Source organism: Shinella sp. WSJ-2, assembly GCF_003432075.1.
Classification (GTDB): Bacteria; Pseudomonadota; Alphaproteobacteria; order Rhizobiales; family Rhizobiaceae; genus Shinella.
In genome coordinates this window covers 1-112515 of the sequence record NZ_QWBU01000010.1, presented here as the reverse complement: position 1 = coordinate 112515, position 112515 = coordinate 1, and the positions used below count along the sequence as shown (strand labels likewise).

At 62.4% G+C, this 112515-nt stretch carries 109 protein-coding genes (1 of these 109 only partly in view); 40 read left to right on the top strand and 69 right to left on the bottom strand.

The features are described from left to right. From D0Y60_RS19645 to xylF, 3 genes are all read right to left on the bottom strand, one after another. Nucleotides 1-205: the beginning of an ATP-binding cassette domain-containing protein gene (locus D0Y60_RS19645; protein ID WP_117371655.1), read on the bottom strand. The gene continues 584 nt to the left of window position 1, outside the view; only the first 205 of its 789 coding nucleotides appear in the window; its start codon is at nt 203-205; the stop codon falls past the left edge of the window. Between the two features lie 14 nt (nt 206-219). Continuing rightward, the gene (locus D0Y60_RS19640; RefSeq protein ID WP_117371654.1) at nt 220-1533 is read right to left on the bottom strand and encodes a sugar ABC transporter permease; all 1314 of its coding nucleotides are present in this window, start codon (nt 1531-1533) and stop codon (nt 220-222) included. A gap of 157 nt (nt 1534-1690) precedes the next feature. Continuing rightward, nucleotides 1691-2734 (bottom strand): D-xylose ABC transporter substrate-binding protein, encoded by a 1044-nt coding sequence (xylF, locus tag D0Y60_RS19635; RefSeq protein ID WP_117371653.1) that lies wholly within the window; start codon nt 2732-2734, stop codon nt 1691-1693. A 242-nt stretch (nt 2735-2976) separates the two neighbouring features. Between xylF and D0Y60_RS19630 the strand changes: the two genes are divergently transcribed. Then, the gene (locus tag D0Y60_RS19630; protein WP_117371652.1) at nt 2977-4197 is read left to right on the top strand and encodes an ROK family transcriptional regulator; all 1221 of its coding nucleotides are present in this window, start codon (nt 2977-2979) and stop codon (nt 4195-4197) included. Between the two features lie 6 nt (nt 4198-4203). On the opposite strand, the gene D0Y60_RS19625 is transcribed toward D0Y60_RS19630, so the two are convergent. Then, nucleotides 4204-5112, bottom strand: a complete 909-nt coding sequence (locus D0Y60_RS19625; RefSeq protein WP_117371651.1) for an AraC family transcriptional regulator — start codon at nt 5110-5112, stop codon at nt 4204-4206. A 96-nt stretch (nt 5113-5208) separates the two neighbouring features. Here D0Y60_RS19625 and D0Y60_RS19620 point away from each other — a divergent pair, with 96 nt between their 5' ends. Continuing rightward, nucleotides 5209-5952 carry an SDR family oxidoreductase gene (locus D0Y60_RS19620; RefSeq protein ID WP_117371650.1) on the top strand — a complete coding sequence of 248 codons (744 nt, stop codon included), beginning with the start codon at nt 5209-5211 and terminating at the stop codon, nt 5950-5952. Between the two features lie 74 nt (nt 5953-6026). Here the strand turns inward: D0Y60_RS19620 and D0Y60_RS24785 are convergent, their stop codons facing one another. The 7 genes from D0Y60_RS24785 to D0Y60_RS19580 form a co-directional block, all read right to left on the bottom strand. Then, the gene (locus D0Y60_RS24785) at nt 6027-7646 is read right to left on the bottom strand and encodes a GumC family protein (RefSeq protein WP_281048163.1); all 1620 of its coding nucleotides are present in this window, start codon (nt 7644-7646) and stop codon (nt 6027-6029) included. A 109-nt stretch (nt 7647-7755) separates the two neighbouring features. Continuing rightward, nucleotides 7756-8802: a glycoside hydrolase family 5 protein gene (locus D0Y60_RS19605; protein ID WP_117371649.1), complete on the bottom strand. Its 1047-nt coding sequence runs from the start codon at nt 8800-8802 to the stop codon at nt 7756-7758. Continuing rightward, nucleotides 8802-9857, bottom strand: coding sequence for an acyltransferase (locus tag D0Y60_RS19600; RefSeq protein ID WP_117371648.1), 1056 nt, complete (start codon nt 9855-9857; stop codon nt 8802-8804). The genes D0Y60_RS19605 and D0Y60_RS19600 overlap by 1 nt, the downstream gene beginning before the upstream one ends. A gap of 38 nt (nt 9858-9895) precedes the next feature. Beyond that, nucleotides 9896-11152, bottom strand: coding sequence for a hypothetical protein (locus D0Y60_RS19595; protein ID WP_199564236.1), 1257 nt, complete (start codon nt 11150-11152; stop codon nt 9896-9898). A gap of 151 nt (nt 11153-11303) precedes the next feature. Further along, nucleotides 11304-11858 carry a dual specificity protein phosphatase family protein gene (locus D0Y60_RS19590; RefSeq protein ID WP_117371647.1) on the bottom strand — a complete coding sequence of 185 codons (555 nt, stop codon included), beginning with the start codon at nt 11856-11858 and terminating at the stop codon, nt 11304-11306. Nucleotides 11859-11917: 59 nt separating this feature from the next. Beyond that, a complete protein-coding gene (locus D0Y60_RS19585) occupies nt 11918-12598 on the bottom strand; it encodes a GNAT family N-acetyltransferase (protein WP_117371646.1) in 681 nt (226 codons plus the stop codon). Continuing rightward, entirely contained in the window at nt 12595-13089 is a 495-nt protein-coding gene (locus D0Y60_RS19580) for a MarR family transcriptional regulator (protein ID WP_117371645.1), read from the bottom strand. Before D0Y60_RS19580 ends, D0Y60_RS19585 begins: the two co-directional genes overlap by 4 nt. Nucleotides 13090-13219: 130 nt before the next feature. On the opposite strand from D0Y60_RS19580, the gene arsC reads away from it, so the two are divergent. After that, nucleotides 13220-13642 carry an arsenate reductase (glutaredoxin) gene (gene arsC / locus D0Y60_RS19575; protein WP_117371644.1) on the top strand — a complete coding sequence of 141 codons (423 nt, stop codon included), beginning with the start codon at nt 13220-13222 and terminating at the stop codon, nt 13640-13642. 6 nt (nt 13643-13648) lie between these two features. Here arsC and D0Y60_RS19570 read toward each other — a convergent pair whose 3' ends face one another. After that, on the bottom strand, nt 13649-14704 hold the full coding sequence (locus D0Y60_RS19570; protein ID WP_147324542.1) for a hypothetical protein: 1056 nt from the start codon (nt 14702-14704) through the stop codon (nt 13649-13651). A gap of 379 nt (nt 14705-15083) precedes the next feature. On the opposite strand from D0Y60_RS19570, the gene D0Y60_RS19565 reads away from it, so the two are divergent. Continuing rightward, a complete protein-coding gene (locus D0Y60_RS19565) occupies nt 15084-16100 on the top strand; it encodes a substrate-binding domain-containing protein (protein WP_117371642.1) in 1017 nt (338 codons plus the stop codon). A gap of 2 nt (nt 16101-16102) precedes the next feature. Here D0Y60_RS19565 and D0Y60_RS19560 read toward each other — a convergent pair whose 3' ends face one another. The 4 genes from D0Y60_RS19560 to D0Y60_RS19545 form a co-directional block, all read right to left on the bottom strand. Continuing rightward, nucleotides 16103-17146, bottom strand: coding sequence for a Gfo/Idh/MocA family oxidoreductase (locus D0Y60_RS19560; RefSeq protein WP_117371641.1), 1044 nt, complete (start codon nt 17144-17146; stop codon nt 16103-16105). Nucleotides 17147-17153: 7 nt separating this feature from the next. Continuing rightward, on the bottom strand, nt 17154-17939 hold the full coding sequence (locus tag D0Y60_RS19555; protein ID WP_117371640.1) for a ThuA domain-containing protein: 786 nt from the start codon (nt 17937-17939) through the stop codon (nt 17154-17156). Between the two features lie 110 nt (nt 17940-18049). Further along, on the bottom strand, nt 18050-18391 hold the full coding sequence (locus D0Y60_RS19550; RefSeq protein ID WP_117371639.1) for an SMR family transporter: 342 nt from the start codon (nt 18389-18391) through the stop codon (nt 18050-18052). A 37-nt stretch (nt 18392-18428) separates the two neighbouring features. Further along, nucleotides 18429-18989, bottom strand: coding sequence for a TetR/AcrR family transcriptional regulator (locus D0Y60_RS19545; protein WP_117371638.1), 561 nt, complete (start codon nt 18987-18989; stop codon nt 18429-18431). 124 nt (nt 18990-19113) lie between these two features. On the opposite strand from D0Y60_RS19545, the gene D0Y60_RS19540 reads away from it, so the two are divergent. Both D0Y60_RS19540 and D0Y60_RS19535 read left to right on the top strand, forming a co-directional pair. Further along, nucleotides 19114-19530: a group II truncated hemoglobin gene (locus D0Y60_RS19540; RefSeq protein WP_117371637.1), complete on the top strand. Its 417-nt coding sequence runs from the start codon at nt 19114-19116 to the stop codon at nt 19528-19530. Between the two features lie 53 nt (nt 19531-19583). Further along, nucleotides 19584-19904: a DUF423 domain-containing protein gene (locus tag D0Y60_RS19535; protein ID WP_245409243.1), complete on the top strand. Its 321-nt coding sequence runs from the start codon at nt 19584-19586 to the stop codon at nt 19902-19904. An 8-nt stretch (nt 19905-19912) separates the two neighbouring features. Here D0Y60_RS19535 and D0Y60_RS19530 read toward each other — a convergent pair whose 3' ends face one another. The 5 genes from D0Y60_RS19530 to D0Y60_RS19510 form a co-directional block, all read right to left on the bottom strand. Next, the gene (locus tag D0Y60_RS19530) at nt 19913-20227 is read right to left on the bottom strand and encodes an antibiotic biosynthesis monooxygenase (protein WP_117371635.1); all 315 of its coding nucleotides are present in this window, start codon (nt 20225-20227) and stop codon (nt 19913-19915) included. Between the two features lie 15 nt (nt 20228-20242). Next, on the bottom strand, nt 20243-20485 hold the full coding sequence (locus D0Y60_RS19525) for a hypothetical protein (protein WP_117371634.1): 243 nt from the start codon (nt 20483-20485) through the stop codon (nt 20243-20245). Between the two features lie 23 nt (nt 20486-20508). Further along, a complete protein-coding gene (locus D0Y60_RS19520; RefSeq protein ID WP_117371685.1) occupies nt 20509-20901 on the bottom strand; it encodes a DUF2325 domain-containing protein in 393 nt (130 codons plus the stop codon). Nucleotides 20902-21313: 412 nt separating this feature from the next. Beyond that, nucleotides 21314-22207, bottom strand: coding sequence for a TonB family protein (locus D0Y60_RS19515; protein WP_117371633.1), 894 nt, complete (start codon nt 22205-22207; stop codon nt 21314-21316). Between the two features lie 55 nt (nt 22208-22262). Further along, nucleotides 22263-22694, bottom strand: a complete 432-nt coding sequence (locus D0Y60_RS19510; RefSeq protein WP_117371684.1) for a hypothetical protein — start codon at nt 22692-22694, stop codon at nt 22263-22265. Nucleotides 22695-22940: 246 nt separating this feature from the next. Here D0Y60_RS19510 and D0Y60_RS19505 point away from each other — a divergent pair, with 246 nt between their 5' ends. The 6 genes from D0Y60_RS19505 to D0Y60_RS19480 all read left to right on the top strand — a co-directional run bounded on the left by D0Y60_RS19505 (nt 22941) and on the right by D0Y60_RS19480 (nt 27902). Then, a complete protein-coding gene (locus D0Y60_RS19505; RefSeq protein ID WP_117371632.1) occupies nt 22941-23987 on the top strand; it encodes a ChuX/HutX family heme-like substrate-binding protein in 1047 nt (348 codons plus the stop codon). A gap of 14 nt (nt 23988-24001) precedes the next feature. Continuing rightward, nucleotides 24002-24943: an ABC transporter substrate-binding protein gene (locus D0Y60_RS19500; RefSeq protein ID WP_117371631.1), complete on the top strand. Its 942-nt coding sequence runs from the start codon at nt 24002-24004 to the stop codon at nt 24941-24943. Nucleotides 24944-24980: 37 nt separating this feature from the next. Then, nucleotides 24981-26051, top strand: coding sequence for an iron ABC transporter permease (locus tag D0Y60_RS19495; protein WP_245409242.1), 1071 nt, complete (start codon nt 24981-24983; stop codon nt 26049-26051). Between the two features lie 6 nt (nt 26052-26057). Further along, nucleotides 26058-26846 carry a heme ABC transporter ATP-binding protein gene (locus tag D0Y60_RS19490; RefSeq protein WP_117371629.1) on the top strand — a complete coding sequence of 263 codons (789 nt, stop codon included), beginning with the start codon at nt 26058-26060 and terminating at the stop codon, nt 26844-26846. Nucleotides 26847-26975: 129 nt separating this feature from the next. Continuing rightward, nucleotides 26976-27377, top strand: coding sequence for a DUF883 family protein (locus tag D0Y60_RS19485; protein ID WP_117371628.1), 402 nt, complete (start codon nt 26976-26978; stop codon nt 27375-27377). Nucleotides 27378-27467: 90 nt separating this feature from the next. Further along, nucleotides 27468-27902, top strand: coding sequence for a hypothetical protein (locus D0Y60_RS19480; RefSeq protein ID WP_117371627.1), 435 nt, complete (start codon nt 27468-27470; stop codon nt 27900-27902). Nucleotides 27903-27937: 35 nt separating this feature from the next. On the opposite strand, the gene D0Y60_RS19475 is transcribed toward D0Y60_RS19480, so the two are convergent. From D0Y60_RS19475 to D0Y60_RS19465, 3 genes are all read right to left on the bottom strand, one after another. After that, entirely contained in the window at nt 27938-29443 is a 1506-nt protein-coding gene (locus tag D0Y60_RS19475; RefSeq protein ID WP_117371626.1) for an HWE histidine kinase domain-containing protein, read from the bottom strand. Between the two features lie 127 nt (nt 29444-29570). Further along, nucleotides 29571-30125, bottom strand: coding sequence for an RNA polymerase sigma factor (locus tag D0Y60_RS19470; RefSeq protein WP_117371625.1), 555 nt, complete (start codon nt 30123-30125; stop codon nt 29571-29573). Nucleotides 30126-30132: 7 nt separating this feature from the next. Continuing rightward, a complete protein-coding gene (locus tag D0Y60_RS19465; protein ID WP_117371624.1) occupies nt 30133-30321 on the bottom strand; it encodes a NepR family anti-sigma factor in 189 nt (62 codons plus the stop codon). Nucleotides 30322-30476: 155 nt separating this feature from the next. Between D0Y60_RS19465 and D0Y60_RS19460 the strand changes: the two genes are divergently transcribed. Next, nucleotides 30477-31271 (top strand): response regulator, encoded by a 795-nt coding sequence (locus D0Y60_RS19460; RefSeq protein ID WP_117371623.1) that lies wholly within the window; start codon nt 30477-30479, stop codon nt 31269-31271. A gap of 340 nt (nt 31272-31611) precedes the next feature. Here D0Y60_RS19460 and D0Y60_RS19455 read toward each other — a convergent pair whose 3' ends face one another. From D0Y60_RS19455 to D0Y60_RS19415, 9 genes are all read right to left on the bottom strand, one after another. Next, the gene (locus tag D0Y60_RS19455) at nt 31612-33195 is read right to left on the bottom strand and encodes an FGGY-family carbohydrate kinase (protein WP_117371622.1); all 1584 of its coding nucleotides are present in this window, start codon (nt 33193-33195) and stop codon (nt 31612-31614) included. After that, the gene (locus D0Y60_RS19450) at nt 33195-33887 is read right to left on the bottom strand and encodes an HAD family hydrolase (protein ID WP_117371621.1); all 693 of its coding nucleotides are present in this window, start codon (nt 33885-33887) and stop codon (nt 33195-33197) included. Before D0Y60_RS19450 ends, D0Y60_RS19455 begins: the two co-directional genes overlap by 1 nt. Nucleotides 33888-33966: 79 nt before the next feature. Then, on the bottom strand, nt 33967-35451 hold the full coding sequence (locus D0Y60_RS19445) for a mannitol dehydrogenase family protein (protein WP_117371620.1): 1485 nt from the start codon (nt 35449-35451) through the stop codon (nt 33967-33969). Nucleotides 35452-35509: 58 nt separating this feature from the next. Next, nucleotides 35510-36283, bottom strand: a complete 774-nt coding sequence (locus D0Y60_RS19440; protein ID WP_117371619.1) for an L-iditol 2-dehydrogenase — start codon at nt 36281-36283, stop codon at nt 35510-35512. After that, on the bottom strand, nt 36280-37281 hold the full coding sequence (locus tag D0Y60_RS19435) for an ABC transporter ATP-binding protein (protein ID WP_117371618.1): 1002 nt from the start codon (nt 37279-37281) through the stop codon (nt 36280-36282). The genes D0Y60_RS19440 and D0Y60_RS19435 overlap by 4 nt, the downstream gene beginning before the upstream one ends. Nucleotides 37282-37306: 25 nt before the next feature. After that, the gene (locus tag D0Y60_RS19430; RefSeq protein ID WP_117371617.1) at nt 37307-38131 is read right to left on the bottom strand and encodes a carbohydrate ABC transporter permease; all 825 of its coding nucleotides are present in this window, start codon (nt 38129-38131) and stop codon (nt 37307-37309) included. Nucleotides 38132-38149: 18 nt separating this feature from the next. After that, on the bottom strand, nt 38150-39022 hold the full coding sequence (locus D0Y60_RS19425; protein ID WP_117371616.1) for a sugar ABC transporter permease: 873 nt from the start codon (nt 39020-39022) through the stop codon (nt 38150-38152). A gap of 206 nt (nt 39023-39228) precedes the next feature. Next, nucleotides 39229-40542: a sugar ABC transporter substrate-binding protein gene (locus D0Y60_RS19420; protein ID WP_117371615.1), complete on the bottom strand. Its 1314-nt coding sequence runs from the start codon at nt 40540-40542 to the stop codon at nt 39229-39231. 181 nt (nt 40543-40723) lie between these two features. Continuing rightward, nucleotides 40724-41677 (bottom strand): sugar-binding transcriptional regulator, encoded by a 954-nt coding sequence (locus D0Y60_RS19415; RefSeq protein ID WP_117371614.1) that lies wholly within the window; start codon nt 41675-41677, stop codon nt 40724-40726. A gap of 255 nt (nt 41678-41932) precedes the next feature. On the opposite strand from D0Y60_RS19415, the gene D0Y60_RS19410 reads away from it, so the two are divergent. Then, complete coding sequence (locus tag D0Y60_RS19410) at nt 41933-43294, top strand: NAD(P)-dependent oxidoreductase (protein ID WP_117371613.1); 1362 nt, start codon at nt 41933-41935, stop codon at nt 43292-43294. An 11-nt stretch (nt 43295-43305) separates the two neighbouring features. Continuing rightward, nucleotides 43306-44619 carry an NAD-dependent dihydropyrimidine dehydrogenase subunit PreA gene (gene preA / locus D0Y60_RS19405; protein ID WP_117371612.1) on the top strand — a complete coding sequence of 438 codons (1314 nt, stop codon included), beginning with the start codon at nt 43306-43308 and terminating at the stop codon, nt 44617-44619. A gap of 177 nt (nt 44620-44796) precedes the next feature. Here preA and D0Y60_RS19400 read toward each other — a convergent pair whose 3' ends face one another. Next, nucleotides 44797-45429: an exopolysaccharide biosynthesis protein gene (locus D0Y60_RS19400; protein ID WP_117371611.1), complete on the bottom strand. Its 633-nt coding sequence runs from the start codon at nt 45427-45429 to the stop codon at nt 44797-44799. A 151-nt stretch (nt 45430-45580) separates the two neighbouring features. Here D0Y60_RS19400 and D0Y60_RS19395 point away from each other — a divergent pair, with 151 nt between their 5' ends. Beyond that, nucleotides 45581-46510 (top strand): DMT family transporter, encoded by a 930-nt coding sequence (locus tag D0Y60_RS19395; RefSeq protein ID WP_245409240.1) that lies wholly within the window; start codon nt 45581-45583, stop codon nt 46508-46510. Here D0Y60_RS19395 and D0Y60_RS19390 read toward each other — a convergent pair. After that, a complete protein-coding gene (locus D0Y60_RS19390) occupies nt 46507-47163 on the bottom strand; it encodes a TetR family transcriptional regulator C-terminal domain-containing protein (protein WP_117371610.1) in 657 nt (218 codons plus the stop codon). The two genes, D0Y60_RS19395 and D0Y60_RS19390, sit on opposite strands and share 4 nt — an antisense overlap. Before the next feature lie 274 nt (nt 47164-47437). On the opposite strand from D0Y60_RS19390, the gene D0Y60_RS19385 reads away from it, so the two are divergent. The 3 genes from D0Y60_RS19385 to D0Y60_RS19375 all read left to right on the top strand — a co-directional run bounded on the left by D0Y60_RS19385 (nt 47438) and on the right by D0Y60_RS19375 (nt 50595). Further along, the gene (locus tag D0Y60_RS19385; RefSeq protein ID WP_117371609.1) at nt 47438-48688 is read left to right on the top strand and encodes a Zn-dependent hydrolase; all 1251 of its coding nucleotides are present in this window, start codon (nt 47438-47440) and stop codon (nt 48686-48688) included. Nucleotides 48689-48763: 75 nt separating this feature from the next. Next, nucleotides 48764-50218: a dihydropyrimidinase gene (gene hydA / locus D0Y60_RS19380; protein ID WP_117371608.1), complete on the top strand. Its 1455-nt coding sequence runs from the start codon at nt 48764-48766 to the stop codon at nt 50216-50218. Continuing rightward, the gene (locus D0Y60_RS19375) at nt 50218-50595 is read left to right on the top strand and encodes a hypothetical protein (protein ID WP_245409239.1); all 378 of its coding nucleotides are present in this window, start codon (nt 50218-50220) and stop codon (nt 50593-50595) included. The genes hydA and D0Y60_RS19375 overlap by 1 nt, the downstream gene beginning before the upstream one ends. A gap of 119 nt (nt 50596-50714) precedes the next feature. Here D0Y60_RS19375 and D0Y60_RS19370 read toward each other — a convergent pair whose 3' ends face one another. Then, complete coding sequence (locus D0Y60_RS19370; protein WP_117371607.1) at nt 50715-51128, bottom strand: cupin domain-containing protein; 414 nt, start codon at nt 51126-51128, stop codon at nt 50715-50717. A gap of 119 nt (nt 51129-51247) precedes the next feature. On the opposite strand from D0Y60_RS19370, the gene D0Y60_RS19365 reads away from it, so the two are divergent. The 8 genes from D0Y60_RS19365 to D0Y60_RS19330 all read left to right on the top strand — a co-directional run bounded on the left by D0Y60_RS19365 (nt 51248) and on the right by D0Y60_RS19330 (nt 60945). Then, on the top strand, nt 51248-52048 hold the full coding sequence (locus tag D0Y60_RS19365) for an ABC transporter ATP-binding protein (RefSeq protein ID WP_117371681.1): 801 nt from the start codon (nt 51248-51250) through the stop codon (nt 52046-52048). Continuing rightward, the gene (locus D0Y60_RS19360; protein ID WP_117371606.1) at nt 52048-52383 is read left to right on the top strand and encodes a hypothetical protein; all 336 of its coding nucleotides are present in this window, start codon (nt 52048-52050) and stop codon (nt 52381-52383) included. The genes D0Y60_RS19365 and D0Y60_RS19360 overlap by 1 nt, the downstream gene beginning before the upstream one ends. Nucleotides 52384-52386: 3 nt before the next feature. Beyond that, complete coding sequence (locus D0Y60_RS19355; protein ID WP_117371605.1) at nt 52387-53271, top strand: ABC transporter permease; 885 nt, start codon at nt 52387-52389, stop codon at nt 53269-53271. Beyond that, nucleotides 53268-54137, top strand: coding sequence for an ABC transporter permease (locus D0Y60_RS19350; protein ID WP_117371604.1), 870 nt, complete (start codon nt 53268-53270; stop codon nt 54135-54137). Before D0Y60_RS19355 ends, D0Y60_RS19350 begins: the two co-directional genes overlap by 4 nt. A gap of 25 nt (nt 54138-54162) precedes the next feature. Further along, nucleotides 54163-55155 (top strand): ABC transporter substrate-binding protein, encoded by a 993-nt coding sequence (locus D0Y60_RS19345; protein ID WP_117371603.1) that lies wholly within the window; start codon nt 54163-54165, stop codon nt 55153-55155. A gap of 357 nt (nt 55156-55512) precedes the next feature. After that, the gene (locus D0Y60_RS19340; protein WP_245409238.1) at nt 55513-56673 is read left to right on the top strand and encodes an efflux RND transporter periplasmic adaptor subunit; all 1161 of its coding nucleotides are present in this window, start codon (nt 55513-55515) and stop codon (nt 56671-56673) included. A gap of 119 nt (nt 56674-56792) precedes the next feature. Next, the gene (locus D0Y60_RS19335) at nt 56793-60107 is read left to right on the top strand and encodes an efflux RND transporter permease subunit (protein WP_117371601.1); all 3315 of its coding nucleotides are present in this window, start codon (nt 56793-56795) and stop codon (nt 60105-60107) included. Between the two features lie 154 nt (nt 60108-60261). Further along, nucleotides 60262-60945: a Crp/Fnr family transcriptional regulator gene (locus D0Y60_RS19330; protein ID WP_117371600.1), complete on the top strand. Its 684-nt coding sequence runs from the start codon at nt 60262-60264 to the stop codon at nt 60943-60945. Nucleotides 60946-60954: 9 nt separating this feature from the next. Here D0Y60_RS19330 and D0Y60_RS19325 read toward each other — a convergent pair whose 3' ends face one another. The 15 genes from D0Y60_RS19325 to D0Y60_RS19255 form a co-directional block, all read right to left on the bottom strand. Next, nucleotides 60955-61791 carry a GGDEF domain-containing protein gene (locus D0Y60_RS19325; RefSeq protein WP_158565525.1) on the bottom strand — a complete coding sequence of 279 codons (837 nt, stop codon included), beginning with the start codon at nt 61789-61791 and terminating at the stop codon, nt 60955-60957. Between the two features lie 111 nt (nt 61792-61902). Beyond that, nucleotides 61903-62523 (bottom strand): Urease operon accessory protein, encoded by a 621-nt coding sequence (locus D0Y60_RS19320; RefSeq protein WP_117371598.1) that lies wholly within the window; start codon nt 62521-62523, stop codon nt 61903-61905. 10 nt (nt 62524-62533) lie between these two features. Next, nucleotides 62534-62953, bottom strand: coding sequence for a lysozyme inhibitor LprI family protein (locus D0Y60_RS19315; RefSeq protein WP_117371597.1), 420 nt, complete (start codon nt 62951-62953; stop codon nt 62534-62536). Between the two features lie 9 nt (nt 62954-62962). Next, on the bottom strand, nt 62963-63217 hold the full coding sequence (locus D0Y60_RS19310) for a DUF1272 domain-containing protein (RefSeq protein WP_117371596.1): 255 nt from the start codon (nt 63215-63217) through the stop codon (nt 62963-62965). Nucleotides 63218-63441: 224 nt separating this feature from the next. Then, the gene (locus tag D0Y60_RS19305; protein ID WP_117371595.1) at nt 63442-64560 is read right to left on the bottom strand and encodes a branched-chain amino acid ABC transporter substrate-binding protein; all 1119 of its coding nucleotides are present in this window, start codon (nt 64558-64560) and stop codon (nt 63442-63444) included. Between the two features lie 113 nt (nt 64561-64673). Next, nucleotides 64674-65018 carry a DUF6867 family protein gene (locus D0Y60_RS19300; RefSeq protein WP_117371594.1) on the bottom strand — a complete coding sequence of 115 codons (345 nt, stop codon included), beginning with the start codon at nt 65016-65018 and terminating at the stop codon, nt 64674-64676. 21 nt (nt 65019-65039) lie between these two features. After that, complete coding sequence (locus D0Y60_RS19295; protein WP_199564235.1) at nt 65040-65765, bottom strand: ABC transporter ATP-binding protein; 726 nt, start codon at nt 65763-65765, stop codon at nt 65040-65042. Beyond that, complete coding sequence (locus D0Y60_RS19290) at nt 65765-66670, bottom strand: ABC transporter ATP-binding protein (RefSeq protein ID WP_117371592.1); 906 nt, start codon at nt 66668-66670, stop codon at nt 65765-65767. Before D0Y60_RS19290 ends, D0Y60_RS19295 begins: the two co-directional genes overlap by 1 nt. Further along, entirely contained in the window at nt 66670-68058 is a 1389-nt protein-coding gene (gene livM / locus D0Y60_RS19285; protein ID WP_117371591.1) for a high-affinity branched-chain amino acid ABC transporter permease LivM, read from the bottom strand. Before livM ends, D0Y60_RS19290 begins: the two co-directional genes overlap by 1 nt. A 2-nt stretch (nt 68059-68060) precedes the next feature. Continuing rightward, a complete protein-coding gene (locus D0Y60_RS19280) occupies nt 68061-68963 on the bottom strand; it encodes a branched-chain amino acid ABC transporter permease (RefSeq protein ID WP_117371590.1) in 903 nt (300 codons plus the stop codon). A 286-nt stretch (nt 68964-69249) separates the two neighbouring features. Further along, the gene (locus tag D0Y60_RS19275) at nt 69250-71676 is read right to left on the bottom strand and encodes an FAD-dependent oxidoreductase (RefSeq protein ID WP_117371589.1); all 2427 of its coding nucleotides are present in this window, start codon (nt 71674-71676) and stop codon (nt 69250-69252) included. A gap of 151 nt (nt 71677-71827) precedes the next feature. Then, complete coding sequence (locus D0Y60_RS19270; RefSeq protein ID WP_245409237.1) at nt 71828-72382, bottom strand: sarcosine oxidase subunit gamma family protein; 555 nt, start codon at nt 72380-72382, stop codon at nt 71828-71830. Nucleotides 72383-72392: 10 nt separating this feature from the next. Further along, nucleotides 72393-75350 carry a sarcosine oxidase subunit alpha family protein gene (locus D0Y60_RS19265; protein ID WP_117371588.1) on the bottom strand — a complete coding sequence of 986 codons (2958 nt, stop codon included), beginning with the start codon at nt 75348-75350 and terminating at the stop codon, nt 72393-72395. After that, the gene (locus D0Y60_RS19260; RefSeq protein WP_117371587.1) at nt 75347-75622 is read right to left on the bottom strand and encodes a sarcosine oxidase subunit delta; all 276 of its coding nucleotides are present in this window, start codon (nt 75620-75622) and stop codon (nt 75347-75349) included. The genes D0Y60_RS19265 and D0Y60_RS19260 overlap by 4 nt, the downstream gene beginning before the upstream one ends. 8 nt (nt 75623-75630) lie before the next feature. Further along, a complete protein-coding gene (locus D0Y60_RS19255; RefSeq protein WP_117371586.1) occupies nt 75631-76881 on the bottom strand; it encodes a sarcosine oxidase subunit beta family protein in 1251 nt (416 codons plus the stop codon). 143 nt (nt 76882-77024) lie between these two features. On the opposite strand from D0Y60_RS19255, the gene cysQ reads away from it, so the two are divergent. The 4 genes from cysQ to D0Y60_RS19235 all read left to right on the top strand — a co-directional run bounded on the left by cysQ (nt 77025) and on the right by D0Y60_RS19235 (nt 80930). Further along, a complete protein-coding gene (cysQ, locus tag D0Y60_RS19250) occupies nt 77025-77843 on the top strand; it encodes a 3'(2'),5'-bisphosphate nucleotidase CysQ (protein WP_117371679.1) in 819 nt (272 codons plus the stop codon). Between the two features lie 187 nt (nt 77844-78030). Then, nucleotides 78031-79431 (top strand): hypothetical protein, encoded by a 1401-nt coding sequence (locus D0Y60_RS19245; protein ID WP_117371585.1) that lies wholly within the window; start codon nt 78031-78033, stop codon nt 79429-79431. Between the two features lie 24 nt (nt 79432-79455). After that, nucleotides 79456-80250 carry an ABC transporter permease gene (locus D0Y60_RS19240; protein ID WP_117371584.1) on the top strand — a complete coding sequence of 265 codons (795 nt, stop codon included), beginning with the start codon at nt 79456-79458 and terminating at the stop codon, nt 80248-80250. Continuing rightward, nucleotides 80247-80930 (top strand): ABC transporter ATP-binding protein, encoded by a 684-nt coding sequence (locus D0Y60_RS19235; RefSeq protein ID WP_117371583.1) that lies wholly within the window; start codon nt 80247-80249, stop codon nt 80928-80930. The genes D0Y60_RS19240 and D0Y60_RS19235 overlap by 4 nt, the downstream gene beginning before the upstream one ends. A 30-nt stretch (nt 80931-80960) precedes the next feature. Here D0Y60_RS19235 and D0Y60_RS19230 read toward each other — a convergent pair whose 3' ends face one another. The 7 genes from D0Y60_RS19230 to D0Y60_RS19200 form a co-directional block, all read right to left on the bottom strand. Then, nucleotides 80961-82397 carry a capsular biosynthesis protein gene (locus tag D0Y60_RS19230; protein WP_117371582.1) on the bottom strand — a complete coding sequence of 479 codons (1437 nt, stop codon included), beginning with the start codon at nt 82395-82397 and terminating at the stop codon, nt 80961-80963. A 169-nt stretch (nt 82398-82566) separates the two neighbouring features. After that, nucleotides 82567-84594: a capsular polysaccharide biosynthesis protein gene (locus D0Y60_RS19225; RefSeq protein WP_117371581.1), complete on the bottom strand. Its 2028-nt coding sequence runs from the start codon at nt 84592-84594 to the stop codon at nt 82567-82569. 77 nt (nt 84595-84671) lie between these two features. Further along, nucleotides 84672-85889 (bottom strand): polysaccharide biosynthesis/export family protein, encoded by a 1218-nt coding sequence (locus D0Y60_RS19220; protein WP_117371580.1) that lies wholly within the window; start codon nt 85887-85889, stop codon nt 84672-84674. Nucleotides 85890-86302: 413 nt separating this feature from the next. Beyond that, the gene (locus D0Y60_RS19215; RefSeq protein ID WP_117371579.1) at nt 86303-89386 is read right to left on the bottom strand and encodes an efflux RND transporter permease subunit; all 3084 of its coding nucleotides are present in this window, start codon (nt 89384-89386) and stop codon (nt 86303-86305) included. Then, on the bottom strand, nt 89383-90456 hold the full coding sequence (locus tag D0Y60_RS19210; RefSeq protein WP_117371578.1) for an efflux RND transporter periplasmic adaptor subunit: 1074 nt from the start codon (nt 90454-90456) through the stop codon (nt 89383-89385). The genes D0Y60_RS19215 and D0Y60_RS19210 overlap by 4 nt, the downstream gene beginning before the upstream one ends. Then, on the bottom strand, nt 90453-91523 hold the full coding sequence (locus tag D0Y60_RS19205; RefSeq protein WP_117371577.1) for an efflux RND transporter periplasmic adaptor subunit: 1071 nt from the start codon (nt 91521-91523) through the stop codon (nt 90453-90455). The genes D0Y60_RS19210 and D0Y60_RS19205 overlap by 4 nt, the downstream gene beginning before the upstream one ends. Before the next feature lie 552 nt (nt 91524-92075). Further along, nucleotides 92076-94400, bottom strand: coding sequence for a methyl-accepting chemotaxis protein (locus D0Y60_RS19200; protein WP_117371576.1), 2325 nt, complete (start codon nt 94398-94400; stop codon nt 92076-92078). 378 nt (nt 94401-94778) lie between these two features. Between D0Y60_RS19200 and D0Y60_RS19195 the strand changes: the two genes are divergently transcribed. Further along, nucleotides 94779-95732 carry a ring-cleaving dioxygenase gene (locus tag D0Y60_RS19195; RefSeq protein ID WP_117371575.1) on the top strand — a complete coding sequence of 318 codons (954 nt, stop codon included), beginning with the start codon at nt 94779-94781 and terminating at the stop codon, nt 95730-95732. A gap of 70 nt (nt 95733-95802) precedes the next feature. Next, complete coding sequence (locus D0Y60_RS19190) at nt 95803-96360, top strand: NADPH-dependent FMN reductase (RefSeq protein ID WP_117371574.1); 558 nt, start codon at nt 95803-95805, stop codon at nt 96358-96360. 67 nt (nt 96361-96427) lie between these two features. Here D0Y60_RS19190 and D0Y60_RS19185 read toward each other — a convergent pair whose 3' ends face one another. Then, on the bottom strand, nt 96428-97984 hold the full coding sequence (locus D0Y60_RS19185; protein ID WP_117371573.1) for a VOC family protein: 1557 nt from the start codon (nt 97982-97984) through the stop codon (nt 96428-96430). 158 nt (nt 97985-98142) lie between these two features. Beyond that, entirely contained in the window at nt 98143-98358 is a 216-nt protein-coding gene (locus D0Y60_RS19180) for a hypothetical protein (protein ID WP_117371572.1), read from the bottom strand. Between the two features lie 652 nt (nt 98359-99010). Between D0Y60_RS19180 and D0Y60_RS19175 the strand changes: the two genes are divergently transcribed. Continuing rightward, nucleotides 99011-100435 (top strand): efflux transporter outer membrane subunit, encoded by a 1425-nt coding sequence (locus D0Y60_RS19175; protein WP_117371678.1) that lies wholly within the window; start codon nt 99011-99013, stop codon nt 100433-100435. 1 nt (nt 100436) lies between these two features. Here the strand turns inward: D0Y60_RS19175 and D0Y60_RS19170 are convergent, their stop codons facing one another. Continuing rightward, entirely contained in the window at nt 100437-101111 is a 675-nt protein-coding gene (locus D0Y60_RS19170; protein ID WP_117371571.1) for an FCD domain-containing protein, read from the bottom strand. Between the two features lie 127 nt (nt 101112-101238). On the opposite strand from D0Y60_RS19170, the gene D0Y60_RS19165 reads away from it, so the two are divergent. Continuing rightward, nucleotides 101239-102078, top strand: coding sequence for a fumarylacetoacetate hydrolase family protein (locus D0Y60_RS19165; RefSeq protein WP_117371570.1), 840 nt, complete (start codon nt 101239-101241; stop codon nt 102076-102078). A 52-nt stretch (nt 102079-102130) separates the two neighbouring features. Here the strand turns inward: D0Y60_RS19165 and D0Y60_RS24900 are convergent, their stop codons facing one another. Further along, on the bottom strand, nt 102131-102292 hold the full coding sequence (locus D0Y60_RS24900; RefSeq protein WP_199564234.1) for a hypothetical protein: 162 nt from the start codon (nt 102290-102292) through the stop codon (nt 102131-102133). A gap of 107 nt (nt 102293-102399) precedes the next feature. Continuing rightward, nucleotides 102400-103023: a thermonuclease family protein gene (locus D0Y60_RS19160; protein WP_117371569.1), complete on the bottom strand. Its 624-nt coding sequence runs from the start codon at nt 103021-103023 to the stop codon at nt 102400-102402. A gap of 174 nt (nt 103024-103197) precedes the next feature. Between D0Y60_RS19160 and D0Y60_RS19155 the strand changes: the two genes are divergently transcribed. From D0Y60_RS19155 to D0Y60_RS19140, 4 genes are read left to right on the top strand one after another with little or no spacing between them, the layout of a single operon-like run. Continuing rightward, the gene (locus tag D0Y60_RS19155; RefSeq protein ID WP_158565523.1) at nt 103198-103605 is read left to right on the top strand and encodes a GtrA family protein; all 408 of its coding nucleotides are present in this window, start codon (nt 103198-103200) and stop codon (nt 103603-103605) included. Continuing rightward, entirely contained in the window at nt 103602-104603 is a 1002-nt protein-coding gene (locus D0Y60_RS19150; RefSeq protein WP_117371567.1) for a glycosyltransferase family 2 protein, read from the top strand. The genes D0Y60_RS19155 and D0Y60_RS19150 overlap by 4 nt, the downstream gene beginning before the upstream one ends. After that, a complete protein-coding gene (locus D0Y60_RS19145) occupies nt 104600-106111 on the top strand; it encodes a glycosyltransferase family 39 protein (protein WP_117371566.1) in 1512 nt (503 codons plus the stop codon). The genes D0Y60_RS19150 and D0Y60_RS19145 overlap by 4 nt, the downstream gene beginning before the upstream one ends. Nucleotides 106112-106118: 7 nt before the next feature. After that, entirely contained in the window at nt 106119-106856 is a 738-nt protein-coding gene (locus D0Y60_RS19140; protein ID WP_117371565.1) for a ChbG/HpnK family deacetylase, read from the top strand. A 51-nt stretch (nt 106857-106907) separates the two neighbouring features. Here D0Y60_RS19140 and D0Y60_RS19135 read toward each other — a convergent pair whose 3' ends face one another. From D0Y60_RS19135 to D0Y60_RS19120, 4 genes are all read right to left on the bottom strand, one after another. Continuing rightward, nucleotides 106908-108023 (bottom strand): ABC transporter substrate-binding protein, encoded by a 1116-nt coding sequence (locus tag D0Y60_RS19135; protein WP_117371564.1) that lies wholly within the window; start codon nt 108021-108023, stop codon nt 106908-106910. A 166-nt stretch (nt 108024-108189) separates the two neighbouring features. After that, nucleotides 108190-108423 carry a tautomerase family protein gene (locus D0Y60_RS25245; protein WP_117371563.1) on the bottom strand — a complete coding sequence of 78 codons (234 nt, stop codon included), beginning with the start codon at nt 108421-108423 and terminating at the stop codon, nt 108190-108192. A gap of 86 nt (nt 108424-108509) precedes the next feature. After that, nucleotides 108510-109397: a dihydrodipicolinate synthase family protein gene (locus D0Y60_RS19125; protein ID WP_117371562.1), complete on the bottom strand. Its 888-nt coding sequence runs from the start codon at nt 109395-109397 to the stop codon at nt 108510-108512. A gap of 179 nt (nt 109398-109576) precedes the next feature. Next, a complete protein-coding gene (locus D0Y60_RS19120) occupies nt 109577-109897 on the bottom strand; it encodes a hypothetical protein (RefSeq protein WP_117371561.1) in 321 nt (106 codons plus the stop codon). Nucleotides 109898-110117: 220 nt separating this feature from the next. On the opposite strand from D0Y60_RS19120, the gene D0Y60_RS24780 reads away from it, so the two are divergent. Beyond that, on the top strand, nt 110118-110261 hold the full coding sequence (locus D0Y60_RS24780; protein ID WP_158565521.1) for a hypothetical protein: 144 nt from the start codon (nt 110118-110120) through the stop codon (nt 110259-110261). Nucleotides 110262-110316: 55 nt separating this feature from the next. Here the strand turns inward: D0Y60_RS24780 and D0Y60_RS19115 are convergent, their stop codons facing one another. Next, nucleotides 110317-111939, bottom strand: a complete 1623-nt coding sequence (locus tag D0Y60_RS19115; protein ID WP_117371560.1) for a 5-guanidino-2-oxopentanoate decarboxylase — start codon at nt 111937-111939, stop codon at nt 110317-110319. 73 nt (nt 111940-112012) lie between these two features. Then, the coding region (locus D0Y60_RS19110; RefSeq protein WP_147324474.1) for an amino acid ABC transporter ATP-binding protein at nt 112013-112515 on the bottom strand (503 nt) is incomplete at its 5' end.

The window sequence follows — 112515 nt, the reverse complement described above, 5'->3', positions numbered from 1 at the left end:
TGATCAGGATCTCGCCGCCATCGCGCTTGTAGGCGCCGGAGAGGATCTTGATCAGCGTCGACTTGCCGGCACCGTTGTGACCGAGCAGCGCCACGACCTCGCCGGGATAGAGATCGACCGAGGCATTGTCCACGGCATGGATGCCGCCGAAGGAGATGGAGATGTTCTTCAGCTCCACGAGGGGCGTACGGGTGGTGTCCGTCATTGGTCCAACTCCTGTTACTTGGCGCGGGCGCGATAGACCGTGTCGAGCCAGACGGCGACGACGAGGACCATACCGACCACGATGCGCTGGAACGGGGTGTCGATGCCGACAAGCACCATACCCGATTGCAGCGATTGCATGACAAGCGCCCCGAGCATGGCGCCGGCGATTGTGCCCATGCCGCCCGCCAGCGATGTGCCGCCGATCACGGCAGCCGCGATCGTGTAGAGCTCGTCGAGTTCGCCCTGCGCGTTGGTCGCGGCATTGAGGCGGGCGGTGGAAATGGCGGCGGCAATGGCACAGAGAATGCCCATCAGCGCGAATATCTTGACGGTGACCCAGCGGGTCTTGATGCCCGCAAGCTCAGCCGCTTCCGGGTTGCCGCCGAGCGCGAAAACGTAGCGACCGAAACGCAGGCGCGTCGAGATGAAGGTCATGACGATGCCGACAACAATGGCGATTAGCACCGGCACGGCGATGCCATGCGGGATGAACAGGCCGCCGTCCGGCCAGGCGATGCCATTGGCGTCCGCGAACTTGCGGGCAATGGCAACAGGCCACGGATAGGCGTTGACGATCCCGACAGCGCCGAGCACCAGCGCGCAGCCGATGGCGACGAGGAAATACTCCGCCCACATCGGGCGCAGCGGGAAGCCGAAGCGTTTGCGCTGCTTGCGGGAATTGGCGATCGTCGCGACGATGGCGGCACAGGCGAGCGCGCCGACGATCCAGCTCGCGGTGGCGCCGATCGAACCCTCGGTGCCGCCGCCCATCAGGCGGAAGGTGGCATCCATGGGGGCGACGGTGCGGCCGCTGGTGACGAACCAGGTGGCGCCGCGCCAGACGAGCAGGCCGCCGAGCGTGACGATGAAGGAGGGTACGTTGAGGAAGGCGATGATCGAGCCGTGCAGCGCGCCGATCGCGGCGCCCAGCAGCAGGCCGCAGGCGAGCGTGACGACCCAGATCGCGGGATGATTGAAGCCAAGCAACTGCGGCAGGAGTTCAGCCTGCAGCACGCCCATGCTCATGCCGACGAAGCCGAGGATGGAACCGACCGAGAGATCGATGTTGCGCGTGACGATGACCAGCACCATGCCGGTCGCCATGACGGCGACGGAGGCTGTCTGGACCGAGAGGTTCCAGAGGTTGCGGGGCGTGAGGAACAACCCGCCGGACAGGATGTTGAAGCCGATCCAGATGATCAGCAATGCGCCGACCATGCCGAGCAGGCGCGTATCGATTTCGGTGGCGCGGAAGAAGCGCTTCACCGGGTTCTCGCTTGCCGATCGCGCGCGATTGGCAGATGCGGTCGTCGTGATGTCGGCCATGGTTTGCCGTTCCCCCACTTTTGTTGAACGTGTCGTCCGAGCGTAACGAGGAGTCTTGCCGCATCATCCTCCGCCCGCTGCCCATCTTGCGCAAGCGCCGCAACGGAAGCCGCTGCGGCGCTTGTTGATGGTCAGGTCAATACCGGATGGTCGCTACTCAGTTGCAGGCTGCAACCGAGCCGGCAGCAACGCCCTGGCAAGCCGTTTCCTTGGAAATCCAGCCGGCGTCGATGACGACGTTCAGGTTGTCCTTGGTGATCGGCAGCGGTGCGAGGAAGACCGACTTCATTTCGACGCCCTTCGGACCGCCGTTGAAGGTGGTGACGCCTTCGATCTCGTCCATGGTCTTGCCGCTGGCGAGCTGGGCTGCGATTTCCGCAGCGCGCTTGCCGAGTTCGCGGGAGTCCTTCCAAACGGAGACCGTCTGGGTGCCAAGCGCAACGCGGTTCAGCGCGGCGTGGTCGGCGTCCTGGCCGGAGACCGGAACGGAGCCGGCAAGACCCTGTGCCGTGAGGGCTGCAATCGCACCGCCGGCCGTGCCGTCGTTGGACGCGACGACCGCATCGACCTTGTTGTCGTTTGCCGTCAGGAACTGCTCCATGTTCTTCTGGGCGTTTTCCGGCTTCCAGCCGTCGGTATAGGCTTCACCGACATTCTTGATCTTGCCAGCGTCGATTGCTTCCTTCAGCACTTCCTGCTGACCAGCGAAGAGGAAGTCGGCGTTCGGGTCGGACGACGAGCCCTTGATGAAGACATAGTTGCCTTCCGGCTTCACCTTGAACACTTCGCGGGCCTGCATGCGGCCGACTTCCTTGTTGTCGAAGGTGATGTAGAAGGCCGCCGGGTTTTCGATCAGTCGGTCGTAGCCGACGACTGGGATACCTTCGGCGGCAGCCTTTTCGATGGCCGGGCCGATGGCTTCCGAATCCTGGGCGAGAACGATGATGGCGTTGGCGCCCTGGGCGATCAGCGACTCGACGTCGGTCAGCTGCTTTGCGGCAGAAGACTGGGCGTCAGCGGAAATGTACTTGTCGCCGGAGGCCTCGAGAGCGGCCTTGATGGCAGCTTCGTCGGTTTTCCAACGTTCTTCCTGGAAATTCGACCAGGAAACGCCGACCGTGAGATCCTTGGCGTGCGCAATACCGGAATGCAGGGAAACGATGACGGCAGCCCCTGCCATCAACTTCAAAACGGACTTCATATTATCCTCCCAAGTGAACACCGGCCGTCTGGACGAACCTCCCGCCCGATCAACAGCCAGCCACGATAACACTGCCTCGATGCCCCTCCCGGCGTGCCGGGACTTTTTTCTCGACAGTCGAGAAAATAAATGTCAGAACTTTTCCAGGCTGTCAACACGGCTCGAAAGCCTTGAATGACGGCATGACTGATGCTTTGGGAGGAGCATGGGTTGCAGCCTGTGAAAGCGAGCGGATTGAAGAGATGCTGGTGAAATCGAGCACGGAGCTTGTGCGTCAGCAGAACAGTGCGCTCGTGCTTGCTTCGCTTCGCCGACACGGCCCGCTTGCCCATACCGATATTTCCCAGCAAACCGGGCTCGCCTCCGCGACCGTTTCGGCGATCACGACGGAGCTCGAAAAAGCCGAAGTACTAGAACGGCGCGAACAACAGGCATCAGCCGCGCGCGGGCGGCCCCGCGTCATCTTCGGACAGCGGCGGGATGCGGGCTATCTCGCCACCGTGCGCATCTCTTCCGACGTCGTGCAATACTCGCTGGCCGATTACGGCGGCACGCTGCTCGACCGGTTCGAAGAGCCGCGCAACCACGCCGATACCGCGACCCAGCCCTTCGCGGACGCCTTCATGGCGGCGCTGGAAAAGCTGGTAGCCCGCTCGCGCATCACGCGGGAGCGGGTTCTCGTCGTCTCGATCAGCAGTAAGGGACTGGTCGATCCGGCAGCGGCAAAGCTCGTCTGGTCACCGGTTTTTGGCGCGCAGCAGGTGGATTTCGCCGCCCTGCTCGCACCGCACTGGCAGGCGAAGATCCTCATCAGCAACGAGACCCTGCTCGTCGCCCATGCAATGGCCCTGCGCATGGAAAAGGCTGATGTGAAGAACCTTCAGGCGGTCGCGGCCCTCTCGCTCGGCCACAGCATCGGGCTCGGTATCGCCCGCTTCGAACGCACGGGCGAGCTGACCGTCACGGCTCCCAATTTCGGGCACATGCTGAACTCGTCGGATGGCAAGCTGTGTCGCTGCGGCTCGCAGGGCTGCATCGAGGCGTCCGCCGGCTTTTACGGTATCCTGCGCACCGCCTTCGAAGTGCCGCCGGATACGATCCCGGCGAAATTCGTGCCACTTGCCGAAATGGACAAGATCGCGGTGCGCGCTCGCCAAGGCCATCGCATGTCGGAATATGCCTTCCGCCAGGCCGGCCTGGCGCTCGGCCAAGGCCTGTCGCGCATGGTGAGCCTTTACGGAAACATGCCGATCGCCATCACCGGCCCCGGCACGCGCTATTTCGATCTCCTCCAGCGCGGCCTCGAAGAGGGGCTTGCCCAGTCGCAGCAGGTACGACTGTTCGGCGCACCGCCCATCTCCGTGGTGCCGGAGGAAGCGACGCTGGTGCTGGAAGGCCATCTCGACCGGGCGCTGGCGGAGATGGACCATGACATCATCACGGCCCGATCGGTGGGCGGCTGACTGGCATCACGCGCGCAGCGCCCCCTGTTTGGCATAGCGCCCTGGCGGCTGGCCGACATGACGGGTGAAAGCGGTGCTGAAGGTGCTGGCCGAACCATAACCGACGCGCTCGGCAACCTCGGCAATATCGGCCTCCCGGCGGCGTAGCAGGTCCTTGGCGAGCGCCATGCGCCAGCCCATGAGATACTCCATCGGCGCCACGCCGACATGGCGCGAGAAGCGCTCGAAGAAGGAGGAGCGGGACAGCGCCGAGGCCTTGGCAAGCTCGGCCATGGTCCAGGCGCGGGCGGGATCGCCATGCATCTGGCGGAGGGACTCGGCCAGACGCGCATCGCCGAGGCCGCGCAGCAGACCGGCCGGCGCATCCTGCGACGGCACCAGTCGCAGCGCCTCGACCAGCACGATTTCAACCAGCCGGGTGAGCACGAGATCGCGACCCGGCCGCTCCGACACCGCCTCCTCGATGAGCAGCCTCACCAAGATCGACAGACGCTCGACGCCGCGGACATGTACCTGCCCCGGCAGGAGCGAGACCAGCAGTCCGGAATCCTCGCCTTCAAAGACGAAATAGCCGCCGAGAATGCGAACGTCGGGCGGCCCATCCTGCCGTCCATGGCGGACTTCGCCGACGGCAAGTGCGGCGGCATGTGGATCGATGATCTGCGGCCGGACGGGCTCGAAACCTCTCATCGTAAAACCCGGCGTCTTCGGCAACAGGACGAAATCCCCGGCCTGAAGCGTCAGTTCGGGTTCTCCATCCACAGCGAGGCGGCAGGCACCCTCGATCACGATGGCGAAACTCGGATGGCCGAAATCCGTATAGCGCACACCCCAGCGCCCTGCCCCGCTGATGCCCTTGGTGAACACCGCATTGGGACGGAGCAGTCCGATGATTTCAGAGAGTGGATCGACCATTCCCGGACTTTAGCAAACAAAATATGGATCATCAATCGTATTTAGTCCGGCCATGCCGCGCTAAGTTGGCGTCATCACTTCAAAGGAGACGACGTCATGAAAACCATCCTGATCACCGGCACCTCATCTGGCTATGGCCTCGAAACGGCCCGCCACTTCCTCGCGCGCAACTGGACCGTCATCGCAACGATGCGCACGCCGCGCGCCGACATCCTGCCGCCCTCACCCAATCTACGCATCCTGCCGCTCGACGTCACGGACGAGGCCAGCATCGCGGCGGTCATCGATGCCGCCGGTCCCATCGATGTGCTTGTCAACAATGCCGGCATCGGCGTTGTCGGTGCCTTCGAGGCGACACCGATGGCCCATATCCGCAAAGTCTTCGAAGCCAACACCTTCGGTACCATGGCCATGGTGCAAGCCGTCATCCCGCAGATGCGGCTGCGCCGGTCGGGCGTCATCGTCAACGTGACCTCGAGCGTGGCGCTGGCGCCGATGCCGCTCGCCGCCGCCTATACGGCCAGCAAGCAGGCGATCGAAGGCTTCACCGGCTCGCTCGCCCATGAACTCGCGCATTTCGGCATCCGCGCCAAGCTCGTCGAACCCGGCTACGCGCCGACCACGCGTTTCGCGCAGAACAGTTCTGTCAAGGTCGAGGACCTGATCCCCGAGGCCTATGCCGATTTCGCCGCGCCCATCTTCGCGCAGTTTGCCAAGCCCGCGCTGACCACGAAGGAAACGGATGTCGCCGAAACCGTCTGGGCCGCCGTCAACGACACCCGCGGCACGCTTCGCTTTCCGGCCGGGCAAGATGCGGTGGCGCTCTTTCACGCGGCCTGACACTCACCCGGCGCGGAAACGGAAAGGGCGGCCTAGCAGCCGCCCTTTTTACGTCGCTACTTAAAGCAGGCTGGTCACGCTTCGCGCGTCATCTTCGACAGATTGGCGCGCAGACGCGGGTTGCGGATCATCGTGCGGCCAAGCGCGATGACGAGGCCGATGCCGAAGCCCGCGATGGCACCCGCGACGAGGCCGGCAACCAGCAGCATGCTGCGGCCCGGACCGTCCGCTTTCTGCGGCATGGAGGCTTCCGATAGAACACGGATATTGCTGCGGGCGAGGTTCTTTTCCTCGCTCGTCTCGCGCACGCGCTTCAGCACGGCTTCGTAGATCTCGCGGGCTGCCGTCGCGCGGCGCTGGAGATCGTTGAGGCCGACCTGGCGCTGCTGCGTGTTGTTCTGGAGAGATTTCTGGATCGATAGCTCCTTGGCGACCTGCTGCTCGGATTGCTGGGCTTGGGCAAGATCAGAGCGGGCGCGCGCGAGATTGCGCTGCAGTTCAGCCTGGATCTCCGCCTGGAGCCCCTTCAGCGAGGCCTTGGCGGCAAGAAGCTGCGGATGGCGGGCGCCGAGCGCACTTTCGAGGCTGCCGACCGTCGCGGCCTGCTGGGCATATTGCCGGCGAAGGTCGGTCAGAGCGGACGATGCCTGATCCTGCTGGCCATTCGCCGAAATCGCGTCCTCGAGCTTGAAGTTCACGGCAGCGTCCACCCGCGCCTTGGCCTCGATTGACGCCTTCTGCGCGGTGGTCAAAAGCTCGTTGAGCTGCACCAGCCGCTTGTCGGCAATCAGGTTGCCATCGGCGGTGACCATGCCATTGCTGGCCTTGTAGGTCTCGACCGCCTCTTCGGCCCGCTGGACCTCTTCGCTGAGTTCGCGCAGGCGGCTATCGAGGGCTGAATTTGTACGCTGGTAGATCGAGGAATAGGCGTTGTTTTCCTCTTCGAGGAAGACCTCGACGAGGGCGTTGGCAACCTCTGCGGACACCCCGCCGTCGCCCGTCGTCACCGAGAGCGTCACGACATAGGAACTTGCTTCCAGCGCTACTGTCGCAGAACGCTGCAATGTGGCGACGATCGCCGCCTTGCGCGTGGCCGGGTCACCGGCGATCCCGGAAAAGAGAGAACTGTCAGCAAGGTTCAGCTTGTCGACGGCCTGGCCGATCGCCTTCGGAGAAGTCAGGATTTTCGACTGGCTGTTAATCATCGACACGATGACTTCTGAGGACGCGCCGCTCTGCGAACTCGAGTCGCTGAGCTCAATCTGACGGGGATCGAAATAGATGCTGGTCTGCGCCGTGTATTTGCGCGGCATGGTCGGCACCAGCACACCGCCGATCACGGCAAAAAGTGCCATGAGGGCCAGGATCAACAGCCGATGGCTCCAGAGAGCGCGAAGCAGAGTGCCGATATCGAGCAGCGGAACGTTACCGGCAGGTTCCGGCGCGGCTGAAACAACGTCGGGTCCGGAAACGGGCTCGTGCACCCTACGTGACGGCACAGCTTCAACTACGGAAGGCGCGGCCGCTGAAGTCTCTTCCCGGCGCAATGCCGAGGTCTCACTTCTTCGATCAGGATGGTCTGCAGCATCCGTGGCAAAGCCGCGGCGCAGAGCCGGATGTGTCGACAGCACGGGGCTGCCCCGGCGTCTGCCCGGAAGCCCCTTCAGGTCGTCATGTTTTCCAGCTCGGCTCATAAAAAATCCATGCGATTCGTCGGCTTGGCCGATTGCGATCCGCATCGGAATCTATTGTCTTATGGTTAACGAGGCGTAACCTGCCCGCGCCTTTGGGTATTTGGCATCGTCAGGCCGGCGGCACGGTCGTACAGGATGTTGCATCCGGCTGTTTGCCCGGCGTCAGCGGCAAGGCCGACAGCTGCTTGCGGTCGCCCTTCTTCGTCGGCTGCACATTGTTAATCTCGGTTTCCGGCCACCATTCACCGGCGGCCCAGTAACTGAAGCCAAGCCATGCATCGGCGTTCTCGTCCAATGTCGCCGTCATCGCCTTGAGGCCGATCAGGCAGGCTTTGTCCTGCGAACCGCCGAATTCCCCCAGAAACCCCTTCTTACCGGTCTCACGCAGCCAGGCTGTGACATCGACGAGTGCGGCATTGGCGGCCTCCGCCGCTTCGCAGCCGCCTTTCGTACCCGACGAATCCGCATCCATATACTGATGGAATTCGTAGGCGTAGTTGTCGATCGGATCCTTCACCCCGCGCATCACCTCGGCGTTCGAACCGCCGGGATATTCCGCCCGCCAACCATGGGCGCCGCTCCAGCGCGTGCCCGGCACGAGCACGAGATTGCGCGCACCAACGCTGCGAATGCCGGCGATCGCGTCATTGGCTAGATCGAGCCATTCGGATGCGGAAATGTCATAGGGCTCGTTCATCAGGCCGAAGAGCACATCGGTTTCATTGGCGAATTCCGCACCAAGGCGGATCCAGAGATCGGTGAAGGCGAAGGCGGGCACCTCGGGCGTCCCGAGCCTGGCCTTGTCGTAATAACCGAACGCATGCGGATCCAACAGTACCGTCATGCCGTGATCACGCAACCGTTTGACCGCCGCTTTCAGCCGATCGAGTTCGACGGCGCTGAGCGGACTGTTCAGCGTCGGCTGCAAACGATCCCACGAGAAGGGGAGCCGAACGATGTTCATGCCCTTACCGGCGAAATAGGCGACGGTTTTCTCCGAGGGGTAGGTGAAATTGATGTTCTCGACGCCGTTGCGATCACCATATTCGGCGCCCGAGAGGTTGACGCCCTTGAAACACACGCCCGCCGCAAGCGACGGCTGGGCGACAGCAAGGGCGGCAAAAACAGCCGCAGACAACAAGCGCACAGACGGCATCAGGCCGACCCTGTCGGCGACAGATGCACGGCAGGCCGACGACGATTGCGCAGGAAACGATCGAGGGGCTTTTCGAAGAGATTGTGCAGCACCACCGCAGCGACCGAAGAGGCGGCAAGGCAGAGCAGAACGAAGAGCACTTCGTTGCGCATCCATTCGAAGGGCAGCTTGGCGTAAATCATGCGCGCGCCGGCGAGCACGAAGATATGGCTCAGATAGAGGCTGAAGGAAGCATCGCCGAGATGATTGAGCCAGCCGATCACCGGTTTGCGCGAAAAATCGAGCAGGGCGACGCCGCCAACGACGATTGCGGCGGGGAGACCGACGGAAAACAGGCGCGGCACATCCCATTCCATCCAGTCGTTGTAGAGCATGACCGCACCGGCAGCAGCGATGAAGGGCCAGGCGACCGTTCCGCCCAGGCGCCGGCCGTCGAGATAGAGCTTGCCGATAAAAACACCCAGAACGAATTCGAAAATGACGGAATCACCGTAGAAACGGGCCGCTGTCACATCCTGCGGCAAAAGCTTGCAGAGAATGAAGATGACAAGCAGCAGCCCCGCCAGCGCATAGGGACGGATCGCCTTCGACAGGCCAAGCAGCGCGCCGAAGAGCAGGTAGAAATACATTTCGTAGTTCAGCGTCCAGCCCGGCACGATGACGGGCGCGATCATGACACCCGCCGGGTCCGCCGGGTTGATCCAAGGCAGGAAAAGCAGCGTGGCGACGACATGCGGCAGATCGAAAACCGTCGATTTCAGGATCGACGGTACGATGAGGGCGACAGCGGCAGCCAAAAGCGACAGCGCCCAGTAGAGGGGCACGATGCGGATAATGCGGCGGGTGTAGAACTCCCGCGCGCCGATCGCCTTGTCGGCCGTGGTGATCCACATGACGAAGCCGCTCAGCACAAAAAACAGGTCCACGCCGCTCTTGCCGAAGAGCGCGCCGGACAGCAGCGCATCCGGCTGGACGTTACGAAGCTGAAGGATGGCGTGGAAATAGACCACCATGAGGGCGGCGATCGCACGCAGATACTGGAGCTGTACAAGCATTGCCTATCCTGAGCGGGCCACGCACCGGCCGCTTGGCCCTATGTCTGCTTGCGGACCGGGGTGACACCTGCCTGCAACGCGGGCGTGGGGTCACGGCTTTCGCGGCCGCCCGGCGCAAATTTGAGGTAACCGGCCAGAAACCAGAGCAGCGCTGCCACCTTGATCGAGAACACGGCATTTCCGCCGATCATCATGTTCACGAAAAGAAAAATAGAAAGTAAATGCGCAAACCGGCGCTGCTCGGCGGTCTTTCCAGCCGGGAAGAGGCAGACGAAAAGCCAGAAGAATATGAGACCGAAGACCGTGCCCGCATAGACGGCATAGACATAGCCGCTGTCGGCGAATTGCGCCGCCTTGGCGGCTTCCAGTCCCAGCACTGCGAAGATGTCTGTCTCCAGGATATGCTTGACCGTTAGTACGACGCGGCCATCCAGCGTATCGCCGCTGGCATCCGGCCGCAGGAAATAGACGAGGAAGCCAAGCAGCAGCACCAGCGGCATATAGACGAGCGTCCAGGCCGTCGGAATGCGTGGAAAGAGGAAGTAGCCGGCCAGGCAGACGAACGAGAACATCAGCATGGTGCGAGAATCGTTGGTCAGCAGGATCAGAACGATCGTGCTAAAGAACAGCAGCCGCTCGCCGCGTTTCAGATTGCTCCAGAACGTGGCGAGGAAGATCAGCAGCACGCCACAGAAATTGGCGAGCGACACCTGCTCCAGAAAGATCGAGGCGGCGCGGTGATCGATGATGCCGAAGGAAAATCGGCCAGGAATACGAAGCACGTTCTGGAACAGCTTGCTGCCGTCGAAGGAGATCTGCTCGAGGCCACGCGTGTTTTCGAAGTAGCTCATCGGATAGAACAGGGTGCCGTAGAGATCGAGGAAAAATATCTCGATCAGCAGGCCGCCGAGAATGCACCAGCACGACCATTTGAAAGCCGTACGCACCGTGCCGCGGTTCGACCAGGTGCCGAGAATGGCAAAGCAAAAAATGATGAGAACGTTGCGGAAATAATCGATGAAGACCGTGCCGTTGACCGCCGACATATAGGCGGCCATGGCCAGCGTGAAGACCGCAAACAGAAGAGCCCCGATGTCCTCCTCGAATAGCCCCTTTCGCAGGATGAAGACGAGGCCGCCGAACAGGATGAGGATTTCCGTGAGCGCCACGTGGGCAAAACCGAGCCGCATTACGTTCGCGTTGATCATCGCGAGAACGCAATTGTAGAGCACGGAGGAAACTACGACGCCGATCACATAATAATCGCGCGTCTCTAAGGTTCTGTTGTCTGTCACTGCGCCCGAAGCCGACGAATCGCTATCAAAGCAAGATACCAGAGCGGTGCATCGGGAAAAAGCGAAGCGACTCCGCCATCCATCTCAATGACCCGATCGTCTTCACGAAGGGTGATTTCCTGCGTTAAGGAAACGCTTCAAGTGGGAGGTTCTAGCTTCCAGCGGTCTCCAGCGCCTCCCAGCTTTCGTCCATAGCATAGGTTGGTGAGAGGAGCGGGATACCGATATGGCCGTAGCGCACGGAAAGCTGCCGCTCGGCTGTTTCCTCATCCACCTTAGCGACCTTGGCAAGGTAGATGACGGAGGCAAGGCCCGTGCGGTCAGCACCCGACCGGCAGTGAATGAGGATCGGGCGCGGCGCATGCTTCAGGATCGCAACGAGCCGCGCGGCACCCTCCGCATCGAGGCGCTGATCGGCGACCATCGGGAAATCGACGAGCCCGATGCCCAGGCGCTTGGCCGTCGCCGCTTCCGCCTCGTACCAGGCTTCCTTTTCATGGCGGCCGCGCAGGTTGATGATCGTGCGGATGCCGTAGCGTCCGGCATAGCTTGCGATCGCGGCGGCCGTCGGCTGGTTCGAGCGATAGACCTCGCCCGGCACGACGGCTGCGAAATTGCCGGTCAATTGAATGCCCACGAGATAGCCGCCCATCGCCACGACGCCTATGCCGAAAAAAAGCGCCGCCTTTTTGAGAAAACCGTTCATCTGCGATCCTGCCGTTGTTGGCGGCAACATCGGTCACACGGCTGACAGGGCGCTGAACGTCAGTCCGGCCGGCGCAACGCCGCCACATGCATGGACCGGCGCAGCGAAAAGCCGATCGTCTCGTAAAGGCCGATGGCGGCCATATTGCTTGCAAAGGCATGGAGATACGGCCGGGCGCCGGCCTTCACGATCTGCCCGGCGACATGAAGCGACAGGCGCCGTGCATAGCCCTTCCCACGATAATCGGGATGGGTGCAGACGCCGCTGAGCTCGGTGAAACCCGGCTGCCTCATGCGCTCGCCCGCCATGGCGACGATGCGTCCGCTTTCCCGCACACCCCAGAAGCGGCCGAGCGCCTGCGATTTCAGCGAGAAGGGGCCGGGCTTGGTCAGCGTCGCCAGCGCCAACATTTCCTCGGCATCCTCGGCGCCGAGCGCCACGATAGCCTCGTCGGCCGCGGCGACGGGAACATGCTGGGCGATCATCTGCACGGCCTCCGTCGCCACGACGGTTTCGAGACCGGCAGGGGCCAGGACAGGATCAGCCTGGAGAACATAGAGCGTTTCACCGGGGCGCACGAAAGCCGCGAAATCGGTTGCGGCCTGCGACGTGTCCACCGCCATTCCCGCCATGGGCAGAAACCCCGGCTGATAGCGCCGGGCGAGGCCATCACCCTCGGCCAGCCCCTTATGCGTGGTCGTCAGGGCGCTCCAGATCGGACGGTCGAGGAGGGTGATCATGGATGATTTCCTTCTGCCTTTCCGGCGCGACGATGGAGCGGCTTTTCCTTCAAGGCGTCCTCCAGCTGATCAAGGCGGTCGAGCAGGCTGCCGTCGAGGATATCGCAGACGTCGCGCACCGCCGCCTCGATCACTGGCCAGATTTCCTGTTTCGAACGGGCGATCAGCGCTGCGCCTTCCGGCGTGAGCGAGAGACGGCGGATGCGCTGATCGTCCTCTTCCTTGCGGGCGGTGAGGTAACCCGCCTCGGCCAGCAGGCCCGCCGCGCGCGTGACACCCGGCTGGGTGACGCCGAGCGCCGCCGAAAGTTCGCCGATTGAAAGCGATCCCAGCCGGTCGATTGCTGCCAGCAGCGGGTACTGTCCCGCCTGCAGATCCACGTCCATATGCTCCATGATGCGCTGGGTATCCGCCTGCACCTGCTCGCCGATGCGCTTCAGGCGGCTACCGAGGCAGAGATAGCCGAGTGCCCTTACAATATCGTCCGTCATAACTTCATTCCTAGTTATATAACAGGTTATATTACTGACGATGCGTGCAGTCGAGATCGGCCGCGGCTTGACGACCGCCGCACGCCGCGTATGCCTTGCCTCATCAGTGCTTGAGAAAAGGCCGGCGACCATGGACGCAACGATCTATCACAACCCGAACTGCGGTACCTCGCGCAATACGCTGGCGCTCATCCGCAATGCAGGCATAGAGCCCGAGGTCATCGACTATCTCGCAACCCCGCCTTCCAAAATGGAGCTGGCGGCGATGATCGCCGCAGCAGGACTGACTATCCGCGAGGCGCTGCGCGAGAAGGAAACGCCCTACGCATCGCTCGACCTTGCCGACCCTGCCCTCTCCGACGATGTCCTGCTGGACTACATGATCGCCCAGCCGATCCTCATCAACCGGCACTTCGTCGTAACCCCGCTGGGCACACGGCTCTGCCGGCCGTCGGAACGGGTGCTGGACATCCTTCCGGACACACGCAAAGGCCCCTTCGCGAAGGAGGACGGTGAGAAGGTCATCGACGAAGACGGCAGGCGTCTCGCCTGAGCCCGATCATGCCTCTGCCGGCAGTTTTTTAATGGCAAGCCCCAGCGCCCTGCGTAGCCGGGCCTCGCTTTGGCACGCAAAATCCTTCGCCATGCGACGACCCCGCGCAGCATCCCGCGGCGGAAGCGGACCGGCGAGGCGCAGAGCGACGCCCTCGGCCGTCGCGGCGACATGGGGAATGTTTTCGATGACGGCAAGGCGGTGCCCGAGCGATCCCTCCCGCACGACAACGGGAATGCCCAACTGCGCCGCCCGCCCCAAAACGCCGATGGCACGATCGCCCGAGGGCGGATAGAGGCACCAGACAGCATCGCTCGCCGCATAGGCGCCGAGCAATTCAGCATCCGAAAGGGCCCGATCAACCGCCACTCCCCCCGCCGCTCGAAACGCGTCGGCACGATGCGCAAGGCCCGGCTCCACCCTGCCGCAAGCGATGAAGCGGAAACGATCGCGCAGCCCCACGCAAATTCCATAACTTTCGCTGAACAGCGCAAACCCCTTGCGCGCGCTTTGCCGGCCGAGGGAAGTCAGGACCAGACGATCACCCGGTTGCCGCTCGCGCCGCAGGAGCTCCACCGCATCGCGTTCTTCATCCGTCAGATCCCAGAGTTCGACGTCGTAGATCCAGTCCTTTGCCACAAAAGCGGCGGCGGGAAAAACCGCGAAGGGAAGGATCGTCAGCGTCCGAACCGCCTCCAGCCGCTTGAGCCCATGCAGCAGCCCCCGCTTGATCCGGTAGTGCCACCGCCTCGACGCGACAAGCGGCAGCGGACGCAGAAGCAATCCCGCCGTCCGCCTACCGACGGCCGCGCGCAACAGGCAGATGGCGAGATAGGACAGGAAAGCCTCTTCGATCATCAGGAAAAGCACGGGGCCGCGCGACAGAAGAATCCTGCCCAGACCGGCCGACCGGGCACCGAACAGCCGATCCAGCGCACGAAGATAGGAGGGCCGGCGTCCGGCTTTGGCTGCACTGTAAACCAGAAGCGATTCAGGTGGTCGAGCCGACCGGGTCCGCGCCCACCGAAACCAGTTGCTTGCTGGTTTCAGCCCCTTTTCCATCGCCAGATCCGCTCGCACAGACGGACCCGATGCGACTGGCTCATCCGCGCCTGTCTGCATGGTCTTCCCCCGAATATGGTCGCAAAACTTTCCGCGCCTGTCCGCCCAGAAAGTGATGTCATGCCGCAGGCACAATCTTGCCCGCCCGTCTCAAGTCCGTATGAGCACAGGGTAGAATACGGCCAGGAAACACAACTTAATCATTAATAATATTAATCTTAGCGTGTTAAATTGAGAATACAAGCGGGACTATGCAACTCTGTCGCGATTTGAGAAAACCTTGCGTCCTTCACATCAAGATTTGCACCCTCTTCCCTTCGCTTGCCGCTCCGACACCAACGGTTCATAAAGGCCGGGAACCGACCGCTAAGGACGAAGGATGAATCTCAAGGAATTTGCCGCCCGCATCGGCCTGTCTCAAACGACGGTTAGCCGTGCGATGAGCGGATATCCGGAGGTCAAGCCCGAGACGCGGGCGCGCGTGCTGGAAGCCGCTGAGCGGCTGGGCTACCGGCCGAATATCAGCGCCCAGCGATTGGCAACCGGCCGGGCCGGCGCGATCGGCATCGTTTTTCAGGGCGGCGGGCGGTTCGGGCCGCATTCCAGCGAATTCATGGGCGGCCTTTCGACACGGCTCCAGCGGGACGGCATCGACATTCTCGTCTCGACCGTCGAGACGGAAGAGGACGAGGCCGCCGCCTATCGAAGGCTTGCGGCCAGCAAACGCGTGGACGCCGTCATCGTGCATACGCCCGCCTGCACGGATGCCCGCATAACGCTTTTGCAAACCCTCGGCCTGCCCTTCGTCGTGCACGGACGCAGTGAGGCCAAAAAACCCTTCGCCTTTCTCGACATCGACAATTTCGGCGCCATCGAGACGGCGACCCGCCATCTTGCCGGTCTTGGCCACCGCCGCATCGCGCTGATCAACGGCGACACCATCAGCACCTATGCGCGCGACCGGAACGACGGTTTTCGCGCGGCGCTTGCCGCCTGCGGCCTACCGTTCGATCCCGATCTGACAGGCCACGGCGAATTCACGGATGAAACCGGCTTCCGGCTGATGCATGCCTTTCTCAGTCTGCCCGCCCCGCCCACGGCGGTCATTGCAGGCTCGATGATGTCGGCGCTCGGCGCCATGCGGGCGATCCGCATTGCGGGACTGACCGTCGGGCACGACGTCTCGCTCATCGCCCATGACGATGTGTTCCCCTATCTGAGCCCCGACAATCTCGTGCCCGGTGTCACCACGACGCAATCGCCGATCCGCGCGGCGGGCGAGCGGATCGGCGACATGGTCTTGCAGCTGTTGCGGGGGAAAGCGGTCGAGACCGTGCAGGAGGTCTGGCCCGTCGAGTTCATCATCCGCGGCTCGACAGGCCCGGCTCCGGGCTGATCTCAGACCTTCATTTCCCGGCGCTCCTTCTCGGTCTCGATGGCGAGATCGAGGATCTTTTGCAGCTCCGCCGCATGGCGGAAGCCGGGTTCGACTTGTTTCCCGGCGGCTACGGCGGCCGCAAAGCGCTGGTAGTTCGTCGGCACCGTGCCGGCATCGAGATCGCGCCAAACGGCTTTTTCCACATCCTCGCCCAGGCAACCGCGCAGCTGTGATCCCTCCGTCGAATGGATCACCTCCAGCGCGCCCTTGTCGCCATGCATGCGCAGGCGAAGCTCGTTGAGATGACCGGTCGCCCAGCGGCTGGAATGGATGACGCCGAGCGCGCCATTGGCGAAATCGACGGTCATGGTGAAGCTGTCATTGGCGTCGAGATCGTACTCGCCGATGCGGTTGTCCGGCGCCTTGTCGAAGGCCTTCAGCCGGGCGAAGACATGCTCCACATCGCTGCCCGCACCATAGCTGGCAAAATCGAGAATGTGGATGCCGACATCGCCCAGCACGCCGTTCGAGCCGTGCCGGGTGGAGAGCCGCCAGAGCCATTGGCTTTCCGTCGCCCAGTTGCCCCAGGCCTTGGAGACGAGCCAACTCTGCAAGTAGGACGCCTCGACATGGCGCACGCGGCCGATTTCGCCCGCCAGCACCATTTCGCGTGCCTTCTGCAAGGGCGCGACGTTGCGATAGGTGAGGTTCACAATGGTGACGAGGCTGGAGGCTTCCGCCGCCCGCGCCATCTCGTCGGCCTTGGCGTAATTTTCCGCCAGCGGCTTCTCGCACATGACGTGCTTGCCCGCCGCCAGCAGCGCCAGTGTCGTCGGATGATGCGCGCGATCGGGCGTCACATTGGTCGCTGCGTCGAAATCGCCCCAGGCGATCGCCTCTTCCAGCGATGTGAAGACATTGGGAATGCCGTGCGTTTCGGCAAAGGCTTTCGCGCGCGACGGGTCCACATCGACCGCGCCGACCAGTTCGACGCCATCGATTGCGGAAAAATGCTGGGCATGGCTGTTGGCCATGCCGCCGGTTCCAAGAACGAGAAGACGCATGGAAACCTCAGCGATACCCGGCTTCGCCGGCCTGATGGAGTCGCGGGCCGCGCTCGACGATCGGCTCCAGCGCCTGTTCGACCGGCACGTTCGGTGCATCGTGGATCGCGGCATAGGTGCCCTGCGGGTTGAAGGCCCATTTCACGCCGTTGACCAGCACCTTCTGCACATTGGCATCGTGATAGGTCGGATAGGTCTCGTGGCCAGGACGGAAGTAGAAGATGTTGCCCGCACCACGCCGCCAGGTCAGGCCCGAACGGAACACCTCGCCGCCTGCAAACCACGAGATGAAAACCGTCTCCAGCGGTTCGGGAACGGAAAATTGCTCGCCGTACATTTCCTCGTTTTCGAGAACGAAATTGTCGCCGAGACCTTCGGTGATGGGGTGGCGCGGATTGATGTTCCACAGACGCTCGCGCTCGCCGGCCTCGCGCCATTTCAGCGCGCAGGGTGTGCCCATCAGCCGCTTGAAGATTTTCGAGAAATGGCCGGAATGCAGGACGAGAAGGCCCATCCCTTCCCAGACGCGCTTGGCGACGCGCTCGACCACCGCATCATCGACGGCGCCGTGGTCCTTGTGACCCCACCAGAGCAGTACGTCGGTCTCGGCGAGGCGCGCTTCCGGCAGGCCGTGTTCCGGCTCCTGGAGCGTCGCGGTCGTCGCTGAGATCGCAGCATCCTTGTTGAGCGCGTCGGCGATCGTGTTGTGCATGCCGTTCGGATAGATCGAGCGGACGATCTCGTTCGTCTGCTCGTGGATGTTCTCACCCCATACGATGGTGCGGATTGCCATGGGTCTTTACCTCTCGAAGCCGTGAAATTGAAAGCGGTTTCAATTCGGCGGAATCGATAAGGCCCGGCCCCGCTTTTGGCAAGCGGGGTTCGTTTCGATTCCAGCCTCTTTCAATGAAATGTCGACTTGGAGAAAAGGTTCAGCACAAGAACGCCAGCAATGATCAGCCCGAGACCGGTGATGGCGGCGAAATCGAGCTTCTGCCCAAAGACGAAGTAACCGACGGCCGAGATCAGAACGATGCCGAGGCCGCTCCAGATCGCATAGGCGATACCGACCGGCACATACCGCAGGCTCCACGACAGGAAGAAGAAGGCGACGGCATAGCAGACGACCATCATGGTCGTCGGCACGACACGCGTAAAATGCTGGGCCGCCTGCATGGCGGAGGTGCCGAGCACTTCGAAGACGATGGCGACAACGAGGACGGCATAGACAACGGTGAGGTTCATGGGTCTGTCTCCGGCGCGGCGCGCCTCAAAAATCCAATCAGAGGCGCGAGATCGCCAGCAGCCTGTCCATCATCGCGGCGCGGGTTGCGGCATCCATGGTCGGCGAGCCGAGCAGGTCGGCAAGCCAGAGACCATCCACCGCATAGCGCACCAGCATGGCATCGAGCGCTGAATCCGTGCCGATATTCTCCTGCAGGTGGCGATCCACCCATTGTCGCCAGCGTTCGCGCAGATGCGGCTCGGAAATCAGCGCGATCGTCAGCACCTGCCACTTTTCGCCGTCCGCCATGCCCTCGGGCTGGAAGAAGACCGCGATATAAGCGCGCGTGAAGCGCCCCTTGGGCTCGGGATCGTCGCGCATCTTCTCCGCCAGCGCCTGATCGAGCTTGTCGGTAAGATCGGTAAAAAGGCCATCGAGCAGCGAAAGCTTGTTGGGAAAGTGATGCAGCAGCCCGCCCTTGCTGACCCCTGCCGCCTGCGAGACCGCGTCGAGCGTTACGCTGCCCGGCCCCTTCTCCAGCGACAGCTTCGCCGCGACCTCCAGCAATTGCTGGCGGACGGCTTCCGGGTGTTTCTTGCGGTGATGTGCCTGGCTCATGAGAAAAACATACCGTCTGGACGGTTTCTTGTCAATATGCTGAAAGCCCGGCATTTGACACGCTTCGTCGCACTGGACGGGCGCGGCATTGCCTGCGGCGGAGCGCGGCGCTAAGACCTTGAGTATGACGGATACGAACGAGAACCAGAGCCGAGAGGGCGAGACGATCACGCTTTATGAGGCGGTCGGCGGCGATGTGGCCGTACGCGCCTTGACGCACCGCTTCTACGTGCTGATGGATACATTGCCGGAAGCCGCGCGCTGCCGCGCCATCCACCCACCGAACCTCTCCGGCAGCGAGGAAAAGCTCTACGAATATCTGACGGGCTGGCTCGGCGGCCCGCCGCTCTACACGGAAAAGCGCGGCCACCCCATGCTGCGCCGCCGCCATTTCGCGGCGCCGATCGGCCCGGCCGAGCGCGACGAATGGCTGCTCTGCTTCGTGCGGGCACTGGAGGAGACGGTGCCGAGCGAAGGGCTGCGAAAAATCATTCTCGAGCCCGTCACGCGGCTCGCACACCACATGCAGAACCAGGAATAGGAAGCCTCGTGTCGTTTTCGCTGCGCTCCGCCAGCCTTCTCGTCGCCGGCCTGATGGGCCTGACCGGCGTCGTCACCGCGGCTGCGGCCTCCCATGGCAGCGATCCGCGCCTAATGGCCGGGGCGTCGGCCATGTGCCTTGCCCATGCGCCGGCGCTGATCGCGCTCTATGCCGCGTGGCCCTCGATGCGTGCCGCGCCCTTCGCCGCGCTCCTCATGGCGCTCGGCACGGCGCTGTTCGCCGGCGACCTCGTCTTCCGCCATTCGACGGGATACGGGCTCTTTCCGATGTCGGCACCGACGGGCGGCGTGATCATGATGGCGGGCTGGCTGGTGGTCGCACTCGCGCCGTTCCTGCCGAAAAAAGACGGCTGAACAGCCGATCAGGCGCCTTCGACGACGCTGAAACCTTCGAATTTCGGCGGGCCGAGATAAATGGCCCTGTTGTCGGCGGCATTCTTGTGCGCCTGCCGAAAATTCTCCGATTTCGTCCAGGCGACGAAATCGTCCTTGCTCGCCCAGATCGAATGGGAAGCGAAGAGGGTAAAGCCCTCTTCGCTATTGGTATCGCCCCGCAGCAGGTGAAAGGACTGGAAGCCCGGCGTTTTGGCCAGGCTTGAATCCCGCTCCTTCCAGATGGCCTCGAAAGCCTCTTCGTGGCCGATGGCAATCCGGAAACGGTTCATGGCGAAGAACATGGGAAGACCCTGAGGTTAGACGGAATCCCGCCGTATTAGGCGCGGTGCCGGGAAGGCTACGACATTGTCGTTGCGCGCTTCAAGCCCATGCGTGTTCTCGAAGCTCACGGCCCGCGCCGGCTGGCGGGCGCTCGCCAGCGGAAACTCCGTGACATTCTCGCTTTGCAGCATGTCCGCACGGCGGGTCAGGAGGGCGTACAATTCCGGCACCAGGCCGTCGCCGTTCTGCGCGGCCAGCTTGTGCAGGCCGATCATCATGAAGGCTTCGGGTCTTTCGTCACTTACTGCGCAGTCTCTCCCTGGCTCATGCTCTGCAGGGCGCGCTCGAAGGAGGACTTGCTGCCGTTGCGCAGCGGCACGAAGGCCTTTTCCCACTTCTTGCAGCCCGTCTTCACACGGATGCAGGCATCATGGCTGATACAGTCGATGGGGCAGAAGACGCAGTCGACCGAGGGCAGCACGTTGTCGATGCGGGAAACCGCCTCGCGAAGGCCGCCGTCGTGATGGATGAGGTTGGCGCCATAGGAGCTGGCGATCTGGCGCAGATGTGCCACTTGGCAATCCCGGCCGCCGACATAAAGGAAGCTGCGCCCTTCGAGCCCCGCCTTGGCATCGGCCTTGTCGTCGGTTTCTGCCTCACGGCGGGCCTGCTGCTGCCTGTGCTTCTCGCGCATTGCCTTCCTCTCTGCTTCGCCGGTCCGGCGCTTGACTTTGCTGACTTCGACACTGCGCGGCGTTGGCGCCAGCTTCACTTCGATGGAGGCTGCGGCCTGAACGGCCGGTGCCATCGCCGCGGGCACGTCCTGCGCTGCCGCCGCCATCTGCTTCTTCAGCGCATTGAGCTGGCGCTCCAGATCGGCGATCCGCCGGTCGCGCTCGGCAATCGCTGCTTTCAAGACCGCTTCGATGCGGCCAGCCGTCATTCCATTCATGCAGCTTCCCCTTTGGCACTCCGCATCGACGGAGCCTCAGTTCGGCTGCAACCTACAAAACATGATTATCAGAGTAAAGTATAAACATGACCAATAAAGTCATATTTTCGTGCAAAAAATTCCCGCTTGATCGTTCCAGGCGGGAATGGTGGCCTCAGTTGAAGACGATCGGCACGTTGAACGCCCAGGACGAGCGCCCGGCAGCCTCAGGAATCTTCGCAAAGGGTGCTGCGCGCTGCACCGAATCGAGGGCGGCCCGGTCGAGCGCTGCGCTGCCGGAGCTGCGTGCGACGCGAATGCCGCTCGCCTGCCCGCCGGAGCTGACGGTGAAGCTCACCACCACACTGCCGCGCTCGCCGCCCGAAACACGCTTCTTGGCGCGGTTGATCTTGTTGCGCACCTTGCCCGGATAGTTGCTGACGGCAGCATTGCCGGCCGATGAGGAATTGCCCTTCTTCTGGCCGCCGACGGCCGCGCTCTTCACATCGGCTGAGCCATCGACCTCGCCGCGCGTCGCGTTCTGCTTGGCCTTGCCTTTCTCACCGGCCTTCTTGACCGGTTTTTCCTTCGGCTTCTTGCGCTCGACCTTCTTGACCGGCTCTTCCTTCTTCACCTCGGGAACCGGCTTGATCTCCTCTTCCGGCTCGATCACCGGCTTGATCTCGGGAACCGGAACGGCGGCGATCTCGACCTCGGCGGAGGGCACGATCAGTTCCTGCACCGGCTCGGCCACGACCGGATCGACAGGCGCAATCTCGGTCGTCTCGGGCTGGATCTCGGTCGGCTGGATTTCCGCCACTTGCTGCGGCTCGGGCTCGGTGAAATCAGGCTCGATCGTCTCGGGCTGAATGGCATCCTCGGGATTACCCGATTCAACCGCCTCGAACGCGCCATTGCCCAGCATCGCCACTTCCGCAACGACGCCACCGGCAATCAGGGCCTGCTCCTCTTCCGGCGCAGGCGACATGGTCAGGATGGCCGCCGCGGTTGCGTGTGCCAGCAGGGAAAGAACACCGCCGCCGACCCAAAGCCACTTGCTACCAGACATCGTACTCACCCGTCGTTCCGTTTACCCATTCGGCACGGTCCCGTGCCCGAGAGTGTCAGCCTTCGAGGCCGACCGTCGCCTTGCTGCGTGTGACGATGCCATCCATGCAACGCCCCTTCCCGATACCCGCGCCCTCGCAGACCGGAGCATCGTTGATCAGCAGGTTCTTCACGCCCTCGCACTTGATGCCCGGCACGTCGAACTGGCGCACCTTGGACTTGCCGGCCGGCAGGTCGCGGAAGTCGAGCAGCGCCAGGCGCTCGACCGTGCCCTTGTCGTTGAAGATCACGAATTCGAAGGAAACCTTGGACAAATCCTGCGCCAGGCCATTGCCGGCGACGAAGGTGAAGAGGCAACCCTTCTGCGAACTCGCCAGCGCATTCAGCTCCACGTCCAGTCCCTTGGCGGCTGACGCCTCCTGGGCGGCAGCGCCGGAAATAGCGGCAACGGACAGGAGGGCGGAAAGAAGAAGCATGCGTGCGGTCATGAGGTCGCCTGTTCGAATTCGGTTCGGGTGCCGGCCGAACGTGCCGGCCACGATCATCAGCCTGCGCCATCGGAAGAATTAACATGAGTTTAAGGCACCGGTATTGCGTGCATAGATAAATATGAGTAATGAAGTCAAGATAGTAATCGCCAGTTTCCCGGCAAACCCCTGTTCCGCCTCGATAATTTTCCGACGGAAGAGATTGCACATGGAACGGCGCCATGCATTGCGACGAAGGCCGAGCCCATGACCGAAACGACCCGACCGACCCCTGCCGAAATCCGCGCCTTCCGCGCCGACAATCCGAAGATGCGCGAGCGCGACATTGCCGCCCAGCTCGACATCTCCGAAGCCGCCCTCGTTGCGGCGGAAGTCGGCCTGACAGCGATCCGCATCGATGCCGATGCCAACCGCTTCCTGGAACGCGCCGAAGCGCTCGGCGAGATCATGGCGCTGACCCGCAACGAGAGCGTCGTGCACGAGAAGATCGGCGTCTTCGAAAAGATCACCACCGGCAAGCATGCCTCGATCGTGCTCGGCGAAAACATTGACCTGCGCATCTTCCCCGGCACGTGGGCACACGGCTTCGCCGTCACCAAGACGGATGGCGATCAGGTTCGCCGCAGCCTGCAGTTCTTCGACAAGGCCGGCATGGCCGTGCACAAGGTGCACCTGCGCCCGGCCTCCAATCTCGAAGCCTATGAGGCGATCGTCGCCGACTTCCGCCTGGAAGACCAGTCGCAGGATTTCGTCGAAATCGTCTCCACCAAGGTCGAGGAGACCGGTCCTGTCGATGTTGCGGCATTGCGCGAAAACTGGGCGGCGATGACCGATACGCACCAATTCTTCGGCCTGCTGCGCAAGCTGAAGATCGCCCGCCAGGATGCCGTGCGCAGCGTCGGCGAGGATTTTGCCCATGAAGTGCGCGCCGATGCCGTCGGCGACCTGCTGCGCGGTGCCGCCGAGCGCGATGTCGATATCATGTGCTTCGTCGGCAACCACGGCACGATCCAGATCCACACCGGCACCGTGAAGAACATCCAGCCGATGGGACCTTGGCTCAACGTCATGGATCCGACCTTCCACATGCATCTGCGCATGGACCACATCGCCGAGTGCTGGGTGGTGCGCAAGCCGACCGTCGACGGTTTCGTCACCTCGCTCGAAGCCTATGACGCCAGCGGCGAGATGATCATCCAGTTTTTCGGCAAGCGGAAGGAAGGCATGACCGAGCGCGCCGACTGGCGCGAAATTCTCGACAGCCTGCCGCGCCCCAACAGCGTCGCGGCATAAGAAGGATACGCCCCATGAGCAAGAGCTTCGATTTCCGCCGCGCCCGCCCGTGGGAAATGGCGCTGACCGTCCTCGCCCTCTCCGCCCCGCTGCTCCTGCCGCTCGTCGCGCCGGGTGCAGGCGGCTTCATCCGCAGGGCAGTGGCCGAGGATATGCAGAAGGTAGACAGCTCCAGGCTCGTGGCGATCGGCGGTGCTGTGACGGAAATCGTTTATGCGCTCGGCGAAGGCGGCCGATTGGTCGCCCGCGATTCCACCAGCACCTTCCCCGAAGAGGCGACGAAGCTGCCCGATGTCGGCTACATGCGCCAGCTCTCGCCGGAGGGCGTCATCGCCGTCAACCCGACCGCAATCCTCGCCGTCGAAGGCAGCGGCCCGCCGGATGCGCTGGCCGTGCTGAAGAGCGCCGGCATTCCCTTCGAGACCGTGCCGGAAGGCTATGACCGCGCGGCGATCCTGAAGAAAATCGATGTCGTCGGCACATTCCTCGGCGTGGAAGACAAGGCCAAGGAATTGGAAGCGCAGGTCGGCGCTGATCTGGATGCGGTCATTTCGGACGCTGCCAAGCGGCCGGAAAGCGAACGCAAGCGCGTGCTGTTCATCCTGTCCTTCCAGAACGGCAAGGTCATGGCGGCCGGCAGCCACACGGCGGCCGACGGCATCATCGGTCTTGCCGGCGCGGTCAATGCGACGGAGGGTTCTTTCGATGGCTACAAGCCGCTGACCGACGAGGCGATCATCAAGGCCAAGCCCGATGTCGTCATGGTCATGACCCGTCCCGGCGCCGGCAGCAGCGATGCGGAAATCCTGGCGCATCCCGCCATCTCCGTCACGCCGGCCGCCGCCAACAAGGCGATCCTGCGCATGAATAGCCTGCATCTCCTGGGCTTCGGCCCGCGCACGGCCTCCGCCATCCGCGATCTCAACAAAGAGCTCTACGGCAATGTCTCTCAATGATGCCGTGCGCGGCGATAGTGCGCGCGGTTTTTCCCTGATGCGCGCCGTCCAGTCATCGGCTGCCGGCGACCGGACGGCGATCGCTCGCCTGACGCTCGCCGTCCTGGTGCTCGTCTCGATCCTCTCGCTGGCGCTGTCGATTGCGACCGGCGCTTCCGATGCGTCGGCCATAAACGTGATCGGCGCGCTGTTCAGCGGCGCTGAAGAGACGGCGCTCAGCCTGCGCGACCGCATCATCGTCGTCGATATCCGCATGCCCCGCGCGCTGCTCGGCTTCCTGATCGGCGCCGCGCTTGCCATGTCCGGCGCCGTCATGCAGGGCCTTTTCCGCAATCCGCTCGCCGATCCCGGCCTCGTCGGCATTTCCTCCGGTTCGGCACTCGGCGCCGTGCTGATGATCGTACTCGGCGCGAGCCTGCCGGCCGGCCTGATGCTGACGCTCGGCGCCTTCGCCCTGCCGCTTGCCGCCTTCATCGGCGGCCTCCTGACCACGCTTCTGCTCTACCGCATCGCGACGCGCGGCGGCCAGACCTCCGTCGCGACCATGCTGCTCGCCGGCATCGCCATTGCCGCGCTTGCCGGCGCCGTCACCGGCATCCTCATTTACATCGCCGATGACAAGCAGCTGCGCGACATCACCTTCTGGAGCCTCGGCTCGCTCTCGGGCATGACTTGGGCAAAACTCTTCGCCGCCGGACCGATCATTCTGCTGGCGCTGCTCGTCGTGCCCTTCCTGTCGCGCGGGCTGAACGCCATCACGCTCGGCGAGGCGGCAGCCTTCCATATGGGCGTGAAGGTGCAGCGGCTGAAATATATCGCCGTCGTCGCGGTGGCCGGCGCGGTGGGTGCGTCCGTCGCCGTCAGCGGCGGCATCGGCTTCGTCGGCATCGTCGTGCCGCATCTCCTGCGCATCGTCATCGGCCCGGATCATCGCTACCTGCTGCCGGCCTCCGCTCTCTTTGGCGGCGTGCTGATGCTGGGTGCGGACATGCTGGCGCGCACTATCGTGGCCCCGGCGGAATTGCCGATCGGCATCATCACCGCACTTGCCGGCGCCCCCTTCTTCCTCTGGGTCCTTTTGCGTGACCGCGCGCGCAACGGCTGGTAGGTTTTCATGATCACCGCAAAGAACCTCACGGTCGCCCTTTCCGGCAAGACCATCGTGCATGGCGTCTCGCTTACCGCCAAGGCCGGCGAGCTCACCGCCATCGTCGGTCCGAACGGTTCGGGCAAAACGACGACGATGAAGGCACTGGCCGGCGAACTTCCAAGCAAAGGCGATGTGACGATCAACGGTCATGCCGTCGGCGCGCTGGAACCTTGGCAGCTCGCCGTCAAGCGCGCCGTGCTGCCGCAGGCTGCGGCAATAGCCTTCCCCTTCACCGTGCGCGAGATCGTGCGCATGGGCCTCACCGTCGGCCCAAACCGGCATGCGGAGCGCATCGACGCTATCACGTCCGAGGCGCTGGCCGCCGTTGATCTTTCGGGTTTCGCCGGCCGCTTCTACCAGGAGCTTTCGGGCGGCGAGCAGCAGCGTGTGCAACTCGCCCGTGTACTCTCGCAGATCTGGGATCCCGTTCTGGACGGCGAGCCCTGCTTCCTGATGCTCGACGAGCCGGTCTCCGCCCTCGACATCCGCCACCAGCTCACCATCATGAGGCTTGCGCGCCGCTATTGCGAAAGTGGTGGCGGGGTAATCGCGGTCATGCACGATCTCAACCTCACCGCGATGTTCGCCGACCATATGGTAATGATGAAGAGCGGCCGCATCGCGCGCGCGGGTGCCCCTGCCGAGGTCATGACTGACGACGCCATGGAGGCCGTCTTCGGCTGCCGCATGCGCATCAACAGCGTGCCGGCCTCCGGCCTGCCCTTCGTGCTGCCCCATACCGCTTTGGCCTGATTTCCCAGCGCCTGATGGAACCTTTTGCCTGCTGGCCCGTTATGTGTGCGGAAAACCGTTCCGCCAAGGGGGTGGAGCGCCGTTCGATCCGCGCCTTGGCGCGATCGACACGCAAAAAGGAGAAACGGCATGGCCAACGGATTGTTTTCGACCCGTAACAAGAAGAGCCTCCGCGACGGATTGCAGGACAATGCGCAGGCCGTCGAGGACCAGATCGCCGATCTGCGAGACGAGATCGCCGCCCTTGCGCGCGTACTCGCCAACGATGCCACAAGCGGTGCCAGCAGCATTCGCAAGAAGGCCCGTGCAGTGAAGGCGGATGTCAGCGACGCCGCTCACGACCTTAAAGGACGTGCCGAGACCGATATCCGCGACATGATCGCGGCCGGTGAGGAGCTGCTTGCCGACTTCCAGGACCGTTATCGCGACAGCGGCCGCAAGGCGCGCAAGGCGGTACAGGACAATCCGCTCACCACGCTCGGCATTGCAGCCGCTGCCGGCTTCGTGCTCGCCGCCCTGCTGCGGCGCTGATCCATCCCCAGAGCAATTAAACCTTCTATAGACAGGGGACGCCGCCAGGCGTCCCTCATGCATAGCAAGAACGGGCGGAGCACGAACGGCATGCTTTCACTAGGAGCCATCCTCCTGCAAAACCTCGTCACCCGCGTCACAGACCGGGTGGACGAAACCGTTGACACAGCGAAACGCAACGCCATTGCAGGCCTGATCATCGGCGTTCTCATCGCGACCGCCTACGGGCTTGCCATCGTCGCTATGGCCATCTGGCTTTCCGAGCATTACGGTGCCGTGCCGGCACTCTTCGGCCTCGCAGGTGGCTTTCTGTTGGTGGCCCTCATCGTGCTTGCCGTCGTTGCCTTGCGCAACAAGCGGGAACGGGAACTACGCCGTATCCGGCGCGACCAGCTTGCCGCCCGGCGCGACATGATGGCCGCCGCTGCCGCTGTCGCCACGAAACGGCCGTTCGCCGCAACGGGCGTCGCGCTTGCCTTGGGCTTCCTGCTCGCGCCGAAAAGATCCCGCCGCGACGACGACTGATCCAATCCATTTTATGAAGTGAAGTTGATGCCGCTTTATAGCGGCATCCTTATCACAGCCGTCACGCCCTTCGGCAGATATTCGACATGCACGCTGCTGCCGAGAATCTTGTCGAGGCTGCGCTCTATCAGCACCGAACCGAAGCCGCGACGGCCGCCGCGATCAACCGGCGGTCCGCCAACTTCGTGCCAAGTCATGTTGAGCACGCGCTGTCCCTCTTCGTTCATAACGCGCGCAGTGATCACCACCTTGCCGCTGCGCACAGAAAGCGCGCCGTATTTGCGCGCGTTGGTAGCGAGCTCGTGCAGCACCAGGCCGAGACCGACGGCCTGATCCGGCCCAAGCTCGACCTCGTCCTTATGAATTTCGACCTGCGCATCGTAATCCATCGCATAGGGCATAATCTGCTTTTGCAGCAGCATCTTCAGGTGAATGACGCCCCATTCGTGATCGGAGAGCAGGCCGTGCGCCTCGGAGAGCGATTGCAGCCGGCCGGCGAAGGCATCCATGAACTCGACAGGATCGCTGGTCTGGCGCAGCGTCTGGCGCGCCAGCGATTGCAGCATCGCAAGTGTGTTCTTCACCCGGTGGTTCAGTTCGCGCAACAGGAGACGGGTGCGTTCCGAAGCAAGCTGCCCATCCGTCACGTCGACGTTAATGCCGAGAAACACTGTCGGGCGTCCCTCCGCATCCCATTCGTGCACGCGTCCGCGTCCGAGCAGCCAGCGGCCCGAATTGGCGGCGCGGAACAACCCGTCATATTCCTTGCCCGATGACAGCGCACCACGCAGGCGATCGATGGTGAGCTTGCGGTCGGCGGGATGCACCGACGTGAAGAATTTTCGCGCGCTCATGGGCTTGGCAGGGGTAATGCCGAGCATGCGATAGAACGTCTCGTTGCCGGACACGACACCCGCCGAGATATCCCAGAGCCAGCTCGCGACATTGGCCGCATCGAGCGCCAGGGCGTGGCGCTTCTCGTCGCGCGACAGCACTTCCGCCGCCAGCATGCGCCGACGGGCCTCTTCCTTCAGCTTGAGCAACGAGGCGGCAAGCGAGGCAAGCCGTTTGAGGCGCGGCAGAAGCTCAGGCGCGGTTTTGGCATGCGGCTTGACGTCGAAAACACAGACGGTTCCGATCGGCTGGCCGTCCGCCATGATCGGTGCCCCCGCATAGAAGTGCAAATAGGGTTCGCCCGTCACGCTGGGCAGATCGGCAAAACGCGGGTCCTTGGTTGCATCGCCCACGACCATGGCCACGCCGGCGCCTTCCGCGATCATGCGCGCGCAGAAGGAATCCTCCGATGGCGCCCGGATTTCCCGCGTGCCCTCATGGGCCAGGAACCACTGGTCCGTCCTGCCAAGAATGGTGACGAGGGCAATCGGCGCGGAAAACAACTGCGAGGCAAGGACTGCAATATCGTCGAAATCGGCATCGGGGCCGGTAAAGGTCGGCATGGCGGCTTCAAGCGCCGTCAGCCGGTCTGGTGCTCCCAGGACCGCGGCAATATCGGACGGTAGTGGCTGAACATTGTCCTTCATGCGCGCTCGGCCAGCGATTTGGCGTCTGTCACAATCCCGGCTTAGCCGGCAGACGCATTTCCCGCCGCAATCCCCTCAGCTTTTTGGCGCGCCCGCCATCGTGGCGGGCGGCTCTTTGTTTATTCCGTCAGGAGGCGAAAGCGCGCGAGGTAATCGGCGCCGAGACGGCGTCCGGACCGTAGTCGCTTTCACCGCTCACCTGCAAGAGCTCCTGGAGGCGCTGGCGGGCACGATTCACACGGCTCTTGATGGTGCCGAGCGCGCAGCCGCAGATTTCTGCCGCTTCCTCATAGGAAAAACCCGAAGCACCGACGAGAATAATCGCTTCGCGCTGTTCGTCCGGCAGCTTTTCAAGCGCCTTCTTAAAGTCCTGCATATCGAGCGAACCGTATTGCGACGGATGCTGCGCAAGGTTCTCTGTGAAGAGACCGTCCGAGTCCTGCACCTCGCGGCCGCGCTTGCGCATTTTGCTGTAGAGCTCGTTTCGCAAGATCGTGAAGAGCCAGGCCTTCATATTGGTGCCCATCTCGAACTGTTCCTGTTTCGCCCAGGCCTTCATGATCGTGTCCTGAACGAGATCGTCGGCCTGGTCGTGGCGGCCGATGAGGGAAATGGCGAAGGCGCGCAGGCTTGGCAGTACAGCCAGGAGTTCGCGCTTGAAAGTCGTCTGTCCCTGGTCCATCTCGTCCTCACTCAGCCCGCTGAACACTGTTTTCAACAGCATCCAATTTCTCGAGAAGATCGAGGAAGCGCTGGGGAAGCGTCTCATCCTGTACGGAATGATAGAATGCGCGCAGCTTCGTTGCGATCTGCGCATTGGGATCATCCGCCCTCTTGGGAGCTTTTCTCCCGGTCTTTTGATTGTCTAAACTGTTCACTCTTGGCCACTTTCGTCGTTGCACCGCGCGATAGTTCGATTTCGGCTTGGAAATGCACCGCAGCAAAAAAAGTTCCCCTCCTCGGAACCTAAATTTGGTTCCCGCGTTCAAATCGTCAACTGCCACTGCAGCAAATCGAAAACAGGGGACACATCATGCCGATTTCCGACCGTATCGGACCGCACCTTCCGGCCTTGCGCCGTTACGCCCGCGCGCTCACGGGCACTCAATCCTCAGGCGACGCCTATGTCGCCGCCACGCTCGAAACCATCCTCATCGACCCCTCGGCCATGCCCGAATATGGGGACGACAAGGCCACGCTTTTCGGGTTGCTCAGCCGCATCATTTCCTCCCTCCCCGTCTCGATGAGCCGCGGCGCCGGCTCTCTCAAGCCGGGCATGGAAGCCCCCTTCGACCTCTCCGGGGTTCCTCCGCTTGGCCGCCAGGCGCTACTGCTCGCCACCGTTGAAGGGTTCGCCGTCGACAAGACCGCGGAAATTCTCGAAGCGGACATCAGCGTCATCCGTGGCCTGCTCGATTCGGCCTTCGCGGAAATCGCCGCTCAGACGGAAACCGGCATCATGATCATCGAGGACGAGCCGCTGATCGCACTCGACCTCGCGCATATGGTCAGTGGCATGGGTCATCGCGTCACCGGCATTGCCCGCACGCAGGCGGAAGCCGAACTTCTGTGGAGCGACAGCCAGCCCGGCCTCGTTCTGGCCGACGTGCGGCTCGCCGACGGCTCTTCCGGCATCGATGCGGTCAACACGATTCTGTCGCGCACCGATATCCCGGTCATCTTCATCACCGCTTATCCGGAACGGCTTCTGACGGGTGAACGGCCGGAACCGGCCTTCCTTGTCTCCAAACCTTTCAACCCGGAACAAGTGAAGGTCCTGATCAACCAAGCCCTTCTTTTCACGCCGCAGACGCGCGCAGCGGCGTGATCTCGCTCCCGGATAGCTGCTAGCGGCGGCGCGGCAGGCAGCGGTGGGACGGCACGCCCACCGCTGCCTCTCCATGTACCGAGATACACGTGGAGCATTTCGAACCAAAGCGATCTCTCTCGGCGTCTGACAAGGCTATAAGCACAAAAGAAAACAGCCAGCGCCTTCGAAGGGCACTGGCTGCTTGAGTATCCACGGACCGGAGGGGGACACGGTTACGTGGTCGATCACCAGTCGAGGGCCTCGCATCTTGGGGGATATGCGCAGACCGGTGACGCCAGAAAAACACGCGAACCGAAAATAGGTTCCGGCTGATTGTATATTTTTTCAAAAATCTTTCTTAGTCGATCGCTTCGAGTTCGGCACGATGCCGATAGAGCGCAAGAAAGCGGCGGTAGTCTCGGTCATAGGAGGCCTTGCGCGCCGGATCGGGATGGTATTCGCGACCGCCGGGATACATGCCGGCTCCTGCAGCCGGCAGGTCCGGATAAAGCCCTCCGGCGACTGCCGCCACCATGGCGGTGCCAAGCAGCACCGCGTCATTGGTCTCAGGTACGACGACGCGGCAGCCGGTGACATCGCGGTAAAGCTCCATCAGCAGCGGATTGCGCACATGGCCGCCGGTGACATGCAGCGTATCAAGCGGGTAGCCACCCTCCCCAAGCTTGTCGAGGATATGACGGATGCCCAGCGCAATCGCTACCGACGCTCGCCAATAAAGCCGGCAGAGCCCGTCGAAGGAGGCGTCGAGCGCAAGGCCGCTGATCACGCCCAATGCATGTGGATCGGCATATGGCGAGCGGTTGCCGTGAAAATCCGGCAGGACATGCAGACGTGTGGCGAAATCCTCGCCCTCTTCCGCCTGAAGCTCGCGGATGCGTGCGATGACGCGGGCGTGGTTCGCCGCCGTGGGTTCGCCTCCGGCGCTGTGCGTGCGCAGGAGATGATCAAGCAGCGCGCCCGTCGCGGACTGTCCGCCCTCGACGAGCCACCAGCCCGGCAGCACGGCCTCGTAGTAGGGGCCCCACATGCCGAAGCCGAAACGCTTTTCGCGCGAGAAGGCAACGATACAGCTCGACGTGCCGCCGATCAGCGCCAGTTTCCGTTCCAGGTCATCCGGCTCGCCGGTAAACGGACCGAGCACACCGAACGTGCCGGCATAGGCGTCGATCAGCCCCGCCGCGACGACGCAGTCCGTATCCAACCCGAGCGATGCTGCCGCCTCCGCCGTCAGCCTGCTGACCGCTTCACCGACGGCGAGCGTCTCTGTCGGAAGGGAGCCGCGTTGCTGCATATCTTCCAGGCCGATCGCCTTCAGGAAGCTTTCGTTCCACGGCTGCGCCTCATGCGAAAGGTAGTTCCACTTGGCGGTCAAGGTCCCGCGCGAACGGGCATTCGAGCCGGTCGACCGCCAAGTGATGAAATCGGCAAGATCAAAGAAGTAGCCGGCGCGTGCCCATTCCTCCGGCCGGTTGCGCTTCAGCCACATCAGCTTGGGCATTTCCATTTCCGGCGACATCACCCGGCCGGAATGGGCGAGCAGCGGATGCTCCGTCGCCGTGCAGAGATCGGCCTCCTTCAGGGCGCGGTGATCGAGCCATACGATCGTATCCCAGCGCGCCTCCTCGCCGCCCGAGACGGCCAGCGGCGCTCCGGCCGTGTCGCGCACCACCAGCGAGCAGGTTGCATCGATGCCGAGCGCCGCGACACGCGCAGAGGGCACGCCCGCAACCGCGCAGGCCGCCTTCACCGCCGTGCAAACCGCTTCCCAGATGTTTTCGCTGTCATGCTCGGCACGGTCTGCACTCGGCCGGCGCATGGCGATCGGCTGCTCGGCTCGCCCGAACAGGGCGCCGCTGCGGTCGAACACGCCGGCGCGGGCACTGCCCGTGCCGATGTCCACCGCAACGATCAGATCGCGCATCAATGCTCTTTCCCGTCGGCCTTTTCGTTGCGGACAAACTGGAGCAATTCCCGCATGTCGTCAAACAGGGCATCGGGTTTCAGATCAAGCAGCGTCGCGCGATGGCGCGGCGTGCGTGCATGCGAACCGCCGGTGAAGGCAACCACCCGCATGCCTGCGGATTTTGCGGCTTCGATGCCGGCCGGGCTGTCTTCCACGACCACGCAACGCGCGGGCTCCACCCCCATCGACGCACTCGCATGAAGGAAAAGATCGGGCGCCGGCTTGCCGCGCGAGACCATGGTGGCGCTGAATATATTCGGTTCGAACCGGTCGATGAGGCCCGTCACGGAAAGCGAGAGACGGATACGCTCCGGCTGGCTCGACGAGGCCACGCAATGGGCGATGCCAAGCCCGTCCACCGTCTCGGCAATGCCATCGATCGGCTGCAACTCCGCGCGGAACCGCTCATAGAGAACCTTGCGCATGGAGTCGAGGAACGCCGCATCGATCGCCAGGCCATAGTCGTCGTGCAGGATTTCCGACATGCTCTTCAGGCTGCGGCCGAGAAAGCGCGCATGCGCCTCCTCCTCGCTCATCGCGACACCGGCCGCGGCAAGCGCCTCGACCAGCACGGCGAGCGAGATCGGCTCGCTGTCGACCAGCACGCCGTCGCAATCGAAGATGACCAGTTCAGTCGCTGTGGCGGCCATGGCTTCCCGTTCCGTGTTCAGGCCCCCGTCCTACTGTCTGGCCTCCCCGATGGAAAGCCCTGGAAATTTTGGGGTTTCCTCAGTTGACCAGTCTGTCTTCCAGATAAAGCCTGAGCGTCGCCCGTGTGCCCTTCTGCTGCAACGACGTCAGGGCATTGGAGAAGCGCTTGCGGAAGAGATCCGACTCCGCCACCGCGCCAAAAATATCCTTGAGATCGAGGAAGGTCTCGGGATCGGCCTTCGCCGCCACGGCCGCCGCGTGGATACGGTCGATATTGGGATCGTTGAAGGCGATCGCCTTGCCGCTGTCGGTCGTTCCGACGAGATAGTGGCACCAGAGCGCGGAGACGAGCGCCAGGCCGGTGACGTCCTCCTTGCGCGACAGGCGGTCGGCGGTCGATGGCAGGATGAATTTCGGCTGGCGGTTGGAGCCGTCCTGCGCCAGACGCGGGATGGTGTCGGCGATCTTGGGATTGGAGAAGCGCCGCTCGATCAGGCCGAAATAGTCGCGCAGGTCCGTATTCGGCACGGGCGGGATGACGGGCACGATCTCGTCCAGCTCCAGCTTGGCGAGGAAGGCGCGAATATCGGGATCCTCCATCGCCTCGTGCACAAAATGGATGTCGAGCAGTGCCGCCGGATAGGCGATCGCCGCATGGCCGCCATTGAGGATACGGATTTTCATATGCTCGTAGGGCGCAACATCGGGCACGAACTGCACACCGACCTTTTCCAGCGCCGGACGGCCCTCGGGGAATTTGTCCTCAAGCACCCATTGCTTGAACTCCTCGCAGAACACCGGCCAGGCATCGTCGATGCCGTATTCGTCGGCGACGATGCCGATCTCGCGCGGCCCTGTCGCCGGGGTTATGCGGTCTACCATGCCGTTCGGGAAGGCGACATTGGCGTCGATCCAGTCGGCAAGACCTGGATCGGAGAGCCGCGCGAGACCGGACACGGCCGCATGCGTCACCTTGCCATTGTGCGGAATGTTATCGCAGGACATGACGGTATAGGGCGCGATGCCCTTGTCCCTGCGGGCTTTCAGGCCGGCGAGGATGAGGCCGAAGACGGTCTTCGGCTCGGACGGATTGGCCGCATCGGCGGCGATCGCCGGATAGGTTGGATCGAAGATGCCGGAGGCGGGATTGATGAAGTAGCCGCCCTCGGTGATCGTCAGCGAGACGATGCGGATGGCGGGATCGGCGAGCTGGGCGACGGTTGCGGCCGCATTGCCGGGCGCGACATAGTCGATCATCGCGCCGGTGACGCGGGCGCCGGAGCGGTTGTTGTCCTGCTCGACGACGGTGGTCAGGAAATCTTGCCCGGCGAGCTTTTCGCGCATCGCGGCGTCGGAGGGCAGGACGCCCGCGCCGATCAGCGCCCAATCATGGTCGAGGCCGAGATTGAAGAGGTCGTCGAGATAGATCGCCTGATGCGCCCGGTGGAAATTGCCGACGCCGAAATGGACGATACCCGCCGTGAGATTTTCACGCGCATAGGTCGGGATGCTGGCGGTCTTTGAGACCGCCGGAAGAGTGGCGAGCGACAGTTTCGTGGTCATGGTCCATTCCTTCCGGTTTGTTCCGGTCTATGCCTGTGCCAGGCGCGCGGCTGCGCGCTCAGCTCATCCAGTTGCCGCCATCGACATTGTAAGTCTGCGCGACGATGTAGTTGCTCTCCTGGGAGGCGAGGAAAATCGCCATGCCCGTCAGGTCGTCGGCCGTTCCCATGCGACCGAAGGGGACTTCCGCGCCGACCAGCCGCTTCTTCTCGCCGAGCGGCCGGTTTTCATATTTGGCGAAGAGCGCATCCACGCCATCCCAGTGCTCGCCATCGACCACGCCCGGCGCGATGGCATTGACGTTGATGCCGTGCTTTATGAGGTTCAGGCCCGCCGATTGGGTGAGGCTGATCACCGCCGCCTTGGTGGCGCAGTAGACGCCGACCAGCGCCTCGCCCCGCCGCCCCGCCTGGCTCGCCATGTTGATGATCTTGCCGCCCCGACCTTGTGCGATCATCTGCTTGGCCGCTGCCTGCAGCGTGAACAGCGTGCCCGCGACATTGATCGAGAAGAGCCGGTCGTAACTTTCCCGCGTGATCTCGACGATCGGCTGGAGGTCGAAGAGCGCGGCATTGTTGACGAGGATATCGACGCCGCCGGCCTCCTTCACGCAAATGGCGATGGCTGCGTCGATGGACGCCTGCTGCGTCACATCCATCTGTACGGCATAGGCCGCCGGGCCGATCTTCTGCGCGGTCGCGCTAGCCCGCTCCAGATTGATATCGGCAATCGCAACCCGCGCCCCTTCTCGCACATAGGCTTCGGCGAAAGCCCGGCCGATGCCGCGCGCCGAGCCCGTGATCAGCGCGTTTTTTCCCTCAAGCCGCTTCATCGAATTGCCAGTCCCTTGTCATCGAACCGATGGATGCGCGTTGCGTCGGGCGTCAGCCAGACGATATCGCCATGGGTGACGGGGAAGTCGCCGTCGGCACGGACGGTCAGCATGCCAATTCCCTCGACATTGACATGCAGGAACGTGTCGGAGCCGAGATGCTCGGCAACACCGACGACGCCCTTCCAGCTGCCGGTCTCCTTGGAGAGCTTGATATGCTCCGGCCGGATACCGACGGTCGGCGCATTGTACGGTTTCGCTGCCTCGCCCTTGACGAAGTTCATGCGCGGCGAGCCGATGAAGCCGGCGACGAACAGGTTGTCGGGCTTGTTGTAGAGATCGAGCGGCGAGCCGACCTGCTCGATATTGCCGGCATTCAGCACGACGATCTTGTCGGCCATGGTCATGGCCTCGACCTGGTCGTGCGTGACATAGATCATCGTGGTCTTCAGCTGATGGTGCAGCTCGGAGATCTCCAGCCGCATCGTACCGCGCAGCGCCGCGTCGAGGTTCGACAGCGGTTCGTCGAACAGGAAGGCCGAGGGTTCGCGCACGATGGCCCGGCCGATGGCCACACGCTGGCGCTGACCGCCGGACAGCTGGCCCGGACGGCGCTCGAGATAGTTGGTGAGGTTGAGCACGCGGGCGGCTTCCGTCACCTTCTTATCTATGGCCGCCTGGTCCATCTTCGCCATCTTCAGCGGGAAGGCGATGTTCTTGGCGACACTCATATGCGGATAGAGCGCATAGGACTGGAACACCATGGCAAGCCCGCGCTTGGCGGGCGCCGCACCGGTGACGTCCTTGCCGTCGATCTCGATTGTGCCCGACGTCGTGTCCTCCAGACCGGCGATGAGGCGCAAGAGCGTGGACTTGCCGCAGCCCGAGGGACCGACGAAGACGACGAACTCGCCGTCCTCGATGGTCAGGTCGATGCCCGGAATGACCTGCGTCGCGCCGAACGACTTGTTGACCTTTTTGAGAATGATCTTGCCCATGGTGGTTCCTCCCCGATCTCTGTTCTTACTTCACGGCGCCGAAGGTGAGGCCGCGGACAAGCTGTTTCTGGCTGAACCACCCCATGATCAGGATGGGCGCGATGGCGAGCGTCGAGGCGGCCGAAAGCTTCGCCCAGAACAACCCTTGCGGACTGGAGAACGAGGCGATGAAGGCCGTCAGCGGGGCGGCATTGGTCGTCGTCAGGCGGATCGTCCAGAACGCCTCGTTCCAGGCCAGGATGATGTTGAGCAGCATGGTGGACGCAATGCCCGGCACCGCCATCGGCGTCAGCACATAGACGATCTCGCCCCACAGCGACGCGCCATCCATGCGCGCGGCCTCCAGGATCTCGCCGGGGATTTCCCTAAAATAGGTGTAGAGCATCCAGATCACGATCGGCAGGTTAATCATGGTCAGCATGACGGTGAGACCGATGCGGCTGTCGAGCAGACCGGTGTCGCGGAAGATCAAGTAGATCGGCACGAGCACGGCGACGGCCGGCATCATTTTGGTCGAGAGCATCCACATCAGGATGTCCTTGGTCTTGGCCGTCGGCGAGAACGCCATCGACCAGGCGGCGGGCACCGCGATCAGCAGCGCCAGCAGCGTCGAGCCGAGCGACAGGACCACCGAGTTCAGGAAGAACTTGAAGTAATTGCTCTGCGCCTGGACGGCCTGGTAGCTCTCGATCGTGCCCGAGGGAATGATGTTGAAGCCCTTGATCGCCTCGGTCTCGGATTTGAACGAGGTGATGATCGTGTAGAGGATCGGGAAGAAGATGATCAGCGCGACGATCCAGGCGGCGATGGTGAAGACGACGGTGCGTCGTGTCGAGACGGCTCTAGCCATGATGGTTTCCTCCTATCCCTACTTGTCGAGGTTCTTGCCGACGGCGCGCATCAGGAAGAAGGCGACGATATTGGCGAGGATGACGGCGATGATGCCGCCGGCCGAGGCGCCGCCGACGTCGTAGCCGAGGAGCGCGGTGCGATAGATCAGGAACGGCAGGTTGGTCGAGGCATAGCCCGGGCCGCCATTCGTCGTGACGAGGATTTCCGCGTAGACGCCGAGCAGGAAGATCGTCTGGATCAGGATGACCACGGTGATCGAGCGGGCCAAATGCGGCAGCGTCAGGTAGATGAAGCGCGACACGAAACCCGCGCCATCCATCTCGGCTGCCTCCTTCTGCTCGCCGTCGAGCGACTGCAGCGCCGTCAGAAGGATGAGGGTCGCAAACGGCAGCCATTGCCAGGCGACGATGATGATGATCGAAAACAGCGGATACTGCGCAAACCAGTCGACGGGCTGCAGGCCAAGGGCACGATTGATATCCGCCAGCACGCCGTAGCCCGGATGCATGATCATGTTCTTCCACACGAGTGCCGCCACTGGCGGCATGACGAAGAAGGGTGAGATGATCATGATGCGCACGATGCCCTGCCCCCACATTGGCTGATCGAGGAGAAGCGCGATGCCCACACCGCCGATGACGGTGATGAACAGAACGCCCACCACGATCAGCAACGTGTTCCAGATCGACTGGAAGAAGGCGGGATCGGTGTAGAAATACTGGTAATTGAACAGGCCTGCCCAGCTGACATTGGCCGGGTTCAGGAGATTGTAGTTCTGGAACGAAAACCACAGCGTCATCGCAAGCGGCACGATCATCCAGACCAACAGCAAACCCACAGAGGGTGCCAACATCATCCGCGCCAAACCGCGCGTGTTCTCCGTCGCCATCGTCGTGACCTCCCCGTTTCGCCGGCAGCATTAGGCGCCGGACAGGCTTTCCACCCTCCCTTGGATGGAACCCCAGATATTCTCGTCACTGCTTTGGATTTTCCGGCGCGGGCGGCGGCGGGCCGCGCCGCGCCGGGAAGAAGCACCCCGTTTTCACGGCTGCCCGGAACGCATTCCGGGCAGCCTGTCCTTGGGGAGGAGGTTGGTTACTTGATGTAACCGGCGCGGGTCATCTCACGTGTGGTGACCGACTGTGCCTGTGCGAGTGCGTCGTCGACCGACATCTGGCCGGCAAGGGCTGCCGAGAAGAGCTGACCGACCGTCGTGCCAAGACCCTGGAATTCCGGGATGGCGACGAACTGCACGCCGACATAGGGCACCGGCTTGACGGCCGGGTTCTTCGGGTCAGCCGCGTTGATCGAGTCGAGCGTCATCTTCGCGAAAGGCGCTGCCTTCTGGTACTCTTCGTTCGCATAGAGCGAGGAGCGCGTGCCCGGAGGAACGTTTGCCCAGCCTTCCTTCTCGGCGACGAGCTTGGTGTAGTCCTTGCCGGTTGCCCAGGCGATGAACTTCTCGGCCGATGCGGTCTTCTGCGAACCTGCGGGGATCGCGAGGTTCCAGGCCCAGAGCCAGTTGCCTCGCTTGCCGAGGCCGGTGTCGGGCGCCAACGCGTAGCCGACCTTGTCGGCGACCGTCGATTCCTTCGGGTTGGAGACGAAGGACGCCGCGACCGTGGCGTCGATCCACATGCCGCAATTGCCCTGCTGGAACAGCGCCAGGTTCTCGTTGAAGCCGTTCGAGGAAGCGCCCTGCGGGCCGGCGTCGTTCATCAGCTTGACGTAGAAGTCGAGCGTGTTCTTCCATTCCGGCTGGTCGAACTGCGGGGTCCACTTCTCGTCAAACCAGCGGGCGCCGAAGGCGTTCGCGGTTGCCGTCAGGAAGGCCATGTTCTCGCCCCAGCCGGCCTTGCCACGCAGGCAGATGCCGTTGATGCCGGCATTGCGGTCGGTCATCTTGCGGGCGGCGTCCGCAATGAACTCCCAGGTCGGAGCATCGGGCATGGTGAGCCCGGCCTTTTCCATCAGGTCCTTGCGGTACATGACCATGGAGCTTTCACCGTAGAACGGCGCGGCATAGAGCTTGCCGTCTTCGCCGGTCAGACCGGACCGGATGGCCGGCAGCAGGTCGTCGACGTCGTAATCGGCGCCGAGATTGTCGAGCGGCACCAGCCAGCCCTGCTTGGCCCAGATCGGAACTTCATAGGTGCCGATCGTCATGATGTCGTACTGGCCGCCCTTCGTCGCGACGTCGGTCGTGACGCGCTCGCGCAGCACGTTTTCCTCGAGCGTCACCCACTCGAGCTGAATGTCGGGGTTCTTGGTGGTGAAATCTTCCGTCAGTCCCTGCATGCGCACCATGTCGCCGTTGTTGACGGTAGCGATAGTCAGCGTTTCGGCATGGGCGAAACCGCACAGGAGAGCAGCCGAGCTGACGCCCAGCAAAAGGGTTCTCAAATTCATCATCTTCCTCCCAGAAGAGTTATGAGCATTTGCTTCGCTCATGAGCAATTACCCACAAACAGACGTAGGAAGTCAACGACCAATCGTTGCTGCACCGCACAAGACGATGAGGCGACCATTGAATTGCATGGGAAATTTCTATGTGGAGAACGCGCTCAGAAGGGCGCGGAAAGGCCGCCGGTCAGGCCGAAAGCAGGTAACGCGCCGTTGCTTCGTCGGTGATGACACCGTTGATCATGCGTCCGCGCAGGGCGGCCAGGAGGGCAAGATATTTGCGTTTGCCCTTGGCGAGACCGATGACCGTCGTCGTCTCGCGCGGCGGCAGGGGCACGGAGGCGACACGCTCGTTGATGCTGCCGTCGAGCAGCTTGCCATCGCGGTCGAACATCCATCCGCAGATCTCGCCGGCGGCACCGTCTTCCATCAGCCGCGCCATTTCCTCCGGATCGAGAAAACCATCGAGGCAGAGCGGTGCATCCGCGCCGAGCTCACCAATACCGACAAAGGCGACATCCGCCTGGCGGCCGAGCTGCAGCGTCGACTGCACGAGGCTCTGCTTGTGCAGGAGATCGCGCTCCTCGATGGAGGAGACGAGAACGGGCAGCGGCATCGGATAGTGCCGTGCCTTGACCGCATCGGCCATCGAGAAGATTACGTTGTAATAGGCCGCCGAACCGTCCGGCCCGATATTGCCGGTCAGCGACATGATGCGGTGCTGCGGACATTCCATGGTCGGCAGCTGGTCGATCGCCGCCTTCAGCGTGCGCCCCGTGCCGACCGCCAGCACGATCGGCTCGGATTTCTTCAGCCACCGCTCGATTTCCGCCGCCCCCGCCTCGGCAATGCCGATCGTCGTCGAGCTGGAGCCCGGATCGCTCGGCACGATATCGACATGCACGAGGCCGAATTTCTTGCGCAATTGCTCGCCCAGTTCCAGGCATTCGGCGATTGGATGGTCGAGCCGCACCTTGATGAGACGCTCGGCGACGGCGAGCGAAACCAGGCGTTGTGCGGATTGACGGGAAATGCCCATGGTGGACGCGATTTCGTCCTGCGTTCGGCCCGCGACATAGTAGAGCCAGCCGGCCCGTGCCGCATCGTCCAGCCGTCCGGCCGTCTCCGTCCGCTTCGCCATTGTATTCCCCTTCTTTCTCCTGATTTGCTGCATCTTTTCCAGTCACCTGTCAAACCTCATATGATGACGCAGCAAGGACAGATGAGTTCACGGCTCTTTGTTGACGAGCGGAAAACATAACTGGAAACATCATGTTTATTTCCGCTGCGGGCACTGAAAAAGCAGCGTTTTTTCTGAAGTTTTACCGTTTGATAAAAAAATAAAGCTGAGTTACCGTTCTCCTATTCAAAAAGCCCACGCGAATGGGAGATAATCATGGGAACGACGCAATCTGGGATCCATCGGGGGCGTCTGACGCCTGCCGAATACGAGACGAACTTTTCCGACCTCCACCCGCGCCTCGACGACCATGAGGCGCTGGTCGCAGCGGACCGCTGCTACTTCTGTCATGACGCGCCGTGCATGACGGCCTGTCCGACCTCCATCGACATTCCGCTGTTCATTCGCCAGATCTCGACGGGCAATCCGATCGGCTCGGCGAAGACCATTTTTGACCAGAACATTCTCGGCGGCATGTGCGCCCGCGTCTGTCCCACCGAGACGCTCTGCGAGCAAGCCTGCGTGCGCAACACCGCCGAGCACCGCCCGGTCGAAATCGGTCGACTGCAGCGCTACGCCACCGATGTGGCGATCAGCGAAAACCAGCATTTCTATGAGCGCGCTGCGCGCACCGGCAAGGCGATCGCTGTCGTCGGCGCCGGCCCGGCGGGCCTCGCCTGCGCCCATCGGCTGGCCATGGCAGGCCACGACGTCGTGATCTTCGAAGCCCGCGAAAAGGCCGGCGGCCTCAACGAATACGGCATCGCTACCTACAAGGCCGTCGACGATTTCGCCCAGCGCGAAGTGGATTACGTGCTCGCCATCGGCGGTATCGAGGTGAAGAACGGCCTGAAACTCGGCCGCGACTTCACGCTCGCAGATCTCACCGCCAATTTCGATGCCGTCTTCCTCGGCATGGGCCTGTCAGGCGTCAACGCGCTTGGCGCGGAAGGCGAAAACCTGCCGGGCGTCTATGACGCGGTCGATTTCATTGCGGAACTGCGCCAGGCCACCGACAAGGCTACCGTCCCGGTCGGCCGCCGCGTCGTCGTCATCGGCGGCGGCATGACCGCCATCGACGCCGCCGTGCAGACAAAGCTGCTCGGCGCCGAGGAGGTGACGATCTGCTACCGCCGCGGCAAGGAGCATATGAACGCCTCGCCCTTCGAGCAGGATCTCGCCGCGTCCAAGGGCGTGATGATCCGCCACTGGCTCCAACCGAAGCGGGTGATTGCCCGCGACGGTCAGGTCGCTGGCATCGAGATGGAATATACCGAAATCCAGGACGGCAGGCTCGTCGGCACCGGCGAGACGGGCGTTCTCACCGCCGATCAGATTTTCAAAGCCATTGGCCAGACCTTCGAAGCGGCGGGCCTTGGCGCGCTCGCCCTGTCCGGCAACCGCATCGCTATCGACAGTGAAGGCCGCACCTCGGTCGCCAATGTCTGGGCAGGCGGGGATTGCGTGAAAGCCGGCGAGGACCTGACGGTCACCTCCGTCGCGCAAGGCCGCGACGCGGCAGATTCGATCAATCGCATGCTCGCTGCCGGTGCGCAGCCGGCCGCTGCCGTCGCTTGAGGAGATGAGACATGGCTGATCTTCGCAACAATTTCGTCGGCATCAAATCGCCCAATCCGTTCTGGCTCGCCTCCGCGCCGCCGACCGACAAGGCCTACAATGTCGAGCGCGCCTTCAAGGCGGGCTGGGGCGGCGTGGTCTGGAAGACGCTCGGCGAGGAAGGCCCGCCGGTCGTCAATGTCAACGGCCCGCGCTACGGCGCGATCTGGGGCGCCGACCGCCGCCTGCTCGGCCTGAACAATATCGAACTGATCACGGACCGCGACCTCTACACCAACCTGCGCGAGATGAAGCAGGTCAAGATGAACTGGCCGGACCGGGCGCTGATCGCCTCGATCATGGTGCCCTGCGAGGAGGAAAGCTGGAAGGCGATCCTGCCTTTGGTGGAAGAGACCGGCGCCGATGGCATCGAGCTCAATTTCGGCTGTCCGCACGGCATGTCCGAGCGCGGCATGGGTGCCGCTGTCGGCCAAGTGCCGGAATATATCGAGATGGTCGTGCGCTGGTGCAAGCAATACACCCGCATGCCCGTCATCACCAAGCTGACGCCCAACATCACCGACATCCGCAAGCCCGCCCGCGCCGCCAAAGCCGGCGGCACCGATGCCGTGTCGCTGATCAACACGATCAACTCGATCGTGTCAGTCGATCTCGACAGCTTCGCCCCGAACCCCACTGTCGGCGGCAAGGGCACGCATGGCGGCTATTGCGGCCCGGCGGTCAAGCCCATCGCCCTCAACATGGTGGCCGAGATCGCCCGCGATCCTGAAACCTACGGCCTGCCGATTTCAGGCATCGGCGGCGTCACGACCTGGCGCGACGCCGCGGAATTCCTGGTGCTCGGCGCCGGCAACGTGCAGGTCTGCACGGCCGCCATGACCTACGGCTTCAAGATCGTGCAGGAGATGATCACCGGCCTGTCGGACTGGATGGACGCCAAGGGCCACCGCAGCCTCGACGACATCTGCGGCCGCGCCGTGCCCAACGTCACGGACTGGCAGTATCTCAACCTCAACTACATCGCCAAGGCACATATCGACCAGGATGCCTGCATCAAGTGCGGTCGCTGCCACATCGCCTGCGAGGACACCTCGCATCAGGCGATCACGCAGTTCGTCGATGGCGTAAGACACTTTGAGGTGATGGAAGACGAGTGCGTCGGTTGCAATCTCTGCGTCAACGTCTGCCCCGTCGAGAACTGCATCACAATGGTTGGACTGGAGCCCGGTACGCTCGACCAGCGCACTGGCAAGACGGTCGACCCGAACTATGCGAACTGGACGACGCATCCAAACAACCCGATGGCAAGACAGGCTGCGGAATAAACGAAAGGGCCGGGGTTATGCCCCGGCCTTTTTTCCGAATGAGAATCTCTCTCGATCACGAGCCCTTGTTCCAAGTAAAGCCCGCCCCTCCTCTCCGTCATCCTCAGCCTTGAGCCAAGGATGACGGAGAGGAGGACGTCGCCCAACTCGGTAACCAGCGATGCGACCGAACCGGCCTCACCCGAAGAAGCTATTGCCGGCGCTGTAAGCCAGAAACCCGAGCGCCGCGAAATAAACGATCGTCAGCACCACCATCACATAGCCCGCCAGTACGATCAGGCCGTCGCGCTGTGAAATACCGGCGGCCAGCAGCAGGATCGCGACACCCGGCAGGGTATTGGAGAAGGGAATGAGCCCGAGCGGCGCCATGAGCAGGAGGCCAGCCCCCATCAGCACGAGACCGTTGACACGGTTCATCAGCGCGCCGGACGCAAGGCTCATCATGCGCGGCTTGAAAAACCGGTCGATCTTGCGCAGGAAGGTCACGCCGCGCTCCAGCACCGGCCGGAGCTTGCTGCTCTCCAACCGCCGGTCGGCGACCTTGGCCGGCAACCAGGGCAGACGGTTGAGCGTGATCGCCGCGCTGATCAGCACGATGCCGGCGCCGAACACCGTGGAGACGCCGGGAATGGACACCGGAAACAGGAAGGGCAAGGACAGGAAGGCGCAGAGAAGCAGGAGGCCACTTTCGCCCATCATCGCCAGCAGGTCGCGCAGTGTGATGTGCTCGCCCTTGATCGCGTGAATGATGTCCTCGAGCAATTCGCTCGTCTTGCGGTCGGTATCCTTGAAGCCGATGCCAGTCGTCATTGCCTCTCCTTTGCTGTCTCGCCGGATATGGGTGGCGATTGCGGTTTTCCTGTGGGGTGCGTCATCGCGCAGACGCGGGCACAAACCGCATCGCACTTTGGCCGGAGTTGCTCTATGACCATGCCGCGCCGCAGACAATAGGATGATTTTCTTGACGAAACGTATGCCGGCCCGGGCGGGCCTCTCCACCCATGCCACCGGCCGCGAGAAGCTCAAGGGCCATCTCGCCATGCTACTCTTCGCCGTGCTGATCGCCGGTTCGTTCTCTTTCGGTGGGCTGGCCGCGCGTTACATGGAGGCCGAGCCGCTGACGCTCTGGCGCTACATCATGACCATCGTCGTCATGGCTGTCCTTGCCTTCGGCGCCTTCCGGGTGCCGGCCGTTTGGCCAAAGGAAATCTGGCGGTTCCTTCTGCTCGGCGGGCTCATCGCTATCTACATGCTCACCATGTTCACGGCGCTGGAATATACCAGCCCCATCGCGACAGGCGCGGTCTTCACCCTGATGCCGCTACTCAGCGCCGGCTTCGCGCTGCCGGTGCTCGGCCAGAAGACGCGGCCCGGCGTGCTCGCCGGCCTCGTCATCGCCGCCGCCGGCGCCGTCTGGGTGATCTTCCGCGGCAATATCGCCGATATCCTCGCCTTCGATGTCGGCACCGGCGAAATGATCTTCTTTGCCGGTGTCGTCTGCCATGCGCTTTACGTGCCGCTGATCCGCCGCTTCGACCGCGGCGAACCCGCGGTCGCCTTCGGCTTCTGGGTTACCGCCGGCGCCACGATCTGGCTGATCGCCCCCGGCATCCGCGGCCTCGCCGAGACCGACTTCTCCGCCCTGCCGCTCACCGTCTATGCCGCCGTCACCTATCTCGCCGTCGTCACGACGGCCGGCACGTTCCTGCTCCTGCAATATGCCTCGATGCGCCTGCCGGCCTCGAAGGTTCTGGGCTACGGCTATCTCACGCCCAGCTTCATCATCCTGCTGGAAGGGATTCTGGGACACGGCTGGGCGAGCCTTCCGGTGCTGGCCGGCGCGCTCGTCACGGCCTGCGGCCTCGCGCTGATGGCCTTCCTGCCCGATTAAACCTCGGACGGCTGCTCGCTGACATTGAGCCCGCCGATGAAGAGCTGCTCAAGGAAGCGCGCCGCATCCTCGAACCGCCCTTCCCCGGCATTGTCCTGCCCGAGCACGGCGCGCACCTGCACGTCGAAGTCGGCATAATGCTGGGTCGTCGACCAGATCGAGAAGATCAGGTGATAGGGATCGCATTTGGCGATCTTGCCTGCCTTGGCCCAGGTGCGGATGACCTCCGCCTTCTCATCGACGAGCGCCTTGAGCGGCCCCTTCAGCTCATCCTCGATATTGGGCGCGCCCTGCAGGATTTCATTGGCGAAAAGCCGGCTTTCACGGGGAAAATCGCGCGCCATCTCCAGCTTGCGCCTGATGTAGCTGCGGATTTCCGAGACGGGATTGCCCTCGGCGTCGAACTCGCGCAACGGATCGAGCCATGTGTCGAGCACGCGGGTGATCAGCGCCCGGTGCATCGTCTCCTTGGTGCGGAAATAGTAGAGCAGGTTCGGCTTGGACATGCCGGCCACTTCGGCGATCTGGTCCACGGTCGCGCCGCGAAACCCGTGCAGCGAAAAGACCTCCAGCGCCGCCTCGAGGATCTGCTCCTCCTTCGCCTCCTGGATGCGCGTGCGCCGCTGTGTTCTGGCCGCCCTTGGTAGTGCCATCTTGCCCCCTGGCGCTTTCCGGGATTGCGAAAAGTGCCGCCAAATTCACCAGTTTAACCAGCCGCCATTTTCTTGGGCGAGACCTCAAGGTTTTTGGTTTTTCGGCTTGAGTGCCGCAACGGAAGCTGTAATGTTTACCAACCGGTCAAATTATCAGACAGTTATCAAGTAAAGGCAACTGCTGAGTCGGACAGGCGCAAAACAAACAAGCGCGCCGCCAGCCGGTGGGAACAGATTGAGGCTTTCAAAGCCCGAAGACGTGGGAGCATACGACATGGCCGCACCCGGCGAGAACATGCGTGTCAACGCGGACCGCCTGTGGGACACCCTCATGGACATGGCGAAGATCGGCCCCGGCATTGCCGGCGGCAACAATCGCCAGACGCTGACCGATTCAGACGCCGAAGGCCGCCGCCTCTTCCAGACCTGGTGCGAAGGCGCCGGCCTTTCCATGGGCGTCGACACGATGGGCAATATGTTCATGACGCGCGAGGGCGCCGAACCCGAGGCGCTGCCCGTCTATGTCGGCTCGCATCTCGATACCCAGCCGACCGGCGGCAAATATGATGGCGTGCTGGGCGTGCTCGCCGGCCTCGAAGTCATCCGCTCGCTGAACGATCTCGGTATCAAAACGAAGCATCCGATCGTCGTCACCAACTGGACGAATGAGGAAGGCGCGCGTTTCGCACCGGCCATGCTCGCCTCCGGCGTCTTCGCCGGCGTGCACAGCCAGGATTATGCCTATGGCCGCAAGGATCCCGAGGGCAAGACCTTCGGCGACGAGCTGAAACGCATCGGCTGGGTCGGCGACGAGACGGTCGGCGCGCGCAAGATGCACGCCTATTTCGAATATCACATCGAGCAGGGTCCGATCCTCGAAGCCGAGAAGAAGGACATCGGCGTCGTCACGCACTGTCAGGGCCTGTGGTGGCTGGAATTCACGCTGACCGGCCGCGAGGCGCATACCGGCTCGACGCCGATGAACCTGCGCGTCAATGCCGGCCTTGCCATGTCCCGCATCCTCGAAATGGTGCAGACCGTCGCCATGGAGAACCAGCCGGGCGCCGTGGGCGGCGTCGGCCAGGTGTTCTTCTCGCCAAATTCGCGCAACGTGCTGCCCGGCAAGGTCGTCTTCACCGTCGATATCCGCTCGCCCGACCAGGCGAAACTCGACGGCATGCGCGCCCGCATCGAGGCGGAAGCACCTAAGATTTGCGACGCGCTCGGTGTCGGCTGTTCCGTCGAGGCCGTCGGCCATTTCGATCCCGTCACCTTCGATCCGACGCTGGTTTCGGCCGTGCGCAAGGCGGCGGAAGACCTCGGCTACAGCCATATGAACATCATCTCCGGCGCCGGCCACGATGCCTGCTGGGCCGCCAAGGTCGCCCCCGCCACGATGATCATGTGCCCCTGCGTCGGCGGCCTCTCGCACAACGAGGCGGAGGACATTTCGAAGGAATGGGCCGCGGCGGGTGCAGACGTGCTCTTGCATGCGGTGATCGAGACGGCGGGCATCGCCGAATGATCTTTCCCGCCCGGCACGCCGGGCGGTCTTGCGCTTCAGGCGCCAGCAAAAATTAAAGACAGGGAACGAACCAACATGAGCACAGTCATCAAGGGCGGAACCGTTGTCACCGCCGACCTGACCTACAAGGCGGACGTCAAGATCGAGGGCGGGAAGATCGTCGAGATCGGCCCGAACCTCTCCGGCGACGAGGTGCTGGACGCGGCAGGCTGTTATGTCATGCCCGGCGGCATCGATCCGCATGTGCATCTCGAAATGCCCTTCATGGGTACCTATTCGGCCGACGATTTCGAGAGCGGCACGCGCGCCGGCCTTGCTGGCGGTACGACCATGGTGGTGGACTTCTGTCTGCCCGATCCCGGCCAGTCGCTGCTTGATGCGCTGATGCGCTGGGACAACAAGTCGACCCGCGCCAACTGCGACTATTCCTTCCACATGTCGGTGACCTGGTGGGGCGAGCAGGTCTTCGACGAGATGAAGACGATCGTCGAGGACAAGGGCATCAACACCTTCAAGCATTTCATGGCCTACAAGGGCGCGCTGATGGTGAACGACGACGAGATGTTCGCCTCGTTCCAGCGCTGCGCGGCGCTTGGCGCGCTGCCGCTCGTCCATGCGGAAAACGGTGACGTCGTCGCCGCCATGCAGTCGAAGCTGATGGATGAGGGCAACAACGGGCCGGAGGGACACGCCTATTCGCGCCCGCCGTCCGTCGAGGGCGAGGCGACGAACCGCGCCATCATCATCGCCGATATGGCGGGCGCGCCGCTCTACGTCGTGCACACCTCCTGCGAACAGGCGCATGAAGCCATCCGACGTGCCCGTCAGAACGGCATGCGCGTCTATGGCGAACCGCTGATCCAGCATCTGACGCTCGACGAGAGCGAATATTTCAACAAGGACTGGGACCATGCCGCCCGCCGCGTCATGAGCCCGCCCTTCCGCAACAAGCAGCACCAGGATTCGCTCTGGGCCGGTCTTGCCAGCGGCTCGCTGCAGGTGGTCGCGACCGACCATTGCGCCTTCACGACCGACCAGAAGCGCACGGGCGCGGGCGATTTCCGCAAGATCCCGAACGGCACCGGCGGCCTGGAAGACCGCATGCCGATGCTCTGGACCAACGGCGTCAACACCGGCCGTCTGACGATGAACGAGTTCGTCGCCGTGACCTCCACCAACATCGCCAAGATCCTCAACGTCTATCCACGCAAGGGCGCGATCCTCGTCGGCGCGGATGCGGACATCGTGGTGTGGGATCCGAAGCGCTCCAAGACCATTTCTGCCAAGAGTCAGCAGTCCTCGATCGACTACAATGTCTTCGAGGGCAAGGAGGTCGTCGGCCTGCCGCGCTACACGCTGACGCGCGGCGTCGTCGCCATCGAGGAGAGCACGGTGAAGACCCGCGAGGGCCACGGCCAGTTCGTCAAGCGCGAACCCTTCGCCGCCGTAAGCAAGGCGCTGTCGACCTGGAAGGAGATCACGGCGCCGCGCAAGGTGGAGCGCAGCGGCATTCCGGCGAGCGGCGTCTGATGCCGGCCGCCCGCGCCCTCCCCGCGCTCTTCATCTGTCTTCTGCTCGCCGGTCCGGCTGGCGCGGCGGCCGATATCGTCGACGGCAGCTATGGCGACAAGGACGGTTGCCTCTATTCCGAAACCGGCGAATCCTCCGGCTCCGACATCTTCTTCCTGCTCAACAAGGAGGGCGTGACCACCGCCGTCTCCTATTGCGAATTCAAGGGCGACGGCAAGCAGGTCGGCGGCGCGACGACAGTCACTGCCGAATGCCATGAGGAAGGTTCCGAGGACGTCACGCCCTACGAACTGACGCTGACGCCCGAAAATGGCGGCTATACGATCAGCTTCCCTGACGGCGCGCGCTGGGGGCCGCTGAAGCGGTGCAAGAAATAATGGGCGGGCGAAGACGTTTAGAGCAATTCCAGCAAAAGTGCGCAGCGGTTTTGCGTCCGGCATCGCGTGAAAACAAAGAGATAGAGCGTTTTCGCGATTCGGAGAAAAGCGGAAATGTTTTATCGCGGAACCAGCGCCTCGAGATGCGGCAGAAGCACCACGCTCTCCTGCTCGTGGGGATCTGTCCGGGCAATGACCGCCGACGCCGGCTGGTCGGAGAGATTGGCGGGCAGATGCGGCATACCGGCCGGGATGTAGAACATCTCGCCCGCCTTGACGATCACGTGGTTCTCCAGCCGCTCGCCGTACCAGGTATGCGCCTCGCCGGAGAGCATGTAGATCGCCGTCTCGTGGCTCTCGTGCATATGCGCCTTCGCCCGGCCGCCCGGAGGGATCGTCAGAAGATGCATGCAGATGCCCGAGGCGCCGACGCTTTCGCGCGCGATACCTTCGAAATAGCTGAACCCCTGCTTGCCGTCATAGGTGCTGCCCGGTCGCACGATCCTGCAGTCGGCTTTCGTTTCACCCGTCATGTTCCTCTCCCCCGAAAGAATTCCGTGCCCAAAGTGATAGCGAAGACAAAGCCGATTGCAATGCCGGAAAGGGACATGCAGTCTGCCGGAAACCGCGCCGTGCGAGGCGCCGAAAGATGATGAGCATGGCCCCAGCGAATACCGTCGTCTGTGCAAAGGATCTCGGCCTCACCTTCCAGACCGCCGATGGCCCCGTCACTGCGCTGACGGGCGTCAATCTCACTGTCGAAAAGGGCGATTTCGTCTCCTTCATCGGCCCGTCCGGCTGCGGCAAGACGACTTTTTTGCGTGTCATCGCCGATCTGGAAAAGCCAACCTCCGGCACCATCACCGTCAACGGCCTCACGCCGGAAGAAGCCCGCCGGCGCCGCGCCTATGGCTATGTCTTCCAGGCCGCAGCGCTTTATCCCTGGCGCACGATCGAGAACAACATCGCGCTGCCGCTCGAAATCATGGGCTATTCGAAGGCCGAGCAGCAGGCGCGCATCGCCAAAACGCTCGACCTCGTCAACCTCACGGGCTTCGGCAAGAAATATCCCTGGCAGCTGTCCGGCGGCATGCAGCAGCGCGCCTCGATTGCCCGCGCGCTCGCCTTCGACGCCGATCTTCTCCTGATGGACGAACCCTTCGGCGCGCTCGACGAGATCGTGCGCGACCATCTCAACGAGCAGCTCCTGAAACTCTGGGACGCCACCCAGAAGACGATCTGCTTTGTCACCCATTCGATCCCGGAAGCCGTCTATCTCTCCACGAAGATCGTCGTGATGAGCCCCCGCCCCGGCCGCGTCACCGACATCATCGAATCGCCGCTGCCCAGGGAGCGCCCGCTCGATATCCGCGAAACACCCGAATTCCTCGAAATCGCCCACCGCGTCCGTGAAGGCCTGCGCGCCGGCCACAGCTACGAGGAGCATGCGTGATGAAGCTCTCCTTCGTGCTCTGGCTGTTCGGCGCCACCGCCGTCTTCATTGGTGCGGCCACCTCGTCGCGCGCCTATATCGGCACCACGAACATTCTTTATCTGCTGCTCTCCATGGCGCTCTACATCGTCGGCAACCTGATGATGCTGAAGCTGATGCGCGAGGGCGGGCTCGGGCTTGCCATCTCGCTTTCGGCCATCACGCAGCTGCTTCTGGTCAATGTCATCGCCTTTTTCTTCTTCGGCGAGCGGCTGAGCCAGACGCAGCTGGCCGGCGTCGCGCTCGGCATCCTTGCCATGGGGCTGATGCTCATGCCCTCCCCGGCGCGGAGCTAAGCCATGGGGGAAGCAAGCTTTTTAAAAGACCGCCTTCTCCCCATCGGCACCGTGGTGCTCGCGCTCCTCGCCCTCTGGTATGTCTTCGTCGTGGTGCTGAATGCGCCCTTCGAGCGCGACACCGCCGCCCGCGCCGGCACGACGATCGGCTTCACGGAGCTCCTGCCGAAGACCATGGCGCAGGAGCGGCCCGTGCTGCCGGCACCGCATCAGGTCTTCGCCGAGCTCTGGGATACCACCGTCAACAAGGCGATCACCTCGAAGCGCAGCCTCGTCTATCATGCCTGGGTCACGCTCTCGGCAACGCTGCTCGGCTTTGGCATGGGGGCGGTGCTCGGCATCCTGCTTGCTATCGCCATCGTGCACAACCGCGCCATGGACCGTTCGCTGATGCCCTGGGTCATCGCCAGCCAGACGATCCCCATCCTCGCGATCGCGCCGATGATCATCGTCGTCCTGAACGCGGTCGGCATATCCGGCCTGATGCCGAAGGCGCTGATCTCGACCTATCTGTCCTTCTTCCCCATCGTCGTCGGTATGGTGAAGGGCCTGCGCAGCCCCGAACAGATCCAGCTCGACCTGATGCACACCTACAATGCCTCAGCCGCCCAAACTTTCTGGAAGCTGCGCTGGCCGTCCTCCATGCCCTATCTCTTCACCTCGCTGAAAGTGGCGATCGCCATCTCGCTCGTCGGCGCGATCGTCGGCGAATTGCCGACCGGCGCCGTCGCGGGCCTTGGCGCACGCCTGCTGGCAGGCTCCTACTATGGCCAGACGGTACAGATCTGGGCGGCCCTCTTCATGGCGGCGGCGGTTGCGGCCCTGCTGGTCATCGTCGTCGGCTTTGCCCATAGCCTTGTCCTCAAGCGCATGGGGGCACGGGCATGAACCTTTCTATCCTCTTTGCCGCCATCGTCTTCTGGCTTGCCGCCTGGGCGCTCAACGAATGGCTGGTGCGCCGGAAATTCGTGAACCCCGCGGCCAGTCGCGCGGCGCGCATCGCCGTGCCGCTGATCTTCGGCATCACTATCCTCGTGCTGTGGGAAGGCATCGTCAGGGGCTTCAACGTGCCCTCCGTGCTGCTGCCGCCGCCGAGCATGATCTGGGCACGGCTGATCAACTCGGTGCCGACGCTCTGGGCGGATTTCCGCCAGACCTTCCTGAAATCGGTGATCACGGGTTATGCGCTCGGCTGCGGCCTCGGCTTCCTCGTCGCGATCCTCATCGACCGCTCGCCCTTCCTGCAGAAGGGCCTGCTGCCGCTCGGCAATTTCGTCTCGGCGCTGCCGGTCATCGGCGTCGCACCCATCATGGTCATGTGGTTCGGCTTCGACTGGCAGTCCAAGGTCGCCGTCGTCGTCATCATGACCTTCTTCCCGATGCTGGTGAACACGGTCTCCGGCCTTGCCGCGACGAGCCACATGGAGCGCGACCTGATGCGCACCTATGCGGCCGACTGGTTCCAGACGCTCGTCAAGCTGCGCCTTCCCGCCGCCTGGCCCTTCATCTTCAACGCTCTCAAGATCAACTCGACGCTGGCGCTGATCGGCGCCATCGTCGCCGAGTTCTTCGGAACTCCCATCGTCGGCATGGGCTTCCGGATTTCCACGGAAGTGGGCCGCATGAATGTCGACATGGTCTGGGCCGAAATCGCGGTTGCCGCGGTGGCTGGTTCCGCCTTCTATGGGGCGGTCGCGCTCATCGAGCGGATCGTCACGTTCTGGCATCCGTCTGTCCGTGGTGGACAGGCGTAAAACAAAGAAGAAAGAGGGAACTGACATGAAAAAGACGATTGCTTCCATGCTTCTCGCAAGCGCCTTCTCGCTTGCCGCTTTCCAGGCGGAGGCCGCCGACAAGGTGACGCTCCAGCTGAAATGGGTGACCCAGGCCCAGTTCGCCGGCTACTATGTCGCGAAGGACAAGGGCTTCTACGAGGAAGAAGGCCTCGATGTCGATATCAAGCCGGGCGGCCCGGATATCGCCCCGGCACAGGTAATCGCCGGCGGCGGCGCCGACGTCATCGTCGACTGGATGCCCTCCGCACTCGCCACCCGCGAGAAGGGCGTGCCGCTGGTCAATATCGCCCAGCCGTTCAAGTCCTCGGGCATGATGCTGACCTGTTTGAAAGAATCCGGCGTCAAGGGTCCTGAGGATTTCAAAGGCAAGACGCTGGGCGTCTGGTTCTTCGGCAACGAATATCCGTTCCTCTCCTGGATGAGCCACCTGAAGATCCCGACCGAAGGCGGGCCTGACGGTGTGACGGTCCTCAAGCAGGGTTTCAACGTCGATCCGCTGTTGCAGAAGCAGGCGGCCTGCATCTCGACCATGACCTACAACGAATATGGTCAAGTTCTCGACGCCGGCATCAAGCCGGAGGACCTCGTGACCTTCAAGTATGAGGACCAGGGCGTCGCGACGCTGGAAGACGGCCTCTACGTTCTGCAGGATAAGCTCGCCGACCCGGCCTTCAAGGAAAAGATGGTCAAGTTCGTGCGCGCCTCCATGAAGGGCTGGAAATATGCCGAGGCGAACCCGGACGAGGCCGCCGGAATCGTGCTGGAAAACGACTCGACCGGCGCGCAGACCGAGGCGCACCAGAAGTTCATGATGGGCGAAGTCGCCAAGCTGACCGCCGGCTCGAACGGCGCGCTCGACGAGGCGGACTACAAGCGCACCGTCGCCTCGCTTCTGGCCGGCGGCTCCGACCCGGTCATCTCCAAGGAGCCGGAAGGCGCCTGGACGCATGAGATCACCGATGCAGCCTTGAAGTAGTCGCATCTTCCGATGGCATAGACGTGCGGGGCCACAAGCCCCGCACGTTTCGTTTCTGGGCATGGAATTCTGCGGCGACCGGTCGCGATTGCCATGGAAAAGCCAAACGTATAAAATAATGAGGCACCATTCCGTTGCCTCTTGTAAGGCTGACGGGCGCCAATTACATAGACCGCACAGTGGGAAACTTGGGAGAGGCCGACATTGCCGTTTCCGTGTCCGCTATACTGGCAGGAATAGGGTCCGGAAAACAAAAAGAACGCCCGGATCACGATCATATACGTCATGCTCTTTGGGAAAGTTCGGCCAATGGCTTTTGGACATAGGAAAGTCCTCTCTTTTTCGGTCGCCGCTTTGATGACGGCAACGCCGGGTCTCGTGCTCGCTGCCGATGCGGCAACGGCAACCGGCGAAACGAAGCAGCAGACCGAGAACCTGCCGGCGATCGTCGTCAGCGCCGCCGAGACGCGCACCATCGTCGACCGCGTCATCGCGACCGGCACGGTGCAGGCCGTCGAGGAAGTTTATGTGGTTCCGTTGGTCGATGGCCTCTCCATCCGCACGCTCGCCGCCGATGTCGGTGACACGGTCGCGGCGGACGGCACGCTCGCCACCCTGAACGACGATACGCTCATTCTGCAGAAGAGCCAGACCGAAGCCTCCCTCGCCAAGGCGAAGGCAGCACTGGCGCAGATCAAGGCGCAGCAGGTCGAGGCGAAAGCCAATGCCGACGAGGCCATCCGCGCCCGCGACCGTGCGTTGAAGCTGGTGAAATCCGGCTCGCAATCGCAGGCTAATGCCGATCAGGCGGTGGCAACGGCCGATGCCGCGCTCGCCCGCGTAAACTCAGCCGAACAGGCGATTGCCGTTTCCGAGGCCGACATCAAGGTCGCCGAAACCCAGATCGACGATATCGCCCTGAAGCTTGCCCGTACCGCCGTGAAATCGCCGGTTGCAGGCGTCGTCGCCGCCCGGACGGCGAAGATCGGCGCCATCGCCAGCGGCGCCGGCGCGCCGCTCTTCACCGTCATCCGCGATGGCGAAATCGAGCTTAAGGCTGATGTATCGGAAGATACCGTGCTTAAGCTGGCCGCCGGCCAGAAGGCGACGGTCAAGCTTGCCGGCGGCGCCGCGTCGCTGACGGGGACGATCCGCCTCGTCGAGCCGACGCTCGACCCGCAGAGCCGGCTTGGCCGCGTCTATATCCACTTCGACGAACCGGGCAAGGCCCGCGCCGGCATGTTCGCCAGCGCCGAGATTGTCGTCGCGGAGCGTGACGGTATCGTGCTGCCGCTCTCGGCCGTCACGACGGCCGACGGCAAGACGGTGGCGCGCAAGGTCGAGAACGGCGTCGTGAAGCTGGTGCCGGTCGAGACCGGTATACAGGACGGCCAGGTTCTCGAAATCGTCAGCGGCCTGAAGGCCGGCGACGAGGTCGTGGCGAAAGCCGGTGCCTATGTCCGCGACGGTGATAAGGTCAATCCGGTGCATGCCGAGCAGGCCTCGGCGACGAAATGACGTAAGGCCCTTTCCGAAAGGGCCTATAATGCCGGGCCGGGGCGCCTGGTGGCATGCGGGTGAGCCGGGAGGGGCCGGAACCCGTTAACGTCTGGTCTCTTTACAAGGACTTTGGGGACATGAACTTTTCAGCTTGGTCCATTCGCAATCCGATTGCGCCGCTGCTCGCGTTTTTCCTGCTGATCTATGTCGGCATTTCCTCGTTTTTTGCGCTGCCCATCACGCGGTTCCCGAATATCGACGTGCCGATCATCGCCATCAACGTGACTCAGAGCGGCGCCGCCCCGGCCGAGCTCGAGGTTCAGGTCACCAAGGAGATCGAGGACGCGGTCGCCGGCATCGAGGGCGTCAAGGACATCATGTCCACCGTCACGGACGGCAGCTCGCTGACCTCGGTGCTCTTCGAGATCGAAAAGCCGACGAACCAGGCGCTTCAGGACGTCAAGGACGCGATCGACCGCATCCGCAGCGACCTGCCGGCCTCGGTTGAAGAACCCGTCGTCACGAAGATCGATGTTGAGGGCCAGGCGATCCAGACCTTTGCCGTCTCCTCGCCCAACATGACACTCGAGGAACTGTCCTGGTTCGTCGACGACAAGGTCAAGCGCGCGCTGCAGGGCCAGGCCGGTATCGGCAAGATCGACCGCTTCGGCGGCGCCGACCGCGAAGTGCGCGTCGACCTCAACCCCGACAAGCTCGAATCCTACGGCGTCACCGCTGCCGATGTGAACCGTCAAATCCGCAGCATGAACGCGGATGCCGGTTCCGGCCGCGGCCAGATCGCCGGCGCCGAACAGGCGATCCGCACGCTGGGCGATGCCCGATCGGTGGAAAAACTCACCAACACGATGATCGCGCTGCCGAACGGCCGCTTCGTGCGCCTCGCCGAACTCGGCAAGATCACCGACACTTATGAGGAACCACGTTCCTTCTCGCGCTTCAACGGCAATCCGGTGGTCACCTTCGCGGTCTTCCGCTCGAAGGGCGCCAGCGAAGTGACCGTGGCGGAATCCGTCGAGAAGGCGCTTACCAAGGTGCGTGCGCAATATCCCGACGTGTCCATCGAGATGGTCGACGACAGCGTCTATTTCACCTATGGCAACTATGAGGCGGCACTGCACACGCTGGTCGAAGGCGCGCTTCTCGCCGTGCTCGTCGTGTTCCTGTTCCTGCGCAACTGGCGTGCCACGCTGATCTCGGCCGTGGCGCTGCCGCTGTCGGCAATCCCCACCTTCTTCGTCATGGACATGATGGGCTTCTCGCTCAATCTCGTGTCCTTCCTGGCGCTGACCCTGGCGACCGGCATTCTCGTCGATGACGCGATCGTGGAGATCGAAAACATCGCGCGGCACATCCGCATGGGCAAGACGCCCTACCGCGCGGCCATCGAAGCCGCCGACGAAATCGGCCTTGCCGTCATCGCGACGACCTTCACCATCATCGCGGTCTTCGTGCCGGTCTCCTTCATGCCGGGCATTCCGGGCCAGTACTTCATCCAGTTCGGCCTGACGGTTGCCGTCGCCGTGTTCTTCTCGCTGGTGGTGGCGCGTCTTATCACGCCGGTCATGGCAGCGTATCTCATGCGCGCGCATGATGCGGATGGCCATGGCGAGGAGAAGGAAGGCGCCTTCATGCGCGGTTACACCTGGCTCGTCAGCAAGACGACGGGCAAGTGGTATGCCCGCTACGCGACCCTGGTCGCCGCCTTCGCCTTCCTCGTCGCCTCGGTCATGCTGCTCTTCACCGTGCCCGGCAGCTTTCTGCCGCCGGAAGACGCCTCGCGCGTCGTTCTGTCGGTCGAGCTGCCGCCGGATGCGATGCTCGAAGATACCGACCGCACAACCACGCAGATCTTTGACCGGGTCAAGGGCATCAACGGCGTGCAGAGCGTCTTCGTGCTCGGCGGCTCCTCGCCCAAGGGCGACCTCGAACTGCGCCGCGCCTCCGTGACCGTCATCCTCGACAAGCTGGAACATTCGCTGCTCCACAAGCTGGTCAATGACGTCTTCGGCCGCATCCCTGTCATCGGGCCCTATCTGCCGAAAATGGAAGCCAACGGACGACTGCGTCCGCAGTGGGATATCGAGAAGGAAATCTTCGCGACGCTGCGCGACATTCCGGACGTTCGCATCATCAAGCTCAACGACCGCGGCGAGCGCGACCTGGCGTTCAACCTGCTCTCCAACAACGAGGCGGACCTCAACGCCACGGTCGGCGTGCTGGAAGCCAAGCTGCGGGCCGACCCGGTGCTCTCCAATGTCAGCTCGGAAGGCTCGTTGCCGCGGCCGGAACTGCAGATCCGCCCGCGCGACGACCAGATGGCCCGCTTCGGCATCACCACCGCGCAGATCTCGGAGATCGTGCGCGTCGCCACCATCGGCGATATCGACTCCCAGCTCAGCAAGGTCTCGCTGGATGACCGCCTGATCCCGATCCGCGTTCAGGTTGCCCGCGATTTCCGGGCCGATCTTGGCGCTATCCGGAACCTCAAGATCCAGACGTCCGCCGGTCAGTTCGTGCCGCTGTCGAGCGTCGCGGACATCGATTATTCGGAAGGCCCGAGCTCGGTGAAGCGCCACAACCGTAACCGCGTCGTGCAGATCGGCTCCGACCTTCGTCCGGGTGTCGCGCTCGACACGGCGACCGCCCGCTTCAAGGAGATCGCCGCCAGCGTCGACATGCCGCCCACAGTGCAGTTTGCCGAAAGCGGCGACGCAGAGGTACAGGCGGAAATGCAGCAGTCCTTCGGCAACGCCATGCTGCTCGGCCTTCTGCTCGTGCTGATGGTTCTCATCCTGCTCTTCAAGGACGTGATCCAGCCTTTCACCATCCTGCTCTCGCTGCCGCTCGCCATCGGCGGTGTGGCGGCAGGCCTGATCCTGACACAGAACGCGCTCTCCATGCCCGTCCTCATCGGCATCCTGATGCTGATGGGCATCGTGACGAAGAACGCCATCCTGCTCGTCGATTTCGCCATCGAGATGATGCACAAGGGCATGAACCGCGTGGAAGCGATGATCGAGGCCGGCCGCAAGCGCGCCCGTCCGATCGTCATGACCTCCATCGCCATGTCGGCCGGCATGCTGCCTTCCGCGCTCGGCGTCGGCGAAGGCGGTTCGTTCCGCTCGCCGATGGCAATCGCCGTGATCGGCGGCATCATTGTGTCGACCGTGCTCTCGCTCGTCGTCGTGCCGTCCTTCTTCCTGATCATGGACGACCTGTCGCGCCTGCTTGGCTGGCTCTTTGGCCGCTTCGTCGGCAAGAAGGATCAGGAGTTGCTCGCCATGGAGCCGGAGGCGCTGACCCGCCTCGCCGACCAGACGAGCCGCGATGTCGCCGATCTCGAAAAGCGCATAGAGACACTCGAGAAGAAGGCGACTGGCGAGCGCAAGCCATTTACCGTCGTGCATCACTCGCCGCTTGCGGCCGAATAGACCAGAAGGGTTTCGATCAAAAACGGCCGGTTCGATTGATCTCGAACCGGCCGTTTTCTCTGATTGATCGAAATCAAGTCGGGATTGCCCGACCTCGACTATCGTTCTCCCATTAAAGAGCAAGGAATGCCTGCGGGAGCGCGGAGTGAGATCGATGAACAGGCTGATGAAACCCGGTATACGGGAACGGGAAACCCTTCTGAATTCCGGCCTTCTGGCGGCGCTCGGCGTGGAAAGCGTCGCAGCGATGATGGAGATTGCGGTGATCGGCAACCTGCCGGCGCGCCAGATCCTTTTCCGCGAGGGTGAGCCCGCCGACCTCCTGCATTGTGTACTGTCGGGCTATGTCCGCGTCTACAAGCTCGATCCCGACGGCCGCGAGGCCGATGTTGAACTCTACGGCCCCGGTGACCTCATCGGCGCCAGCGTCGTGCTTGACGGCGGTCGCTACACCGCGACGGCCCAGGCTGCCGAACCCGCACTGATTGCCCGATTCGACCTGAAGCGTGTGCGCGACATCGCAAACCGCCGGCCGGACCTCGCCGTGGCGCTCACCCACGCGCTTTCCGCCCAGCTCGCAAAAGCCTTTGCAAGCCTCGCCAACGACCGGCTACATACCGCCCCGCAGCGCGTGGCGCGTTTCCTGCTCGCCCATTGCATCGTCGAGGGCAAGCCGGCAAGCTTCCGGTTGCCCTACCAGAAGAGCCTGCTTGCCGGCAAATTGGGGCTTGCGCCGGAAGCCCTCTCCCGCGCTTTCTCCATGCTGCGCGGCTACGGCGTCAATGTTCGCGGCCGCCTCGTCCATATCAACGACCCGGAAGCGCTTCGCCGGGTTTAAAGCGGGCCGTTATGCGCGGCGGCGACCGCCGCCGGCGGCAACGCGGCGGCTTGGCGCCAGCAGCTCGTCGCTCTCGTCTTCATGGATCGTCCGGTCGCGTCCGAACGACTTTGCGAGATAAAGCGCCCGATCTGCCGCTTCGAATGTAGCCTCGAACGCGCGCGCCGCCCCATGGTCGGCAATGCCGACAGAGAGAGTGACAGCGACCGGCCTCCCGCCGGTCTGGATACGGCGCGCGCCCACCGAGCGGCGAGCCTCCTCCACCAGCAGGGAGCAATCGCCGCGATCATCGCTGGAAATCAGCACGGCAAACTCCTCGCCCCCGAACCGGCTGACGAGGTGGGCTGGCTCGAAAACCCGCTTCAGCTCTTCCGCTACAGCAACGATCACCGAATCGCCAACCGCATGGCCATGCCTGTCGTTGACCAGCTTGAAACGGTCGATATCGAACAGCACCAAGAAGCCATTAACCTTCGTCTCCACCATCTCTGAAAAGGCACGCCGATTGAGAAGGCCTGACAGCGGGTCGAGCCGGCTCAACCGCTCGAATGCCGCCCGTGACAAGGAGAGTTCATGGACGGCCGTGCCGATCAGCCAAGCCAAAAGCGCCGTGACACTGGCAGCAATGAGGATGGTGGTCGACCCGCCGAAGCCGAGCGCGGTACCGAACGGATAGGGCAAAAGACCGAAATTCGCGAGGATCGCGGCAAACATCAGATAGGTCGCAGTCGCCAGCGCCGTCGCAACCAGAACGGCGTTCAGCACGAACGTCCAGATATCGGCGTTCGTTTCGAAGCCGCCCAAATCTATCTGTGCCCTCAGCCAAAGGGCCAGCCTGCCACGCATCGATCTCTCCATAATGTACGGAGGGACCATAGGACCTTTTCTTTCAGAGACGGCTAAAGCAATCGATAGAAGTTTAATCGTCCCGTTTTGAAACGTCGATCCCCGCGGGCGTCACCGGAGAGCATCGAAACGGTCAAGCCGGCGCCTGGCGATTTGCGACTCCGTCCAGCGCCGCTCGGCGGCAAAGGGGTGCCACTGCCAGCCCTCATGGCCGAAGCCGGCGAGGCAGACGCGGTCGTCGGGCGTGGCGATGTTGGCAAGCACGTGGGCAATCACAATCAACCCCGAACTCGGCACAACATAGGGCGACGGATCGAAGGCAGCGAGTTCGGCATCGACGGCGTGGTGCACCGCCGCAGGGACGACTTTCAGCACACGCCCCGTGACGCGGGCGAATGTCGCGAAGCCCTCCGTATAGTCGTCGCAGAAATCGTCGAGATCGGGATGGCTTAAGGCAAGCGGCGCCCGCATGGCGGCAAAAACCGAAGCCGTACGCACGCACCAGATTTCTTTCGCCTGCCGCACGGTCCGGCTTGACTTCCAGCGCCCGCCGGCCAGCATCTCCAGGGCCGGGCGACCGGTGTTGCAGGCGGCAATGATATCGGTCTTCCAGCCGCCACGCCCGGCCGAGCGGCAGCCGTTGAAGCGGATCACCAGATCGGCGCCGTCTATCAACCCCGCCAAGCCATCCGGAATGACGCCGTTCCCGACGATGGCAATCCTGCGCGACACCGGGCGTCCCTCAGTTCTGTTGTTCGTAAACGGCCTTCAACTCATCGGTCCGCTTGCGCGTGAGATCGGCTAGGCAACCGGAGACCAGCATCGGTTCCATGGACCCGCCGCGCGCCTCGAAACCGGCGAATTCGCACTGGCCATCGCGATAGCCGATCCAGGCCCGCTGGGCGCGCTTCAACGCATCAACCGCGCCGACATAAGCCTCACCCATGTCCTTGACGTTGTCATCCATCTCGCGCGCAGCGGCAACAGCCTTCTTGTAGGCGACGTTCAGCGCCTTGTCGGCCTGCTGGTAGTCCTTATCGGCGCAGATGTTCATGTCCATCTGCGTTTGGGCATTTTCGCAATCGATGTCCTCAGCGGCGCAAAGCGATGCCGAGGCGAGAAAGGCGGCGAGGAAAACGCCGGAGAAACGGTTTGATATCATGTCCTGCCCTCACGCCGCTTCCGCCGGCCTGCAGCCTTCGGCCTTGAGCACGCGCCGGGTCGAGGCCGGATATTTCACAAGCAGTGCTGCCGGCCGCACCGGCCGGCGCACGAAATCGCCGCCGCAGTTCGGGCAGGTGCCGCCCAGCACCGCCTCAACGCAATCGGCGCAGAAGGTGCATTCGAACGTGCAGATCAGCGCGTCCGGGCTTTCCGGCGGCAGGTCGCGGTCGCAGCATTCGCAGTTGGGTCGAAGCTCAAGCATGGTCTCCCCCGGTCGGTTTACAGGAGCGCGCTTCAGGAAGGGTGTTCCAGCAACGCGCCTCGCCTCCTCCGACTTTCGACATGCCGGCGCGGTTAGGCAAGCGGTAAATGAAGGGGACACGGTTTTCACCCTATCCCACCAAAGAAAAAGCCCGGCACGGCGGCCGGGCTTGAGGCAATTCGGTCGGGCGGCGTGCATGCGCCGCCCGTTCCGTGAAAAACCTATTACTGGTTTTCGACGTAGGTGTACTTACCGTCGTCACCCTTCTTCCAGGTGTACATCACGTAGTCAGGACGGGTGATGTCGCCCTTTTCGTCGAAGCCGAGTTCGCCGATAGCGGTCTTGAACGGACCCTTCGCCTTGATGGCTTCGGCAACGGCCTGCGGGTCTACGCCGCCGGCAGCCTTGGCGCCTTCAGCAATAACCTGAACAGCAGCGTAGGAGTACAGCGTGTAGGCTTCCGGCTCGAAGCCCGACGCGCGGAACTTTTCGACGAGTTCCTTTGCAGCTTCGTTCTTGCGCGGATCCGGAGCGAAGGTCATCAGCGTACCGTCGACGGCGTCGCCGGCGATCGAAGCCAGTTCGTTCGAAACGATACCGTCACCCGACATGAAGGTTGCCTTCAGGCCCTGGTCGGCAGCCTGGCGTTCCATCAGGCCGAACTCGGTGTGCAGACCGCCCCAGTAGACGACGGAAACGCCGGCTTCCTTCATCTTGGCGATGAGAGCGGAGAAGTCCTTGTCGCCGATGTTGACGCCTTCGTAAAGCGCTTCGGTGATGCCGGCTTCGTTCATTGCCTTCTTGGTTTCGTCGGCAAGGCCCTGGCCATACGGGGTCTTGTCGTGAACGACAGCAACCTTGGCGTCCTTGAAGTTGGCAGCGATGAAGGAGCCTGCTACGGCGCCCTGCTGGTCGTCACGGCCGCAGGTACGGAAGGTGTTCCACAGGCCGCGTTCCGTGTAGGTCGGGTTCGTGGACGCCGGCGTGATCTGCAGGATGCCGTTTTCAGCGTAGATTTCCGATGCCGGGATGGAGACGCCCGAGTTGAAGTGACCGACGACAAACTTGACGCCGTCAGCGACGAACTTGTTGGCGACCGAAACGCCCTGCTTCGGGTCGGAGACGTCGTCGCCGAGCACAATCTTGATCTGCTCGCCGTTGATGCCGCCGGCTGCGTTGATGTCGGCAGCAGCCTGCTCGGCACCCTTCTGCAGCTGTGCGCCGAAGGCAGCGTTCGGGCCGGTGATCGGGCCACCGACGCCGATCAGGATGTCGGCCCAGGCGCTGCCGCTGAAAGCGACCATTGCAGCCAAAGCAACAGCCGACATGAGAGACTTCTTCATATTATTACTCCCAAATTTGATTGCGGGTTCGTTTCAACCGGTCGCAACACCCACATTCATTGCGCCGGTATCTTTAGACCGCGGCCGACAACCGGTCGCGGCGTTCCCTCTGGTTACTTGGACTTCCAGGAAAAGGGCGAGGCCTTTTCATAGAGCCAGTAGTAGTTATTCGTCATTTGCCGCGTACGGTAATAGCGATAGCCGAGCGTAGCAAACAACAAAAGCACGACGGTGTCCACGACATAGTACTGTGGCGTGAGCATGGTGCCGTGGAACAGCGCGTGGTGCACGAAACGGATAGCAGCGCCCAGAAGAAGGACGTAGACAACAAGCGTTCCGTAGTTCTGCCAACCGTCCGCAACACTCTTGCCCGTGCGCCAGGCGGTCCAACCACCCATGATCACGGTGATGAAGAGGAACTGCCAGATGGACGGTTCTTCGTAGAGAATTCCCTGCATTTTCTTCTCCTCTCGACCGCCTTAGTGGCGTCCGCCTTCCAGGTAGGCGGCGCGCACTTCCGGATTGGCCAGAAGCTCCTTGCCCGAACCGCTCATCGTCACCTGGCCGTTGACCATCACATACGCCCGATGGGAGAGCTTGAGCGCGGCAAAGGCGTTCTGCTCGACAAGGAACACCGTTAGCCCCTGTTCCTCGTTCAAAACCTTGATGGCGTCGAAGATCTGCTTGATGATCAGCGGCGCGAGGCCCAACGACGGTTCGTCGAGAAGCAGCAACTTGGGACGCGCCATCAGCGCGCGGCCGATTGACAGCATCTGCTGCTCGCCGCCCGAAAGCGTGCCGCCGCGCTGAGACTGGCGTTCCTTGAGCCGCGGGAAGAGCGTGAAGATCTTTTCCACGTCCTCGTTGAAATACTTCAGATTGTCGAGGCTCGCGCCCATCTGGAGGTTTTCATAGACCGTCATGCGCGGAAAGATGCGGCGCCCTTCGGGCGACTGCGCGATGCGACGGCGCGCAATAAGATGCGTCGGCAGGCGGGTGATGTCCTCGCCATCGAAAATGATCGAGCCGGTGCGGGCCTGCGGGCTGCCGCAGACCGTCATCATCAAGGTCGACTTGCCGGCACCGTTGGCACCGATCAGCGAGACGATCTCGCCCTTCTTGACCTCGACATTGACGCCGGCGAGCGCGCGGATGTTGCCATAATAGGTTTCCACGCCCTGAACGCTGAGAAGTGTATCGCTCATCAGTGCGAGCCCCCCTGCGTGCCGTCGTTTTCCGCGATCACCTCGATCTCCTCGATCACCTCTTCGACCTCATCATCTTCAACACCGAGATAGGCCGCGATAACCTTCGGATCGTTCTTCACATGGTCTGGCGTGCCGTCGGAGATCTTCTGCCCGTATTCGAGCACGACCACATGATCGGAAATCTCCATGACGACCGACATGTCATGCTCGATAAGCAGGATCGACGTGCCGCTGTCGTTGCGGATCGAGCGGAGCAGATCATTGAGTGCTGCCGATTCACGCGGATTGAGGCCGGCGGCCGGTTCGTCGAGGCACAGAAATTCCGGTCCCGTACACATGGCGCGGGCGATTTCGAGACGTCGCTGCGCACCATAAGGCAGATCCCCGGCCGGGTCGTCGGCACGCTCGATGAGGTTCGCCTTCTCTAGCCAGTACTTGGCGATATCGATCGATTCTGCTGCTGCCTTCTTGTAAGTGGGCAGGCCGAGCAGGCCGAGGATCGTGTAGCCGGAGGCTTTCATCAGCGCATTGTGCTGGGCGACGAGCAGGTTTTCGAGAACCGTCAGACCCGAGAAGAGCCGGATGTTCTGGAAGGTGCGCGCCACCTTGGCATCGCGGTTGACCTCGAAGTCGGTCATGCGTTCCAGCAGGAACTCCTTGCCCGCCTTCTGACGCATCGTGATCATGCCCATGGTCGGCTTGTAGAAGCCGGTTACACAGTTGAACACCGTGGTCTTGCCAGCACCGTTCGGGCCGATCAGCGCGGTGATATCGCCGCGATGGGCTTCGAAGGAGAGGTCGTTGATGGCCATAAGACCACCGAAGCGCATCGAGAGATGCTCGACTTTCAGGATGGGATCGTTCGTCATCGTATTCGTCGCTATCTTCGTCTCGGGCGCCATCAGCCGTGCCCTTCCTTGGTGAAGCTGCCGGAGACGGACTTGCGCTCCCGAAGGAAGGCGGTCGGTTCACGGCTTCCGACGAAGCCGCGCGGCTTCCAGACCATGACGACGACCATCGCCAGACCGAAGATCAGCATGCGGTAGAGTTCCGGCGTGAAGTCCGGTCCGAAGACCGCCTTCAGGAAGGTCATCTCGCGCAGGAGCTCCGTGCCGCCGACCATCACCGCCGCCGCAACGGCGATACCGACGAGCGAACCCATGCCGCCGAGAACCACGATGGCGAGAATGATCGCCGATTCCAGGAAGACGAAGCTCTCCGGCGAGACGAAGCCCTGGCGCACGGCGAAGAAGGAGCCGGCAAAGCCGCCGAACATCGCGCCGATGGCGAACGCCGTCAGCTTGGTCGTGACCGTATTGATGCCGAGCGAACGGCAGGCGATCTCGTCTTCACGCAGCGCTTCCCAGGCACGGCCGATCGGCATGCGGCGCAGGCGGATCGTCACATAGGCGGTGAGCAGAGCCAGCGCCAGGATGAGATAGAAGAGGAAGATCTTGTAATAGGCCGACGACATCGGCAGACCGAAGGCCTTGGCGAAGTTGTTCGGCGCGCTGACGTCGAAAGACCAGATACCGAAGATCGAGGCCTTCGGAATGCCCGAGACGCCGAACGTGCCCTTGGTCACTTCCGTCCAGTTGATCAGCACGAGGCGGATGATTTCCCCGAAGGCGAGCGTCACGATGGCGAGGTAGTCGCCCTTCAGACGCAACACCGGGAAGCCGAGGATCATGCCCCAGAAAGCGGCCAGGATGCCGGCGAGCGGCAGAAGCACCCAGAAGGAGAAGCCGAACTGCTGCGATAGCAATGCGTAGGAATAGGCGCCGACCGCGTAGAAGGCGACGTAACCGAGGTCGAGCAGACCGGCAAGGCCGACGACGATGTTCAGACCCCAGGCCAGCATTACATAGATGAGGATCTGGATACCGAAGTTGTCGACCCATTTCAGCGAGCCCTGCACGCCGAAGAGCATGACCATCAGCGGCGGATAGATCAGCAGTGCTACAATCGCGATCTTGCTGAAATTGCGCTTGAAAAAGCTTTCTTCCGTATCGGCTGCTACCTTCGACGCCGCGGCCTTGCGGGCGGCCATCGAGGGCTGGAAATAGGCGACGGTCAGGAAGCGGCCGACGGCGGCGATGATCACGAAGATCGCCAGCAGACCCCAGCGCTGGTTCAGCACGAGTTCGTTGCGGATGTTCTGCGTGGTCTCGAGACCGACGAAGAGGACGAAGAGGCCGAGCGCGATGATGCCGGCAAAAATGCCCTCGCGCAGAGCCCGCGCCGTCAGGTTACCGCCGGCGCTCTCATTGGTGTTCGAAATGTTGGACATGATCAAACCTTCTCGACTTCCGGTCGTCCGAGAATACCGGACGGCTTGAAGATCAGGACGATGGCGAGGATGGAGAACGTCGCGACGTCCTTGTAGTCGATGGTGAAGTAGGCGGACCACAGGCTCTCGATGAGGCCGATGAGAAGGCCACCGAGAACGGCACCCGGAAGCGAGCCGATGCCGCCCAGAACCGCGGCCGTGAAAGCCTTGACGCCCGGAATGAAGCCGTCGGTGAAGACGGTCACGCCGTAATACATCAGGTACATGGTGCCGGCGACGGCCGCCAGCGATGCGCCCATGATAAAGGTCACGGAGATCGTGCGGTCAACGTCGATACCGAGCAGCGCCGCCATCTTGCGGTCCTGTTCGGTGGCGCGCTGGGCACGGCCGAGCGAGGTCTTGTTGACGATGTACCAGAAGACCGTGAGCAGCACGACCGTCAGCACCATGATGATCAGCTGCTTGAGCGAGATCGCGATGCCGAAGACGTTATAGACCGAGGAGACCAGCGGCGGGATCGGCTTGTTGCGCGGACCCTGGGTCACCTGGATGAAGTTCGACAGCGCAATCGACATGCCGATCGCGGTGATCAGCGGCGCAAGCCGGAAGGATCCGCGCAGCGGCCGGTAGGCCACCTTCTCGATCGTCCAGTTCCACAGCGATGCGGTAAGCATCGCCGCGGCGATCATGACCAGAAGCAGCAGCACGACCGGAAGGCCGGCGAAGACGCTGGTCAGAAGAAGGAAGGTGATGAGAGCGGCAAATCCACCCAGCATGAAGATATCGCCGTGGGCGAAATTGATCATGCCGATGATGCCGTAAACCATGGTGTAGCCGATGGCTATCAAACCATAAATAGATCCAAGCGTCAGCCCGTTGACGAGCTGCTGGATGAAATACTCCATATATAATCCCCCGGATGCGGTTCCTGAGGGCCGCATCTCTTGTTCTTGACGCTCATTTTTGAGCTTGTTTAGACAAGGGGGATTCCATACCGCTTTCGATACAAAAGGGAAGCCCAAAAAGCCCCGATCGACAATTTCTTTAGTAAGAAGCGTTAAATGACGTAATTAACGCCACGGAAACCAAAAAATCGGCAGGAAAATCGGCGTCTTTGCGCAAAATGATGCACAAAGCGCGAAAACGGCGCCGTCCCAATCTGGGACATCGCCGCCTCACGTTACGGGACAATCAGGCGCGCATTTTCGCGCCCGAGGGATCGAACAAAGGTTCGGCCTGAAGACGCGCCGGAAGCACCTCGCCCAGAAGTTCGATCGACCATCCGGCCGCAACGTCCGCGATCTCCTTTGGCACATAGCCGACGGCGACCGAAAGGCCTGACGCATGGGCATAGCCGCCCGACGTCACCCAGCCGCGCACTTCGCCATCGAGATAGATCGGCTCGTCGCCGATCACATCCGCATCCTTCGCCTCGAGGATGAAGGTGCGCAGACGCAACAAGCCGCCAGTCTCGCGTTCCGCTTTGGCCGCTTCCTTGCCAATGAAGTCGGCCTCCTTGCGCAGCGCGACGAAACGTTCCAGCCCGGCCTCCAGCGGGCCGTAGAGCGGGCGATATTCGCGCGACCAGCTGCCATAGGATTTTTCGAGCCGCAGCGCATTCAAGGCACGCAGCCCGAAGAGGCGGATGCCGAATTCAGCACCGGCATCGAGGATGAGGTCATAGAGATAGCGCTGGTATTGCGGCTTCATCCAGATTTCATAGCCGAGATCGCCGGTATAGCTGACGCGCCCGACAATGGCCGGCGCCATGCCGAGATCCATGCGGCGCACATCCATGAAGCCAAAGGCCGACGTGGACAGGTCCTGATGTGTCAGCTTCTGCAGCACATCGCGCGCCTTCGGACCGGCAATGGCAAGGCCGACGAGCGACAGGTTCAGCGCTTCGAGCGCCACCGAGCCATCGTCCGGCAAGTGGCTCTCGAACCAGCGCATGTGGTAGTCTTCCGCGATGCCGGAGCCGATGAGCAGGAAATCGCCCTCGCCGAGCTTGGCCAGCGTGAAATCGCCGATCAGCTTGCCGTCGTCCTTCAGCATAGGCGCGAGCGTCATGCGGCCGATCGCCGGAATGCGACAGGTCAGCAGCCGGTCGAGCCAGGCTTCGGCACCCCTGCCCTTCACCGCATATTTCGCAAAGCCCGACGTCTCCATCAGTCCGACGCTTTCACGCACGGCCTTGGCCTCCGCGCCGACCGTGTCGAAATCCGTCGAGCGGCGCCAGGAGAAATGATCCTCGACGCCCTCGGGCGCGAACCACAGCGGCGCTTCGAGACCGTAGGAGGCGCCGAAGACAGCACCGGCGGCCTTGAGCTTGTCATAGATCGGCGTGGTCAGCAGCGGGCGTCCGCCCGGCAGCTCCTCGTTCGGATAGCGGATGGAGAAGCGGCGGGAATAGTTTTCGCGCACCTTGGCATTGGTGTAGCCGAGTGTCGCGAAATCACCATAGCGCGCGACATCCATGGCGAAGACGTCGAAACCGGGATCGCCGTTGATCATCCAGTTGGCGAGCGCCAGCCCCACGCCGCCGCCCTGGCTGAAACCGGCCATGACCGCGCAGGCCGACCAGAAATTCGTCATGCCGCGCACCGGGCCGACGAGCGGATTGCCATCCGGCGAGAAGGTGAAGGGGCCGTTGATGACCTTCTTGATGCCTGCCTTGTTGAAGGCCGGGAAGTGGCGGAAACCGACTTCCAGCTCCGGCGTGATGCGCTCGATGTCTTCTGCAAGCAGTTCGTGGCCGAAATCCCAGGGCGTGTTGAGCGGCGACCAGGGACGGCAGGCCTTTTCATAGGTGCCCATCAGCATGCCGTTGCGCTCCTGGCGGAGATAGATTTCCCCGTCGAAGTCGACGCAGTGCATCAGTTCCTTGCCACGCGTCTGGTTGAACTCGATCACCTCCGGCATGTCCTCGGTGATGAGATACATGTGTTCCATGGCCAGAACCGGCAGTTCAAGACCGACCATGCGGCCGACCTCGCGCGCCCAGAGGCCGCCGCAATTGACGACATGCTCGGCGATGATCTCGCCCTTATTGGTGATGACGCGCCAGCTGCCGTCCTCGCGCTGCACGAGGTCTTCCACCTTGGTGTGCAGATAGATGTCCGCGCCGTTCTTCTTGGCCGATTTCGCGTAGGCATGCGTCGTGCCGTAGGGATCGAGATGGCCTTCGACGGGATCGAACACCGCACCGACAAACTGGTCGGGGTCGAGCAGCGGCATCAGGTCGTGCGCTTCCTTCGGCGTCAGCAGATGCGCGTCCAGCCCCATGTAACGGCCCTTGGCAAGGATCGACTTCATCCAGTCGAAACGGTCCTTGGTCGACGCGAGCATCATGCCCGACGTCATGTGCAGGCCGATATCCTGGCCGGAATAGTCCTGGATCTCCTTGTAGAGCTCCACCGTGTATTTCTGCAGCTTGGCGACGTTGGGATCGCCGTTGATCGTGTGCATGCCCCCGGCGGCGTGCCAGGTCGAGCCGGAGGTCAGTTCCGAGCGTTCGACGAGCACGACATCGGTCCAGCCGAATTTGGTGAGGTGATACAGGACGGAACAGCCGACGACGCCGCCCCCGATGACGACGACCCTTGCATGGCTCTTCATGAAAAACTCCGGCTTGGCGGGTTAAAGGGAACTTCGTGCTGCAGAAGAAGCACAGCCTATTTTGTCCCCCGGAGGCCTCACAAGCCCGTGGTGCGAAACCTCATGTCGCTTTGTCGATTTTGGATGTCGGGCAGCGGCGCGCGGACCGTCGTCAGCGCGTCGCGAAATCCACGGACAGGTCGTGGCTACGCGCCATCACCTTGAGATCATCGACCAGAGCCTCGGCGAAGCTGCGCATCACCACGAGGTCGAAACTCTCGTTTCCGGTACGGGCAAGGTTGATCGAAAGATGGCTGCACAGCACATTCGCCGCGCGCCCGACCGGGAAGGCATCCGCATGCAGATCGACCGCAATGCCGTTTGCAAGGATGCGGGCGGCATCCGGCCCCGACAAGGTCAGTACGACCCGGCCATGGCTCTGATCGACGACGAAGGCGAAATCGCCGAGCCGGACGGAAAGCTCGGCGGCCAGCGTTTCCGGCGCATGCACCTCCGACAGGACGAGCCATTCACCGGGACCGGAGAAGCGCGCCTCGAACTCACCGCTCGACAAAAGAATGCCGGCGGCCTCGGCCGTTTGGCCGGGAACAGCGAGCACCATGGCGACGGCCGTCGTGCGATGCACGGAGAGATGATTCGCCCGCCGCTCGGCAATCGCGCCGATCGTTCCGTCGAGGGCATGCACCGCCTGATATTCGTAAGCCATCGCCTCTACCTCACGCCATCAGCTTGGTGTTTTCGGGATCGACGAAGACGGGATCGCAGACCTCGGCAAAGGTCTCCACGCCGCGCAGCTGATCCCAGACCACGATTTTCTCGCCATAGCGTTCGCGGCCGGATTTCAGGAAGGCCAGCGCGATGTGACCGCCGAGCGTCGGCGAGAAACAGGTGGAGCTGACCCAGCCCTGGTCATTGATCGTCGAGGGCTTGACGCCATCCTTCAAGAGATGCGCGCCGGCCCGCATGTCCTTCTCCGGCTCCACCGATTTAAGGCCGACCAGTTGCATCCGGTCCGCCGCCGTCAGGCCGAAGCGAGTGGAGAGGCGCTTGCCGATGAAATCAGCCTTGCTCGTGCCCATCATACGGCCAAGGCCGGCGTCGTCGGGTGTCACGCGCCCGTCGAGTTCGGCATGGGTGACATGGCCCTTTTCGAGGCGCAGCACATTCAGCGTCTCCACGCCATACGCGCAGATACCGTGCGAGGCGCCGGCCCGCATCAGCGCATCGGCCACCGCTTCGCCATGTCCGGCCGGTACCGCCAGCTCATAGGCAAGCTCCCCCGAAAATGAGATGCGGAACAGCCGCGCCTTGAGATTACCCTTCAGCCGCACCTCGCGCGCCGCCAGGAACGGGAAGGATGCGTTGGAAATGTCGTCCTCGACCACGGCCTGCAGGATGGTGCGCGCCTTCGGCCCGGCGATCGACATCTGCGCCCACTGGTCGGAGACGGAGAGGAAGCGCACGCGCAAATCCGGCCACAGCACCTGCGCGGCGAATTCCATGTGCGAGAGCACGCCGGAGGCCATCGCCGTCGTGGTGGTGACGAAGAAATGCTCGTCGCCGAGCCGGCTTACGGTGCCGTCGTCATAGACCATGCCGTCCTCGCGCAGCATCAGGCCGTAGCGGGCCTTGCCGACGGGCAGTTTCAGCACGGGATTGCAGTAGAGCCGGTTGAGGAATTCGGCCGCATCGGGTCCAAACACTTCGATCTTGCCGAGCGTCGAGACATCGCACAGGCCCGCGTTTTCGCGCACGTTGCGCACTTCGCGATCGACGCTCTCGCGCCAGCTCTTCTCAACGGCCTTCGGGAACCAGGAGGAGCGATACCACAAGCCAGCATCGATGAAGACCGCGCCGTTGCGCGCCGCCCAGCCATGCAACGGCGAGCGGCGGGTGGGCATGGCATGTTCGCCGATCGATGCGCCGGCCATCGCCCCGAAGGACACCGGCGTGTAGAACGGACGGAAGGTTGTGGTGCCGACTTCAGCGGGGCTGACCCCGCGCATGCCCGCGAGAATGCCGATGGCGTTGATATTGCCGAGCTTGCCCTGGTCCGTCGCCATGCCGCCCGTCGTATAGCGCTTGGCATGCTCGACATGGCCAAAGCCCTCGCGCACGGCAAGGCCCAGGTCCTTGGTGTGCACGTCGTTCTGGAAATCGACAAAGGCCTTGGATTTCGCGCCCGGCACGTGCCAGAGCGCCGTGAAGGATGGGTCGGCTTCCTCGCCGATTACGGGCTGTTCGACACCGGACACCGACCGGCCGACCGCTTCCACAACGGCCGAAGCCTTGCGCGCACCGTCGTCAAAACATTCGGAAAGCAGATAGTGCCCCGCCGCAGCGCCGGCCATAACAAGCCCTGAGCCAACATCGGGTGCCATGAACGCCTGAAGCGCCTCCGACCAGACCGGCTTGCCGCCGCGCTGGCAGGCGAGATGGATGACCGGGCTCCAGCCGCCGGACATAGCGACCGCATCACAGGCGATCAGCTCTTCGAAACCGCCGCGATCGGCGACGACGGCGCGCACGCGGTGGCGGCCCTTCGTATCGACGATCGCGCCGCCGCGTAGCAGGCGCACACCGGCAGGTGCAATATCCCCAGATGCCGGGCGGCTATCGATCAGCGCCGCGATCTCGACGCCCTGTGCCGCCAGATCGCGTGCCGTACGATACCCGGACGCGCCATTGGTGAAAACGGTGACGGACTCGCCGGCCGCGACGCCGAACCGGTTGGCATAGGTGCTGACCGCACTTGCCGTGAGAATGCCCGGCCGATCATTGCCGCCGAACACCAGCGGCCGCTCCTCGGCCCCGGTCGCAAGGATCGCGTGTTTCGCCACGATGCGCCACATCCGCTCGACAGGCTTTGTCGCATCGACGACGGCGACGCCCTTCTGGACGCGCTCGACTGCGCCGAAAACATTGTCGTCGTACCAGCCGAATACCGTGGTGCGCGGCAGGAGCGTGACATTGGGGCTGCTTTGCAGTTCCTCGACCACGCGGCGGGCGAAGACATAGGCCGGCTCGCCGCCGATGGGCATCGCCTCAGAAAGCAGCGCACCGCCAAAAACGAAATCCTGCTCGGCAAGGATGACACGCAGACCCGAACGAGCTGCGACGAGCGCCGCTGACAGGCCCGCCGGGCCGGAGCCGACGACGAGCAGGTCACAATGCGCCCAGCTCTTCTCGTAGCTGTCAGGATCGCGCGGCAGGTCGGTGCGGCCGAGGCCGGCGGCGCGGCGGATCAGCGGTTCATAGACCTTTTCCCAGAAGGCGGCCGGCCACATGAAGGTCTTGTAGTAGAACCCGGCCGAGAGGAACCGCGACATCAAGTTGTTCACGGCGCCGATGTCATAGGCAAGGCTCGGCCAACGGTTCTGGCTGCGAGCCTCCAGACCGTCGTAGAGCTCGGCAACCGTCGCCCTGGTATTCGGATCGCGCCGCACGCCGCTGCCGATCGTCACCAGCCCGTTCGGCTCGGAGGGGCCAGCGGTCACGATGCCGCGCGGGCGATGATATTTGAAGCTGCGGCCGACAAGCAGCGTGTCATTGGCCAGCAAGGCCGAAGCCAGCGTATCGCCGGCATGGCCCGTGAGGGTCGCGCCATCGAAGGTGAAACGGATGCCATGGCTGCGATCGACAAGACCGCCGGAGGCAAGGCGATAGGCGGTCATCGTGCGCCCTCCCCGGCCTTGGCCGCATCGGTGACGCCGAACACCTCATGGGTAAAGTTGTCCCGCTCCACCACCAGCCAGCGCCGGCAGCCGGCAACATGCTGCCAATGCTCGCGAATGCGGCCGCGCGGATTGGCGCGCAGATGCACATAGTCATGCCACACCTCCTCGGCCGCCATCAGCGCCGGGCGAACGGGCGTGGCATCCCCGCGGATGAAAAACTCTTCCTTGGGGCGCGTGCCGCAATGCGGGCAGGAAATCAGGCTTGCCATGGTTCAGCTCAATGCAGGTTGGGCTGGGTGCCGGCACCCGCCTCGTCGATGGGGAAGCCGCGCTCGAAACGATCGAGCCGCAGCGCGCGCGCCACATGGTGGCTCTCGCCCTTGGCCAGGAGATGCGCGAAGCAGAAGCCGGAGGCCGGTGTCGCCTTGAAGCCGCCGTAGCACCAACCGCAATTGAGATAGAGATTTTCGATGGACGTCCGGTCGATAATCGGCGAGCCATCCATCGACATGTCCATGACCCCGCCCCAGCTGCGCAGCACCCGCACGCGAGAAAGACCGGGGATCATCGTCACCCCCTCCTCCATCACATGCTCGGCCGTCGCAAGGTTGCCGCGCTGCGCATAGGAGGAATAGCCGTCGATCTCCGCGCCGAAGACCAGCCCGCCCTTGTCCGACTGCGAGATATAGAAATGTCCCGCGCCATAGGTGATGACGTGATCGATGCAAGGCTTCAGGCCCTCCGTCACGAAGGCCTGCAGCACATGGCTTTCCAGCGGCAGCTTCAGCCCCGCCATCTCTGCGACGCGCGAGGAATTGCCCGCCGCCGCCAGCGCCAGCTTGTTGCAGCCGATGAAGCCCTTCGTCGTTTCGACGCCGGTGACGACGCCGTTCTCTCGGCGGATGCCGGTGACTTCGCAGTTCTGGATAAGATCGACGCCCAGCCGGTCGGCCCCGCGTGCGAAACCCCAGGCGACGGCATCATGCCGTGCGGTTCCCGCCCGGCGCTGCAACAGGCCGCCGATGATCGGGAAGCGTCCGTGCTCGAAATTCAGGAAGGGCAGCATGCCCTTCAGCGTTTCGCGGTCGAGAAGCTCTGCCGCAACCCCCTCCATCATCATGGCGTTGCCGCGGCGGATATAATGATCGCGCTGACCGTCATTATGAAAGAGGCTGATGATGCCGCGCTGCGACAGCATCACATTGTAGTTAAGGCCCTGCTCCAGGCCCTCCCAGAGTTTCAGCGAGAACTCGTAGAAGGGCTCGTTACCCGGCAGCATGTAGTTCGACCGCACGATCGTCGTGTTGCGGCCGACATTGCCGGAGCCGAGATAGCCCTTCTCGATGACCGCGACATTGCGGATGCCGAATTCCTTAGCGAGATAATAGGCTGTCGCGAGACCATGCCCGCCGCCACCGACGATGATTACATCGTAATGCGCCTTCGGCTCCGGCTCCCGCCAGACCGGCTTCCAGCCGAGATTTCCGGCAAAGGCTTGTTTCAGGATCGAAAGGGCAGAGTAACGCATGAGATATCCCAGATCAGTCGCGCCACATTCGCATATGCAGCACAAACGGCAAGACCATGGCGAAAGTCCCGCGCGGTTTCCACATGCAGTATTTGCTTTCCGGCAACGCCGCGGCTAAGCCAGAAGCAGAAAGGCCGGAAACGATGCAGGCAAAGGCAACAGAGCTGAAACGCGTGATGGAAAGTGCCGCGCTCGCCGCAGGCCGTGCCATCATGGCCGTTCACAATACCGGCCCCGATGTGCACTTCAAGCCCGACAGCTCTCCTGTGACACAAGCGGATGAGGAAGCCGAGAGCGTGATTCTCGAGGCGCTTGCCCGGTATTTTCCCGATATTCCAGTCGTTGCCGAAGAGGCGGTTGCCGCCGGCCGGGTGCCTGACATTTCCGGCGGCCTGTTCTTCCTCGTGGACCCTCTCGATGGCACCAAGGAGTTTGTCGCCGGCCGCAACGAGTTCACCGTCAACATCGCCCTGATCGAATCGGACGCACCAATCGCCGGTATCGTTTATGCCCCGGCGCTGGCCTCCGGCTTCATTGCCGTTGATGGCCGTGCCGAACGCTTCACCGTGGCAGATGGTCACACCCTCGCCAACCGTCAGGATATCGGCTGTCGCGGCCGCGGCAAGGCGCTGACCGCCGTCGCGAGCCGCTCGCACGACACGCCCGAGACCGCCCGCTTCCTGGATGATCACGGCGTCGAAGCCTGCACCGCGATCGGCTCCTCGCTGAAGTTCTGCCTCGTCGCCGAAGGTCTAGCCGACGTCTATCCCCGCTTTAGCCGCACCATGGAATGGGATACCGCCGCAGGTGACGCCGTGCTGCGCGCCGCTGGAGGCCAAACCCGCACCCTCGATGGCGCCTCGCTTGCTTATGGCAAACGCAACCAACTCCACGACACCGACTTCGCCAACCCGAATTTCATCGCCTCCGGTGCCGACTGGCGCAAGGCCGGCGGGTCATAAAATAACCCGATTGCTTGAGGAGAAAGCACGCGTTTGAGAGGACACAAATGCGAAAAAACCTTGATTGCAGGGCTGCTCTGCGGCATAGCCCACGGCATTTTTGTTGTCTGTAAAGGTTATTTCGAATAATCTGCCGAAGACAAGCATTTAGGCGACTAACCGTTTTCTCAGGAAAGAGTGGTTCGACGTGAAAGAAGAAAAGACCCCCGAGCCGGCGGAAGCCCAGCCCCACGTCGCCACTGGAGCCAGCAGCCTGCTTGATATCGCCAAGCAGCGCGCGCAACAGCGCGCCAGCGACAAAAAAGTCGTGCCTCTGAAAAAGGCGCCTCCGGCAAAGCGCCCCGCGGTTGCGCTCGCAGATGACGAAGAAGAGCTTGGCGCGCGCGCGCGTAAAGCAGCCGATATCGTCAAGACCATTCTGACGCTGCCTGAAATGCCGAAGCGGAAGCGTCAGCTCCCATGGACGCCGATTTCCTTCGGCCTCGTCGTGGCGATCCCCACGATCCTGACCGCGCTTTACTTCGCCTTCATCGCCAGCCCACAATATGTCGTTGAAACGCAATTTTCAGTTCGCGGCGCCGGGCAGGCCTCTCTCGGTGCACTGGGATTGCCAGCCTTAGTCGGCGGGGGAGCGCAATCTGGGGATTCTTATATCGTGGCCGATTACATTCATTCCGCCCAGATTCTACCCGATATAAAGTCACAGACAGGCGTCGATATTCGGACGGTATATTCCCGCCCAACTATCGATTTCCTCTATCGCGAGAACGGAACGCGTTCGCTGGATGAGTTCCGCGATTACTGGCGCAACATGGTGAATGTCAGCTATAACGCCACCACCGGAAACGTGACGATGCGCGTTTTCGCGTTCTCGCCGAGTGACGCCAAGCAGATTGCTCAGTCTATCCTATCGGTTTCTGAGCATCTTGTGAACGCTCTATCGGAGAAGTCGCGCCAGCAGGTCGTCGAGGCTGCAAACCAGCAGGTGGCGCGCTCCGAAGAAAGATTACGCAACATTCGCAAGCAGATGACTGAGTTGCAGATAACCGAGCAGGCGGTCGATCCGACGGCGGTTGCAACGATGGAAGCGACAATCATCAGTTCGCTCGAGCAGGAACTGGCAAACCTTCGCACACGCTATAAGGCACTCGTCGATACTGTCAGTAGCGATGCGCCTTCTGCCAGGGTGATCGAACGCAATATCAGCGCGCTGGAAGCGCAATTGGTCGAGCAGAAAAAGCGCCTTACCGGTGAGGCAAAAGGCCAGCCTGATGATGGCAAAAGGACGCGCGCGGGCGCCGATACGTCTAACGCTTTGCCTCAGATGATCAGTCGTTTCTCCGAACTCGGCGTCGAGCAGGAGTTTGCGGTGAAAGCCTATACGGCCTCCCTCGCTGCGCTGGAAACATCCATGCAGGAGGCGCAGAAGCAGGAACGGTATTTCGCCGTCTATGTGCCGCCACGCGAACCGGAAGTTGCCCTTTATCCGTTCAGCGTCCTGAACACGGGTATTGTTTTCTTGGCTTCATTCGGCTTCTGGCTCATCGGCTACTTCGTCTTCCGCTCCGTCAAGGATCATGCGATCTGACGGCGCCTGAAACCGAGCGGTACGATGAAGATAGCAACTGAAAAAAGTTTTGCTTATGCCCTTAACGAGAACATGCGGGTTATCGCCGCGCTTGTCGTGAGGAGCGCAGTGACGCGCTTCGGCGAAAGTCGCATTGGCTTCATATGGGTTCTGCTAGAGCCCATGGCCTATGTTGGCATCTATCTCGCCATCCACGCGTCGATGGGCACTCGGATTCCCTTCGGCGATAATGCGATTCTTTTCGTTCTCACCGGTATTTTCGGTTTTCGAATGACACGCGGCATTGCACGCAAGTCAGAACGGGGGATCATCAGCAATCAGCCGATGTTGACGTATCCACTTGTCCGTCCGCTGGATACCATCATCGCCACGTTCCTCACCGAAACGACGATCTGGCTCATTATCTGCTGGTTGTTCATGGGAGGGCTTTCCCTCACAATGGACCGCTCGGTTATCGTCTATCCCGCCCAATTCGCCGAATGCCTGCTGGCGATTCTGTATTTTGCGCTTGCCTTTGCTGCTTTTAATGCCACGGTCAGCGGTCTTGTTCCTCGCTATGATACATTTCTCAACGTACTGAACATGCCACTAATGCTGATGTCGGGGGTTTTCTTCTTGCCGACTGAAACGCCGCCAGAATTTCAGGCCATTCTTTGGTGGAACCCGTTCGTGCACTGCGTCGAGTGGTTCCGGACGTCGACCTATCTCGATTACAACCCGCTGCTCAGCAAGGAATACCTGCTTGGCCTTTCTACCGGTTTGCTTGCAACTGCCCTGAGCCTTGAGCGTATCTTTCGTAGAAGAATCATCAGCTCATGATTATCTTTGATAAGGTCAGTAAGGCCTACCCTCGCCCTGACGGTGGCAAGAAGACTATCCTTGAAAGCTTCACCGCGACCTTTCCTCCGGGCATCAATATCGGCATCCTCGGCAGAAACGGCGCGGGCAAATCCACCATGATGCGGATGATTTCTGGTAGTGAAATGCCGGATTCCGGACGTATTCTGCGTGAAGGCAGGATCTCTTGGCCTCTAGGTTTCAATGGCGGCGTTCATGGCAAGCTCACAGGCGCCCAGAACACCCGCTTCATTGCCGATATCTACGGCAAGCCGCGCAACAAAGTGCTCGATTTCGTCACGGAGTTTTCGGAACTGGGGCCTTATCTGGATATGCCGGTCAAGACCTACTCCGCCGGCATGAAGGCGCGGCTTGCGTTCGGCATTTGCATGGCGATCGAGTTCGAGTATTTTCTGATCGATGAGGTAATTGCCGTTGGTGACTCCACGTTCAAGAAGAAATGTAAGGAAGTCTTCGAGCAGCGACGAGAAAATGCCTCCCTCTTGCTCGTTTCACACTCTGCCGGCTTGCTCCGCTCGTTCTGCGACATAGGCGGCGTGATGCACAACGGCCAACTGACGTTCTTCAATGATATTGAAGAGGCTATTCAGGTCCATGAGGAAATTCTGCGCTCTACTGCGGCGCGATCAAAATCGGCCTAATGGCCTATTCTTTTATTTATCACAAAGGAATCAGTTTTTTGCTCTTTGAGCAGCGCGAAAGCGCTCGGATGTGTAGTCAACGACATCAGCCTGCAAACGCAGCTGACTCACTGATCCTGACACTTCATCAAGCTCGCGAAGCTTTGCCAGAAGCGAACTCGCAGCGACCTCCATTCCCTCATAAGCGTAAAAATCACCAGGCTGCAAACACTTCCGGGTGATCCAATTCAGATACTCGCGACGAAGGCTCGCTGGAGCCACATGACCGGATGACCAGAACTGATCAAGCTCAATGCCTTTCTTTACACAAAAGGCGAGATTTGGATGACGGTAAAAAGCTTGTCCCAGGACAGCAAGTGGAACACCATGCAGCAAAGCAGACAGGCCGGATGTGCTGTTGATCGTAACCATACCGGCAGAATGCCGGGTCAGAAGTCCTAGTGAGCCGCCATCAAGGATATGAACACGGTCCGCAACATTATTAAGAACGCTCACTTGGCGGATGAATTGGCTATCTTGGCTATGCCCGCGTTCCATGGGATGAATCTTGAACACAAGCTGGCACGCCGCCGGCGCATTCCGCGCAAAGGATACGATCGATTTCAGAATGAGTTTCTGATTGCTCCAACCGCTCGCAGCAGCACCAAGCTGACCGTCGTCATGAACCTGCAACGGTACCAGATAGTAACGTTTGTCATGATGCTCAAGCAAGCGCTCCATGCTGCGGTAGTTTCGGCCGAGATTGCTGAACTTTCGATAGTAGTTCTTGATCCAGTAAAACATCTCCCGGACGAATGAACGCTTAGGCTTGTGAAAAAGCTTGCGCTCGCTCAGCTTAGAAAACACACCCCGAACGGCGAAATAAGTATAGGCATAGGTTGCCATTGCACCGAATGAAGAAGGGTAGCTTACCCCCTTCGGCCGCTCGACGAGAGCGTCGGAGTCACCCTCTTCCGGCAGCTTGCCCATGATAGGAGAGCGCCAGTTGTTACCACCCAATTCCATCGTCACGAAACCGGGACGAATATAGCCCTCTTCAAGACAGAGAACCGGAACGCCGAGCACAACACATTGCTCGCGCGCAATCTTGTGGATTTCACGCTCGCAGCCGAAAAGAACAACATAATCGAAACCGTGTTCGCCGACAATCTCCGTGAACCATTCACGCCAAGCGTCCGCGGTACCCGAAAAATGTAGATTCTGGCTACCACGCGCAAAAAGCCGGTCGCCAGCATTGAAGCAAACGCGCCAAGCTTCGAAGCCGTTTTGATTGAGAAGATTTTGCACTTTCCGGAAGAACGGGCCGACCGGCCCCTGCAACAAAAGCACACGCGGCGCACTTTTCGAAGGGAAACGCTTCGAAAATTTGCGACGCAATGAAAGATTTATCAGGCGCGAGCCAATTGATGAAGCACTATCGGACTCAAATCGACCGGCCTTCAAATCTTTATCATGCTGCTCAGTCATGACAGGCTGGCTCAACTCGGAATGATGCTAGAAGCATCCGTCATGGCACAAAGCTGCCTCTTTAGCAATTGCATCAGCCGCGCTTCCCCAAAAATCCCCCATGCGATGTGGACGGGCAACAATCCCCATGATCCAATCGGCACGACATCTCCACCTTATGGTTGCTATACTACCGCAACCGGGAGTCGCGCAACAAGACCCCCAACCGGTTTATTTGTTGCGCCGCACCTAAAAAAAGCATGCCCAACGGACCGGACTTTTTCGTGGCGCCACCGGAAATCTCCGTGACAAGGTCTTCCGGCCGGCATGGAAGACCGCTTAGAGGATGCACATAGAGCGGATAGAGAATGAGGCTCGCAGCCACGAGCATGTCGAAATCGATCCTGCGCCGCCGGCGCGGGATAGCAAGGCGGTCTTCGGTGAGGCCCCAGCCGGCATAAAACGGCATGCCATGCACTCCGACCATTTTGCCGCGCAGAAGCGCTTCAAACCCGGTCAGCGACGTCATGGTCTCCACACGATCAGCCCAGGCGATCCACTGAAGGACGTCACCATCCAAGGCGATTCGGTCCGCATCACTCGGCGCATCGCCGCCGCCCCGCACACCGGAGACCACATCGGGGTGCATCTTGTAAACGATGAAGGCATCGGGATAGAGCTGCCGCACTGCCGTGACGAGGGCGGCATTGGATCGTACTTCGGGCGACCCGTAGCGGATGGAGGCATCCTTCTCCACCTGACCTGGAATGAGGATCTTCATCCGCCCCTCAGCCACGACAGGCAAGTTTGCAGCGGTGCCAAGATTATACTTCGAGACACCGCGCTCGATCAAAAGGCGGGCGAGGCTGCGTGCGCGGGCCAACAGGCGCTCGTCAAACACGCCTTCCTCGATCAGGGTTTCGAGGCGGCTCGCGCCGCGTGCGTCATAGTAGACATGATCGTCATCGATGGCGATGGAGGAAGGAAGCGTCAACGCCACGCCGAGCCCCTTCGAACGGATGAAGCCATCCTCGAGGCGGATCGCCGGCGCCGTATCGGGCAAGGGCTTGTCACTGCCCCACACGGCCACGATACCACCCGCAGCCTGTGCGGCCCGCACGGCGGCCTCCATGGAGCGCAGGTGAACGGGATCCCCCGCCATGCCCTTCAGGAACGGCGTCATGGCGCGGCGCTTCCATGGCGAGAACCCGGCTGTAAACACCTTGCGTGTCAAACGGGAGCGTTGGTTGCGTAGGGTGATCGCCTGCTCGATGGCGCATTCCGCAGAACAAAGCTGCCTTGTATGCAGGTCCAGATAGCGCGTGTAATCAAGAAAGGCCGCGTGAAAAACTTGCTCCAGAGAGGCCGGCCCCTTAGCCACATTGAGTTCCCCGTGATCCTCCGTCAGACCCCGGCCGGAATAATAGGTGGAGCCAAAGCAATGAACCGGACGGCCGGCCATTAGCGCTTCGAAGCCGAGCTGGCTCGACACGGTATAGACGCCGTCGGCCTCTTCCAGCAAAGGCCAGGGGTTCATGCGCTCGGGCACAACGATTGCCAAACCAAGCGCCGCTGCAGCTTGGCGCAGCAGGCTTTTTTCGCCGGCAGCTGGATGGGTGCGCACGACAAGCGTCTTGTCCGGATTGGACGCGGCGGCATGCTCCAGCATAAGCTGGAAACGTTCGGCATCAGCACCAGCACCGGCAATGGAGGCGTCACCTGCGACCTGATCGACGAGGAGCACGAACGGGCGGCCCTGCGGCACACCGGCGACTGCCGGGGTTACGAGTGGACTGTTGTTGTATTTGGAGAGGCGCTCCTCCCGCAGCCACGCCATCAGACGACGTGCCCGCTCCAGCGCCAATGGATCCGTCTGTGGCTGCGCCAGCAGGTTTTCGAGATCGTTTGGATGCCGTGTCTCGAAATAGATACCCTGCCGGTCGATCACATAGGAGTGGCTTGGTTCGGCCTGCCCCGGTGCAAAGCCCCGCAGGAAGCCATCCTCAAGCGTAAGGATCTCCTTGCCGAACCGCTTGGCAAGCTGAACGGCACGCATGCCAGACGGCCGCCGCCCCCAACCGATGAAACCATCGATCCTGTTGGTAAGAACAAAGGGCCATGCGACAATATCAGCGTCAAGCAAACGCGCAATATCGTTCCGCTGTCGCCAGAGGCCATGCGAAAGAAGCGCATAGGTTTTGCGTGCCCGCCCGACCATCCAGCTCCCTATCGATCGAACGCCTACCACCGGCCATCCGCAGCGTTTTCGACACTGCGGATGGCAGCACAACGCGTTTAGAGCGCCCTGGCAGTGCGTTGAATATTATAGGCTGCGCTGGACCCGCTGGAAAGAATACTCAGGAACTTCGCCAGATCCGTTGCGACATGCCGCGAAAGATAGATCACGTCCTTGTTCCGCACGGGGAAGTTCTGCGCAATGATGTAGCTCTGCGTCGCGCCGAGATCGAGGCGATAGACGATCGGATAACGGCCTTCACCATCCGGTGCCATGCCGCGCGAGATCAGATCACGGAAGCGATCGTCGCCGACAACGCTGCGATAGACGTTTTCGTTTTCGTAACGGAAGACGAAATAGCCCTTGGGGTCAGCCGTCGCGATATTGCCGCCGCCGGCAAGCGCTGCGGCCTCGACGAGGCTGAGCTTGGCGGCGTTGAACGGAATCTTGCCGCTCTTCTCCGTCTGGCCCAGCGCCGAGAAGGTCTGCGGGTCGTAGCTGACGTAGATCTGATCGTCCGGCTTGACGTAGATGTCTTCCTTCGGATTGTCGATGACCGTCTGCAGCAGAACCGAGCGCGAGCGACCACCGCGCTTCAGGCTGACATAGGTGTCGTAAGGCTGCTTTGACGCGCCGCCCGCCATGGCGATCACCTCGCTGAGGTGAACGCCGTTCAGGCCGAGCGGCACGATCGTCGATTTGTTCACATCGCCCTGCACCGAAACAGTGCGCGACGCGTTGTCCGCCATAGCTACGATGACGTCGGGCTCGACCGCCTTCGCTTTAAGCGCATCGACGATCGTCGCGCGGGCTGAATCGATGGTCATACCGGCGAAACGCACGGATCCGACATACGGAATCTGGCCATGACCATCCGGCTGCACAACGACAGGGATCGTCGTCGACTTACGCTCGACGGTCGAGAAGAGGCCATCGGGACCTGCTTCGAAAATCGTGACTTCCAGACGGTCGCCGACACCGATGACCGGCGTGCTGCCGCCGCCACCGAAGCCGAAGGTGCTGGACAAGCCCTGGCGAACGCCGGCATTGACGCCATTGGCGACGCGCTGGTCGATATCGACGACGTCGAAGATGAGCTTGGTCTGGGGAATTTCGTAGGTCTTGCCGCCTGCGCCGGCGGAAAGCACTTCCTGGGTCAGCGGTCCGTCATTCGGGACCACGCAACCGGCCAGCGTCAACACCGTACCGGCCGCAAGAATACGCGTAAATACGCTCAACGCCCTGCGCGGCCCATTCACGTCTTCAATTCCGATCATCACACTGCATTTCCTGTTGACCGCGTCTTCATAGACACGAGGCAAGAACCGGCCGCTCGCCACGCCGGATCGGCATAGACATGCAGTTCAGACGTTTCGTCAAGTCCCATGACCAAACCTTGTCCCAATCATGCACACTCACGGCCCCCGCCGACACCATGGAGCAAATCCCTTGCACATTCGTTACAGCCTGAAAAGCGGCCTTGCCCGTTTGTGTTCAAAATCAACTTTTTCCACCGGCTTTTTAATGGCGGGTGCGACAAAAAGAACGCAACCGCTCCACCCCGATAACAAGGATCAGCACGCCGGCCGCAGCCAGTCCGATGGAATCAGCTACACTTAAGTCACGGCTCCTTTTCGGAACCGTGCCTTGCCCGACCCTTTCGAGGGATGTGGGCGAAATTGAGAGAGCGTTACGAGGCCTCGATCGGCGCCGACTGAGCGACAGACTCCTGACGTTCTTCCGGCTTGATACGGAACCAGGCAATATACAGCGCCGGCAGGAAAAGCAGCGTCAGTACCGTGCCGACAATGATGCCGCCCATCATGGCATAGGCCATCGGTCCCCAGAAGACTTCGCGTGAAATGGGGATGAGCGCCAGGCTCGCCGCCGCTGCCGTCAGCATGATAGGCCGCATGCGGTGCTCCGTCGCCTCGCGAACCGCCGCCCACGCAGGCATACCCTCCCGCCTCAGATCCTCGATCTGCACGACAAGGATGACCGAGTTGCGGATGAGGATGCCGATCAGCGCCAGCACGCCGAGGATCGCTACGAAACCGAGCGGCGCGCCACTGCCGAGCAGCGCTATGACCACCCCGATCAACGCAAGCGGCGCCACGGCGAAGACGAGGAACAGCCGTGAGAAGCTCTGCAACTGCAGCATCAGGATGGTGGCCATCGCAAACAGCATCAGCGGCACGACCGCAACGATCGGCGCCTGGCTGTTGGCGCTTTCCTCCACCGAACCGCCGACTGTGATCTGGTAGCCGGAGGGCAGCGTTTCGCGGAAGCTCGCGACGTCCTTGTCCATCTGCGAGACGATCGTCGCCGGCTGCACACCGCCCGTAATGCTCGCCTTGACGGTGATGGTCGGCTGGCGCGAGCGGCGCCACACGACGGGCTGCTCCATCTCGTAGCGGAAGTTCGCGACAGCGGCGAGCGGCACCGAGGTACCGTTTGCCGTGGGCAGCTGCAACTGACGCAGGGTCTCGATGGATTCGCGCTCCACCGCCCGCGCCCGGCCGATGACATCGATCAGATAGACGTCGTCGCGAATCTGGGTGACGGTGGTGCCGCCGGTGACGCCGTTTAGCGCCGAGGCAATATCCTGCGAGGTCACGCCGAGCTGGCGGGCCTTGTCCTGGAGAACATCGACCTTCACGACGCGCGCCGGCTCGTTCCAGTCATAGACGATATCGCCGAGACGGGTGTTTTTGCCGAGCACTTCGCCGAAGGCCAGCGCGTGGCTGCGCACCTCCTGGATATCGGGACCGCTGATGCGATACTGGATCGGTCGCCCCACCGGCGGGCCGATATCGAGCAGTTTGACCAGCGCGTCGGTGCCGACGAAGGTCTTGCGCAAATAGTCCTGAAGGTCGGCCCTCAGGCGATCCCGCGCCTCGAGGTCCTTGCTGACGATGACCGTCTGGCCGAAGGCCGGCGACGGCGGCTGCACGTCGAAGGACAGCAGGAAGCGCACGGCCCCTTCCCCGACATAAGACGACCAGCGCTCGATATCGGGATTGCCCTTCAGCTTCTCCTCTTCGAACTTGGCAATCTGCGCATTGGTCTCGGCAATCGAGGCATTCTGCGGCAGGGCCCAGTCGATGACGAGCTCAGGACGGTCCGAAGACGGGAAGAACTGCTCCGGCACGAAACGCATACCGAAGACAGAGAGGACAAAGATGAGCACGGTCGCGACGATCGTTGTCCACTTCCAGCGCATGCAGACATCGAGGATGCGGGCGAAGGTACGGCCGAACCAGCCCTTCTGCTCATGATGGCTCTTCATGCTCTTCGGCAGGATCGTGACGCCGAGCAGCGGCGTGAAGATGACAGCCACCACCCAGGAGACGACGAGCGAGATCGCGATGACGACGAAGAGGCTGAAGGTGAACTCGCCGGCGGCACTGCTGTTGAGGCCGATCGGGATGAAGCCCGCTACCGTCACCAGGGTGCCAGTCAACATGGGGAAGGCGGTGGAGGTATAGACATAGGTCGCCGCCTTGCGCAGCGTGTCGCCCGCCTCAAGCCGCGCCACCATCATTTCGACGGCGATCATGGCGTCGTCGACCAGCAGGCCGAGCGCGATGATCAGCGCGCCGAGCGACACGCGCTGCAACGATATGCCGTCGTAATACATGAAGACGAATGTGATCGCGAGCGTCAGCGGGATCGAGAGCGCCACGACGAGACCGGCGCGGATGCCAAGGCTGACAAAGCTGACGATCAGAACGATGGCGACCGCCTCGAACAGCGCTTGCGTGAAGCCCGACACGGCCTCCTCGACGACCTTCGGCTGGTCGGAAACCAGATGCACGTCGACGCCGACGGGCAGGTCATGCGAGAGGATTTCGATTTCCTTCTCCACCTTCGCGCCGAATTCGAGCAGGTTGGCGCCCTGTTTCATGCCGATGGCAAGACCGATCGCCGGCTCGCCGTTGAAGCGGAAGAGACTGGACGGCGGGTCCTCGTAACCGCGGGTGATCGTAGCGATATCGCTCAGGCGGAAGAAGCGATTGTTGACGCGCAGATTGACGTCGCGCAGGCTCGCTTCGGAGGAAAACTGCCCGCCGACGCGCACGCTGACGCGCTCACCGCCGGCCTGGACCACGCCGGAGGGTGCAATGGCGTTCTGCGCCTGCAACGTCGAGACAACCTGCTGGGTGGAGATGCCGAGCGCCGCAAGCTGGCGAGTCGAGAATTCGAGATAGATCACCTCGTCCTGCGCGCCGACCAGATCGACCTTGCCGACATTCGGCACGGTGAGGATACGGGTGCGGGCATCCTCGACATAGTCGCGCAGTTGGCGCGGCGTCAGGCCATCGGCGGTGAAGGCATAGATGTTGCCGAAGACGTCGCCGAAACGGTCGTTGAAGGCAGGCCCGATAACACCGGAGGGGAACTGCCCTCGGATGTCATTGATCATGTTGCGAACCGTCAGCCAGGTACCGGGCACATCGCGGGCGCGCGTCGTCGGCTTCAGGTTAACGAAGACCAGCGTCTGGCCCGCCGTCGTGACGCTGCGGCTGAAGTCGAGCGATTCCAGCTCCTCCAGCTTGCGTTCGATGCGTTCGGTCACTTGCCGCGTCGTCTCTTCCACGGAGGCGCCGGGCCAGGCCGCGCTGATCGTCATCGTCTTGATGACGAAGGACGGGTCCTCCTCGCGGCCGAGGTTCTGGTAGGTGAAAAAGCCGAGCAGCGCGAAGACGATCATGAAGTACCAGACGAGCGATGCGTGTTCGAGCGCCCAGTCGGAAAGGTTGAACTTCTTCATAGGCTTGCCTCGTCTTCGATCTTCACTTTCTGGCCCTCTTCGAGGCTGTGCACCCCGGCGGTGACGACACGGTCGCCGTCCTTCAGCCCCTTGGCAACCGGCACATAGCGGCCGGCCACGGCACCCGTCTCGATGGCGGCGAGATGCACCTCGCCCTTGGCTGCATCGACCAGCCAGACATACGGCTTGCCGTCCTTTTCCAGCACGGCCGTTTCCGGCACCAGGATCGCCGTCAGGTTCGGGCCTTCCAGTTCCGCCGTGATCGTCGTGCCGAGCCGCACCGTATCCGGCGGGTTGTCGAGCGCGATCTTGACCCGGCGCGTGCGCGTGACGGCATCGGCCGACGGCGCGACCTCACGCACCTTGCCCTTAACGGTGACGGCAGGGTTGATTTGCAGCGACACCGTAAAGCGGCTTCCCATCGCTATGGTTTCCGCGGTTTCAGGGATATCGACGACGGCGTCGCGTTCTTCCGGGCGGGCGACCGTGACGATGGCCTCGCCAGGCGAAACGGTCTGACCGACCTCGGCGCCCGTTGCGATGACCACGCCGTCGAATTCGGCCTCGATTCGCGTGTAGGAGAGCTGCTCCTCGGCCTTCACCAGCGCCGTGCGAGCTCGAATGAGGCCTGCGTCGGCCGCCTCCCGCGATTGCTCGGCGCTTTCGACGGCTGCTTTCGCCGCAGCATTGGATTGCAGTAGCGTCTTCTGCCGCTCCTCGCTGGCGACGGCGCTCGCAAGCGTCGCCTCGGCGCTGGAAAGCTCCGCGCGCGCCGAGCGGACCGCCAATTCATAGGCCGTCGCGTCGAGCACGGCGAGCACATCGCCCTTCTTCACGAGATCGCCGACATGCACGGAGCGCGACACGAGCCGACCGGCGACACGCGAACCGAGGGCCGCCTGCACTTTCGCCTGGACCGTGCCGGCAAAGCGCGTACCAGGCAGCGCGGTCGGCGTTACGACGACGGAGAGCACCGGTCGTGGTGGCGCGGCGACTTCCTCTTCTTTCTTGCAGGCAGAAAGCGCCAGAGCGGCGGCGAGAGCAAAGGCGAGCGGGACGGGCGTCCTCATTGGGCGGCTCCTTCGAGGGCGGTCACGGTCTGGCCGGGGCGTAACAGCTTGGTGCCGTCGGCGACATAGGTCTCGCCCTCCTCGACACCGTCGAGAACCAGCGCCGAGCCGGTTTCGAAGGACAAAACCTGGACAGGGCGGAGGCTGACGGTGTTCTTCGCCTTGTCGACCACCCAGAGCGCCGGCTTGCCCGCCACGCCTGACAGCGCCTGCCATGGCACGACGGCCACGCGCCGCGGTGCCAGCGCCCCGACACCGACGACCGAGGCGCCAAGCGTCATTTCCGGCGGCGTCCGGTCCATGGCGATCTTCACGCGCACCGTGCCGGTCTGCGTGTCAATGGTCGGCGAGACCTCGCGCACATTGCCCGTCGTGCGCACCCTGTCGTCGCTGAGCAGGGTCACGATCACGCCGTCCTTGGCCGGCTGAGCGAAGAACAGCGATTCATAGACATCGAAGACGGCGTCGCGCGGGCCGGTATCGGCGATGGTGAACATGGTCTGCGCCGCCTGCGCCACTTGGCCGGTCTCGGCAAGACGCGCGGTGACGATCCCGTCCGTCGGTGCGCGCAGCTCGGTGTAGGAGAGCACATCCTTGGCCGTGTCGCGCTGGGCGATCGCCGATTCGCGGGCGCTCTCGGCAGTGCGCAAGGCCGTTTCGGCATCGTCGAAATCCCGCCGCGTGCTGATGCCGTCGTTCAGAAGGGATTTCTGGCGGTCAAAATTGGCGCGGGCAAGCTTGAGCTGGGCATCCGCAGCGCGCACGCCGGCTTCCGCCGCCTCGACATCCGCCTTCTGCTCTTCGGGGTCGAGCCGGGCCAGAATCTGACCTTCCTTCACTGCGCTGCCGACATCGACGAACCAGCCGGTGATGCGTCCACCGACGCGGAAGGACAGATCCGTCTCCACCCGTGCAACGACCTCACCCGTGATCGTGACCGATTGCTCACGTTCCTCGAAATGCACCGGCGCGATGCGCACCGGCCGCGCCAACCCATCGGCCCAAGCCGGCGCGGCGGCGGCAGACAGCAACAGGGCTCCCAGCATCATTCTGCCCGATCGGGTCATCGTCGCCTCCAGCTTTGCAGAAAACCCATTTAATATGGGTCCTCATTATATCGCGAAGATCAGACTGGCAAGCCTCGACACCATCAAGCGTTGCGCCAGCCCGACCGAGTGTGGCGAAGTTCAGGAAAAAAGCCAACCGGCAACGCGCGGCGACAAGAAAATATAATAAATCATATTTTTCAGCAGGCTAGCATACCGCAACGGCTCGAAGACGACACCGCGCCGAAACAACAAAGCCGCCGGCTGCCTTAAAAACCGACTGGTTTCTAGCGTGCAGCACAGCGGCTTTATCGGAGCATCATTCGTTGGACGCTTCTCTTCGGTCCCCTCTGGACCTGTCCAATAATAAGCAGGAAGCGTGCCAACCCGAGAGAATCCGGATTCAAAAGTGATTTCATATTACTAAAGTAATCTCTAAATCATGGAACATCCAAAACGGCCGTCGCAACCTGTGCAATTCGTGGGCAACGCACAAAAATTGCGCGGCTCTGCCGCAAAACAAAAAGGCGGCCCGTCACCGGACCGCCCTTCCCCTCAGCCCCAGGGGAAATCTCAGAATTCTTCCCAGTCCTGTACCGCCGCCGCGCTGGCCGTGGCGGCCTGCCCGCCGCCGAAGGCGCGGTTGAGCTTGTTACCGAGCGCACGGGCGCCGGACGCGGCCGGACGATGCTCGGCAGCCGAAGCGACGACCGGGCGCGAAGCCGTACTACTGGTCCCAAGGCGGAACTGCGCCAGCAGCGTATTGAGCGCCGAGGCCTCGGTTGCGAGCGCATGGCTTGCCGCCGTCTGCTCCTCGACCATCGCCGCATTCTTCTGCGTGCCCTGATCGATTGCGTTCACCGCGGCGCTGATCTCGTGCAGGCCCGTCGACTGCTCCCGGGCAGAACGTACGATGGCGGCAACGTTCTGGTCGATTTCCTGAACCTGATCAACGATTTCCGTGAGCGCCGAGCCGGTCTCGCCAACCAGCGTAACGCCGAGATTGACCTGCTCGCCCGACTTGGTGATGAGCGCCTTGATCTCCTTGGCGGCATTGGCCGAACGTTGGGCAAGCTCGCGTACCTCCTGGGCCACGACAGCAAAGCCCTTTCCGGCCTCGCCCGCGCGGGCGGCCTCGACACCCGCATTTAGCGCCAGCAGGTTGGTCTGGAAGGCGATTTCGTCGATCACGCCGATGATGTTGGAGATTTCGCGCGAGGAGGTCTCGATGCCGCTCATCGCCGTGACGGCGCGGCGCACGACCTCGCCCGACTTTTCGGCGCCCAGTCGGGTGCGCTCGACCAACTGGCCGGCGTCTTCCGCCCGCTTGGTGGCGTCCTTGAGCGAGGTGGTGATCTCCTCCAGGGCTGCCGCCGTCTCCTCGACGGAGGCCGCCTGCTGCTCGGTGCGTTTGGCGAGATCGTCGGAGGCCGAACGGATTTCCGCCGAGCCCGCCTGAATGGCATTGGCATTGCCGCCAACCGAACGGAGCGCCGCCTGCAGCTTCTCGACGGACGCGTTGAAATCCTGACGCACCTCATCGAGCGAACCGGCAAAGGCGCTGTCGATACGGTGGGTCATATCGCCATCGGCCAGCCGCTGGAGACCATCGGCAAGCGCTTCGACGGCCTGGCGTGTCTGGCGTTCCTGTTCGGCGGCTTGCTCGGCGCGCTGACGGCGTTCGTCTTCCGAAAGCGCGCGGTTCTGCTCCGCCTCGCCCTCAAGGCGGATCTTGGCGAGCGTCGCATCGCGCAGCACGGCCAGCGAACGGGCCATTTCGCCGATTTCGTCCTGACGCGCGGATTCCGAGAGATCGACATCCGTGCGGCCACGGGCGATCTCGCTGGTGGCGGAGATGACGGTGGCAAGACGCTTGCGGAAGCGCGTGGCGAGCAGCCAGCCGACGATGATCATCAAACCGGTCGCAATCGCGCTGACGATGATGGAGGTGATGGCCAGCGTCGAAAGGCTGGCGAACAGAACAGACTTCGGCACCGAGACGACGGCATACCAGATGGAACCAGGGTTCACATTGACCGGCACGGCAACCGCCATGGAGGCAATGCCGCTGGCATCCGTCAGCTCGAAGGCCTTGCCGGGATTGTCGATCAGCTGCTGCCAGGCGGCCGCATCAAGGCCCGAATCCTTTAGCGACTTGCCGAGTGCCGCCTTATCGGGGTGGCTGATGACGCTGCCGCCGGCGCTCAAGAGCGCAACGTAGCCTTCGCCGAGTGGCTTCAGCTTGGCGATATCGGCTGCAAGCGCATCGAGCGCAATGTCGGTGCCGGCCATACCCTTGAAGGTGCCATCGAACATCAGCGGCACCACGAAGGACGTCATCATCGTATCCTTGCCGCCGACATTATACTGATAGGGCTCGGAGAGGTAATCCTTGCCGGTGCTCTTCGGCACTTGGTAATAGTCGCCCGGACCCGGCTTGTCGTAATCGACCAGCGCCTCGATCGTCGTGCCGCCGTTCGCCCGGATCGTATAGGGAATATAGCGGCCGCTCGCATCATGGCCGGGCTTCCCGCTATAGTCGGCGTCCTTGCCGTCGAAGGCGTTCGGCTCCCAAGCCGTATAGACGCCGACAGCGATCGGGTTTTCCGTCAGCAACCGGTCCATCATCGCGTTGAACGCCTCGCGGCTCGGCACCTCGTCCTTTTTCATTGCAAAGAGCACGGAACGCATGTTCCAGCTCAGTGCCTTCACTCCGGCGAAGGTCGTCTCCACCTTGCCGGCGCTCGCCTGTGCCGCATTGACCATCTCGGAAACCGAACGCTCCTGCACCGCGTGGTAGGAGAGCCAGAGCAAAATACCCGCCGTCGCCACGGTCGTCGCAACGCCTGCCGCCACGATGGCGAACATGTTTCGGGCAGTCGCAGTCTTTGGCAGCATGAAACGTCTCCTGAAGGGCGCGGAACGCGCCGGCAATGGCTCAAAAATCGCGGGACATGCCGGCGGCGCGGCGGAACAGGGACGAAATCATTTCGCAGGCGGGCAGCGTAAGCGCATGCTGGTTTATGAATCGATAAAATTCGAATGAACGCCAGTGGGAACAGAACGGGTGGGTAAAACGCTGTTGCTGGGACGAATGAAGGCATGGCGCGCAAACGAGTTTTGGCGAAAGGCGCGCGTCGTTCAGAAAAAGTGAACAATCCGTTCGCCGCCCCCGGTCTTCCGGCAGTGCAGGCAAGGGGCGATATTCGCTTCAACAGACGGCCCCGACGGCGGGGCCGCACGAACATCCCGGACGTCTCCGGGGAGGAGTTTGCCATGACCCTTCAGCTTACCGGCATCCACCATCTGACCGCGATCACCGCCAACGCGGCGGAGAACCTGCGCTTCTACACCCAGGTCCTCGGCCTGCGCCTCGTCAAGAAGACCGTGAACCAGGACGATACCAGCGCCTATCATCTGTTCTATGCCGACGGGCTTGCCTCGCCCGGCTCGGACCTCACCTTTTTCGACTGGCCGGTCGGCCACGAGCGGCGCGGTACGCACAGCGTTTCCCGCACGGGCCTGCGCGTCGCGGCCCTTTCCACGCTCGAATGGTGGAAGGCCCGCTTTGCCGAGGAGAAGGTCAAGGCCGGCGACATCAGGGAGATCGGCGGTCGTGCCACGCTCGATTTCGAAGATGACGAGGGCCAGCGTTTCCGCCTGACGGTCGACAATGCCGGCGCGCCCTCCAACCCCTGGGACAAGAGCCCGGTTCCGGCCGAGCACCAGATCAAGGGCCTCGGCCCGATCACGCTCAGCGTGCCCGACATCCGCAACACGGAGACGGTGCTCGTCCATGTGATGAACATGACGCAGACCTCGACCTATCCGAACCCGGATGGCGAAGGCGAAGTTCATGTCTTCTCGATGGGCGAAGGCGGCCCGGCAGCCGAGCTGCATGTCGCCGTCGAACCGGACCTGCCGGCCGCCCATCAGGGTGCGGGCGCCGTGCACCACGTCGCCTTCCGCGCCCCCGATGTGGAAGCGCTGCATGCCTGGACGGAGCGCCTGCGCGGCTTCCGCCTGCCTTCCAGCGGCGAGGTCGAGCGCTTCTACTTCCGCTCGCTCTATTTCCGCGAGCCGAACGGCATCCTGTTCGAGATCGCCACCGACGGTCCCGGCTTTGCCGTGGACGAGCCGATGGAGACACTCGGCGAAAGCCTGTCGCTGCCGCCCTTCCTGGAGCCGCGCCGGGCGCAGATCGAGGCCAGGCTGAAGCCGCTCGCTTAACCACTTAGCGAAACCCCGGCGTGACACACCGTCCGCCGGGGTTTTTGATGTCTGAAAACGGAGAAACGACATGACGAAACTCGTCCTTATCTCGGGCAGCCTGCGCAAGGCCTCCTTCAACACCGCGCTCCTGCACGCCGCGCTGGCCATGGCGCCCGACGGCGTGGAAGTTGTAGAAGGCTCGATCCGCGGAATTCCGCTTTACGACGGCGACGTGGAAGCCGCGGAAGGCATCCCTGATGCCGTGACGCGCCTGAAGGACCTCGTCGCCGACGCCGATGGCGTCATTCTCTTCACGCCGGAATACAACAACGGCATTCCCGGCGTCTTCAAGAACGCCATCGACTGGATGAGCCGCCCCTCCTCCGATATCGCCCGCGTCTTCGGCAATAAACCTTTCGCCATTACCGGCGCGTCCCCGGGCAATTTCGGCACGCTGCTATCGCAGGAAGCCTGGCTGCCGATCATGCGCACGCTTGGCACGGTGCCGTGGTTCGGCGCCAAGCTGATGGTTTCGCGCGCCGGCTCGGTCATTGCCGATGGCACGATTGTCGATGACGCGACGGAGAAGAAGCTGCGCGATTTCGTTTCCGGCTTCGCGGCCTTCGTGGCGAACTACACCCGATAATCCAATGATGTGAAAAAGGGGGCGTACCTTGCGGTGCGCCCCCTTTTTTCTTTTGCCATCACCGGCATCAGCCGATGATGCGCTCCTTGTAGGCCTTGGCCAGTTCGAGATCGGCCGTGCCGATGTCGTGACCGGCGGCCAGCAACGTGCTTTCGACCGTCGCACCCGATGTCTTGAGCAGCGACTCGAGCTCCCCGGCGAAGCGGCCGTAGGGGTCGGACTGGCCCGAGACCATCAGCACATTGACGCCGGAGAGATCGGCCGCCGGCGCGTTTTCCAGCACATTCATGCCGCGCAGCAGCACCGCGTTGCGGATAATGCCGGGATGCAGCAGCATGACGGCGCCGATCATGTTTGCACCGTTGGAATAGCCGACGAACAGCGTTTTTGCCGGGTCGAGCCCGTAGGCCGCATTCGCCCCTTCCATGAAGGCCGCAAAGGCCTCCGCCTCGCCGACAATGTCCTTCTGGTCGAAGGTCGTCGCGGTGATGCGGCGGAAGAAGCGCGGATAGCCTTCGTCCGCGCTGCGGCCACGGGGGCTGAGCAGCACTGCACCCGGCGCCAATCGTGCGCCAAACGGCAGAAGGCTCGTCTCGTTGCCGCCGGTGCCATGCAGCAGCACGATCGCGGTGCCGTCAGGGGTTTCCGGGCGATGCACCCGGTGAATGAAAGGCAGGTCTCGTTCGGTCGTTCTTTCTTCTCCTGGCAAGGAAAACTGCGGAAGGCGCGCCCGGACATCCGCCGGATCGGCACCGAAATGCTTCGGGACGAAGAGCGTGGTGCCCAGCGTCTCCAGGGTTTCGTCGATCGTCATGCCGGGACCGTCGGTCGCATATTCGACAAGCGAGCCGCCGGGTTCTCGTACATAGAGCGAGTAGAAGTAGGTGCGGTCGTGCATGTTCATGTCGCCCGCATCGTCCGCCGCCAGCCTTTCGGCAACAGCCTCGACGGCCGCCCGATCCGGCGCACGCAGCGCGATATGGTCGATCGTTCCTGTGCCGGGCGCCGAGGTCCAGAAACCGCTGGCATCACGGATATCAAGGATATCGCCGGCATCACCGGCCAGCCGTTTGATGCCGTTTGCCTCGGCGACCGCCCGGAAGCCGAAATGGCTGCCGATGAAGGCCGCCGTCTCCGCCGGCTTCTCCGAAAAGATCGTCGCACCGCGGATGCGCTGAATGGCATCCGTGGCCGCGATCTCCTTCGTGACATGCGGCGCCGGGCCTTTCACGCCTGCCTCGCCGACCAGCTTGACGATGATGCCATCTGGATCCTTCAGCCGGAGCACGGGCTCGCCGAACTCCTGCGCGGGACCGCTCATGGCGATATTCTTCGTCAAGGCGCGCGTCAGCCAGAAGCCGATCGCCTCCGGCTGGATCGCAAAGGCGATCTCGGCGGGCTGACCGAGGCCAACCCGGCCGGGAGAACCATCCTCCCAGGCCAGAAAGGTGACCAGCGAACCGGGGCTGGCGGCCGCGTCGCCATAGAAGAGGTGAAGCTGGTCGGCGTCTTCGAAGCCGGCCGTGCGCTTGACGAGTTTCAGGCCCAGGAAGCCCGCGTAGAAATCGACGTTCGCCTGGATTTTCCGGGTAATCCCCGTGATGTGATGGATGCCGCTCTGCATGGGGCACCTCCTTTCGAGAGGTACCCAATCAAAATTCCGCACCCCGCGCCAGCCGGCGTCCGGTGAATGGATTGTTCACAAAAAGAAACGGGCCCTGCACAAAGCAAGGCCCGTCGTCAACCAGCACGAAACGGTGCCGATTCGTGAGAATTAGGGGTTCAGGCCGCAACATTGGCCGGGTTCACCGCCCGCTGTGCGGCGGACGGATCGTTGAGGAGACGCCGGATCGCCGCGCGCACCTCGTCTGCCGAGGAGAAGCGCTGCGAATCGAGATCCCATACCGAATATTTGACAGCCACAAACTTCAGTCGATCCTCATCGGGAACGACGACGCCCAAAGCTTCTCCACCGATTTCGATAACCTGCTTTTGCATAACAACTCCTGCCGCACCCAGAGGCACAGCCAATTTTCATTTGCGCTAAAATCGAAGAGGGAATTTCAGATTACATTCGACGGAGCGTCGATGTTTTCCCGGTAATCGCTTCACGACAGGAGCACGCCACACACGCGGAGGCGATGTAGTTGATATGGAACATGTCACACTCCCTCTGGTTGGCGCTGACGCTAAAAAAGGACGCGTCAGGATTGGACCGAAACAAAACGCATGCGGCCCTCATGCGATGCTGCAACAGATAATACGGTCTCCTCCTGATGTCAATGGAATCCGTAGAATTTTGGAATAAATTGCTGCCGGATTTGTGTGACAATTCGAATCACAAAATAATGTTCGCTCTTGCAGCATTTTTCAGGAAAATATGTCGCAAGAAGGGACATTCCTAGGAAATACCGAGGCGCAACCCTGCAGCGCAGCACGAAATAGCCGCTTTCGCAGAACGCGCACACTTTCTTGCTTGGGGCAAATGCTCCAGTTGCGCCACAGACACACCCGGCCACGGAAGCGGGGAAAAAACGCTGTGGGACCATTCTTTTTTTGTGAGGGACTCGATCTGCGGTCCAAACATGAATAAAGAGTGAATCGCAAATATGTTCCGTTAAGTGTGGCGTAAGGCCGGCAGGATATGATCATGAATTTCACCAGGACGCTTTTTCCCCTGAGCATGCTCCTCCTTTCGGGCTGCGTTGTCGGGCCCGACTACCAGAAGCCTGAAACCGCACTCCCGGCCAAATTCTCGGAGAGCAAATCCGCGAGTGCCGATAACGTGACGCTCAATCCGTGGTGGGAGTCCTTCCGCGATAAGCGCCTCAATGATCTCGTCCATCAGGGCATGAACGAAAACCTGACAGTCCTGCAGGCGCTCGAGCGCATCGACGCGGCCGAAGCGAACGTCATCGTTGCCGGCGCCGGCGCTCTGCCGAGCCTTGGCGCGTCGGCGGAGGGCAATGTCAGCGGTCGGGACGGCAGCTATCTGCGCCGCACAACCACCAGTGATCATTCCGAATCAAAATCCATCAGTGCCGGCCTTAGCGCTTCTTGGCTGCTCGATTTCTTCGGCCAGTACCGCCGCCAGAAGGAAGCCGCGAACGCCTCGCTCGACGCTGCTTATGACGACGTCAATGTCGCGCGCCTCGCCTATCTCTCGGACCTCGTGTCGAGCTACATCAATGCGCGTTACTATCAGGAAGCCCTGGCGCTCTCGCGCAAGAACCTTCAGTCCCGCCGCGAAAGCCTCAAGCTGACCAACGAGATCAAGGAAGCGGGTGCCGCCTCCAGCCTCGACGTGCTGCAGACCGAAGGCCTCGTCAACCAGACGCTCGCCGATCTGCCGGCGCTGGAAACCGGCTTCCACCAGTCGGCCAACCATATCGCGACTCTTCTCGGCGTTCCCGCCGCCACGATCACGTCCAGCCTGATCAAGGGCTCGTCTCAGCCGATGCCGCGTTACGCCACGCGCACCGGCGTTCCGGCTGACCTGATCCGCAACCGTCCGGACATCCGCGCGGCCGAGCGCCGCCTGCAGGCCGCGACGGCAGCGATCGGCGTGGCGGAAGCCGATCTCTATCCGAGCATTCAGCTCGGCGGCTCGATCGGCGCAACGCGCAACTTCAACCCGGTTGCCGGCAATCTCACCAGCTGGTCCTTCGGCCCGTCGCTCTCGCTGCCGATCTTCAATGGCGGCGCGCTCAAAGCGCAGGTCAAGATCGCCCGCTCGGAAGCCGAGCAGCAGTATCTGAACTGGAAATCGACGGTGCTGAACGCTGTCGAGGAAGTGGAAAACGCCCAGACCGCGCTGATCCGCGACGGCCAGACGGTCGCCGCCCTGCGCAAGGTCGTGAATTCCTACGAGCAGACGCTGAACCTTGCCCGCGAAAGCTATCGCGGCGGCGCCAGCACCATTCTCGACGTTCTCGATGCCGAACGCAACGTCGCAACCGCCCGCCTGTCGCTCGCTTCGGCGATCCGCCAGCTCGCCCGCGACTATGTCTCGCTGAATGTCGCCATCGGCGGCGGCTCGGCGATCGGCACCCCGGCCGTCGTGGCCACCAAATAACTCAGACTGAAAAGAACCCTTCGAGCGCTGCGGCCGTCTGGCCGTAGTGCTCGCGAAGGGCCCGTGCGGCCCCTTCCGCATCGCGCGCCAGCGCAAGCTCCATCAGCCGGCGATGTTCGCCGGCGACATCCCGCGCCCCACCGTTCAAGCTGACGGACAGGCGTCGGTAGCGATCCGCTCGCGAAAACAGCTTCTCACAGAGTTCCAGGAGGATCGGCGAGCCGCAGGCCGAAACCAGCGCTGCATGGAAGGCCGCATGCCGCGCCTCCCAGTCCTCCCGCATGGCCGAGGGCAGATCGTCCCGCACCTGCGGGATGCGCGCCATCAGGTGGTGCGCGGCGATCAGCCTTGCCTCCCAGTCCGCATCCCCCTTCAGCACCGATAGCCTGAGCGCCTCACCCTCGCAGAGCTGGCGCGTCGCCGTGACATCGCGCAGTTCGGCCAGCGACAGCGGCGCGACACTGTAGCCACGGTGGTCGTCGAGCAGCGTGAACCCTTCCGCCGTCAATCGGGCCAAGGCCTCGCGCACTGGGGTCACGCTCATGTTGCAGAGTGCCTGAAGATCGGCAAAGCGCAGCCGGTCTCCCGGCTTGAAGGTCCCCACGCCGATCGCCTGACGGATTGCATCATAGGCATCGCCTGCCAGCGTGCGGCCACTCGTGCGCTTCTGCTCCATGTCGCTCACTTATAAAATAGAACGGATTTTCGAAAATCGTTGACTCTATGTAAAACCGGATAGATGGTGCCTGCAACCGAAATCGGTCACACCGGCCACAAAGGCCGGCATTTGAATGGAGGACAGCATGAAACTGGTGCGCTTTGGCGCGGCGGGCGCGGAAAAGCCCGGACTGATCGATGCGGATGGGAAGATCCGCGACCTCTCAGGCGTCGTCGCGGATATTTCCGGCGATGTGCTGAGCCGCGCGGGCCGCGAGCGCCTGCGCGCGCTTGATCCGGCAAGCCTGCCGCTTGCGCCGGAAGGCAGCCGCTACGGCGCCTGCGTCGGCCGCGTCGGCAACTTCATCGCCGTCGGCCTGAACTATGCAGACCACGCCGCCGAAAGCGGCATGGCGGTGCCGGCCGAGCCCGTGCTGTTCAACAAGGCCCCCTCCTGCATCGGTGGCCCCGACGATACGATCCTCATTCCGCGCGGCTCGGAAAAGACCGACTGGGAAGTCGAACTTGCGGTCGTCATTGGCGAGCGCGCTTCCTACGTCTCGGAGGCCGATGCCCTGAACTACGTGGCCGGCTACTGCGTCTGCAACGATATTTCCGAGCGCGCCTACCAGATCGAGCGTGGCGGCCAGTGGACCAAGGGCAAGGGTTGCCCGACCTTCGGCCCGATCGGCCCCTGGCTGGTGACGGAAGACGAGGTGGATACATCCGATCTTGCGATGACGCTGAGCGTCAACGGCAAACTGGTGCAGAACGGTTCGTCGAGCACCATGGTCTTCAAGGTGCCGTTCCTCGTGCACTACATCTCGCAGTTCATGATCCTGGAGCCCGGTGACGTCATCACGACGGGCACGCCGCCCGGCGTCGGCATGGGCATGAAGCCGCCGCGTTATCTGAAGCCGGGCGACCGCATGGAAGTGTCCATTGCCGGCCTCGGCACGCAGCGCCAGATCGTGGCCGCCGGCTGAACGCAGCCTCAAAAGCGAGAGGGCCTCTGGGGGCCCTCTTTCGTTTCAGCGATCAGTGGAAAGTCGAAGGCGACGCTTGGTCATCGAGAATGCGGAAGGCTTCATCCAGTGCAGCCACCAGAATGTCCGTCAGTTCGTCTGCATCGTTTTCGAGAAGGAAAAGCGCGACCGTAGCATTGTCAGGATCGCTATAGCGCTCGAGGTCGTTCGACATATCATTGTCCTTTTTCAGCCGGCACCATCCCGGTTGACGCAAACCATAGCGACGCAGGCTTGCGCATGGCTTGTGCCGGAAAGACACATCGTTCGCAAGGAAGAATGTCAGCCGCACCAGGATTGATGCCGTCCCGTCCACGACCGGGCAAAGCCCTCCTGAACGAGCCGCTGGCCGATCGATCGGCCGTCGCGCATCACGAGATGTCTTCCCTCGCCCTGGGCTGCGACAAGCGAGACGTCGCCCTCGCTCAAGATTTCCCGCAGGCGCAGCTTTGCATCGCCGCCGCGTGAGCGCTCCGCATCGCATTTCGCCTCCGCAATGGCCGGCGCGTCGATATCGGCAAGCCGCACCTTCCGGCCGGCATAGAGGATCGTGCTGCCGTCGAGCACGCAATAATCGGTCTGCGTGGTGCAGATGAACCACTTTCCGGAAAAGGCCGGCAGCTTTTCGGCGGCAGGAAGCGCCAGTTCTTCAAGCTGTGAGGGCCGCTGTTTCGGCTTGACCTGCACCGCCTCGCGCTCGGCCTTCTTTTCCGTGCGTTCGATGGAAGCCGTACGAATGCCGGTCGCTGCAGGCTCCGGTCCCGGCCCGCGATAATCCATGTAAACAATCCCGCCGATCACCGCCGCACCCAGCACATACCAATGTGCCATGCCGCCATGCCGCGTGGCGGGCGATGCCCGCTTCGCACCCGTCGTTTTTTTCCGTCTCGTCGTCTTCTTCGCCATACCCAATCTCCTGGGCAGGACAGTGCGACGATCTCTTGAAGATATGGTTACCAAAACGCACCCGACGAGCCGAACGGGCAGCCGTCCACAGGAAGCCATGGCAATCCGCGCGGAATGCTGTAAGAACCCATGCATTGGCCGATCGCGCATGTGACGGCGCCTTTTTCGTCGACGATGGCAGCACTTACGCCCTATATATCGCTGGCAAAGCGTTTTCTCACCTTCGGGGGCGGCTCGCTCATCGGGGCGGTGATTGACTATGTGGCAACGCTGCTCCTGAGTTCCCTCATGGGTGTCTCGCCAAGCGTGGCGCTCGCCCTCTCCATGGCCGTCAGTGCCTCGGTCGTCTTCGCCTATCATGAAAAAATCACCTTTCCCGGCAGCAAGGCGGGATGGCAGCGGCGCTACATTCGCTTCCTGCTTCTGGCCGTCGTGGTTTTTGCTCTGCGCGCCCTTCTGCTGCACGCTTTCGTTCTCGCCGACGTTCCGCTTCCCATCGCCCTTGCCGTCGTCATCGTCATCGTCTCGGTGTTCAATTTCGCCGTCTCGTCCATGTTAATCTTCCTGAAGGGAAGCGAATGAGCACCATCGCGATCGTCGTTCCGATCTATAACGAGGCGGAAAACCTGACGGCTCTCGTGGAGAGGCTGAACCTCATCGCCGGCCGTCTTCGGGACGAGCACGGTGTGACGACCTCATATGTCTTCATCGACGACGGCAGCCGCGATGGCAGTTTTGACCTGCTCGCACGAACCGACTTCCTGGGTAGGGCCGTGCGCCTGCTGCAGTTCTCCCGCAATTTCGGCAAGGAGGCTGCGCTCTCCGCCGGCATCGAAGCGGCAGCGGATGTGGATGCGATCGTGATGATGGACGCCGATCTTCAGCATCCGCCCGAACTTGTCCTCGATCTCGTGCGCATCTGGCGTGCGGAGGGCATCGACAGCGTCTATGCGTACAAAGAAGACCGCCGCGTCTCCGAAGGCTGGCTGAAATCCGCCCTGACCGGCGGCTTCTACTGGATCATCAATCGCGGCACGCGCTTCGACATCACACAGAATGCCGGCGACTTCCGGCTGATCAGCCGGCGCTTCGCGAATGCCTTGCGCCAGCTGCCGGAAAGCGAACGCTTCATGAAAGGGCTTTACGGCTGGGTCGGCTTCCAGCAGCGCGGTGTGCCGATGACGCCGCCGCCGCGCCAGCACGGCGTTTCCAGCTTCAATGCCTGGCGCCTCGTGGCCCTGTCTTTCGATGCGATGACCAGCTTCACCACCGCACCGCTGCGGCTGATGGGCGTGGCGGGCCTCGTCATTGCCGGTCTCAGTTCGCTTTATGGTCTCTATATCGTCATCGAGCGTCTGTTCTTCATGTCGAGCGGCATCGGCATTTCCTCGGTGCTTGCGCTCGTTTCCTTCTTTGGCGGTATCCAGATGATCTTCCTCGGCCTTCTCGGGGAATATATCGGAAAAACCGTCCTCGAAGCGAAACGCCGCCCCGCCTACCTTCTGGCGCAAGACGTCACATTCGGCGCAACGCCAGAGATCGCCGTTCACCAGGCGACGGACAATCAGGCTTCTCCATGACGACAGGCAAAGACGCATTCTTCACCAGGACGACGCCCTTCATCCTGATCCATGCCCTCGTTTGGTGGTTGATGACCATCGCCGCAAAAACCGTGCTCGATGGGTATGGCGACATGGCGGAGGTCTATGCCTGGTCGCAGCACTGGCTTCTCGGATCCAGCAAGCACCCGCAGTTCCTGCCCTGGATGGCGAAGCTGTGGTTCATGGTTGCGCCGCAGAGCGTGGCATCCTTCTATCTGCTCTCTGCGGTCAATCTCGCCGTCGCGCTATTCGGCATCCGAGCTCTCGCGCGGGCATTGAAATTCGAAGAGCGGCACATCGCCGTAGCGCTTGCCCTGTGCGTCCTGGCGCTGCCCTATCTGACATTGAGCAGCAAGCTCAACATGAACTCGATCTGCCTCGCCACCTGGCCCTGGACGGCGTGGGCGTTCGTGCGCGTGACGACATCGGAGGGTGGTCGCAGAAACCTCTATGCCCTGCTATTTGGCGTCATCGCCGCCATATCGATCCTCAGCAAATACTATTCCGTCGTACTGCTCATCCCGCTTTTTGCGAGCACCTTCACATCCGCGCGACGGCATCTCTGGTTCACCGCCGTTCCCTGGATTGCTCTCATTGCCTTTCTGCTGATCCTCTCGCCGCATCTCTATTGGCTGCTCCAACACCGGGAAGCCGTGGCTTATGCGAGCGAACAAGGCAATGGCGACGGGTTGAAGGAGGCGATCTACTACATCGCAAAATTCGCGGTCTCTCCCTTCTTCTATTGGCCGGTGCCGCTAATCGTCGCCGCGCTCTTCCTTGTCGGAGGCTCGCCGCTGCGGCGCTTCGGAAAATTGTTGAAGCGCCCGGCAGGCGACAGCATGCTGTCATTCGTTGCCATCGGACCATGGCTCACCACGCTCGGCTTCGCAATCATCGGCCTCGCGGTCCTCTCCACACCCTGGGCAATTCCGATCGGCCTCGCCTTCACGCTCTATCTCGTGCGCAATGCCGATGCGCCGCTGCTGGAAACGAACGGCCCCAAGATCGTCTCTGCCTTCCGCTTCATCTGGCCGCTCATGATCGTTGGTGGCATCGTTTCTGGTGTCATGGCGAGCGTGAAGGGCAATACGGAGCAGTATACGCCGTGGGAAGAAAGCGCGCAGGTGATCATCGAGACCTGGAAGGGCGAACACACCCAGCCGCTGGCATGGATCGCATCGGGTAACAATGCCGCCAATATTGCCCTGCTGTCACCGGAAGAGATCGAGGCACTGCCGGCGCTTCCCGACCGGCTACCCGGCTATTATCCGCCACGCGCAAGCTGGAAAAGCGAAGCCGGCGTCGTGCTCTGCTCCCTGGCTTTGCCGGGCAAGGTCCAGACGGCCTGCATGAACGAAACAATCGCCTGGGCCGCAGAAAACGGCCTCAAGGCGGAGGCGAAAGTTCTGACCGTACATCGTTCGGGGTTCCGCTATCCCAAGCGGATCGATTTCGAACTGGCGGTCGTCTATATCTCGGCGGAGTGAGGGCACGATGCGGATCGCCGACGATTTCGGGCTGGGGCGCGAGCACGATCGGGTCATTCTGGACCTGATCGAGCGCCGCCGGCTGGACGGCACGTCGGTGATGATCGACGGAGGCATCCCGCCCGCAGACATCGAGCGGCTCCGCCTCTTGCGCAATCACGGCGCGCAGGTGGGACTGCACCTCAATGTCACACACGATTTCTCCGGGAAAGGTGCCCATCGCGGCATCGGCCGCCTGCTCCGCGCCTGCCTTTCCGGCAGTGTGCCAGAAGACATCAGGCATGAATTCCAGCGGCAGACGGAAACATTCCAGACCGTCTTCGGCTTTCTGCCCGACTACTATGACGGACACCAGCACTGCCACTGCCTGCCCGGTCTCGATGCCAGCGCGGCAACATTACCGCATAGGACGGAAACCTGGATCCGCATCCCGCTCCCTGCCACACTCTCCGGCCTCACGCTGAATGTCCGCGCCGGCGGTCCGAAGGTTTTGCTGATCGCCGCGCTCGCCGCCCGGGCGGCGCGAACCTTTCGCAAGGCGGGCTGGGCGACGAACCACGATTTCTCCGGCTTCCTGCGCCTCGACGATCCCGATCAGGTGGCCCGTTGGCTACCACGGCTACTTGATGCCGCCCCGGCGGACAGCCTCATGATGGTGCATCCCGGCTCGGCCGCGGACCCCATGCAATGCCCCGGCCATGCCGCCGAAAGCCGTCGGATCGAAGCCGTCATCCTCTCGGCGTAAAAAGGCCCGGCACGTGCCCGGGCCCTTCCGTTTTCGTCTGGCCAGAACGTCTTACTGCGCGATCGGCGCGTAGTTGCCGTTGCTCCAGCGGTTGATGTCGTAGCTCGCGTCCTTCAGGTCGCCCTTCTCGTCGAAAGTGACCGTTCCGACGACGGTGTCGATCGACTTGCCGTCCTTCAGCGCCTTGGCGACTTCGGTCGGATCATCCGAGCCGGCACGCTCGATGCCCTGGGCAAAGGCCTGGATCACGGCGTAGGAGAACAGCGTAAAGCCTTCCGGCTTGAAACCGCCGGCCTGGATCTTCGCGACGGCTTCCTTCGCTTCCGGCTTTGCCTGCGGGTCGGACGGGAAGACGAACAGCGTGCCTTCGCCGGCCGGACCGGCCACCTGCCAGAATTCCGGCGAGGCGATGGAATCGGGCATGATCAGCTGGAACTTATAAGCCTGCTCGGCTGCCTGGCGCAGGATGAGGCCGGCTTCCGGATGGTAACCGCCGAAATAGACGACGTCGACCTTGGCATCCTTCAGCTTGGTGACGAGGGCGTTGTAGTCCTTCTCGCCGGCATTGATGCCTTCGGCCAGCACTTCCTTAAGGCCATTGGCATTCATCGTGGCGCGCACCGCATCCGCGACACCCTGGCCATAGGCCGTCTTGTCATGCAGCACGGCGACGTTCTTGCCGGCATATTGCTTGGCGATCCACGGGCCGATGAAGGCGCCCTGCGCGTCGTCGCGCGTGTAGAGGCGCATGATATTCGTCCAGCCCTTGGCAGCGGCATCATCCGTCATGACCGGGTTCGACGACGCCGGGCTCATCATCAGCGTACCGTTTTCGGCGTAGACGGCCGAAGCCGGGATGCTCGAACCTGAGCAGGCATGGCCATCGACGAACTTGATGCCGGCAGCCGCGATACGGTTGGCGACCGAAACGGCCTGCTTGGGATCGCACTGGTCGTCTTCGAACTGCAGCTTGATCTGCTTGCCCATCACGCCGCCCTTGGCATTGATGGCGTCGGCGGCGGCCTGCGCGCCCTGCTTGAACTGGTCGCCGATAGTCGCGAGCGGACCGGTCAGCGGGCCGGCGACCGCAAAGGTAATGTCGTCCGCCCGCGCGGCGGTCCCCATGAGCAGGCCGAGCGCCGTGCCGAGGATCAGAATCTTTCGCATTGTCTCAACTCCCTTTTCGCCCGCTCTGGTACGGGCTTCTCCCAAAACAAAATCCCGGCCCTTTGAAAAAAGAACGGAGGACATTCGAACCACTACCGCAAGCCGGGAGCAAGCCCCGGTTGAGATGAATCCGCAGCGGCGATATCAAACGCCGACTGGCAGCAACTCAATCTTCGGGACCGTAACCCGGCATTCTATAGATGGTGTCGGAACGCTCCCGGATGTCGGACCCATAGACCTTCGCCATCCATTCCGCGTCCTTGAAATCCTCGATCCCGATCGACACAAGATCCTCGCCGCAGCCGAGCGTCGTTGTCACCGCTCTGGTGAGGGCTTCGGCCAGTGCCTGTTTCTGCTCTTCGCTACGACCCTCGAGCATTTTCAAGATGACGTGCGGCATCGTCCTCTCCATTGCATTTCGAGCGAGGAGCTTAGACTGAGCGAGAAGGATATCTCAAGCTGGGATGCGAAATTCCGCGCTGGACATTATTGCAGGTTTTCCAGCGCCGCTTTCACCCGAAGACGATCCTCGGCACCGAGCGGCAGGACCGGCCGCGGCGGGAGAACCCGGCAGAGGTCGAGCAACTCAGCGATGGCAAACATTACCCGGAAACTGCCGAATTGCTTGAACAACGCCCAGAGCGGTTCGAAAGTCGCATCGATCCGTTCGGCTTCCGCCCGGTCGCCAGCCATGGCGGCACGGGTCAAGGCGAGCGCTTCAGCGGGCAGAAGCCCGCCGACCACGCTGTACCAGGCATCACCGCCCGACAGCAGCGATTGTCCTGCCCCCCAGTCGCCACTGTAACCGATGAAAAAACCCTCCGGCGTCAAGGCGCGCAACCGGGCAAGCTCGCCGCGAAAATCGCCGTCAGCGGGCAGCGGCATCTTGATAGCGTCGATAAGGGGAAGCTTGGCGAGCCGCGCGATGAGATCATCGCTGAAAACGAAACGCGTCGTGCCCGGATTGTTGTAGATGCAGAGTGGCAATTCACCCGCCGCAGCAACGCTCGCCATGTGCTGAAAGACTTCCTCCTCCGTCAGCGGCGTATAGGACATGGGCGCAAGCAGCAGCCCATTCGCGCCCGCCGCCTTCGCATCGCGGGCGAGCGCCTCGGCCTCGTCAGTGCGCAAGGCGCCGACACCCACGATAACGGGAACCCTATCGCCAACGCGCTGCATCGCCGTATCCACCGCACGTCGCCGCTCGTCGCGCGAGAGAAAGGCATAGCCGCCCGTGCTGCCGAGAAGGCCGATGGAATCAGCGCCGGCGCGCGTAATGCGGTCGAGGAGGCGACCAAGCGTCTCGGTATCGACATGCCCTGCCGCGTCCGTCGGGGTGATGGTAAAGGCCGAAAGGCCACTAAAAAGCGTCATCCTGTTCTCCTCCCTTCCATCATAGGCTGCCTTGCAGTTTGAAAGCGATCGACTGCATTGTCACCGCGACAAATCCCTTCAGCGACGTCGATTACCCGCAGGCCAAAAGCGCTTGCTGCGAGTCAGCCCATAAAAAAGCCCCGCCAAGCGGGGCTTTTTCATCATTTTATGATGCCGATTTAGTTATTACCGGCCCATTCGCAGACGCGGGTGTCACCTTCGCTCCGTGCCGTGGCACCGTTCGTCGAGCAGTCCGACTTCATCTTGGCGCGCTGTTCGTCGCTCAGGCCGGCCCAGTTCTTCGACCATTCGGCTTCAGGACGCATCGTGCGGGCCTTTACATCACTGTAGAAGACGTTGGCGGTGGCATCGTCCATCTGCATTTGCGCTTGGTCGCCAGCGTTGGTGGTACCTGCGGCCTCACCGCTGCTGGTCTGGGCGAAAGCAGAAAAACCGATCAGGGTGGCAGCGGCGGCAATCGTGGTAAATTTCGTAAACATGGATATCTCCTCTTTGGCGCGGTCAAGTCCGCATGGTTCGAAGAACACCCCATGTGGAGGCAATGTTCCATCCTCACGGAAAGCAAGTTACGCCTCAGGCAATACCAGCACCAAAGGAGACGGATGGGGAACAAACGGGCGATTTATTGATTATCGCGTCACGATTATGTCCATGACATCTGACCGTTATGGAACGCTCCTTTCACAAAGAGACTAATCCATGCGAACGAACCTCATCGGCCTGTGCCTGCTCGCGACCTTCATCGTCATTTTCGGCTCGATCCTGAGCATGGCCCTCTTCACCTCACAGCAAGGACCTTCTGCTGTGAGCGTGGAGGCTGTCGCCAAAACACCGGCCGAATAAGGGATTTCGGCAGCAAGACCACGCCGTCCCGGTTATAGGTCGCCCGGCATTTTCCTTATCTCTCCAAAGCTTTCGCCAATACCGAATCCGCTATGATCTCGATGACGGTGGGCACGTTGCGGGCGGCCGATGCCGTCAGTTCGGCCTCCAGCGCGGCGATCGATCCCGGCCGCGACGCTTCGCAGCCGAATGCCCTGGCAAGCCCCACAAAGTCGGGCGTGAAGATATCGACGCCGATCTGCGGGATGTCGCGCTCTGCCATGAAAGCCTTGATCTCGCCGTAGCTCGTATTGTTCCAGATCACGACGGCGGTCGCGATGCCCGCTTCCACCGCACTCGCCAGTTCCTGTATCGAAAACTGCAGCCCGCCGTCACCGATCAGGCAGACGGACGGGCGATGGGGCGCGCCGAGCTTGGCCCCGAAGGCCGCTGGCAAGCCGTAGCCCAGCGTGCCGTAGCCAGTTGAAGAGTTAAAGAAGGAGCGCACTTGCGGCGCCTGATAGAACTGATTGATCGCATAGACCGGCTCCGTCTGGTCGCCCGCCACGGTGGCGTCCGGCAAGGTCCTGCTGATGATCTCCATCAGTCTTCCATGCGTGCGGCAGGCGGGCCAGAGACCAGCCTCAACCCTCTCGCGGACCGACTTCGCGCGGGCAGCGCCGTCGCCGGCCTTGCCGATATCGTCCAACGCGGCATTCAGCGCGGTGGCGGCGAGTTTCGCATCGGCGGCGATCGGCACGTCGGCGCGCAGCCCCGTGACGATCTGCGCCGGATCGATGTCGATGCGGATCAGCGGGCCGCCGAAGGAGAGCGGCTTCGGCTCGGGGTACATCTCCGTCTCGCCGAACTCCGTGCCGATGGCGAGGATCGCGTCGCTGGCTTCGAGTTCCGCAAGCAGCGGCGGCATGCCGAGATTGCCCGTCAGCGTCAGCGCATGGCCGGGCTTCAGGATGCCGCGGCCGTTGATCGTCATAAAGACGGGGGCATCGAGCTTTTCGGCGATGGCCGTAATCTCGGCAGCCGCATCAGCAGCCCCGCCGCCGGCGACGATCAACGGGCGTTTGGCCCCCTTGAGGATCGATGCTGCTCTCTCGATCGCTGCCGGATCGGCAGCGGCGCGGCCGGGCAGCGGCCAGGCGTCTGCCGACAGATGTCCCGCCTCCGCGACGATGACGTCAAGCGGGATTTCGATATGGACGGGCCGCGGACGCGCCGAATTGAACACCGTGAAGGCGCGCGCCATCACTTCGGGAAGCTGGGCGGGATCGAGCAGCGTGTGGCTGAAGGCGCAAACGCCCGCCACCAGATTGCGCTGCGAGGGCAGTTCGTGCAGCCGGCCCTGGCCCATGGCCAGTTGATCACGTGCATTCACCGCCGAGATGACCAGCATCGGCACGGAATCGGCATAGGCCTGGCCCATGGCGGTGGCGATGTTGGTCATGCCGGGACCGGTAACGATGAAGCAGACACCCGGCTTGCGGGTCACGCGTGCATAGCCGTCGGCCATGAAGCCCGCCCCCTGCTCGTGGCGGGGCGTCACATGGCGGATCTTCGTGGCCGGCAGGCCGCGATAGAGTTCCACCGTATGCACGCCGGGAATGCCGAAGATCAGCTCGACACCGTAGGATTCGAGAAGTCGGACGAGATATTCTCCCGTCGTGAGCCGAGTGTCTGCCATGGTTCTATTGCCTCTCGACGCCCGGAAGGACGCAAAGCATTTCAGGAAAGGGGTTCAGTCTTGTCGTCTGCGCTCAATGCAGGATCTGGCTGAGGAAGAGCTTGGTGCGCTCGTGCTGCGGGTTGTCGAAGAATTCGGCCGGCGAGTTCTGCTCGACGATCTGGCCCTGGTCCATGAAGATCACCCTGTTGGCGACCTGGCGGGCGAAGCCCATTTCGTGCGTCACGCACAGCATGGTCATGCCTTCTTCGGCCAGCGACACCATCGTGTCGAGCACTTCCTTGACCATTTCCGGATCGAGTGCGGAGGTCGGCTCGTCGAACAGCATGATCTTCGGCTTCATGCACAGCGAGCGGGCGATCGCCACGCGCTGCTGCTGGCCGCCGGAGAGCTGACCGGGATACTTGTTGGCCTGTTCCGGAATCTTGACGCGCTTCAGATAGTGCATCGCCACTTCCTCGGCGTCCTTCTTCGGCATCTTGCGCACCCAGATCGGCGCCAGCGTGCAGTTTTCCAGGATCGTCAGATGCGGGAAGAGGTTGAAGTGCTGGAACACCATGCCGACTTCGCGGCGCA

Excerpts from the sequence above, each read along its gene's own strand:
- D0Y60_RS19145 (WP_117371566.1), top strand. The coding sequence starts at position 104,600 with ATGACGACAGGCAAAGACGCATTCTTCACCAGGACGACGCCCTTCATC.
- D0Y60_RS19215 (WP_117371579.1), bottom strand. The coding sequence starts at position 89,386 with ATGAAGAAGTTCAACCTTTCCGACTGGGCGCTCGAACACGCATCGCTC.
- D0Y60_RS19555 (WP_117371640.1), bottom strand. The coding sequence starts at position 17,939 with ATGGCAATCCGCACCATCGTATGGGGTGAGAACATCCACGAGCAGACG.
- D0Y60_RS19210 (WP_117371578.1), bottom strand. The coding sequence starts at position 90,456 with ATGAGGACGCCCGTCCCGCTCGCCTTTGCTCTCGCCGCCGCTCTGGCG.
- cysQ (WP_117371679.1), top strand. The coding sequence starts at position 77,025 with ATGCAGGCAAAGGCAACAGAGCTGAAACGCGTGATGGAAAGTGCCGCG.
- D0Y60_RS19265 (WP_117371588.1), bottom strand. The coding sequence starts at position 75,350 with ATGACCGCCTATCGCCTTGCCTCCGGCGGTCTTGTCGATCGCAGCCAT.
- D0Y60_RS24900 (WP_199564234.1), bottom strand. The coding sequence starts at position 102,292 with ATGTCGAACGACCTCGAGCGCTATAGCGATCCTGACAATGCTACGGTC.
- D0Y60_RS19455 (WP_117371622.1), bottom strand. The coding sequence starts at position 33,195 with ATGCGCGATCTGATCGTTGCGGTGGACATCGGCACGGGCAGTGCCCGC.
- D0Y60_RS19375 (WP_245409239.1), top strand. The coding sequence starts at position 50,218 with ATGCCGGCCGCCCGCGCCCTCCCCGCGCTCTTCATCTGTCTTCTGCTC.
- D0Y60_RS19620 (WP_117371650.1), top strand. The coding sequence starts at position 5,209 with ATGAAAACCATCCTGATCACCGGCACCTCATCTGGCTATGGCCTCGAA.
- D0Y60_RS19410 (WP_117371613.1), top strand. The coding sequence starts at position 41,933 with ATGGGAACGACGCAATCTGGGATCCATCGGGGGCGTCTGACGCCTGCC.
- D0Y60_RS19350 (WP_117371604.1), top strand. The coding sequence starts at position 53,268 with ATGAACCTTTCTATCCTCTTTGCCGCCATCGTCTTCTGGCTTGCCGCC.
- D0Y60_RS19310 (WP_117371596.1), bottom strand. The coding sequence starts at position 63,217 with ATGCTTGAGCTTCGACCCAACTGCGAATGCTGCGACCGCGACCTGCCG.
- D0Y60_RS19485 (WP_117371628.1), top strand. The coding sequence starts at position 26,976 with ATGGCCAACGGATTGTTTTCGACCCGTAACAAGAAGAGCCTCCGCGAC.
- D0Y60_RS19180 (WP_117371572.1), bottom strand. The coding sequence starts at position 98,358 with ATGCAAAAGCAGGTTATCGAAATCGGTGGAGAAGCTTTGGGCGTCGTC.
- D0Y60_RS19270 (WP_245409237.1), bottom strand. The coding sequence starts at position 72,382 with ATGGCTTACGAATATCAGGCGGTGCATGCCCTCGACGGAACGATCGGC.
- D0Y60_RS19390 (WP_117371610.1), bottom strand. The coding sequence starts at position 47,163 with ATGGCACTACCAAGGGCGGCCAGAACACAGCGGCGCACGCGCATCCAG.
- D0Y60_RS19385 (WP_117371609.1), top strand. The coding sequence starts at position 47,438 with ATGGCCGCACCCGGCGAGAACATGCGTGTCAACGCGGACCGCCTGTGG.
- D0Y60_RS19535 (WP_245409243.1), top strand. The coding sequence starts at position 19,584 with ATGGGCCTGACCGGCGTCGTCACCGCGGCTGCGGCCTCCCATGGCAGC.
- D0Y60_RS19115 (WP_117371560.1), bottom strand. The coding sequence starts at position 111,939 with ATGGCAGACACTCGGCTCACGACGGGAGAATATCTCGTCCGACTTCTC.
- D0Y60_RS19150 (WP_117371567.1), top strand. The coding sequence starts at position 103,602 with ATGAGCACCATCGCGATCGTCGTTCCGATCTATAACGAGGCGGAAAAC.
- D0Y60_RS19255 (WP_117371586.1), bottom strand. The coding sequence starts at position 76,881 with ATGCGTTACTCTGCCCTTTCGATCCTGAAACAAGCCTTTGCCGGAAAT.
- D0Y60_RS19325 (WP_158565525.1), bottom strand. The coding sequence starts at position 61,791 with ATGCGTGGCAGGCTGGCCCTTTGGCTGAGGGCACAGATAGATTTGGGC.
- preA (WP_117371612.1), top strand. The coding sequence starts at position 43,306 with ATGGCTGATCTTCGCAACAATTTCGTCGGCATCAAATCGCCCAATCCG.
- D0Y60_RS19400 (WP_117371611.1), bottom strand. The coding sequence starts at position 45,429 with ATGACGACTGGCATCGGCTTCAAGGATACCGACCGCAAGACGAGCGAA.
- D0Y60_RS19450 (WP_117371621.1), bottom strand. The coding sequence starts at position 33,887 with ATGGCCGCCACAGCGACTGAACTGGTCATCTTCGATTGCGACGGCGTG.
- D0Y60_RS19205 (WP_117371577.1), bottom strand. The coding sequence starts at position 91,523 with ATGACCCGATCGGGCAGAATGATGCTGGGAGCCCTGTTGCTGTCTGCC.
- D0Y60_RS19300 (WP_117371594.1), bottom strand. The coding sequence starts at position 65,018 with ATGCAGGGAATTCTCTACGAAGAACCGTCCATCTGGCAGTTCCTCTTC.
- D0Y60_RS19495 (WP_245409242.1), top strand. The coding sequence starts at position 24,981 with ATGCGCGCCGTCCAGTCATCGGCTGCCGGCGACCGGACGGCGATCGCT.
- D0Y60_RS19365 (WP_117371681.1), top strand. The coding sequence starts at position 51,248 with ATGAGCATGGCCCCAGCGAATACCGTCGTCTGTGCAAAGGATCTCGGC.
- D0Y60_RS19225 (WP_117371581.1), bottom strand. The coding sequence starts at position 84,594 with ATGGTCGGGCGGGCACGCAAAACCTATGCGCTTCTTTCGCATGGCCTC.
- D0Y60_RS19220 (WP_117371580.1), bottom strand. The coding sequence starts at position 85,889 with ATGATCGGAATTGAAGACGTGAATGGGCCGCGCAGGGCGTTGAGCGTA.
- D0Y60_RS19355 (WP_117371605.1), top strand. The coding sequence starts at position 52,387 with ATGGGGGAAGCAAGCTTTTTAAAAGACCGCCTTCTCCCCATCGGCACC.
- D0Y60_RS19515 (WP_117371633.1), bottom strand. The coding sequence starts at position 22,207 with ATGTCTGGTAGCAAGTGGCTTTGGGTCGGCGGCGGTGTTCTTTCCCTG.
- D0Y60_RS19475 (WP_117371626.1), bottom strand. The coding sequence starts at position 29,443 with ATGAAGGACAATGTTCAGCCACTACCGTCCGATATTGCCGCGGTCCTG.
- D0Y60_RS19140 (WP_117371565.1), top strand. The coding sequence starts at position 106,119 with ATGCGGATCGCCGACGATTTCGGGCTGGGGCGCGAGCACGATCGGGTC.
- D0Y60_RS19275 (WP_117371589.1), bottom strand. The coding sequence starts at position 71,676 with ATGAAGAGCCATGCAAGGGTCGTCGTCATCGGGGGCGGCGTCGTCGGC.
- D0Y60_RS19600 (WP_117371648.1), bottom strand. The coding sequence starts at position 9,857 with ATGCTTGTACAGCTCCAGTATCTGCGTGCGATCGCCGCCCTCATGGTG.
- D0Y60_RS19155 (WP_158565523.1), top strand. The coding sequence starts at position 103,198 with ATGGCAGCACTTACGCCCTATATATCGCTGGCAAAGCGTTTTCTCACC.
- D0Y60_RS19460 (WP_117371623.1), top strand. The coding sequence starts at position 30,477 with ATGCCGATTTCCGACCGTATCGGACCGCACCTTCCGGCCTTGCGCCGT.
- D0Y60_RS19335 (WP_117371601.1), top strand. The coding sequence starts at position 56,793 with ATGAACTTTTCAGCTTGGTCCATTCGCAATCCGATTGCGCCGCTGCTC.
- D0Y60_RS19290 (WP_117371592.1), bottom strand. The coding sequence starts at position 66,670 with ATGGCGCCCGAGACGAAGATAGCGACGAATACGATGACGAACGATCCC.
- D0Y60_RS19295 (WP_199564235.1), bottom strand. The coding sequence starts at position 65,765 with ATGAGCGATACACTTCTCAGCGTTCAGGGCGTGGAAACCTATTATGGC.
- D0Y60_RS19545 (WP_117371638.1), bottom strand. The coding sequence starts at position 18,989 with ATGAGCCAGGCACATCACCGCAAGAAACACCCGGAAGCCGTCCGCCAG.
- D0Y60_RS19175 (WP_117371678.1), top strand. The coding sequence starts at position 99,011 with ATGAATTTCACCAGGACGCTTTTTCCCCTGAGCATGCTCCTCCTTTCG.
- D0Y60_RS19415 (WP_117371614.1), bottom strand. The coding sequence starts at position 41,677 with ATGGCGAAGCGGACGGAGACGGCCGGACGGCTGGACGATGCGGCACGG.
- D0Y60_RS19585 (WP_117371646.1), bottom strand. The coding sequence starts at position 12,598 with ATGATCACCCTCCTCGACCGTCCGATCTGGAGCGCCCTGACGACCACG.
- D0Y60_RS19330 (WP_117371600.1), top strand. The coding sequence starts at position 60,262 with ATGAACAGGCTGATGAAACCCGGTATACGGGAACGGGAAACCCTTCTG.
- D0Y60_RS19235 (WP_117371583.1), top strand. The coding sequence starts at position 80,247 with ATGATTATCTTTGATAAGGTCAGTAAGGCCTACCCTCGCCCTGACGGT.
- livM (WP_117371591.1), bottom strand. The coding sequence starts at position 68,058 with ATGTCCAACATTTCGAACACCAATGAGAGCGCCGGCGGTAACCTGACG.
- D0Y60_RS19230 (WP_117371582.1), bottom strand. The coding sequence starts at position 82,397 with ATGACTGAGCAGCATGATAAAGATTTGAAGGCCGGTCGATTTGAGTCC.
- D0Y60_RS19420 (WP_117371615.1), bottom strand. The coding sequence starts at position 40,542 with ATGAATTTGAGAACCCTTTTGCTGGGCGTCAGCTCGGCTGCTCTCCTG.
- D0Y60_RS19360 (WP_117371606.1), top strand. The coding sequence starts at position 52,048 with ATGAAGCTCTCCTTCGTGCTCTGGCTGTTCGGCGCCACCGCCGTCTTC.
- D0Y60_RS19125 (WP_117371562.1), bottom strand. The coding sequence starts at position 109,397 with ATGACGCTTTTTAGTGGCCTTTCGGCCTTTACCATCACCCCGACGGAC.
- D0Y60_RS19510 (WP_117371684.1), bottom strand. The coding sequence starts at position 22,694 with ATGACCGCACGCATGCTTCTTCTTTCCGCCCTCCTGTCCGTTGCCGCT.
- D0Y60_RS24785 (WP_281048163.1), bottom strand. The coding sequence starts at position 7,646 with ATGAGCCGAGCTGGAAAACATGACGACCTGAAGGGGCTTCCGGGCAGA.
- D0Y60_RS19630 (WP_117371652.1), top strand. The coding sequence starts at position 2,977 with ATGCTGGTGAAATCGAGCACGGAGCTTGTGCGTCAGCAGAACAGTGCG.
- D0Y60_RS19570 (WP_147324542.1), bottom strand. The coding sequence starts at position 14,704 with ATGGAAAAGGGGCTGAAACCAGCAAGCAACTGGTTTCGGTGGGCGCGG.
- D0Y60_RS19500 (WP_117371631.1), top strand. The coding sequence starts at position 24,002 with ATGAGCAAGAGCTTCGATTTCCGCCGCGCCCGCCCGTGGGAAATGGCG.
- D0Y60_RS19445 (WP_117371620.1), bottom strand. The coding sequence starts at position 35,451 with ATGACCACGAAACTGTCGCTCGCCACTCTTCCGGCGGTCTCAAAGACC.
- D0Y60_RS19525 (WP_117371634.1), bottom strand. The coding sequence starts at position 20,485 with ATGATGATCGGCCTGCACAAGCTGGCCGCGCAGAACGGCGACGGCCTG.
- D0Y60_RS19305 (WP_117371595.1), bottom strand. The coding sequence starts at position 64,560 with ATGAAGAAGTCTCTCATGTCGGCTGTTGCTTTGGCTGCAATGGTCGCT.
- D0Y60_RS19590 (WP_117371647.1), bottom strand. The coding sequence starts at position 11,858 with ATGAACGGTTTTCTCAAAAAGGCGGCGCTTTTTTTCGGCATAGGCGTC.
- D0Y60_RS19580 (WP_117371645.1), bottom strand. The coding sequence starts at position 13,089 with ATGACGGACGATATTGTAAGGGCACTCGGCTATCTCTGCCTCGGTAGC.
- D0Y60_RS19240 (WP_117371584.1), top strand. The coding sequence starts at position 79,456 with ATGAAGATAGCAACTGAAAAAAGTTTTGCTTATGCCCTTAACGAGAAC.
- D0Y60_RS19340 (WP_245409238.1), top strand. The coding sequence starts at position 55,513 with ATGACGGCAACGCCGGGTCTCGTGCTCGCTGCCGATGCGGCAACGGCA.
- xylF (WP_117371653.1), bottom strand. The coding sequence starts at position 2,734 with ATGAAGTCCGTTTTGAAGTTGATGGCAGGGGCTGCCGTCATCGTTTCC.
- D0Y60_RS19120 (WP_117371561.1), bottom strand. The coding sequence starts at position 109,897 with ATGTTTACGAAATTTACCACGATTGCCGCCGCTGCCACCCTGATCGGT.
- D0Y60_RS24780 (WP_158565521.1), top strand. The coding sequence starts at position 110,118 with ATGCGAACGAACCTCATCGGCCTGTGCCTGCTCGCGACCTTCATCGTC.
- D0Y60_RS19370 (WP_117371607.1), bottom strand. The coding sequence starts at position 51,128 with ATGACGGGTGAAACGAAAGCCGACTGCAGGATCGTGCGACCGGGCAGC.
- D0Y60_RS19480 (WP_117371627.1), top strand. The coding sequence starts at position 27,468 with ATGCTTTCACTAGGAGCCATCCTCCTGCAAAACCTCGTCACCCGCGTC.
- D0Y60_RS19470 (WP_117371625.1), bottom strand. The coding sequence starts at position 30,125 with ATGGACCAGGGACAGACGACTTTCAAGCGCGAACTCCTGGCTGTACTG.
- D0Y60_RS19605 (WP_117371649.1), bottom strand. The coding sequence starts at position 8,802 with ATGCCGTCTGTGCGCTTGTTGTCTGCGGCTGTTTTTGCCGCCCTTGCT.
- D0Y60_RS19345 (WP_117371603.1), top strand. The coding sequence starts at position 54,163 with ATGAAAAAGACGATTGCTTCCATGCTTCTCGCAAGCGCCTTCTCGCTT.
- D0Y60_RS19425 (WP_117371616.1), bottom strand. The coding sequence starts at position 39,022 with ATGGCGACGGAGAACACGCGCGGTTTGGCGCGGATGATGTTGGCACCC.
- D0Y60_RS19195 (WP_117371575.1), top strand. The coding sequence starts at position 94,779 with ATGACCCTTCAGCTTACCGGCATCCACCATCTGACCGCGATCACCGCC.
- D0Y60_RS19505 (WP_117371632.1), top strand. The coding sequence starts at position 22,941 with ATGACCGAAACGACCCGACCGACCCCTGCCGAAATCCGCGCCTTCCGC.
- arsC (WP_117371644.1), top strand. The coding sequence starts at position 13,220 with ATGGACGCAACGATCTATCACAACCCGAACTGCGGTACCTCGCGCAAT.
- D0Y60_RS19520 (WP_117371685.1), bottom strand. The coding sequence starts at position 20,901 with ATGCGCGAGAAGCACAGGCAGCAGCAGGCCCGCCGTGAGGCAGAAACC.
- D0Y60_RS19280 (WP_117371590.1), bottom strand. The coding sequence starts at position 68,963 with ATGGAGTATTTCATCCAGCAGCTCGTCAACGGGCTGACGCTTGGATCT.
- D0Y60_RS19565 (WP_117371642.1), top strand. The coding sequence starts at position 15,084 with ATGAATCTCAAGGAATTTGCCGCCCGCATCGGCCTGTCTCAAACGACG.
- D0Y60_RS19560 (WP_117371641.1), bottom strand. The coding sequence starts at position 17,146 with ATGCGTCTTCTCGTTCTTGGAACCGGCGGCATGGCCAACAGCCATGCC.
- D0Y60_RS19170 (WP_117371571.1), bottom strand. The coding sequence starts at position 101,111 with ATGGAGCAGAAGCGCACGAGTGGCCGCACGCTGGCAGGCGATGCCTAT.
- D0Y60_RS19160 (WP_117371569.1), bottom strand. The coding sequence starts at position 103,023 with ATGGCGAAGAAGACGACGAGACGGAAAAAAACGACGGGTGCGAAGCGG.
- hydA (WP_117371608.1), top strand. The coding sequence starts at position 48,764 with ATGAGCACAGTCATCAAGGGCGGAACCGTTGTCACCGCCGACCTGACC.
- D0Y60_RS19260 (WP_117371587.1), bottom strand. The coding sequence starts at position 75,622 with ATGGCAAGCCTGATTTCCTGCCCGCATTGCGGCACGCGCCCCAAGGAA.
- D0Y60_RS19315 (WP_117371597.1), bottom strand. The coding sequence starts at position 62,953 with ATGATATCAAACCGTTTCTCCGGCGTTTTCCTCGCCGCCTTTCTCGCC.
- D0Y60_RS19540 (WP_117371637.1), top strand. The coding sequence starts at position 19,114 with ATGACGGATACGAACGAGAACCAGAGCCGAGAGGGCGAGACGATCACG.
- D0Y60_RS19135 (WP_117371564.1), bottom strand. The coding sequence starts at position 108,023 with ATGCGAAAGATTCTGATCCTCGGCACGGCGCTCGGCCTGCTCATGGGG.
- D0Y60_RS19430 (WP_117371617.1), bottom strand. The coding sequence starts at position 38,131 with ATGGCTAGAGCCGTCTCGACACGACGCACCGTCGTCTTCACCATCGCC.
- D0Y60_RS25245 (WP_117371563.1), bottom strand. The coding sequence starts at position 108,423 with ATGCCGCACGTCATCTTGAAAATGCTCGAGGGTCGTAGCGAAGAGCAG.
- D0Y60_RS19490 (WP_117371629.1), top strand. The coding sequence starts at position 26,058 with ATGATCACCGCAAAGAACCTCACGGTCGCCCTTTCCGGCAAGACCATC.
- D0Y60_RS19550 (WP_117371639.1), bottom strand. The coding sequence starts at position 18,391 with ATGAACCTCACCGTTGTCTATGCCGTCCTCGTTGTCGCCATCGTCTTC.
- D0Y60_RS19185 (WP_117371573.1), bottom strand. The coding sequence starts at position 97,984 with ATGCAGAGCGGCATCCATCACATCACGGGGATTACCCGGAAAATCCAG.
- D0Y60_RS19200 (WP_117371576.1), bottom strand. The coding sequence starts at position 94,400 with ATGCTGCCAAAGACTGCGACTGCCCGAAACATGTTCGCCATCGTGGCG.
- D0Y60_RS19640 (WP_117371654.1), bottom strand. The coding sequence starts at position 1,533 with ATGGCCGACATCACGACGACCGCATCTGCCAATCGCGCGCGATCGGCA.
- D0Y60_RS19435 (WP_117371618.1), bottom strand. The coding sequence starts at position 37,281 with ATGGGCAAGATCATTCTCAAAAAGGTCAACAAGTCGTTCGGCGCGACG.
- D0Y60_RS19190 (WP_117371574.1), top strand. The coding sequence starts at position 95,803 with ATGACGAAACTCGTCCTTATCTCGGGCAGCCTGCGCAAGGCCTCCTTC.
- D0Y60_RS19440 (WP_117371619.1), bottom strand. The coding sequence starts at position 36,283 with ATGAAGCGGCTTGAGGGAAAAAACGCGCTGATCACGGGCTCGGCGCGC.
- D0Y60_RS19165 (WP_117371570.1), top strand. The coding sequence starts at position 101,239 with ATGAAACTGGTGCGCTTTGGCGCGGCGGGCGCGGAAAAGCCCGGACTG.
- D0Y60_RS19530 (WP_117371635.1), bottom strand. The coding sequence starts at position 20,227 with ATGTTCTTCGCCATGAACCGTTTCCGGATTGCCATCGGCCACGAAGAG.
- D0Y60_RS19625 (WP_117371651.1), bottom strand. The coding sequence starts at position 5,112 with ATGGTCGATCCACTCTCTGAAATCATCGGACTGCTCCGTCCCAATGCG.